Source organism: Selenomonas sp., from assembly GCF_057272215.1.
Genome location: NZ_DBHIUY010000003.1, coordinates 1 through 113,314 on the forward strand (window position 1 = coordinate 1; position 113,314 = coordinate 113,314).

Annotated in this window: 114 protein-coding genes, 3 tRNA genes and 1 pseudogene (1 of these 118 cut by a window edge); 110 read left to right on the forward strand and 8 right to left on the reverse strand. The window is 56.6% G+C overall.

The window, feature by feature from the left end; translation table 11 throughout:
• Positions 1–91: 91 nt before the first annotated feature.
• From ACO5Z0_RS03160 to ACO5Z0_RS03295, 28 genes are all read left to right on the forward strand, one after another.
• Positions 92–167 (forward strand) — tRNA-His (locus tag ACO5Z0_RS03160).
• A gap of 4 nt (positions 168–171) precedes the next feature.
• Positions 172–247, forward strand: a tRNA-Trp gene (locus ACO5Z0_RS03165).
• A 158-nt stretch (positions 248–405) separates the two neighbouring features.
• The gene (locus ACO5Z0_RS03170; protein ID WP_485649182.1) at positions 406–1,704 is read left to right on the forward strand and encodes a glycosyltransferase; all 1,299 of its coding nucleotides are present in this window, start codon (positions 406–408) and stop codon (positions 1,702–1,704) included.
• A 12-nt stretch (positions 1,705–1,716) separates the two neighbouring features.
• A complete protein-coding gene (locus ACO5Z0_RS03175) occupies positions 1,717–2,862 on the forward strand; it encodes an FkbM family methyltransferase (RefSeq protein WP_485649183.1) in 1,146 nt (381 codons plus the stop codon).
• 2 nt (positions 2,863–2,864) lie between these two features.
• Positions 2,865–3,890, forward strand: a complete 1,026-nt coding sequence (locus tag ACO5Z0_RS03180) for a radical SAM/SPASM domain-containing protein (RefSeq protein WP_485649184.1) — start codon at positions 2,865–2,867, stop codon at positions 3,888–3,890.
• Positions 3,891–3,899: 9 nt separating this feature from the next.
• A complete protein-coding gene (locus tag ACO5Z0_RS03185) occupies positions 3,900–4,916 on the forward strand; it encodes a radical SAM/SPASM domain-containing protein (protein ID WP_485649185.1) in 1,017 nt (338 codons plus the stop codon).
• On the forward strand, positions 4,913–5,941 hold the full coding sequence (locus tag ACO5Z0_RS03190) for a radical SAM/SPASM domain-containing protein (protein WP_485649186.1): 1,029 nt from the start codon (positions 4,913–4,915) through the stop codon (positions 5,939–5,941). The genes ACO5Z0_RS03185 and ACO5Z0_RS03190 overlap by 4 nt, the downstream gene beginning before the upstream one ends.
• Positions 5,938–6,933 (forward strand): radical SAM/SPASM domain-containing protein, encoded by a 996-nt coding sequence (locus ACO5Z0_RS03195; RefSeq protein WP_485649187.1) that lies wholly within the window; start codon positions 5,938–5,940, stop codon positions 6,931–6,933. The genes ACO5Z0_RS03190 and ACO5Z0_RS03195 overlap by 4 nt, the downstream gene beginning before the upstream one ends.
• 250 nt (positions 6,934–7,183) lie before the next feature.
• Positions 7,184–9,004 carry a B12-binding domain-containing radical SAM protein gene (locus ACO5Z0_RS03200; protein WP_485649188.1) on the forward strand — a complete coding sequence of 607 codons (1,821 nt, stop codon included), beginning with the start codon at positions 7,184–7,186 and terminating at the stop codon, positions 9,002–9,004.
• Between the two features lie 13 nt (positions 9,005–9,017).
• Positions 9,018–10,079: an FkbM family methyltransferase gene (locus ACO5Z0_RS03205; RefSeq protein WP_485649189.1), complete on the forward strand. Its 1,062-nt coding sequence runs from the start codon at positions 9,018–9,020 to the stop codon at positions 10,077–10,079.
• Complete coding sequence (locus ACO5Z0_RS03210) at positions 10,076–10,714, forward strand: HD domain-containing protein (protein ID WP_485649190.1); 639 nt, start codon at positions 10,076–10,078, stop codon at positions 10,712–10,714. The genes ACO5Z0_RS03205 and ACO5Z0_RS03210 overlap by 4 nt, the downstream gene beginning before the upstream one ends.
• Positions 10,711–11,268 carry a dTDP-4-dehydrorhamnose 3,5-epimerase gene (gene rfbC, locus ACO5Z0_RS03215; protein ID WP_485649191.1) on the forward strand — a complete coding sequence of 186 codons (558 nt, stop codon included), beginning with the start codon at positions 10,711–10,713 and terminating at the stop codon, positions 11,266–11,268. The genes ACO5Z0_RS03210 and rfbC overlap by 4 nt, the downstream gene beginning before the upstream one ends.
• 42 nt (positions 11,269–11,310) lie before the next feature.
• The gene (locus tag ACO5Z0_RS03220) at positions 11,311–12,603 is read left to right on the forward strand and encodes a glycosyltransferase family 4 protein (RefSeq protein ID WP_485649192.1); all 1,293 of its coding nucleotides are present in this window, start codon (positions 11,311–11,313) and stop codon (positions 12,601–12,603) included.
• Positions 12,600–13,466, forward strand: a complete 867-nt coding sequence (locus tag ACO5Z0_RS03225; RefSeq protein WP_485649193.1) for an NAD-dependent epimerase/dehydratase family protein — start codon at positions 12,600–12,602, stop codon at positions 13,464–13,466. The genes ACO5Z0_RS03220 and ACO5Z0_RS03225 overlap by 4 nt, the downstream gene beginning before the upstream one ends.
• Positions 13,467–13,570: 104 nt before the next feature.
• Positions 13,571–13,661 (forward strand) — tRNA-Ser (locus ACO5Z0_RS03230).
• A gap of 271 nt (positions 13,662–13,932) precedes the next feature.
• On the forward strand, positions 13,933–14,244 hold the full coding sequence (rplU, locus tag ACO5Z0_RS03235) for a 50S ribosomal protein L21 (RefSeq protein WP_442673067.1): 312 nt from the start codon (positions 13,933–13,935) through the stop codon (positions 14,242–14,244).
• Positions 14,244–14,555, forward strand: coding sequence for a ribosomal-processing cysteine protease Prp (locus ACO5Z0_RS03240; protein ID WP_442673072.1), 312 nt, complete (start codon positions 14,244–14,246; stop codon positions 14,553–14,555). Before rplU ends, ACO5Z0_RS03240 begins: the two co-directional genes overlap by 1 nt.
• A 5-nt stretch (positions 14,556–14,560) precedes the next feature.
• Complete coding sequence (gene rpmA, locus ACO5Z0_RS03245) at positions 14,561–14,842, forward strand: 50S ribosomal protein L27 (RefSeq protein WP_442673066.1); 282 nt, start codon at positions 14,561–14,563, stop codon at positions 14,840–14,842.
• Between the two features lie 164 nt (positions 14,843–15,006).
• The gene (gene obgE, locus ACO5Z0_RS03250; protein WP_485649194.1) at positions 15,007–16,296 is read left to right on the forward strand and encodes a GTPase ObgE; all 1,290 of its coding nucleotides are present in this window, start codon (positions 15,007–15,009) and stop codon (positions 16,294–16,296) included.
• A 24-nt stretch (positions 16,297–16,320) separates the two neighbouring features.
• Positions 16,321–17,448, forward strand: coding sequence for a glutamate 5-kinase (proB, locus tag ACO5Z0_RS03255; RefSeq protein ID WP_485649195.1), 1,128 nt, complete (start codon positions 16,321–16,323; stop codon positions 17,446–17,448).
• Between the two features lie 39 nt (positions 17,449–17,487).
• Positions 17,488–18,747 carry a glutamate-5-semialdehyde dehydrogenase gene (locus ACO5Z0_RS03260; RefSeq protein WP_485649196.1) on the forward strand — a complete coding sequence of 420 codons (1,260 nt, stop codon included), beginning with the start codon at positions 17,488–17,490 and terminating at the stop codon, positions 18,745–18,747.
• Positions 18,744–18,896, forward strand: coding sequence for a hypothetical protein (locus ACO5Z0_RS03265; protein WP_485649197.1), 153 nt, complete (start codon positions 18,744–18,746; stop codon positions 18,894–18,896). The genes ACO5Z0_RS03260 and ACO5Z0_RS03265 overlap by 4 nt, the downstream gene beginning before the upstream one ends.
• A gap of 25 nt (positions 18,897–18,921) precedes the next feature.
• Positions 18,922–19,536, forward strand: a complete 615-nt coding sequence (gene nadD / locus ACO5Z0_RS03270) for a nicotinate-nucleotide adenylyltransferase (RefSeq protein WP_485649198.1) — start codon at positions 18,922–18,924, stop codon at positions 19,534–19,536.
• On the forward strand, positions 19,533–20,123 hold the full coding sequence (gene yqeK / locus ACO5Z0_RS03275) for a bis(5'-nucleosyl)-tetraphosphatase (symmetrical) YqeK (protein WP_485649199.1): 591 nt from the start codon (positions 19,533–19,535) through the stop codon (positions 20,121–20,123). Before nadD ends, yqeK begins: the two co-directional genes overlap by 4 nt.
• Complete coding sequence (locus tag ACO5Z0_RS03280; protein ID WP_485649200.1) at positions 20,120–21,151, forward strand: LCP family protein; 1,032 nt, start codon at positions 20,120–20,122, stop codon at positions 21,149–21,151. The genes yqeK and ACO5Z0_RS03280 overlap by 4 nt, the downstream gene beginning before the upstream one ends.
• 22 nt (positions 21,152–21,173) lie before the next feature.
• Positions 21,174–21,527, forward strand: a complete 354-nt coding sequence (gene rsfS, locus ACO5Z0_RS03285) for a ribosome silencing factor (protein WP_485649201.1) — start codon at positions 21,174–21,176, stop codon at positions 21,525–21,527.
• 3 nt (positions 21,528–21,530) lie between these two features.
• The gene (locus ACO5Z0_RS03290; RefSeq protein WP_485649202.1) at positions 21,531–22,439 is read left to right on the forward strand and encodes a CvfB family protein; all 909 of its coding nucleotides are present in this window, start codon (positions 21,531–21,533) and stop codon (positions 22,437–22,439) included.
• An 85-nt stretch (positions 22,440–22,524) separates the two neighbouring features.
• Positions 22,525–23,484 carry a chemotaxis protein gene (locus ACO5Z0_RS03295; RefSeq protein ID WP_485649203.1) on the forward strand — a complete coding sequence of 320 codons (960 nt, stop codon included), beginning with the start codon at positions 22,525–22,527 and terminating at the stop codon, positions 23,482–23,484.
• A 41-nt stretch (positions 23,485–23,525) separates the two neighbouring features.
• On the opposite strand, the gene ACO5Z0_RS03300 is transcribed toward ACO5Z0_RS03295, so the two are convergent.
• A complete protein-coding gene (locus ACO5Z0_RS03300) occupies positions 23,526–24,257 on the reverse strand; it encodes a TVP38/TMEM64 family protein (RefSeq protein ID WP_485649204.1) in 732 nt (243 codons plus the stop codon).
• A gap of 171 nt (positions 24,258–24,428) precedes the next feature.
• The gene (locus ACO5Z0_RS03305; protein WP_485649205.1) at positions 24,429–26,393 is read right to left on the reverse strand and encodes a methyl-accepting chemotaxis protein; all 1,965 of its coding nucleotides are present in this window, start codon (positions 26,391–26,393) and stop codon (positions 24,429–24,431) included.
• 311 nt (positions 26,394–26,704) lie between these two features.
• On the opposite strand from ACO5Z0_RS03305, the gene ylxM reads away from it, so the two are divergent.
• From ylxM to groL, 9 genes are all read left to right on the forward strand, one after another.
• Entirely contained in the window at positions 26,705–27,073 is a 369-nt protein-coding gene (ylxM, locus tag ACO5Z0_RS03310; RefSeq protein ID WP_485649206.1) for a YlxM family DNA-binding protein, read from the forward strand.
• Positions 27,063–28,433, forward strand: coding sequence for a signal recognition particle protein (ffh, locus tag ACO5Z0_RS03315; RefSeq protein WP_485649207.1), 1,371 nt, complete (start codon positions 27,063–27,065; stop codon positions 28,431–28,433). The genes ylxM and ffh overlap by 11 nt, the downstream gene beginning before the upstream one ends.
• 42 nt (positions 28,434–28,475) lie before the next feature.
• The gene (rpsP, locus tag ACO5Z0_RS03320; protein WP_485649208.1) at positions 28,476–28,751 is read left to right on the forward strand and encodes a 30S ribosomal protein S16; all 276 of its coding nucleotides are present in this window, start codon (positions 28,476–28,478) and stop codon (positions 28,749–28,751) included.
• Positions 28,752–28,822: 71 nt separating this feature from the next.
• Positions 28,823–29,050, forward strand: coding sequence for a KH domain-containing protein (locus ACO5Z0_RS03325; protein ID WP_442674030.1), 228 nt, complete (start codon positions 28,823–28,825; stop codon positions 29,048–29,050).
• Between the two features lie 63 nt (positions 29,051–29,113).
• Positions 29,114–29,521, forward strand: coding sequence for a YlqD family protein (locus ACO5Z0_RS03330; protein ID WP_442674031.1), 408 nt, complete (start codon positions 29,114–29,116; stop codon positions 29,519–29,521).
• A complete protein-coding gene (gene rimM, locus ACO5Z0_RS03335) occupies positions 29,514–30,023 on the forward strand; it encodes a ribosome maturation factor RimM (protein WP_485649337.1) in 510 nt (169 codons plus the stop codon). Before ACO5Z0_RS03330 ends, rimM begins: the two co-directional genes overlap by 8 nt.
• Positions 30,013–30,753, forward strand: coding sequence for a tRNA (guanosine(37)-N1)-methyltransferase TrmD (gene trmD / locus ACO5Z0_RS03340; protein ID WP_485649209.1), 741 nt, complete (start codon positions 30,013–30,015; stop codon positions 30,751–30,753). The genes rimM and trmD overlap by 11 nt, the downstream gene beginning before the upstream one ends.
• 213 nt (positions 30,754–30,966) lie before the next feature.
• On the forward strand, positions 30,967–31,248 hold the full coding sequence (gene groES / locus ACO5Z0_RS03345; RefSeq protein WP_314619767.1) for a co-chaperone GroES: 282 nt from the start codon (positions 30,967–30,969) through the stop codon (positions 31,246–31,248).
• Positions 31,249–31,304: 56 nt separating this feature from the next.
• A complete protein-coding gene (groL, locus tag ACO5Z0_RS03350; protein WP_485649210.1) occupies positions 31,305–32,936 on the forward strand; it encodes a chaperonin GroEL in 1,632 nt (543 codons plus the stop codon).
• Positions 32,937–33,024: 88 nt separating this feature from the next.
• On the opposite strand, the gene modB is transcribed toward groL, so the two are convergent.
• From modB to modA, 3 genes are read right to left on the reverse strand one after another with little or no spacing between them, the layout of a single operon-like run.
• Positions 33,025–33,678, reverse strand: coding sequence for a molybdate ABC transporter permease subunit (gene modB / locus ACO5Z0_RS03355; protein WP_485649211.1), 654 nt, complete (start codon positions 33,676–33,678; stop codon positions 33,025–33,027).
• 9 nt (positions 33,679–33,687) lie between these two features.
• Positions 33,688–34,731 carry a sulfate/molybdate ABC transporter ATP-binding protein gene (locus ACO5Z0_RS03360; protein WP_485649212.1) on the reverse strand — a complete coding sequence of 348 codons (1,044 nt, stop codon included), beginning with the start codon at positions 34,729–34,731 and terminating at the stop codon, positions 33,688–33,690.
• Complete coding sequence (modA, locus tag ACO5Z0_RS03365) at positions 34,731–35,522, reverse strand: molybdate ABC transporter substrate-binding protein (protein WP_485649213.1); 792 nt, start codon at positions 35,520–35,522, stop codon at positions 34,731–34,733. Before modA ends, ACO5Z0_RS03360 begins: the two co-directional genes overlap by 1 nt.
• Before the next feature lie 255 nt (positions 35,523–35,777).
• Here modA and ACO5Z0_RS03370 point away from each other — a divergent pair, with 255 nt between their 5' ends.
• From ACO5Z0_RS03370 to moaC, 12 genes are all read left to right on the forward strand, one after another.
• Positions 35,778–39,473 carry a nitrate reductase subunit alpha gene (locus ACO5Z0_RS03370; protein WP_485649214.1) on the forward strand — a complete coding sequence of 1,232 codons (3,696 nt, stop codon included), beginning with the start codon at positions 35,778–35,780 and terminating at the stop codon, positions 39,471–39,473.
• A complete protein-coding gene (gene narH, locus ACO5Z0_RS03375; RefSeq protein ID WP_485649215.1) occupies positions 39,463–40,884 on the forward strand; it encodes a nitrate reductase subunit beta in 1,422 nt (473 codons plus the stop codon). Before ACO5Z0_RS03370 ends, narH begins: the two co-directional genes overlap by 11 nt.
• Positions 40,884–41,408 (forward strand): nitrate reductase molybdenum cofactor assembly chaperone, encoded by a 525-nt coding sequence (gene narJ / locus ACO5Z0_RS03380; RefSeq protein ID WP_473981046.1) that lies wholly within the window; start codon positions 40,884–40,886, stop codon positions 41,406–41,408. The genes narH and narJ overlap by 1 nt, the downstream gene beginning before the upstream one ends.
• Positions 41,405–42,088, forward strand: a complete 684-nt coding sequence (narI, locus tag ACO5Z0_RS03385; protein WP_485649216.1) for a respiratory nitrate reductase subunit gamma — start codon at positions 41,405–41,407, stop codon at positions 42,086–42,088. Before narJ ends, narI begins: the two co-directional genes overlap by 4 nt.
• Positions 42,089–42,099: 11 nt before the next feature.
• On the forward strand, positions 42,100–43,134 hold the full coding sequence (locus ACO5Z0_RS03390; RefSeq protein WP_485649338.1) for a molybdopterin-binding protein: 1,035 nt from the start codon (positions 42,100–42,102) through the stop codon (positions 43,132–43,134).
• 8 nt (positions 43,135–43,142) lie between these two features.
• Positions 43,143–44,369 (forward strand): molybdopterin molybdotransferase MoeA, encoded by a 1,227-nt coding sequence (locus tag ACO5Z0_RS03395; RefSeq protein WP_485649217.1) that lies wholly within the window; start codon positions 43,143–43,145, stop codon positions 44,367–44,369.
• 87 nt (positions 44,370–44,456) lie between these two features.
• A complete protein-coding gene (gene moaA, locus ACO5Z0_RS03400; RefSeq protein ID WP_485649218.1) occupies positions 44,457–45,443 on the forward strand; it encodes a GTP 3',8-cyclase MoaA in 987 nt (328 codons plus the stop codon).
• 3 nt (positions 45,444–45,446) lie between these two features.
• Entirely contained in the window at positions 45,447–46,373 is a 927-nt protein-coding gene (locus tag ACO5Z0_RS03405) for a molybdenum cofactor synthesis domain-containing protein (RefSeq protein WP_485649219.1), read from the forward strand.
• Positions 46,370–47,530: a molybdopterin-guanine dinucleotide biosynthesis protein B gene (gene mobB, locus ACO5Z0_RS03410; RefSeq protein ID WP_485649220.1), complete on the forward strand. Its 1,161-nt coding sequence runs from the start codon at positions 46,370–46,372 to the stop codon at positions 47,528–47,530. Before ACO5Z0_RS03405 ends, mobB begins: the two co-directional genes overlap by 4 nt.
• A gap of 3 nt (positions 47,531–47,533) precedes the next feature.
• Positions 47,534–48,223, forward strand: coding sequence for a class I SAM-dependent methyltransferase (locus ACO5Z0_RS03415; protein ID WP_485649221.1), 690 nt, complete (start codon positions 47,534–47,536; stop codon positions 48,221–48,223).
• Positions 48,224–48,250: 27 nt separating this feature from the next.
• On the forward strand, positions 48,251–49,591 hold the full coding sequence (locus tag ACO5Z0_RS03420; protein WP_485649222.1) for an MFS transporter: 1,341 nt from the start codon (positions 48,251–48,253) through the stop codon (positions 49,589–49,591).
• 15 nt (positions 49,592–49,606) lie between these two features.
• Positions 49,607–50,083 carry a cyclic pyranopterin monophosphate synthase MoaC gene (moaC, locus tag ACO5Z0_RS03425; RefSeq protein WP_485649223.1) on the forward strand — a complete coding sequence of 159 codons (477 nt, stop codon included), beginning with the start codon at positions 49,607–49,609 and terminating at the stop codon, positions 50,081–50,083.
• Positions 50,084–50,171: 88 nt separating this feature from the next.
• On the opposite strand, the pseudogene ACO5Z0_RS03430 reads toward moaC, so the two are convergent.
• Positions 50,172–50,821 (reverse strand): annotated as a pseudogene (locus ACO5Z0_RS03430) (hypothetical protein); the annotation flags it as partial.
• Between the two features lie 245 nt (positions 50,822–51,066).
• On the reverse strand, positions 51,067–51,771 hold the full coding sequence (locus ACO5Z0_RS03435; RefSeq protein WP_485649224.1) for a Bax inhibitor-1/YccA family protein: 705 nt from the start codon (positions 51,769–51,771) through the stop codon (positions 51,067–51,069).
• 596 nt (positions 51,772–52,367) lie between these two features.
• Here ACO5Z0_RS03435 and glmS point away from each other — a divergent pair.
• Positions 52,368–54,197: a glutamine--fructose-6-phosphate transaminase (isomerizing) gene (gene glmS, locus ACO5Z0_RS03440; RefSeq protein ID WP_485649225.1), complete on the forward strand. Its 1,830-nt coding sequence runs from the start codon at positions 52,368–52,370 to the stop codon at positions 54,195–54,197.
• 24 nt (positions 54,198–54,221) lie between these two features.
• Complete coding sequence (locus ACO5Z0_RS03445) at positions 54,222–55,724, forward strand: IMP dehydrogenase (RefSeq protein ID WP_485649226.1); 1,503 nt, start codon at positions 54,222–54,224, stop codon at positions 55,722–55,724.
• Positions 55,725–55,788: 64 nt separating this feature from the next.
• Here ACO5Z0_RS03445 and ACO5Z0_RS03450 read toward each other — a convergent pair whose 3' ends face one another.
• Positions 55,789–57,462: a DUF4127 family protein gene (locus tag ACO5Z0_RS03450; RefSeq protein ID WP_485649227.1), complete on the reverse strand. Its 1,674-nt coding sequence runs from the start codon at positions 57,460–57,462 to the stop codon at positions 55,789–55,791.
• 114 nt (positions 57,463–57,576) lie between these two features.
• Here ACO5Z0_RS03450 and rsmD point away from each other — a divergent pair, with 114 nt between their 5' ends.
• The 59 genes from rsmD to ACO5Z0_RS03745 form a co-directional block, all read left to right on the forward strand.
• Positions 57,577–58,134, forward strand: a complete 558-nt coding sequence (rsmD, locus tag ACO5Z0_RS03455; protein ID WP_485649228.1) for a 16S rRNA (guanine(966)-N(2))-methyltransferase RsmD — start codon at positions 57,577–57,579, stop codon at positions 58,132–58,134.
• 12 nt (positions 58,135–58,146) lie between these two features.
• Positions 58,147–58,635, forward strand: coding sequence for a pantetheine-phosphate adenylyltransferase (gene coaD / locus ACO5Z0_RS03460; protein WP_485649230.1), 489 nt, complete (start codon positions 58,147–58,149; stop codon positions 58,633–58,635).
• Between the two features lie 57 nt (positions 58,636–58,692).
• Positions 58,693–59,178 carry an ATP synthase subunit B family protein gene (locus ACO5Z0_RS03465; RefSeq protein ID WP_442673125.1) on the forward strand — a complete coding sequence of 162 codons (486 nt, stop codon included), beginning with the start codon at positions 58,693–58,695 and terminating at the stop codon, positions 59,176–59,178.
• A 120-nt stretch (positions 59,179–59,298) separates the two neighbouring features.
• On the forward strand, positions 59,299–59,967 hold the full coding sequence (gene larB, locus ACO5Z0_RS03470; protein ID WP_485649231.1) for a nickel pincer cofactor biosynthesis protein LarB: 669 nt from the start codon (positions 59,299–59,301) through the stop codon (positions 59,965–59,967).
• 12 nt (positions 59,968–59,979) lie between these two features.
• Positions 59,980–61,215: a nickel pincer cofactor biosynthesis protein LarC gene (gene larC, locus ACO5Z0_RS03475; RefSeq protein ID WP_485649232.1), complete on the forward strand. Its 1,236-nt coding sequence runs from the start codon at positions 59,980–59,982 to the stop codon at positions 61,213–61,215.
• Entirely contained in the window at positions 61,215–62,027 is an 813-nt protein-coding gene (gene larE / locus ACO5Z0_RS03480) for an ATP-dependent sacrificial sulfur transferase LarE (protein WP_485649233.1), read from the forward strand. Before larC ends, larE begins: the two co-directional genes overlap by 1 nt.
• Before the next feature lie 44 nt (positions 62,028–62,071).
• Entirely contained in the window at positions 62,072–62,563 is a 492-nt protein-coding gene (locus ACO5Z0_RS03485) for a YceD family protein (RefSeq protein ID WP_442673122.1), read from the forward strand.
• 35 nt (positions 62,564–62,598) lie between these two features.
• Complete coding sequence (rpmF, locus tag ACO5Z0_RS03490) at positions 62,599–62,778, forward strand: 50S ribosomal protein L32 (protein ID WP_009644988.1); 180 nt, start codon at positions 62,599–62,601, stop codon at positions 62,776–62,778.
• A 129-nt stretch (positions 62,779–62,907) separates the two neighbouring features.
• A complete protein-coding gene (gene plsX / locus ACO5Z0_RS03495) occupies positions 62,908–63,978 on the forward strand; it encodes a phosphate acyltransferase PlsX (RefSeq protein WP_442676646.1) in 1,071 nt (356 codons plus the stop codon).
• Positions 63,979–64,002: 24 nt separating this feature from the next.
• Positions 64,003–64,950: an enoyl-[acyl-carrier-protein] reductase FabK gene (fabK, locus tag ACO5Z0_RS03500; RefSeq protein ID WP_442676647.1), complete on the forward strand. Its 948-nt coding sequence runs from the start codon at positions 64,003–64,005 to the stop codon at positions 64,948–64,950.
• Positions 64,951–65,076: 126 nt separating this feature from the next.
• Positions 65,077–66,021 carry an ACP S-malonyltransferase gene (gene fabD / locus ACO5Z0_RS03505; protein WP_485649234.1) on the forward strand — a complete coding sequence of 315 codons (945 nt, stop codon included), beginning with the start codon at positions 65,077–65,079 and terminating at the stop codon, positions 66,019–66,021.
• Between the two features lies 1 nt (position 66,022).
• Complete coding sequence (fabG, locus tag ACO5Z0_RS03510) at positions 66,023–66,766, forward strand: 3-oxoacyl-[acyl-carrier-protein] reductase (protein WP_442673118.1); 744 nt, start codon at positions 66,023–66,025, stop codon at positions 66,764–66,766.
• Positions 66,767–66,839: 73 nt separating this feature from the next.
• Complete coding sequence (locus ACO5Z0_RS03515) at positions 66,840–67,085, forward strand: acyl carrier protein (protein ID WP_006191257.1); 246 nt, start codon at positions 66,840–66,842, stop codon at positions 67,083–67,085.
• 127 nt (positions 67,086–67,212) lie between these two features.
• Entirely contained in the window at positions 67,213–68,157 is a 945-nt protein-coding gene (locus tag ACO5Z0_RS03520; protein WP_485649235.1) for an NAD(P)H-dependent flavin oxidoreductase, read from the forward strand.
• Positions 68,158–68,221: 64 nt separating this feature from the next.
• Entirely contained in the window at positions 68,222–69,466 is a 1,245-nt protein-coding gene (fabF, locus tag ACO5Z0_RS03525) for a beta-ketoacyl-ACP synthase II (RefSeq protein ID WP_485649236.1), read from the forward strand.
• Positions 69,463–70,191 carry a ribonuclease III gene (gene rnc / locus ACO5Z0_RS03530; RefSeq protein ID WP_442673115.1) on the forward strand — a complete coding sequence of 243 codons (729 nt, stop codon included), beginning with the start codon at positions 69,463–69,465 and terminating at the stop codon, positions 70,189–70,191. Before fabF ends, rnc begins: the two co-directional genes overlap by 4 nt.
• A gap of 452 nt (positions 70,192–70,643) precedes the next feature.
• Positions 70,644–71,258, forward strand: a complete 615-nt coding sequence (locus ACO5Z0_RS03535) for a MotA/TolQ/ExbB proton channel family protein (protein ID WP_485649237.1) — start codon at positions 70,644–70,646, stop codon at positions 71,256–71,258.
• Complete coding sequence (locus ACO5Z0_RS03540) at positions 71,255–71,659, forward strand: ExbD/TolR family protein (protein ID WP_442673354.1); 405 nt, start codon at positions 71,255–71,257, stop codon at positions 71,657–71,659. Before ACO5Z0_RS03535 ends, ACO5Z0_RS03540 begins: the two co-directional genes overlap by 4 nt.
• 19 nt (positions 71,660–71,678) lie before the next feature.
• Positions 71,679–72,500 carry a TonB family protein gene (locus ACO5Z0_RS03545; protein WP_485649238.1) on the forward strand — a complete coding sequence of 274 codons (822 nt, stop codon included), beginning with the start codon at positions 71,679–71,681 and terminating at the stop codon, positions 72,498–72,500.
• Positions 72,501–72,660: 160 nt separating this feature from the next.
• Positions 72,661–73,176 carry a flavodoxin family protein gene (locus tag ACO5Z0_RS03550; protein ID WP_442673352.1) on the forward strand — a complete coding sequence of 172 codons (516 nt, stop codon included), beginning with the start codon at positions 72,661–72,663 and terminating at the stop codon, positions 73,174–73,176.
• Positions 73,177–73,187: 11 nt separating this feature from the next.
• A complete protein-coding gene (gene hutW, locus ACO5Z0_RS03555) occupies positions 73,188–74,813 on the forward strand; it encodes a heme anaerobic degradation radical SAM methyltransferase ChuW/HutW (RefSeq protein ID WP_485649239.1) in 1,626 nt (541 codons plus the stop codon).
• 221 nt (positions 74,814–75,034) lie between these two features.
• Positions 75,035–76,198, forward strand: coding sequence for an efflux RND transporter periplasmic adaptor subunit (locus tag ACO5Z0_RS03560; protein ID WP_485649240.1), 1,164 nt, complete (start codon positions 75,035–75,037; stop codon positions 76,196–76,198).
• A gap of 18 nt (positions 76,199–76,216) precedes the next feature.
• Positions 76,217–79,414 carry an efflux RND transporter permease subunit gene (locus tag ACO5Z0_RS03565; RefSeq protein WP_485649241.1) on the forward strand — a complete coding sequence of 1,066 codons (3,198 nt, stop codon included), beginning with the start codon at positions 76,217–76,219 and terminating at the stop codon, positions 79,412–79,414.
• Between the two features lie 295 nt (positions 79,415–79,709).
• On the forward strand, positions 79,710–80,354 hold the full coding sequence (locus tag ACO5Z0_RS03570; protein WP_485649242.1) for an amino acid ABC transporter permease: 645 nt from the start codon (positions 79,710–79,712) through the stop codon (positions 80,352–80,354).
• Positions 80,335–81,111 (forward strand): amino acid ABC transporter ATP-binding protein, encoded by a 777-nt coding sequence (locus ACO5Z0_RS03575; protein WP_485649243.1) that lies wholly within the window; start codon positions 80,335–80,337, stop codon positions 81,109–81,111. The genes ACO5Z0_RS03570 and ACO5Z0_RS03575 overlap by 20 nt, the downstream gene beginning before the upstream one ends.
• 19 nt (positions 81,112–81,130) lie before the next feature.
• Positions 81,131–82,321 carry an N-acetylmuramoyl-L-alanine amidase gene (locus ACO5Z0_RS03580; RefSeq protein WP_485649244.1) on the forward strand — a complete coding sequence of 397 codons (1,191 nt, stop codon included), beginning with the start codon at positions 81,131–81,133 and terminating at the stop codon, positions 82,319–82,321.
• 201 nt (positions 82,322–82,522) lie between these two features.
• Positions 82,523–83,596, forward strand: coding sequence for a hypothetical protein (locus tag ACO5Z0_RS03585; protein WP_485649245.1), 1,074 nt, complete (start codon positions 82,523–82,525; stop codon positions 83,594–83,596).
• Entirely contained in the window at positions 83,596–84,579 is a 984-nt protein-coding gene (locus tag ACO5Z0_RS03590) for a hypothetical protein (protein ID WP_485649246.1), read from the forward strand. Before ACO5Z0_RS03585 ends, ACO5Z0_RS03590 begins: the two co-directional genes overlap by 1 nt.
• Positions 84,569–85,252 (forward strand): glycosyltransferase family protein, encoded by a 684-nt coding sequence (locus ACO5Z0_RS03595; protein ID WP_485649247.1) that lies wholly within the window; start codon positions 84,569–84,571, stop codon positions 85,250–85,252. The genes ACO5Z0_RS03590 and ACO5Z0_RS03595 overlap by 11 nt, the downstream gene beginning before the upstream one ends.
• A 26-nt stretch (positions 85,253–85,278) precedes the next feature.
• A complete protein-coding gene (locus ACO5Z0_RS03600) occupies positions 85,279–87,357 on the forward strand; it encodes an O-linked N-acetylglucosamine transferase, SPINDLY family protein (RefSeq protein ID WP_485649248.1) in 2,079 nt (692 codons plus the stop codon).
• A gap of 92 nt (positions 87,358–87,449) precedes the next feature.
• Positions 87,450–88,193, forward strand: a complete 744-nt coding sequence (locus ACO5Z0_RS03605; RefSeq protein ID WP_485649249.1) for an NAD-dependent protein deacylase — start codon at positions 87,450–87,452, stop codon at positions 88,191–88,193.
• 154 nt (positions 88,194–88,347) lie between these two features.
• Entirely contained in the window at positions 88,348–89,124 is a 777-nt protein-coding gene (gene codY, locus ACO5Z0_RS03610; RefSeq protein WP_485649251.1) for a GTP-sensing pleiotropic transcriptional regulator CodY, read from the forward strand.
• Positions 89,125–89,456: 332 nt separating this feature from the next.
• Positions 89,457–89,870 carry a flagellar basal body rod protein FlgB gene (flgB, locus tag ACO5Z0_RS03615; RefSeq protein ID WP_485649339.1) on the forward strand — a complete coding sequence of 138 codons (414 nt, stop codon included), beginning with the start codon at positions 89,457–89,459 and terminating at the stop codon, positions 89,868–89,870.
• 57 nt (positions 89,871–89,927) lie between these two features.
• On the forward strand, positions 89,928–90,371 hold the full coding sequence (gene flgC / locus ACO5Z0_RS03620; protein ID WP_442672855.1) for a flagellar basal body rod protein FlgC: 444 nt from the start codon (positions 89,928–89,930) through the stop codon (positions 90,369–90,371).
• 52 nt (positions 90,372–90,423) lie between these two features.
• Positions 90,424–90,723, forward strand: a complete 300-nt coding sequence (gene fliE / locus ACO5Z0_RS03625) for a flagellar hook-basal body complex protein FliE (protein ID WP_442672854.1) — start codon at positions 90,424–90,426, stop codon at positions 90,721–90,723.
• Positions 90,724–90,795: 72 nt separating this feature from the next.
• On the forward strand, positions 90,796–92,385 hold the full coding sequence (fliF, locus tag ACO5Z0_RS03630) for a flagellar basal-body MS-ring/collar protein FliF (protein ID WP_442675890.1): 1,590 nt from the start codon (positions 90,796–90,798) through the stop codon (positions 92,383–92,385).
• Complete coding sequence (gene fliG / locus ACO5Z0_RS03635; RefSeq protein ID WP_485649252.1) at positions 92,385–93,404, forward strand: flagellar motor switch protein FliG; 1,020 nt, start codon at positions 92,385–92,387, stop codon at positions 93,402–93,404. The genes fliF and fliG overlap by 1 nt, the downstream gene beginning before the upstream one ends.
• Positions 93,397–94,188: a FliH/SctL family protein gene (locus tag ACO5Z0_RS03640; protein WP_442672851.1), complete on the forward strand. Its 792-nt coding sequence runs from the start codon at positions 93,397–93,399 to the stop codon at positions 94,186–94,188. Before fliG ends, ACO5Z0_RS03640 begins: the two co-directional genes overlap by 8 nt.
• On the forward strand, positions 94,185–95,612 hold the full coding sequence (fliI, locus tag ACO5Z0_RS03645; RefSeq protein ID WP_485649253.1) for a flagellar protein export ATPase FliI: 1,428 nt from the start codon (positions 94,185–94,187) through the stop codon (positions 95,610–95,612). The genes ACO5Z0_RS03640 and fliI overlap by 4 nt, the downstream gene beginning before the upstream one ends.
• Before the next feature lie 15 nt (positions 95,613–95,627).
• The gene (gene fliJ, locus ACO5Z0_RS03650) at positions 95,628–96,080 is read left to right on the forward strand and encodes a flagellar export protein FliJ (RefSeq protein ID WP_442672849.1); all 453 of its coding nucleotides are present in this window, start codon (positions 95,628–95,630) and stop codon (positions 96,078–96,080) included.
• A gap of 19 nt (positions 96,081–96,099) precedes the next feature.
• A complete protein-coding gene (locus ACO5Z0_RS03655; RefSeq protein WP_485649254.1) occupies positions 96,100–96,702 on the forward strand; it encodes a lytic transglycosylase domain-containing protein in 603 nt (200 codons plus the stop codon).
• A gap of 79 nt (positions 96,703–96,781) precedes the next feature.
• Positions 96,782–97,396 (forward strand): MotE family protein, encoded by a 615-nt coding sequence (locus tag ACO5Z0_RS03660; RefSeq protein WP_485649255.1) that lies wholly within the window; start codon positions 96,782–96,784, stop codon positions 97,394–97,396.
• Positions 97,397–97,457: 61 nt separating this feature from the next.
• Positions 97,458–99,179, forward strand: a complete 1,722-nt coding sequence (locus tag ACO5Z0_RS03665) for a flagellar hook-length control protein FliK (protein ID WP_485649257.1) — start codon at positions 97,458–97,460, stop codon at positions 99,177–99,179.
• A gap of 45 nt (positions 99,180–99,224) precedes the next feature.
• Positions 99,225–99,764 carry a flagellar hook capping FlgD N-terminal domain-containing protein gene (locus ACO5Z0_RS03670; RefSeq protein ID WP_485649258.1) on the forward strand — a complete coding sequence of 180 codons (540 nt, stop codon included), beginning with the start codon at positions 99,225–99,227 and terminating at the stop codon, positions 99,762–99,764.
• Positions 99,765–99,779: 15 nt separating this feature from the next.
• Positions 99,780–100,157 (forward strand): TIGR02530 family flagellar biosynthesis protein, encoded by a 378-nt coding sequence (locus ACO5Z0_RS03675; protein WP_442672844.1) that lies wholly within the window; start codon positions 99,780–99,782, stop codon positions 100,155–100,157.
• 109 nt (positions 100,158–100,266) lie between these two features.
• The gene (locus ACO5Z0_RS03680) at positions 100,267–101,883 is read left to right on the forward strand and encodes a flagellar hook protein FlgE (protein ID WP_485649259.1); all 1,617 of its coding nucleotides are present in this window, start codon (positions 100,267–100,269) and stop codon (positions 101,881–101,883) included.
• A gap of 119 nt (positions 101,884–102,002) precedes the next feature.
• Entirely contained in the window at positions 102,003–102,203 is a 201-nt protein-coding gene (locus ACO5Z0_RS03685; protein WP_485649260.1) for a flagellar FlbD family protein, read from the forward strand.
• 58 nt (positions 102,204–102,261) lie between these two features.
• Positions 102,262–102,774 carry a flagellar basal body-associated FliL family protein gene (locus ACO5Z0_RS03690; protein WP_442672994.1) on the forward strand — a complete coding sequence of 171 codons (513 nt, stop codon included), beginning with the start codon at positions 102,262–102,264 and terminating at the stop codon, positions 102,772–102,774.
• Positions 102,775–102,810: 36 nt separating this feature from the next.
• On the forward strand, positions 102,811–103,815 hold the full coding sequence (fliM, locus tag ACO5Z0_RS03695; protein WP_442672995.1) for a flagellar motor switch protein FliM: 1,005 nt from the start codon (positions 102,811–102,813) through the stop codon (positions 103,813–103,815).
• Positions 103,808–104,992 (forward strand): flagellar motor switch phosphatase FliY, encoded by a 1,185-nt coding sequence (gene fliY, locus ACO5Z0_RS03700; RefSeq protein WP_485649261.1) that lies wholly within the window; start codon positions 103,808–103,810, stop codon positions 104,990–104,992. Before fliM ends, fliY begins: the two co-directional genes overlap by 8 nt.
• 172 nt (positions 104,993–105,164) lie before the next feature.
• Complete coding sequence (locus tag ACO5Z0_RS03705; RefSeq protein ID WP_006191318.1) at positions 105,165–105,527, forward strand: response regulator; 363 nt, start codon at positions 105,165–105,167, stop codon at positions 105,525–105,527.
• On the forward strand, positions 105,527–106,081 hold the full coding sequence (gene fliO, locus ACO5Z0_RS03710) for a flagellar biosynthetic protein FliO (protein ID WP_485649262.1): 555 nt from the start codon (positions 105,527–105,529) through the stop codon (positions 106,079–106,081). The genes ACO5Z0_RS03705 and fliO overlap by 1 nt, the downstream gene beginning before the upstream one ends.
• An 18-nt stretch (positions 106,082–106,099) precedes the next feature.
• Positions 106,100–106,855, forward strand: a complete 756-nt coding sequence (gene fliP / locus ACO5Z0_RS03715; RefSeq protein WP_485649263.1) for a flagellar type III secretion system pore protein FliP — start codon at positions 106,100–106,102, stop codon at positions 106,853–106,855.
• Between the two features lie 11 nt (positions 106,856–106,866).
• On the forward strand, positions 106,867–107,136 hold the full coding sequence (gene fliQ, locus ACO5Z0_RS03720; protein ID WP_314626671.1) for a flagellar biosynthesis protein FliQ: 270 nt from the start codon (positions 106,867–106,869) through the stop codon (positions 107,134–107,136).
• A 17-nt stretch (positions 107,137–107,153) separates the two neighbouring features.
• A complete protein-coding gene (gene fliR, locus ACO5Z0_RS03725; protein WP_485649264.1) occupies positions 107,154–107,936 on the forward strand; it encodes a flagellar biosynthetic protein FliR in 783 nt (260 codons plus the stop codon).
• The gene (gene flhB, locus ACO5Z0_RS03730) at positions 107,899–109,023 is read left to right on the forward strand and encodes a flagellar biosynthesis protein FlhB (RefSeq protein WP_485649265.1); all 1,125 of its coding nucleotides are present in this window, start codon (positions 107,899–107,901) and stop codon (positions 109,021–109,023) included. The genes fliR and flhB overlap by 38 nt, the downstream gene beginning before the upstream one ends.
• 37 nt (positions 109,024–109,060) lie before the next feature.
• Complete coding sequence (gene flhA / locus ACO5Z0_RS03735; RefSeq protein WP_442675880.1) at positions 109,061–111,133, forward strand: flagellar biosynthesis protein FlhA; 2,073 nt, start codon at positions 109,061–109,063, stop codon at positions 111,131–111,133.
• Between the two features lie 42 nt (positions 111,134–111,175).
• On the forward strand, positions 111,176–112,885 hold the full coding sequence (gene flhF, locus ACO5Z0_RS03740) for a flagellar biosynthesis GTPase FlhF (protein ID WP_485649266.1): 1,710 nt from the start codon (positions 111,176–111,178) through the stop codon (positions 112,883–112,885).
• Positions 112,886–112,889: 4 nt separating this feature from the next.
• On the forward strand, positions 112,890–113,314 hold the 5' portion of the coding sequence (locus ACO5Z0_RS03745; protein ID WP_442673003.1) for a MinD/ParA family protein. 511 nt of this gene lie beyond the right edge of the window; only the first 425 of its 936 coding nucleotides appear in the window; its start codon is at positions 112,890–112,892; the stop codon falls past the right edge of the window.

Genomic DNA, 113,314 nt, shown 5'->3' on the forward strand with positions numbered 1-113,314 from the left:
TACGTCGAAAGTACTTGGTTGGAGACGACCTGGGAGGATAGAAAGCTGCTGGTTCTGACATGCCACCGCTTTTGCGGTGGCATACCTTATGGCGGCTGTGGTGAAGTGGTTAACACACTGGATTGTGGCTCCAGCATTCGTGGGTTCGAGCCCCACCAGTCGCCCCATCTTAGGGGTATAGCTCAACTGGTAGAGCAACGGTCTCCAAAACCGTAGGTTGTGAGTTCAAGTCTTACTGCCCCTGCCATCGTCATATCGGCCTCATTTCTTGGAAATGGGGTTTTTTTGTTGCCTTTGAATAGGGAAAAATGGATAGGTTATGCTTCATTTTATCGGCGCTTCCTTATGAAACTTCATGAGAATTTCGATATAAAAATCTAGAGCTATAGGAAATATTGCCGAATCATGGATACGGAGGAAATCGGTGTGCGTTATGGAGAAGTTGTAGAGATTGATGTGGGAAGCATGGGCTCTGAGGTTTGGCGACAAGATGCTTTTGCCCGGCGTGAGGCGGCAATGAATCTTTGTGTCGGAGATGAACCGCCGTTGGTGACGGTGTACTTTCAAGCCTACAATCATTTGGAAGATCAGACGAAGATGGCAATTTGTTCCATTCTTGAATATACGCAGGATGTTGATTATGAACTCCTCCTTGTGGACAATGGTTCGACGGATGGGACGCTTGATTTCTTCCGCAGCATTTCGCATCCCAGGAAGCGCATTTTTCATGTGAAGGAGAATCACGGGGCGTTGTTCGGCTACCTTGCGGCAAGTGGAGCAGGGGACGGCGAGTTTATTCGCGGTAAATATTTTGCGCCTCTTCCCAGTGATGTTGTCGTCACAAAGAATTGGCTCAAGAATCTTGTCACTTGCATGGAGTCCGATTCGCGCATCGGCATGGTTGTTCCCGCCGCCAATTATGCAAGTTATGAGCAGCAGATCCAGCTGCAGTTTTCGACGTATGGAGAGATGCAGGAAGCGGCTGCTGCCTACAATATCAGCGATTCAAAAAAATGGGAGGAGCGTTTGCGCGTCATTCCTACGGCATCCTTGATTCGCTCGTCTTTGCGCAAGATCTATGAGACAGATTACGCTTTTTATTATAACTTTTCCGATGACGATCTCTCGTTCATGTATCGCCGCCTTGGTTATCGCTTGATGTTCTGCCGTGATACATTTATCTACCATACGCCGGGGACTGCGATGACGGATGAGGCTTATGCATTGGATTTGCAGGAAGGGCGGGAAATTTTTCAAAGGAAGTATTTTGGCATTGATCCTTGGGTGGATACACGCTTTGATCTGCTGCTTCGCGATCGGTGCTTTGCGGTGGTTTTGGAACGTGAAGCATATCGTATTCTTGGCATCGACGTGCGCTGCGGCGCCGATTTGCTGCATTTTAAGAACGGACTTCGGGCGCTGGGAAAGGAAAGTGTGACACTTTCCTCTTTTGTGCAGGAAGCGAAGTATTGGGTGGATTTGCAGACCATTTGTGACGGCGACGTGTTCTGCCGCCCCTTGTGCGATCTTGCAGAAGCGCTGCAAGGACGTACCTACGAGTACATTATTCTCGGCGAGCCGCTTTCTGGCTATGGAGATCCGCAGGGGCTGCTGGAGATTATGCGCGATCATTTGTGCATCGGCGGCAGAATGGCAGGGCGATTGGAAAAGGATGGCGAAGTGTTCGTGTTGGAACGTCAGTGAGGTGGAGCATGTATGCGGTTTTCTGATTTACGAAGCCACATGGCGCAGAAGTGGCAGAGCCGCGCTGTAGATATTTCTTCGTTTGCAGGAAAAAAGATTTTTCTTTATGGCGCAGGAAATCTCGGCAAGAAGCTTAAGACGGCGTTGGAAGCAGCGGGCATACATATCAAGGGAATGATCGACCGCCGTGCGGCGGATTTACGTGCGCAGGGGTTTGATGCTTTGACTTTGGAGGAGACGGCGAGTATGCCCAAGGAGCAAAGCGTCGTTCTTCTGGCAGCGCTCTTTTCCTTGGAGGAGGAGCCTCGCCTGCGCGATGCGCTGGCGAAGGCGGGGTTTTCGTGCGTTTTTGCTCTGCACGAGATGGACTGGCGCAGTTTCGACAGTGCTGCGTTTTGCCGCAACATCTTCATCGGCGACTACGACATTGCGCACGAGTTTGCGCGTGATGAAGCCGATGTTCTCGCAGCATACGAGCTTTGGCAGACACAGGCGGAGCGCGATTATTACATGACGCATATCGAGGCGTATCTGCGCGGCGATTTTTCCATCTTTCCCGCTCCTTTGCCTCTGCGGCTGCAATACGCGGCGCATGATGTGCCGGAACAGGTGAATATGCGGTTCTTCGTGGACTGTGGCGCATTTGATGGCGACACGCTGCGTGCGCTTTCGGCGGCGGGCAGGAAGATTCGCGACTATCTCGCGTTCGAGCCGCAGCAGGAGCTTGGCGCACGCATTCGTGCGTCGGCTGAGGCGCTTGCGATTCCCCGCGCGATGATCGTGCCGTGCGGCATATCGAGCAAGGTACAGCAGATCCGCTTCGGTACGGCTGAAGAGGGAAAGTCTGCTGTGAAGAGAGATGCGGCGGGGGAAAATGTCATCCAGTGCACAGCGCTCGATACGATGCTCGCAGGCACGCCGCCGACGTTCATCAAGATGGACATCGAGGGCATGGAGATCGAAGCCCTGCGCGGCGCACAAAAGCTCATTCGAGAACATCATCCGCAGCTCGCGATCTGCGTCTATCATGATATGTCGCATATCTGGCGCATACCGCTGCTGCTGCGCGAGCTCTATGGCGGCTATCGCTTCTACTTGCGCAATTATCAATATATGGGTCTGGAAACCGTGGTCTATGCTTTTGCAGATGGAGAATGAATATGGCAGAAATCAAACCGAATTACGACACGAAGAGGAAGAAGCTCGCGGACATCATTCCGCTCGCGCAGCCGTTCACTGTATACATCGAGCAGACGAAGTACTGCAACTTCAAGTGCTTTTACTGCATCCATTCGACGCGCGATGAGGCGGGCGGCGAGTTTCAAAAACTTGGGCACCGCATGATGCACATGGACGAGGCGTATTTTGACAAGATCGTGCACGACTTGCAGGAGTTTCCCAAGGGCGGTGTCAAGCGCATTGTCTTTTCCGGTTTAGGCGAGCCGCTGACGAATCCTCTGCTGCCGACCTTCGTCAAGAAGATTGTCGATGCTGATATCGCGGGGCGCGTCGAGGTCATCACGAACGGGCTTCTTCTCACGCCGGAAAAGAGCGATGCACTCGTCGCAGCGGGCATCACGAACATCAATATCTCCGTGCAGGGTCTTGACGCTGCCGGCTACGAAAAGACGTGCGGCGTGCGCATCGACTTCGAGCAGTATTTGGAAAACCTGCGCTATCTCTTTGCGCACAAAAAGAATACGGCGATCTACATCAAGGCGATCGACGCGACTGTGCCGACAGAAGAGGAGCAGAAGACATTTCTTGAGCTGTTCAGCCCGATGGCAGACCGCATCTATATCGAACATCTTGTCGTCATGCAGCAGCAGATGGAAGACCTCAAAGGCGTCGTGGACGGCTCGAAGAACTTCTATGGCGAGGAGCTTGACCTTGAGCGCAAGGTCTGCGCACAGTCCTTCTACTTCCTGCAAATTGGCTGCGAGGGGCACACGTTCCCCTGTCCCGTGCCCGGCTTGGGCAAGGGGCTGTCGATGGGCAGCGCGAAGAAGCAGTCGCTCGTGGAAATCTGGAACGGGCCGAAGCGCAGAGCGTTCCTGCGTATGCTGCTGCAAAAGCGTAAGGATGAGGTGCCCGAGTGTCGCGGCTGTACATGCTTCAATGCGATCAACAATCCGGCGGAAGATCTCGATGCGGATGCAGAAAGACTCCTGCCGCTCTTTTCCTGAGGAGGAAATATGGCGTCTGAAATTAAACCCATCTATGGAACGGAGCGCGTGAAGCTCGCCGAAGTCGTGCCGCTTGCAGCACCCTACAGCGCGTTCGTCTTTCCGACGACGTACTGCAATTTCAAGTGCGTGTACTGCGGGCACTCGCTCGGTCATGCCGAGATGAAACGGCAATACGACTTCCAGCCTGAGCACATGACGGTGGAAACATACGAAAAGACGGTAGAACAGCTCGCGGAGTTTCCGCAAAAGCTCAAACTGCTGTCGCTCACGGGACAGGGCGAACCGCTCCTCAATCCACATATTGCCGATATGGTTCGTCTGGCGAAGGAGAAGGGGATCGCCGAGCGCATCGAGATCATCTCGAACGCCTCCATGCTGCGTCCGGCGCTCGCGGATGCACTGATCGACGCGGGGCTTGACACTCTGCGCGTGTCGCTTCAAGGGCTTTCCTCGGAGAAGTATGCGACGATCTGCAAGGCGCGTGTGAACTTCGAGGAGCTGTTGGAGAATCTCCGCTATTTCTATGCACATCGCGGCAAGACGAAACTCTTCCTGAAGGTCATGGACGTCGCGCTCGAAGAGGGCGAGGACGAGAAGTTCTATGCGCTCTTCTCCGATATGACGGATCGCATGTATATCGAGCACATGCTGCCCGCCTACGATGGTGTGGAACTGACGCAGGGCATGAAGATCGAGCACGATCGCTATGGCACCAAGACGGAGGGCATCCGCAAGGTCTGTCCGCTTGCCTTCTACATGCTCGGCGTGTTTCCGAACGGCGACGTCGAGCCGTGCGATACGATCTACAAGCCGATCGTCCTCGGCAACGTGCATGAGATGCGTATCTTGGATATGTGGCATGGGGAAAAGCTGCGCGAGTTCTGGCAGCTGCAGCTGGCGGGCAGGCGCGAGGAGAACAAGCGCTGTGCGCACTGCTGCGCACCGAACGACGTCGCGCATCCCGAGGATGTCTTGGACGGTGCGGCAGGGGAAATTCTCGCCCGTCTGGAGGCGTGGCGATGAAGGCCGTGCGCATCGACGGGCAGACGCCGGGTGGAAAGCGGCAGCGTCTCGCCGACCGACTGCCGCTTGATACGCCGTTTTCCATCCAGGTATTTCCCGTCTATGCGTGCAACCTCGCGTGCGCCTATTGCATCCACTCTGTGCCGCCGGAGGAGCGCGGCTTCATCGCTGCCAAGACCGTGCTTGACATGGGGCTTTACCGAAAGTTCATCGCCGATCTTGCCGCTTTTCCCCGCCCGCTCAAAATGCTGCGCTTTGCAGGCACGGGCGAGCCGCTCCTGCATCCGCAGATTGCCGAGATGATCGCATGTGCGAAGGCGGCGGGCGTCGCCGAATCGCTCGACATTGTGACGAACGGTCTGCGGCTGACGCATGAGTTGTCTGCGGCTCTCGTCCGTGCGGGACTCGGGCGCATCCGCATTTCTCTGCAGGGGCTTTCGGATGCGGCATACGCTTATACGAAAAAACGGGGCATTTTTCAAAATCTCGTGGAGAATATCGGCTGGCTCTATGCGCATCGCGGCGATACAAAGATCTATGTGAAGATCATGGACTGTGCGCTCGGCGATGGCGAGGAGGCGGAGTTTTTGCGCATCTTCGGCGACATCGCCGACTTCATCGCGGTCGAGCATCTGATCCCCGCGGTCGAGCAGATCGATTACGAAAAGCTCGCGGGTCACGCGCTCGCCGATGTGACGCAGAACGGCGCCGCCGTGCGCATGGCAAAGGTTTGCCCGCAGCCGTTTTACATGATGCAGTTCAATCCCGACGGCAAGATGGTTCCATGCTGCGCTATGGAAACGGCGGCGGTATTGGGCGACGTTGCGAAAGAATCCGTGCGGGCAATCTGGCAGGGCGAACGCTTGCGAGCCTTCCTCGAAACCCAGCTTCGCGGCGAAAAGTCCGCGTATACGACGTGCGCGAAGTGCAGACAGTATCGCTATGCGATGTTCGAGGAAGATGTGCTCGATCAAGATGCAGAGCGTTTGTTAAAGGTGTTTGGCAATAGGGGGAAGAACGTGTGATAAAGAAAGACGGTGTTTCGGTTCATGGGGAGCGGCAGCCGCTGGCGGACGTCGTGCCGCTTGCGATGCCCTATGCACTGACCGTGTTTCCGATGCGGGCCTGCAATTTCCGCTGCTTTTACTGTCGTTTGACGCAGGCGAAAAGTGAGCAGGAGAAGTTCAGCAAGAACGTGCAGCTTCCGCTCGCTACGTTTTACCGTCTTGTCGATCAGATTCGCGCTGTGGGAAAGCGGCAATTGAAAGTCCTGCATTTCGTGGGGTGGGGAGAGCCGCTTCTGCATCCCGATCTGCCTGAAATGATCCGCTATGCGAAGGAGAAGGAGATCGCGGAAAGCATTGATGTCGTCACGAACGGATCGCTTCTTCATAAAGAATTGTCCCGAAAGCTCATTGCGGCGGGGCTTGATTGGCTGCGCATTAGTATACAGGGCATGGATGCTGAGAAGTATCGAGAGGTTTCCGGCGTGGATCTCGATTTTTCGGCATTCGTCGCACACATACGGGAGTTTCATGAAATGACAAAAGTATGCGGGGGGGGCACAAAGGTGTACGTCAAGATCTTAGACGTCGCTTTGGACAAAGAGGAACATTTTCATGAAGTATTCGATCCTGTCGCTGACTTGACCGCTGTCGAGCATCTCGTCCCGTTAGCGGATGAAAATACGTCGGATGTCGCGCAGTTGGGCGGCGAGATCTCTTCTGCGCGGCTTTGCTCCTTCCCGTTCTATCAATGCCTGTTAAACCCGGATGGCGATATTCTGCCGTGCTGCGTGGGGGACAACGACCTCGCCGTCGGCAATATTCTCAAAGAGGATTTCCCTTCCATTTGGACAGGGCGGGCGCTCAACGATATGCGCTGCCATCTCCTGCGCGATGAGCGGCATCTATATGCGAGCTGCCGTGACTGCCGCCCGTTTCGCAACATCATGTGCAGGGAAGATATGCTCGATGATGATGCAGAGCGAGTGCTGCAAAAATTTCAAGATCTTTGATAAACTACACGCATAAACGTCCACTTTGTGGACAAAAGTGCGCCGCCCTTACAGAAACCTAGCCAATCAGTCTGCGCCCTTCGGCTTGACTTCTTGGGGTTTCATAGTAAACTACACGCACAAACGTCTACTTCGTAGACATTGTGCCTCGCCCTTAATGAAAGTTACCCAATCAGTCGGCGCCCTTCGGGCTTGACTTCTTGGACTTTCATAGTAGAATGCAATCGCAAGTGTTTCATGAGGTGCTTTTATGAATTATTTGTTGGTCATGCCGCGTTTTGTCGATACGATCGGCGAGTGGTATCATTTCCCTTTGGGAATCCCCTACGTTTCATCAAGCATGAAGCAGTCGGGGCTTCGCGTATTTACGCTGAACATGAACAGCCGCGAGGGTGTGACACGCGAGATCATAGCGGAAGAGATCCGAGCGCACTCGATCGACGTCGTTCTGACGGGCGGGCTGTCTTTTCAATATCCGGCGATTCGCGAGATCTTGCAGGCGGCGAAGGATGTCGATTCGCACATCGTTACGGTCGCAGGCGGCGGCATCATCACGAGTGCGCCTGCGGCGGGCATGGAGGTCTTGGCGTTTGCGGACTACGGCATCGTCGGCGAGGGCGAGGAGACGACGCCGGCGCTTTGTCATGCCTTGGAGCGCGGCGAGGATGTGATGGCAGTCGAGGGCATCGTTTACCGTGACGACGGCGTCTGGATGCGCACGAAGGCGCGCAAAGAGGTCGCCGATCTCGATGCGATTCCCTTCCCCGACTACGAGGGATTCGACTTTTCGAAGATCGCCGCGATGGTGCCGAGTCTCCTCGGCATGAACGAGGATCATGCGATCACGATGACGACGAGCCGCTCGTGCCCATTCCAGTGCACGTTCTGTTTCCATACGAGCGGCAGTCACTACCGCAAGCGTTCGTTGGACAATTTCTTCGAGGAACTTGACCTCCTCGTGGAAAAGTACCGTATCAAGTACATTTTTGTGTCGGACGAGCTTTTTGCCATCAACATGCAGCGCGTGGTCGAATTCTGTGCGCGTATTAAGCCGTACAACATTCGCTGGTGGGCGCAGTTCCGCGTATGCGATGTCACGGAGGAGATGGTGCGCATCCTCAAGGACTCGAACTGCGTGACGATGGGCTTCGGTTTGGAGAGCGCAGACGACGGCATCCTGCGCAGCATGAACAAGAAGATCCGTTTCGAGCAGACGGAGAAGGCTCTGGCTCTCGCCTACCAGTACGGGCTGACGATTCAGGGCGGCTTCATCTTCGGCGATGTGGAGGAAACGATCGAGACGGCGAAGCGCACGCTCGATTGGTGGAAAGCGCATACGGAATACGGCATCACGCTGAACTTCATCACGACGTATCCGGGAACGCCGCTTTATAAGACGGCGCTCGCACGCGGCATCATCAAGGACGAGGTGAAGTTCATCCGCGACGGCTGCCCTGTCGTGAACCTTTCGAAGATGTCGAAGGAGGAGCTGGACTGGCTTGCAGGCGAGGTCATGCGCCTGCCGCAGCGCGCTTTCCTGCCGCCGGAGGACATTCATGACGTGCATGTTGATTATGCGCACCGCGCTTTGAGCTTCACGGGAAAATGCACGGAATGCAGCGAGGAGAACCGTTGGGAGAACGTGCGATTTTTCACGCGCAACGTCCTGACGTGCAAGAAGTGCGGCAAGAAGCACAAACTGCCGATCTTGCCCGAAGTCGTGCGCTACATCACGTCATCGGTGGAGATTTTGCGCGAAGAATGCGGCAAGATTGCTTTCTGGGGCATCAACGACTACTTTGCCACGATGATCCCCGACCTGCCTTTCGTCGGAGCGGCAGGCGTCTTTCTCATTGACAATTCGAAGATCAAGCAGGGCAGCGAGGTCGATGGGCACCTCATCCACAGCCCTGAGATTTTGGATGCGGAGAAGATCGATACGGTCGTCGTGCCTGTCGTTTCTCTGATGTCTACCATCGAGAAGCAGATTCATCAGGCGTTTCCGCGCGTCAAGAACGTCATCAACATTCTTGACCTCGTGAAGCCGACGGATGAAAAATGTGTGGGGTGATGAAGGAATGTCGATGGAAAAGTTTGCAGCGGGCGAATGGTCGGAGCTTTTTGCCGCGCCATACGTCATCTGGGGTACGGGGCGTGTGGCGCAGGCGTTTTATCGGACGTACTGTGCGCCCGAGGGCAAGAAGCCGATCTTCTGGGTGGACAGCAACGCGGCGAAGCACGGCAGCCGTATCGCAGGCATCGAGGTCGCCGCGCCCGAGACGTTCTATCAACGGAGTGAGGATATGTACGCCAAGGGCGGGCGGCTGTCCGTCGTCATCGGCGCGACGGGCATTTTCCTGCTCGAAATCCTTTCTTTGCTGGAGCGCAGGATGGTCAAGGCGGCGGTCTATTCCGCCGTACAGCTTGACGCTGCGTGCTATTTTTCTGCGGAACACGCCCGAATCGAGAAGATCGCGCAGAAGTTCTCTGACGAGAAGTCACGTCATATTTATCGCTCGCTTATCGCGAACATGAAGAGCGGCAGGCCTGTAGATTTTTCGCTCTATGAGCCGAACCAATACTTCGGCAACGATGTTATCGGTGAACTTGCGCGAGGGGAGGTCTTTGTCGATGCGGGCGTGTGTCATGGCGAGGAAATCGACCGTGCAATCCACGGGGGGGGTATATTTGTCCACGGGTTTGAGCCGGATGCGGAGAACTATGCGTATCTATTGAAGAAATACGAGGGCAGGGACGATGTGCGCATTCATCCGTGTGCGCTGTGGGATAAGGATGAGCGGCTCGTATTTCAAAGCAACGCCGCGACGCCGTCGGCTTCACGGCTGGCGGGCGCGGATGCACACGAAGAGGCGGCGGGCATCGCGGCGCGTCCGCTCGACGATGTGCTGCAGGGCGCAGCGTGCACGCTTCTCAAGATGGATATTGAGGGGGCGGAGTACAACGCGCTTCTCGGCGCGGCAAAGACGATCGAGCAGCATCGCCCGAAGCTTGCGGTCTGCGTCTATCACAGCTTGGAGGACTATGTGCGCATCCCGGAGCTGCTCATGGAACGCTATCCGTTCTACCGTTTCTTCCTGCGTCAGCACAGCGCGACGAGCGGTGAAACGGTGCTTTACGCATTATGACGGGACAGCGGAAGTTGACGGCGGCAATCGCCCGAGAGTATCTGCGTGAGGCGCATAGGCGCGCGCCGAAGCTGTGGATTCGCCACTCGTACTATGTCGGGCTGGCGGCGGGGAAGATTGCGGCGCGTGTGCCGGCGATGGACGGCGATCTTGCATGTGCCTATGGTTTTTTGCACGACATCGGGCGGCGCTTCGGTGAGATGCGCATCAATCACATTTTCTGCGGCTGGCGCTACCTTTTGGCAGAAGGCTACGAGGAGGCGGCGCGCATCTGCCTCACACATTCCTTTCCCGTGCAGGATGCGCGTTCGGTCACGGGCGTTTGGGACAGCACGGAGGAGGATATCGCTTTCTTGCGAGAGTACCTTCCAAGCATCATCTACACGGACTATGACCGCCTGATTCAGCTTGCCGATGTCCTGGGCGACGCTTCGGGCATCGTCGTCCTAGAGAAGCGGCTCGTCGATATCATCCGCCGCTACGGTCTTGATGCGGCGAACGTCCCCTCGCGCTGGGCGGCGCTCTTTGCGATCAAGGATGATTTCGAGCGGCGCATGGGCATGACGATCGAGGAGGCCTTGGAGCTTCGTCCGTGCAGTTTCGAGCAGGCATTTTCTGAGGAGGATTGGACGTGACGGAGGCAGCAGGGAATTTCACGCGTGAAAAAACGCGGCTTGCGGGCTGCTATGTCCTGCGCACGAAGGTGCGCGAGGATATGCGCGGCTCTTTCACGAAGGTGTATCATGAGGGCGCTTTTCGCGAGTTGGGACTGACGACGGAGTTTCGAGAGGAATACTTCTCCGTTTCCAAGAGGAATGTGCTGCGCGGTCTCCACTTCCAATTGCCGCCCGCCGACCACGAGAAGCTCGTCTGGTGCATGAGCGGTAAGGTGCTCGATGTCGTGCTCGACTTGCGCCGCGCGTCCTCGACGTATGGCGCGCATCAGAGCTTCATGCTGTCCGGCGGTTCGGGCGAGATGATTTATATTCCGCGCGGCATGGCACACGGCTTTTTGACTTTGAGCGATGAAGCCGTCATGATGTATAATGTGACGAGCGTCTACGCGCCCGCGTGCGATGCGGGCATACGCTGGGATACGGCGGGTATCGACTGGGGCGTTTCCTCGCCGCTTCTGTCGGAGCGCGATCAGGGGTTCGTTTCTTTGGCAGATTTTTCGAGTCCGTTTTGATGGTTTGATATTTTGACGTGTCGATGTACGAGGGGGATGACGATGCGCGAGGTGCTTCATATCACGACGCACATGGGCGGCGGCGTCGGCAAGGTGCTTTCGGGGCTTCTTGCCGCCTTTGCCGCCGAGGGCGGGGATCGCCACGAGCTTCTGCTGCTCGAAGAGCCGGAGAAGCGCAATTTTTTCGATCTTCTTGCCGAGGCGGGCGTCGCCGCGCACGTCGAGCAGGATGCGGCGAAGATCGCCGAGGCGATGGCGCGTGCGGACATCGTGCAGTTGGAGTGGTGGCATCACCCGCGCATGGTGCGCTTCTTGCTGGAGCTGCCGCCCGTGCCCGCGCGGCTCGTCCTCTGGGCGCACGTTTCGGGCGCGTTCTATCCTTGGCTGCCGCCCGTATTCCTGCGCGTGCCGCAGCGCTTCGTATTCACGTCGGCATATTCGTATGAGAATCCTTTCTGGGACGCGGCGCAGCGCACTTGGGCGAAGGAACACGCCGCGATGGTCAACAGCGTCGGCGACTTTTCGGCAGAGGAGCCGCGTCATGAGGCGCACGCGGGATTTTCCGTCGGCTACGTCGGCACGCTTTCTTATGCGAAGCTGCATCCCGATTTTGTGCGCTTCTGTGCGCGTGTCAAGGACATCCGCGGCGCTTTTTTCCGTCTGGTCGGCGACGCGGAGAACGAGGCGCGGATTCGCCGCGATGCGGCGCCTTTCGGTCTTGCCGAGCAGCTTTCCTTTGCGGGCTATGTGACGGATGTGGCGGCGGAACTGCGCCGTATGGATGTCTTCGCCTATCTGCTCAATCCGCAGCATTTCGGCACGACGGAGAATGTGCTGCTTGAGGCGATGAATGCGGGTCTTGCCGTCGTCGCGCTCGACCAATGTGCGGAAAAACATCTCGTGCGTCACGGCGAGACGGGACTCTTGGTGCGCACGCCTGAGGAGTTCGAGCAAGCTCTGCGCCGTCTCTATGCGCATCCTGAGGAGCGTGCGCGGCTTGGGCGAAATGCGCGGCGCTATATCGAGGAGAATTTTTCCGTAGGGCGCACGGCGGCGCATTTGAACGCCGTCTACGATGACATCATGAAAATGGAGAAGACGCTGTGCGATTTCACCGGCATGGGGAAAGAGCCGCATGAGGTGTTTTTGAACTTCCTGCCGCCGCCGCTTCGCGAAGGTTTTGCGCAGGGGAGCGTGCCGCAGAAGCTGCCGGAAATCCTCTTGGGCGAGAGCAAGAGTTCCGTGCGCCATTTCGCGCGGCTCTTCCCCGCAGACGAGGTACTTTGCGGCTGGGCGCGTGAAATCGTGCAGAGGAGAGGGGGCGGTGCGCGATGAAGAAGCGCATCCTCTTGACGGGCGTCACAGGCTTTGTCGGCAGGCGCCTCGCGCAGCGCATGATCGAGGCGGGCTGGGAGGTCGCTGCCATCGTGCGCCCGTCGTCGGATTTGAAGGCGCTTCCCGCTGCGGTGCGCGGATGCGTCGATTTCCATGTGTACGCGGGCGGCACGCTCACGGATATCGTGCGCGAGACGGAGCCGACGGTCGTCTCTCATCTCGCGTCACTCTACCTTGCCGCGCATGAGAGTGCGGACATTCCGGCGCTCGTCGCGAGCAACATCCTCTTCGGCACGGAGCTTTTGGAAGCGATGGCGAAGAACGATGTGCGCCGCTTCGTCTTTGCGGGCACGAGCTGGCAGCACTATCAAGGGATGCGCTATTCGCCCGTCAACCTCTATGCGGCGACGAAGGAAGCCTTCGAGGTCATGCTGCGCTACTACGAGGAGACGGCGGGGCTTCATGCCGTCGGTTTGAAGCTCTTCGATACCTATGGCGAGGGAGATACGCGGCGCAAGATTCTCGCGCTCTTAGAGGAGGCGGCAAAGACGGGCGAAGAGCTTGCTCTTTCGCCCGGCGAACAGAAGCTCGACCTCGTCCATGTCGATGACGTCGCCGAAGCCTTTCGGCTCGCGGCGGAGTATCTTGCAGCGGACAGAGCGGACATCTGCGGCGAGTACGCCGTAAGTGCAGGGACGGCGCTGTCGCTGCGGGAAATCGCCGCGCGTCTGGAAAAGCTGCTCGGCAAGAAGATTCCCGCACGCTGGGGCGCACGGCCTTACCGCAGCCGCGAGGTCATGGAGCCGTGGCACACGGGCAGGCTTCTGCCGGGCTGGCAGCGCAGGCACAAGGAGATCATGTAGCTTACGGAAAATTTCGGTTGACAAGGCGGCATGGGTCTGTTATTATATCTTATGTCGCTGGCTTGCGGACAGATTTTTTCGCAGCTTGCGCGCCAATCGCATACGGAGTGGTACTCAAGAGGCTGAAGAGGACGGTTTGCTAAATCGTTAGTGTGGGCAACTGCAGCGGAGGTTCGAATCCTCTCCACTCCGCCATTTGGAAAGGTAAGCCGCCGATTTCGTTCGGCGGCTTTTTTGTGGATTTTCATAAGGCGCCGGCTGCGTGCATCGCCCGCTAAAATGTTTGACATTTCCCATGTCGTATGATATTATTTTACGGTAAATGCACGTGCGGCTTTGGCGCGGCATTTTTAGGAGATAGCGGATTTTGTTAAGGTTTATCCGTGTTTCCTTAACCGCTCGATGGGGTTTTGAAACGGCGTTTGCCGTACCGTAGTCGGCGAGTAACACGCAGGGAGGTGTTTTCATGTACGCTATTATCAAGACCGGAGGCAAGCAATACCGCGTTGCCGAGGGCGATGTCATCCGCATCGAGAAGCTCAACGCCGAAGAGGGCGAGGGCGTGACGTTCGATGAGGTTCTGACGGTTGTGGACGGCGACGCCGTCAAGGTCGGCCGTCCGCTCGTCGAGGGCGCTAAGGTGATGGGCAAGGTTCAGGCGCAGGGCAAGGACAAGAAGATTCTCGTCTTTAAGTACAAGGCGAAGTCGAACTACCGCCGTCGTCAGGGTCATCGCCAGCCGTTCACGAAGGTTGTTATCGAAAAGATTGAGGCTTGATGATTGAAATTCAGATCGAGCGTCAGAACGGGAAAATATCGGGCTGCCGAGTTACGGGGCATAACGGCGAATATGGCGCCGACATCGTCTGTGCAGGGGTTTCTACGCTGGTGCAGACGGCGCTTCTCGGCATAGGGAAGCATCTGCATCGCGGCGTAAGCTATCGTGTCGCGAGCGGGGACTTTTTCTTGAAGCTCCAAGAAGCGCCCGACGATTTCACCGAAGCCGTGTTGGAAACGATGCGGCTGGGGTTGGATGAGATCCGAAAGATTGAACCCAACGCCGTGAGAATCGAGGATAAAGAGGGGTGAGATCTATGTTTAAGTTTGATTTGCAGCTTTTCGCGCATAAAAAGGGCGTGAGCAGCACCAGAAACGGACGCGACAGTGAGTCCAAACGCCTTGGCGTCAAGGAGCACGCGGGAACGCTTGTGACGGCGGGCAGCATTCTCGTGCGTCAGCGCGGCACGCACTTCCATCCGGGTCACAATGTGGGCATCGGCAAGGATGATACGCTTTTCGCTAAGGTAGCGGGCAAGGTCGCTTTTGAGCGCAAGGGTCGCTACAATCGCCAAGTCAGCGTTTATCCGACGGCTTAGGCTTAATATTGCAAGATGAAGAATACCTGCGCCATCCGCGACGCAGGTATCTTTTTCTATCCGAGGTTTTTCGGCAGGACGCTTGACGCCCATGCTTTATCGCCGGGAGCCGCGTACGATTCCGGCCATGAGGCATGTGCATCAGGGCGAGGGGGGAGGCAGCGATGCAGTTTATTGATCGTGCGAAAATCAGTGTGAAGGCGGGGGACGGCGGCAAAGGAAAGTCGGCGTTTCGCCGCGAGAAGTTCATCCCGAAGGGCGGCCCTTCGGGCGGCGACGGCGGCCGCGGCGCCGACATCGTATTCGTCGTCGATCCGAATATGAACACGCTGCTCGACTTCCGCTACCATCGGAAGTTCAGGGGCAAGGACGGCGGTAACGGCGATATCAAGAATATGACGGGGGCGAATGCCGAGCCGTGCCGCATCAAGGTGCCTGCGGGGACGCTCGTCAAAGATGCAGCGACGGGGGCGGTGCTCGCCGATCTTACGGAAGTCGGGCAAGAGGTCGTCATCGCGAAAGCCGGCAGAGGCGGACGCGGCAATGCACGTTTTTCCAATGCGGCGAATCGTGCGCCGACTTTCGCTGAACTCGGTGAGCCGGGGGAGAGCAAGGAGCTTCTGTTGGAGCTTAAACTGCTCGCTGACGTCGGTCTTGTCGGCTATCCGAGCGTCGGCAAGTCGAGCCTCATCACGGCGGTCTCGGCGGCGCGTCCGGAGGTCGCCGCCTATCATTTCACGACGCTCGTTCCTGTGCTCGGCGTTGTGCAGACGGATTATGAGAAGAACTTCGTCATGGCGGATATTCCGGGGCTTATCGAGGGCGCGGCGGATGGCGCAGGGCTTGGGCATGATTTTCTGCGTCATGTCGAGCGCACGCGTCTCATCCTGCATCTTGTCGATGCGTCAGGGCTTGAGGGGCGCGATCCCGTCGAAGATTATTATCGTATCAACGCAGAGCTTAAAAAGTACAGTGAAAAGATCGCCGCACGCACGCAGATCCTTGTCGCCAATAAGATGGATTTGCCCGAAGCGGCTGAGAATCTGCCCCGCTTAGAGGCTCTTGCGAAGAAGGAGGGCGTCCGTCTCTTCGCTGTTTCGGCGGCGGCGCATCAAGGCTTGAAGGAGCTTATCGACTATGTGGGCGAAACGCTTGAAGTCATGAAGGATGAACCGCCGGAGGAAAGCGAGACCGTGCGCGTCTACGATGCATCTTTTGCGGCAGAGGCGGAAGATGCTGTGACGATCACACGCAACGACCGCGCCGATTTCATCGTCTCGAACAAGGCGCTGGAAAAGCTTGTCGCCATGACGAACTTCGGCAACGATGAGGCGGTGCGCCGCTTCCAGTACATCTGGCGCATGAAGAAGATCGACGCGCTTTTAAAGGAGCGCGGCATCCGAGAGGGCATGACGGTGCATATCGGCGACATGGAGTTTGAATATCGCGAGTAGAGGTAAGCGAGGAGGCTTGGTCGTATGAATGCCCGCGAACGCCTGCGTGAAGCGAAGCGCATCGTTGTCAAGGTCGGTACGAGCACGCTTGTGCGCACGTCGGGAAAGCCCGATTTTCGGCGCATGGATCGGCTGGTGCGCGAGATCGCCGATCTCAAGAATGCGGGGCGCGAGATGGTGCTCGTCAGCTCGGGTGCCATCGCCATCGGCATGGACAGTATCGGGCTTCACGAAAAGCCGGCGGCTATCCCCGCGCGCCAAGCTTTGGCTGCCATCGGGCAGTCGAGCTTGATGACCCTTTATAAAAAGTTTTTCTCCGACTACGGGCAGACGGCGGCGCAGGTGCTTTTGACGAAGGAGAACGCTGCGCGTCATCATCAGTATGCCAATTCGCGCAACGCGCTTTTAGAACTCATCGCTATGGGCGCCGTGCCTGTCATCAATGAAAACGACGTCGTCGCCGTCGATGAGATCAAGATTGGCGATAACGATACGTTGTCGGCGACGGTGGCGACCTTGATCGACGCCGATGCGCTTCTCATCTTGTCGGACATCGACGGGCTTTATACGGCGAATCCGCAGAAGGACAAAGCGGCGCGTCTGATTTTGGAGGTCGCGGAGATCACGCCGGCGATCGAGCGCATGGCGGGCGGCGCGGGGTCTTCGTTTGGCACGGGCGGCATGGCGACGAAGATCGAGGCGGCGAAGATCGCCGTGAACGCAGGCGCGACGTTCGTCATCGCGCCGAGTGCGAGGGATGATGTGATTTCTGCCGTTCTTGCGGGTGAGCCTGTGGGTACGGTGTTCCCCGCGAAGGAATCGCATCTCAAGGTCAGAAAGAGTTGGCTCGCTTTCGGCAAGCGCATCGCCGGCGATATCATCGTTGACGAGGGCTGTGAAAGGGCGATGCGAACGCAGGGATCGAGCCTTTTGGCGGCGGGCGTCGTCAGCGTCGAAGGCGGTTTTGCGGCGGGGACGACGGTGCGCGTGCTCTCGGCGCGAGAGCAGGAGATTGCACGCGGCATCGTCAATTACAGCGCAGCGCAGATTGCGAAGATCGCCGGACGGAAGAGCTGTGATTTCGCAGGACTTATCGAAGGGGAGATTCATGAGGAAGTCATTCACCGTGACAATATGGTGCTGATGGTCTGAGGGCGGTTTTGCAGCAGAAAGCATGAGGAGGGGTTCGTCATGAACATCGAAGCGTTGGTCAGAGAAAAGGCGCAGGCGGCGAAGGAAGCGTCGCGGATTTTGGCGACGATGAAGCCGCAGGAGAAGAATCGGGCGCTTCATGCTATGGCAGATATGCTCGAAAAGCGTGCGAAACTCATCTTGGATGCGAATGCTGAGGATTTGGAAGAGGCGCGCATGAAGAAGGATGTCAAGCGGTCTTACCTTGACCGCCTGATGCTCGATGAGAGCCGCATTCATGCGATGGCGCAGGGCTTGCGCGAAACGGCGGCTCTTGCCGATCCTGTGGGACGCGGCGACTTTTCGACGGTGCGCCCGAACGGGTTGGAGATTCGCCGCGTGCGCGTGCCGCTCGGCGTCGTCGGCATCATCTATGAGGCGCGTCCCAATGTGACGGCGGATGCGGCGGGATTGTGCCTGAAGTCGGGAAATGCCGTGCTGCTGCGCGGCGGTTCGGAAGCGATTCGCTCGAATACGGCGATCGCCTCTTTGCTCGCGCAGGCGGCGCAGGAGGCAGGCGTTCCGCGAGGGGCGATCGGCTTCATCGATGCGACCGACCGTCAAGGCGTCGAGGTGATGCTGCATCTCAATGGTCTCTTGGACGCCGTCATTCCGCGCGGCGGTGCAGGGCTGATTCGCGCTGTGGTGCAGGGAAGCACGCTGCCCGTCATCGAGACGGGCAGCGGCGTCTGCCACACCTTTGTCGATGCGAGCGCCGATCTCGCTATGGCGGAGAAGATCGCCCTGAACGCGAAGGTGTCGCGCCCGTCGGTCTGCAACGCGATGGAAACGCTGCTCGTGCATGAAAACATCGCCGCCGACTTTCTGCCGCGCATCGTGCGGTCGATGGAAGCTGCAGGCGTCGAGGTGCGCGGCTCGGAAGAGGCGCGGGCGATTTGCGGTGCGCTTGCTGAAGCGACAGAGGATGACTGGTCGACGGAGTACGGCGATCTCATTCTGTCGGTCAAGGTCGTGCGCGATATGGATGAAGCCATCGTGCATATCAATCGCTACAATACGGGACACTCGGAAGCCATCGTCACGAACGACGTCAAGAATGCGCACCGTTTTCAAGCGGAGGTCGATGCGGCGGCGGTCTATGTCAACGCTTCGACGCGCTTTACGGACGGCGGCGAGTTCGGCTTCGGCGCGGAAATCGGCATCAGTACGCAGAAGCTGCACGCACGCGGTCCTATGGGACTTGTCGAGCTGACGACGATGAAGTATCTGATCTACGGCGAAGGACAGGTGCGCGAATGAAACGCATCTTTGGCTATTTGTATGCGCTGCGGCAGTATCTTTCGACGGACAAGGGCGCGTACGACTTTTACGATGCCATGCGCGCATGTCTCATTATCCTCGCAAGTATGGCTGCTGGGCTGGTTTTGATGATCGCGCTTTTCGGCTGATTTGTTTTGCGGCGGAGGTGGGAGTATGGCGGAGGAAAAAAAGCGTATCGGCGTCATGGGCGGCACGTTCGATCCCATCCATATCGGACATTTGACCATCGCAGAGGCGGCGCGGGAAGCGCTCCGACTTGCCGAGGTGATCTTTATTCCTGCTGCCGAGCCGCCGCACAAGCCCGAGCGACGGGGGGCGTCGGCGGAGCATCGCCTGCGCCTGACGCAGCTTGCCGTCGGGAGCAACCCGTTCTTTCGTGCGCTTGATGTGGAGATGAAGCGAGAAGGCCCCTCGTACTCCTACGATACGCTGCGTGCGCTTGTCGAAACGCACGGCGATCATGCGGACTTTTACTTCATCATCGGCGGCGACGAGCTAAACACGATTTTTACATGGCATCGTATTTTGGAACTGTTTTCTCTCTGCCACTTCGCGGCGGCGAGGCGCAAGGGGGCGCCGATCTCCTTGACGGATGTGCGTGCACGCCTTGGCGAAGAGGTGCTTTCGCGCATTCATTGCGTGGAAACGCCGGAACTTGAGATCTCCTCGACGGATATTCGCCGCCGTTTGCAAGAGGGGCGTTCCATCCGCTATCTCGTGCCGGAATCGGTGGAAACGTACATCTATAAAGAAGGTCTGTATCAATGAATTATGAGGCAATGAAAGAGGAGCTGGCGAGGCGGCTGCCGCAGAAGCGTTATGAACATTCCCTCGGCGTGGCGGATACTGCTGTCATGCTTGCGGAGCGTTTCGGCGTGGACGCAGACAAGGCGCGTATCGCGGGGCTTTTGCACGACTGCGCACGCGAATATGCTGTGACGGAGCTGGCTTCTGAAGCGGCGCGGCGCTCGATCGACTATGGTGAGGTTGAGCGTGCGATGCCGCTCCTTTTGCATGCCTATGTGGGGGCGAAGCGTGCGGCGGAGCTTTATGGTGTGAAAGACGCCGAAATACAGCAGGCGATTTGGCGGCATACCGTCGGCGGCGAGCGCATGACGAAGCTCGACAAGATCGTCTACTTCGCCGACATGATCGAGCCGCAGCGCGACTATCCCGAGGTCAAGGCTCTGCGCGAGCTGGCGTACACGGCAGAGCTCGATGCGATGCTGCTCGAAGGGCTGTCGAAGTCCATCAAATTTATTTTAGAGACCGGACGGCTCATTCATCCGGCGACGGTGGCGGCACGCAACGAAATTCTGCTGTCCCTGCGAGAAAATGAGAGGCATGAGCCATGACGCGCAGAGCGAAGAGCCGCACGCAGGAAAATATTCGCCTCAAACGCAAGGAGCAGGCTCGCCGCCGCCGCATTCGCCGCGCACGTCTCATCGTGCTGATGTTCTTTCTCGGCATATTCATCGCGGTGCTCGCCGTCGCAGGCTACTTTCTTTACGGCATCGGTCATGGCATCTATCAGGAGATTGATGCCGTTTACCAAGGCTACGAAGAGCGGCGGCAGGTGCGCGACAGCCACATCGACGCGAAGTTCGACGGCTATACGAACGTGCTCATTCTCGGTATCGACGACGGCGCTGACGAGAATGGTACGGAGGGAAAACATGCCGACACGATTCTGCTTCTGAGCATGGAAAATGCAACGGGCAGCCTGCGTGCCATCACCGTGCCGCCCAATATGATCGTATCGCTGCCGCAGGGGGGCGGCGAGCTGCGAGCGACCGATCTCTATGCGCACGGCGGCGCACCGACGATGGTGCAGACGCTTTCTGCGCTTCTCGGCGTGTCCATTCATCAGTATGTGACGCTTGACACACAGGCGCTCGCCGAGCTAGTCGACGTCTTGGGCGGCGTCGATCTCTACGTCGAGGATGAGATGAACTACGACGATCCCGAGGCGGGGCTTTCGATCCGCATCCCCAAGGGATTTCAGCACATGGACGGCGACACGGCGCAGAAGTATCTGCGCTACCGCAGTTCAGAGCTTGGCGAGGTCGGCAGACTGCATCGCCAGCAGCGTTTTGCCAAGGCTCTTTACGAAAAATTTCTGCAGGTCGATACGATACCGAAGCTGCCTGATGTAGCGGACATCTTTAAGTATCGCATGACGACGAGCGCGGAGATTTTCGACTCGGCGCGTCTGGCTAAGGTCTTGAAGAATCTCGGCAGTGCGCCGCCCAAGACGCTCATCCTGCCCACTTCGCAGCATGACGGCTATTGGCTGCCCGATCGTGGTGCGATTCGGCAAAAAATTGAAGAATTATTCCCAGAACTGGTAAAGCATGAGGGAGAAAATGACGATAATAAGTGAAGAGCAGTAGGAGGCATGAATTTTGAGCAATACACCGGAAGAAATCAGCCAGGCGATCGCCAGGGCTGCGAGTGATAAGAAAGCGGAGGACATCGTCATCCTGCGTATGGCGGAGCTTACGACGGCTGCAGACTATTTCATCGTCTGCTCGGCGAATACGGCGACGCAGGTGCGCGCCATCGCCGACAATATTGAAGATGCGTTGTTGGAAAAGCACGAGAAATCCTATCTGCATAAGGAAGGATACCGTGAGGGCGAGTGGGTGCTTCTCGACTACGGCGACTGCGTAGCGCATGTCTTTATGACGGAAAGCCGTGCGTTCTATGCGTTGGAACGTCTTTGGAGCGATGCGCCGATCACGCATTACGAGGACTAGAGGATGGCGCAAGAAAAGTGCAGGAAGTACGGTCCGAGCACGGTCGCACGACTTCGCGTCGCACGCATCGGCGAGCTTGGCGCCTTTCTCGACGCTGAGACGGGCAATACCTCAGACGACATCCTGCTGCACAAGACGCAGCAGACGCGTGAAGTTGCCGTTGACGAGATCGTCGAGGTGTTCTTGTACCTTGATCCCAAGCACCGTTTGACGGCGAGCATGAAGGTGCCGCGCATGAAAGAAGGGCAGGTCGCACGCCTTGCCGTCGTCAACGTGAGCCGCGACGGGGCTTTTCTCGACGTCGGCGCCGAACGCGGCATCTTTCTGCCCTACGCGGGTATGCGCGGCAGGCCGCAGATCGGCGAGGTCGTTTGGGCGAAGCTCTACACGGATAAATCCGGCAGACTTGCCGTGACGATGGAAGTCGAGGACGAGCTTCGCCGTGCATCGAAGCCCGCAGTCGATGTGCGCATCGGAGCTAAGCTCTCCGGCTCGATCTACAACATCACGGAAAGCGGCGCATTCCTCTTCACGGATGAGCGCTATATCGTATTCGTCCCCCACAAGGAGATGAAGGAGCGGCCGCGCGTGGGCGAAGAAGTCACGGTGCGCGTCACCTACCTGCGCAGCGACGGCAGACTCAACGGTTCTCTGCGAGAGCCGAAGGAAAAGGCGCTTGTCACGGACGCTGAGCGCATCTTGCATCACTTGGAAAGTCATAAGGGGAAGATGCCGTACAGTGACAAGACGCCGCCGGAAATTATCAAGGCGAAGTTTCAAATCAGCAAAGCGGCGTTCAAACGCGCCTTGGGACATTTGCTCAAGGCAGGGCGCATTGAGGAAAAGGACGGCTGGACATTTCTTTACGATGGGACTTTGCATGAAGAAAATGAGAAAGAAGCGCGAAAATAATCTGCGATTCTTGAAATATAAAGAAGGATTTTAAGTCTTTTTAACGAATTATTTCCTTAGAGTATGAAATGGGGGCGGATTTTTCATGGCAGAAGAAAAAAAGGGCATTTTGCTGGAAACCGGCACAAATGAGTTTGAGATCATTGAGTTCAATATCGGCGCTGTCGATTATGGCATCAATGTAGCGAAGGTGCGCGAAGTCATCAAGGCTTCTGATTTTCCTGTGACGACGATGCCGCAGGCGCATCCGTACATCAACGGGCTGTTCACCCTGCGCGGCAGAGCCGTGCCGCTCGTCGATCTGCCGCGCTGCCTCGGCGTGATGAGCGGACAGGCGGCAGGGCGTTCGCAGAACATCATTGTGACGGAGATCAATGGCTACGACATGGGTTTCCTCGTTGACAATGTATCGCGCATCCACCGCATCTCTTGGAAGAACATGGAGCCGGCGCCGGAAGTCGGCGATCAGTCGCGTGTCGTCGGTCTTGTCAAGATGGAAGGCAAAATCGTTCTTTTGCTCGACTTTGAGACGATCATGGCGGAGATCAATCCCGAGATCAATCAGAAGCTCACGACGGTTGACGACACATCGGAGGACATCAAGCAAAGGCGTGCTGCGCAGCACATCATTGTGGCAGAGGATTCCGTACTCCTGCGCGATCTCCTCGTCAACACGCTGCACGGCGCAGGTTATACCTATGTGCGTGATTTCGGCAATGGTGAGGATGCATGGGGCTTCCTCAAGGAGATGGCGGAAAAAACGGAGCAGGATAAGATCTTTGAAAAGGTGCGCATCATCATTTCCGACGTCGAGATGCCGAAGATGGATGGGCATCGTCTCTTGAAGCTCGTGCGTAGCGATGATCGCCTGCGGAAGATTCCGCTCGTGCTCTTCTCGTCGTTGATTTCTGAAGAGATGCGCCGTAAGGGCGACGATCTCGGTGCAAGCGCTCAGATCTCGAAGCCCGAGATCAACCAGCTCATTCATACCCTTGATAAGCTGATCTTTGGCGTTGACACGACGGGGATGGACGAAGACTTCTAAAAAAGTAAAGAAAAAGCCTGCGGCGTTTATTCCGCAGGCTTTCATATTTTTGTATGTTTGTCGAGGATCTTCTGCATGGCGTCGGCTTTTTTTTCCATGCGTTTCTCGTAGTACCAAGCGCCTGCGATGAGGATGACAGCCGCGAGCGATACGAGGACGAGGCGCGTCGGATCGGGATTTTTGAGTACGGTATCATGCCCGATGATCGCTTCGATGGCGGTCGAGGGGAATTTGCCGACGAAGGAAGCTATGATGTAGTCTCTGAGGCTGATGGCGCTCAAGGCGCCGAGTGCATTGAGAAGCGCCGACGGGATGTAGGGTACCATGCGTGCGATGAGCATGACGGTGAATCCGTTCTTGCCGCTGTAGGCATCCACCTTCTTGAGTCGCGGATGTTTGGCGATCAGCTGCTCCGCTGAGGAGCGGAACAGGAAACGCAGCAGCAGAAAGCTGATCGTGACGCCGACGGTTTCGGCGATGACAGAGAGGATGATGCCGGGGACGATGCCGAAGATCAAGGTGTTTGCCGTCGAAAAGATGATAGCGGGGGGGAAGCCGATGGCGTTGACGAAGAGTACGAGCCAGAAGCTGAAGAACATCGCCCATGAGCCGAAGGATCGTATGTAGTCGGCAGTCGCCAGGAGGTCGCCGCTTTTCAGGACTTGCCAAAGTTCAGGGAAGAATGTTGGATTTGCGAGATGGATCGCGTAGAGGAGGGCACACGAGAGAAAGAAAGCGGCGATCTTGACAGTGTTCATGGGATTTTTTAGCATGAAGAGTCTCCTTGCACTTGATTTTCCGGATACATTCCGCGTATTCGCCTTGTATGAAAAGGTGGCTTCATTATAGCAGAGATTCATGGGATTTGCACGTTCCATATATGAAATCCCCGGGATTTCCCAAAGAAAAAGAGTCCGACGGATAACGTCCATCGGACTCTTTTTTTAGCTGATATGAAACTTGCTCACGGCTTTCTGCAAATCCTGCGCCATATTTGCCAGGGTGGAGCTTGCCGCTGCGATCTCCTGCATGGACGCCGCCTGCTCCTGCGATACGGCAGAGACGTTTTCAGCTTCGTCCTGTACGGAGTCGGATACGGATTTGAGCCTTTGCACGGAAGTTTCCATGCGTACGTTCTGCGTGTGGATCTGATGCGTACTCGTCAAGATGCCGGAAACTTTTTCGGAGAGTTCCTTGACGACGGCGGCGATGCGGTCGAAGCGCTCGCTTGCCTGATGCACCTGCTCGACGCCCTCGCCGACGCGCTCTTTTTGATCCTGCATGACCTTGAAGGTTTCTTCGATGCGTTTCGAGTTGTCCGTGATCAAGGCAGTGATTTCCTGCGCCGCGTTTTCCGACTGCTCGGCGAGCTTTCGAACCTCTTCCGCGACGACGGTGAAACCGCGTCCCTGCTCACCTGCGCGCGCCGCTTCAATGGCGGCATTCAGTGCGAGGAGGTTCGTCTGACCGGCGATCTGCGTGATCATCTCGACGATTTCGGAGATGCGCTTGGAGCTTTCGTAGAGTGCGGTCACAGCTTCCGCCACGCCTTTGGCGCTTTCGTCCAAAACCTGCATTCCTTCGACGGCTACGTTCAGACCTTGCTGTCCCTCGATCGTGGCTGCTTCCACGCGTTCCACGGCATGAGATACATCGTCAACGCCTGTGTTGATTTGATCCATGGCATGTGTTATATCGTTGACGGCTTGGAGGGATTCATCGACGACGGTACCTTGTTCCTGTGTGTCGCCCGTGATCTTGACGACGGCTGCCGATGTTTTCTGTGCGCCTTGCGCGGACTGATCGGCGGAAGCTGTAAGCTCTTCCGATGAGGCGGCGAGATGTTCCGCCGTCTGCGCCGTTTGACGTATGAGATTTTGCAGCCCTTGCGTCATTTGGCAGAAGTTGTTGTGCAGGCTGCCGATTTCGTCCTGACGGTCGGTCGGCGTGAGCTTCGCTGAGAGATCGCCTTTTGCCACTTTAGCTGCGACGGACTCAAGATTTTCGATCGGCAGTGAGATGGAGCGTGCGATGTAGAGGAGAATGCTGCCCATGAGCGCCAAGGCGAAGAGTGCGCAGCCGATCATCGCCCATTTGAGATGAGCAATGTTGGAGAAGATTTCTTCCTGCGGCACAAAGAGAATGAGATTCCATCCCGTATCGCCGACAGGCTGCACGGCGTAAAACATATCGACGCCTTGAAAGCTTCCCTCAAAGAAAAGAGGCTCCCTGGAAAGATAGGTCTTTTCTTTATCCGCGCCTTCGTCTTGAATCCTGTCGTCGAGCGTCAGCACGGGGTGGCAGATAAAGTGGCCGCCCGCGTCGAGCATAAAAGCCTCGCCCGTTTTGCCGACCTTGAAGGAGGCGACCTTTTTCTCGATGCTTTCAAAACGTACGTCGGTCGCTACGACGCCGAGAAGTGCGCCGTTATTGCGTACCGCTTTGCTCAGCGTTACGACTTTGACGTTTGTGAAGCTGTCCATGTAGACATCGGAGAGGCGCACGCCGTCGTGCGCTGCTGCGTCCTTGTACCAATCGCGCGTCGTCGCGTCAAATTCGGCTTTCGGCACGACGCCCTCTTCGCTGTCGAGGAAGTCGCGGTCGGGGAAGCCGATGAAGAGCGTGTTGATGTCCTCACGCTTCATGAAATGTTTGCCGACGGGGTCGAATGCTTCGTTGGAGGGAAGCCCGGCGGTCCACGCTTCTGCCAGTCCGCCGAGAACGCCGCGCTGCGCTTCGACGATCTCGGCGACCTGCTCCGCATCGAGTTCGGCAAGCGTCATCATTTCGCGCTCTGTCGATTCTTTCAGCAGCGTACTTGCGTTCCAATAACTGAAAACGGATACGGCGAAGAAGATGATACAGAAGGGAATACCGACCCATAGAAGAAGTTTTACTCGTAATTTCATGTCCACACCTCTTTACATAAGCATTTTTTCGTATGTTAAAATCCATTTAACATAGTAAGATTATACTATAATATTCCTGTTCAAGCAAGACATGCGACCTATAAAAAGTGCAATTTTTTAGGCAGTCCGCCTACAGGAGACGGTCTCCGGCAATCTGTGAAATAATTGTAGGCATAAAGGACTATGTGAGACTGCCAAGGAAAAATATTGACAGAGAGTGAAGACTTGCGTATAATAGCATGGTCGGGGTGATTTCCCGAAAGCATGTTTATGATTTGAGACGTGCCTTTTCATGAAAGCGGGTGAAAATGATGCTCGAAAGGCTTTTTCATCTGGCGGACATGTTTGACATGTACGGTATGCTGCTCACAGAAAAGCAGCGCCGCTGCTTGGAACTGCATCTTTTCGAGGATTTTTCCTTGGCGGAAGTTGGCGAAGCGGTCGGCGTTTCAAGGCAGGCGGCTTACGATATGGTTCATCGTTCGGAGCAGGCGTTGGAGGGTTACGAAGAAAAACTCGGCCTTTTGCGGCGGCTCAAGGTGGAGCATGAAGCGTTGGCGGCGATTGCCGCACGGATTGAAACATTGCGTACGGAAGATAACGCCGGAGAAGTAGATCAGATCTTGCAGCGCATCGCAAGACTCCTCGGGACGCGACGGGAGGTACAGCATGATATTTGAAAGCCTGGCAGATCGCCTGCAGCAGACGTTCAAGAAGCTGCGCGGACATGGCAAGCTGACAGAGGACGACGTAAACGAGGCGATGCGCGAAGTGCGCATGGCTCTCTTAGAAGCCGATGTCAACTTCAGGGTCGTCAAGGACTTCATCAAAAAAGTGAAGGAACGCGCCGTCGGACAGGATGTGCTCGATACTCTGACGCCGGCGCAGGTCGTCGTTAAAATCGTTGACGAGGAGCTAACGGAGCTCATGGGCGGCACACAGAGCCGCCTCAATATCTCGTCTGCGCCGCCGACGATCATCCTAATGGCGGGGCTTCAGGGCGCGGGCAAGACGACTTCGGCGGGCAAGCTCGGACTTTTCCTCAAGAAGCAGGGAAAGAAGCCGCTGCTCGTCGCTGCCGACATCTATCGTCCCGCCGCCGTCAAGCAGCTTGAAGTCTTGGGCGGGCAGCTCGGCATTCCCGTCTTTGCCATGACGCAGGGAACGGATGCCGTGACGATTGCCAAGAGTGCGGTCGATCATGCGCGTTCGCATCTCAATGATGTTGTGATCGTTGACACGGCGGGCCGACTGCACATCGACGAGGATCTCATGCAGGAGCTTAAAGATATCAAGGCGAATGTCAAGCCGCACGAGATCCTGCTCGTCGTTGACGCGATGACGGGGCAGGACGCCGTGAATGTGGCGGAGAGCTTCCATGCGGGACTTGGGCTTGACGGCGTTGTGCTTACAAAGCTCGACGGCGACGCACGCGGCGGTGCAGCGCTCTCGGTCAAGGCGGTCACGGGCTGCCCGATCAAGTTCGTCGGCATGGGCGAAAAGCTCGAAGCCTTAGAGCCGTTTCATCCCGACCGTATGGCGTCGCGCATCCTCGGCATGGGGGATGTGCTTTCTCTCATCGAAAAGGCGCAGGCCACGTTCGATGCGGAAGAAGCCAAGAAGATGGAGAAGAAGCTGCGCAAGGCAGAGTTTACGCTTGACGACTTCCTCGCGCAGATGCAGAAAGTCAGAAAGCTTGGCTCCTTCGAGCAGATCCTCGGCATGATTCCGGGAATGGGCGGTCTCAAGAAGCAGCTGCAGGGACAGGACATCGACCTCAACGGCAAGGAAGTGCGCCGCATCGAGGCGATCATCAAGTCCATGACGCCGAAGGAACGCGCCGACATCTCTATCATCAACGGCAGCCGCCGCAAGCGCATCGCACTCGGCAGCGGTACGCGCGTACAGGATGTGAACAAGCTCTTAAAGCAGTTCAACGAGATGAAGAAGATGATGAAGCAGGTCAAGAAGATGCAGGGCGGTAAGAAAGGCAAAGGCTTCCCTGGACTCGGCGGCATGAAGCTGCCGTTCATGCCTTGATCGGCTGAATGATACATTGAATCCTTTAAAGGAGGTGAAAACATGGCAGTAAAGATTCGTTTGACCCGCATGGGCGCAAAAAAGAACCCGTTCTACCGCATCGTCGTAGCGGATTCCCGTTCGCCGCGCGACGGTCGCTTCATCGAGATCCTCGGCAACTACGACTCCACGAAGGAGCCTGCCGTCATCCATGTCGATGAGGAAAAGGCTATCGACTGGATGAGCAAGGGCGCACAGCCGACGGATACCGTCCGCTCCCTTTTCAGCAAGAAGGGCATCATGGCAAAGTTTGATGAGAAGAAGCGCTCGAAAAACTGATCGAGGCGAGGCGGCGGGGACGGTGCATGAAAGCCGATTCCCGCAGCTTCTCTTGAGAAAAGAGGCGTCACATGAAGGAAGTCGTTGAAATCATCGCCAAGGCATTGGTGGATCATCCCGAGGATGTCGTTGTCGACGAAAAGCAGGAAGACCGCATAACATTGATCGAGCTTCATGTTGCTTCGGATGATATGGGGAAGGTGATTGGCAAACAAGGCAGGATCGCGAAAGCAATTCGCACGGTTGCCAAGGCTGCCGGCACCCGCGAGAATAAAAAAATCAAGGTTGACATCAACTGATGGATGTATGCGGCAGTATTCCTTTTGGGGGTTCTTGCCGCTATTTTTTTAGGAGGAAAGGGAATGGACAGTATTCAGGTGAAGGTTCCTTGCACGGTCAAGGCGAAGCTGACGGAAAAGCTCAAGAAGCGCATCATTGATGAGCTTGAGGACAGTCTGCAGAAGGTGGAGCTTGAACTGCAGCAGATGGGCATACAGGAAAAGCGCATCGTTTCTGAGGCGGCGCAGCAGGACATCCAGCGTGCGCAGGCGGCGCGTCAGCATTTTGCTATCGAACGTCAGAAGCGCATGGATTTCAAGGAGCAGGCAGAAGCGAAGCTTGAGGAGACGAAGAAGCTCGCGATCGGCGCCGAGATCGTTCAAGGTACGTTGGAGCGCACGGCGGAGCTTAAGGTCGGCTCGAACATGCGGGAGCTGATGAACGTCGAAGTCCTCGTCGAGGACGACAAGGTCGTTGCGATCCGTGGCTGACGGGCGTGTTGTCATCGGCAAGGCGGGGGCGCCGCATGGGCTGAAGGGCGAGCTGCGCGTGATTCCCTTGACGGACTTTCCCGAACGGTTCGAGTCCCTGCGCGAGGTGCTTATCGGCGAACGGATCTTCCATGTCGAGCGGGTCCACTATCATCGTCAATTTGTGCTTTTGACGCTTGCCGAGTGCAGCTCGCGTGAAGCGGCGGCAAAGCTGACGGGCGAGCTTCTGCGCGTCGCGAGAAAAGACGCTGCGCCGCTCGCTGAGGGCGAGTTCTATACGTTTGACATCATCGGTCTTGCAGCGCTCGATATGGACGGCAAACGGCTGGGGGCGGTCAGCCATGTTCTCAAGACGGGCAGCAACGACGTCTATGTGGTGAAGAAGCCTGACGGCGCGGAGCTGCTTGTGCCGGCGCTGAAAAAGGTTGTGCGCGAAATCAATATCGCTGAGGGATTTTTGCGCGTGGATTTGCAGGAAGAGTTGGACAGCCGTGCGGATTGATATTGTAACACTGTTCCCGATGATGTTCGAGGCGGTGTTTGGCGAGAGCATCATCAAGCGCGCCCGTCAAAAGGGGCTGCTTGATATACGCTTGACGCAGCTTCGGGACTTTGCCTTTGATAAGCACAGGCAGGTCGATGATTCGCCTTTCGGCGGCGGCAGCGGCATGGTCTTGAAGCCAGAACCGATGTTTCGCGCCGTACGCTCGATCTTGGCGAACAGCACGGCAAAGCGGCGGCGCATCGTGCTCTTGTGTCCGAGCGGCGCGACCTTCACGCAGGCGAAGGCGAAGGAACTGGCGCAAGAGGAACAGCTGATTTTTCTCTCGGGTCATTACGAGGGCTTTGATGCACGCATCCATGTGCATTTGGCAGATGAGGCGCTTTCCATCGGCGATTTTGTGCTGACGGGCGGCGAGCTGCCTGCGATGGTCGTCGTCGACGCTGTGGCTCGCATGATTCCGGGCGTCCTCGGTTCGGATGAATCGGCGCCGACGGATTCCTTTTACGACGGTCTTTTGGAGTTCCCGCAGTATACGAGACCGAGTACGTTTGAAGGCATGGAAGTGCCGCAGGTGCTTCTGTCGGGCGATCACGCGAAGATTCGCGCATGGCGGCGCAGGGAATCGCTTCGCATCACATACGAGCGGCGTCCCGAGCTATTGGAACAAGCGTGCCTAACAGCGCAGGATAGGCGTTTCTTGGCGGACTTGAAGGACACGCTGCATTGAGCTGTTGGAACAACCGCTGCATTATACGAGGGGCTTGTGTCATGCAGATTTTTTGCTAAAAGGTCAAAAAATCAAAAAAAGTCCTTGACTATTTATCGAAAAATGAGTAATATAAGAGCTGTGATTAGCACTCAAGCAATGCGAGTGCTAACAAAAAGATTTTAGGAAGAGCTGATTTGTCAGCGCTTCCGTTGATTTGGGAGGAAGATAAACATGATCAAGCCATTGGGCGACAGAGTTGTCATCAAGGTTTCGGAAGGCGATATGAAGACGGCGAGCGGCATCGTACTGCCGGACACGGCGAAGGAGAAGCCGCAGGAAGGCGAAGTCGTCGCAGTCGGCACGGGCAAGATGCTCGACAACGGCACGCGTGCGCAGATGGAAGTCAAGACGGGCGACAAGGTTATCTTCTCGAAGTACTCGGGTTCTGAAGTCAAGGTCGACGAGCAGAACTACCTGATCGTTCGCGAGAGCGACATCCTCGCGGTTCTCTGAGATTTGTCTGAGAGAGCGCAGCTTCGATAGATTCGTAGATATTGGGAGGTTTTATCATGGCAAAGCAGGTTTTGTTCAATGAAGAAGCGCGCCGTGCGCTCGGCAAGGGCGTCGACGCTTTGGCGAATGCCGTAAAGGTCACGCTTGGACCTAAGGGCCGCAACGTCGTTCTCGACAAGAAGTTCGGCGCACCGACGATCACGAACGACGGCGTGACGATTGCGAAGGACATCGAGCTCGAAGATCCGTTTGAGAACATGGGCGCACAGCTCGTCAAGGAAGTCGCGACGAAGACGAACGACATCGCGGGCGACGGCACGACGACGGCTACACTTCTCGCGCAGGCGATGATCCACGAGGGCATGAGGAACGTCGCTGCGGGCGCGAACCCGATGATCCTCAAGAAGGGCATCGACCAGGCGGTCAAGAAGCTCGTCGATGAGATCAAGAGCAACTCGAAGAAGGTCGAGGGCAAGGCGGCGATCGCGCAGGTCGCGGCGATTTCCTCGGGCGACGAGGAAGTCGGCGAGCTGATCGCCGAGGCGATGGAGAAGGTCGGCAAGGACGGCGTCATCACGGTCGAGGAGTCGAAGTCTATGGACACGAACCTCTCGGTCGTCGAGGGTATGCAGTTCGACCGCGGCTATATCTCCCCCTACATGGTCACGGACACGGACAAGATGGAAGCCGTTCTCGACAATCCGTACATCCTCATCACGGATCGCAAGATTTCGGCGATTGCCGACATCCTGCCGATTCTTGAGAAGGTCGTAAAGCAGGGCAAGGAACTGATGATCATCGCCGAGGATCTCGACGGTGAGGCGCTTGCGACGCTCGTCGTCAACAAGCTGCGCGGCACGTTCAAGGCGCTTGCCGTCAAGGCTCCGGGCTTCGGCGACCGCCGCAAGGCGATGCTCGAAGACATCGCTATCCTGACGGGCGGTACGGTCATCTCCGAGGAAGTCGGCAGGAAGCTCGACAGCGTCGAGATCGAAGATCTCGGTCAGGCGCGTCAGGTTCGCTCCTCGAAGGAGGAGACGACGATCGTCGACGGTTCGGGCGATAAGGCTGCGATCGACGCACGCGTCGAGCAGATCAAAAAGCAGGTCGCAGAGACGACTTCGGACTTCGACAAGGAGAAGCTGCAGGAGCGCCTCGCAAAGCTCGCGGGCGGCGTCGCCGTCATCGAGATCGGCGCTGCGACCGAGGTCGAGATGAAGGACAAGAAGCTCCGCATCGAGGACGCGCTGAACGCTACGCGTGCGGCGGTCGAAGAGGGCATCGTCGCCGGCGGCGGCACGACGTTCGTCGATATCCTGCCTGCACTTGATGCATTGAATGCCGAAGGCGATGTGCAGACGGGCATCAACATCGTGAAGCGCGCCGTCGAGGAGCCGGTTCGCCAGATTGCGAACAACGCAGGTCTCGAAGGTTCCGTCGTCGTCGAAAATGTCAAGAAGTCGGCGAACGGCACGGGCTTCAACGCTTTGACCGGCGAGTATGTTGACATGATCGGCGCGGGCATCGTCGACCCGGCGAAGGTCACGCGCTCCGCTCTGCAGAATGCGGCGAGCATCGCGGCGATGGTTCTGACGACGGAGACGCTTGTGGCAGATAAGCCGGAGAAGGAGCCTCCGATGCCGATGGGCGCACCGGGCATGGGCGGCGGTATGCCGGGTATGATGTAAGGCGGCAATCCCCTCGCAAACAAATTGAAATAGAAAAGCTTCCTGCTGCAATTTGCGGCAGGAAGCTTTTTTGTGTGTCCGTATTTTTTTAGCTGCGGCTCTTCGCAAGCCAGGCGTTCATGGCGGCGACGAAGACGAGGGAGAAGAGGACGAGAGCCGTTGCCCATTGGAAGGCGAGGTCGTAGTCGTTCGCCTGCACGGCGGCGTAGATCGCTGTGGACATCGTCTGCGTCGTGCCGGGGACGTTGCCCGCGAACATGATCGTCGCGCCGAATTCGCCGAGCGCACGCGTGAACGTCAGCACGAGTCCCGCAACGATGCCGTGCTTGGCGTTCGGCACGAGGATGCGCCAGAAGATGCGCCACTCGGAGATACCGAGCGTGCGCGCCGCGTAGACGATGTTCTTGTCAAGCTGCTCGAAGGCGCCGCGCGCCGTGCGGTACATGAGGGGCAGCGAGACGACGACGGCGGCGATGACGGTCGCCTTCCAGGTGAAGACGAGCGGCACGCCGAAGTCGAGGAGCAACTGTCCGAGGGGGCTTTTCCTGCCGAATACGAGCAGCAGGAAGAAGCCGACGACGGTCGGCGGAAGCACCAGGGGCAATGTGATGACGGCGTCGGCAATGCCTTGGAATCGCCTCATGTGGAGGACGGCGTAGGCGAGGGCGATGCCGAGGAAGAAGGAGATGAAGGTGGCGGCTGTCGCCGTCTTCAAGGTGATCCAAAAGGGAGAAAATTCCATGTGCGCCTCCTATCGTTCGAGCAAGATGAGTCGATCGGCGGGAAAATGCAGATAGAATTCTTTCTGCCCCAGCCCTTGCCAAGCGATTTTTTCAATCTCCCAACGCACGGGCGCGGCGTCCGAATCCGCCGTCTTCGCCATGACGAGGTAGGAAAAAGCATCCTCGATGATCTGCACGGTCTCCATGCGCGGCGTGTTTTCCGCCGCTTCTTCGCGCAGGGAAAAGAAGTGGGCGCGGATGCCGACATAGCGGAGGTTCTCGGGCACGGGGGCGGCAGAGTGCAGCGTGATTTGCCAGTCCTCGGCGAAGAGCTCATGCTCTGCCGTGCGGCGTGCGCGGGAGATATTCTTGCAGCCCGTGAGGAGCGCCGCCGCGCGCGTGCCGGGCTGCTCGAAGAGCGCGTGCTTCGTGCCGAGCGATTCGAGGGCGCCGCCGCTCAGGACGGCGATGCGGTCGGCGAGGCGGTAGGCTTCGCCGCGGTCGTGCGAGACGAGGACGGCGGCGCGTCCGTAGGAGTCGAAGAGGTGCAGCAGCTCCAGCTCCAATTGCCACTTGAGGTAGCTGTCGAGCGCGGAAAACGGCTCGTCGAGCAGCAGCAGTTCGGCGTCGGAGGCGAGGATGCGCGCGAACGCCGTGCGCTGTTTCTGCCCGCCCGAAAGCTCCTTGGGGTAGGAGTTTTCGAGTCCCGCAAGCGAAAAGCGCGCAAGCTCCCTTTTGAGGAGCTTGCGCTTTTCTTCTTTCGTGCCGTGCGCCGAAAACGTGATGTTCTCGGCGACGGTCATGTTGGGAAAGAGGGCGTAGTCTTGGAACAGGTAGCCGACGCGGCGCTTCTGCGGCGCGAGGTTGACGCCCTTTTCGCTGTCGAAGAGCGTGCGCCCGTTGAGCAGGATGCGTCCCTCATCGGGCTTTTCGATGCCCGCGATGCACTTCAAGGTCATGCTCTTGCCGCAGCCTGAAGCGCCGAGCAGCGCGAGCACTTCGTCGCGCACGGAAAATTCCACGGCAAGATCGAAGCCGCGCAGTTTCTTGCGAATCTTGACTTCAAGTTCCATTATTTTCCGGCGGCTTTGAAGCCGTACTTTTCAAGGATCGCCATGCCCTTTTCCGAGGAAACGAAGTCGAGGAAGGATTTCGCCTCGTCCATGTGCTTCGTGTCCTTCAAGATGGCAGCGGGATAGATGACGGGCTTGTGCGAGCCTGCCGGAGCCTTCGCTGCGACCTTAACCTTGTCGGAAATGGCGGCGTCCGTCGCGTAGACGACGCCGCAGTCCGCGTCGCCCGTCTCCGTCCACGAGAGAACCTGACGCACGTCGGAGCCGTAGACCGCCTTGGCCTTCACCTGGTCGAGGATGCCGAGCTTCGTGAGGATTTCCTCTGTGTACTGGCCGACAGGAACGCCCTTCGGCTCGCCGAGTGCAACGCGAGAAACCGTAGGAGTCGCAAGCGCGTCAAAGGCGGTGATTGCCTTGCCGCCATCCTTGGGAACGATGAGCACGACCTCGTTTTCGAGGAGGTTCTTGCGCGTGCCGTCGGCGAGAAGTCCCGCCTTTTCGAGCGCATCCATCTGCTTCTGCGCCGCCGAGAAGAAGAGGTCGGCGCTGCCGCCGTTCTCAATCGCCTGCTGCAGGGCGCCGCTGCTGCCGAAGTTGAAGACGAGCTTCGTCTGAGGATGCTCCTTCGCGTACTCGGTCGCCAGCTCATTCATCGCGTCGGTCAAGCTCGCGGCAGCGGAGACCTGCAGTTCGACGGAATCTTTCTTCGCGTCCGAAGCGCTCGGTGCAGTGCCGCAGCCCGCGAGAACGAAGAGGGCGAGGCACGAGAGGAGAAGGGCGATTTTTTTCATGGAAAAACTCCTTTCTTCGGGAAAAGTCATTATATTATATTATCTTAGTATAACATAAGAAAAGCGACTTGCAGTAATATTTATCACAGCGTATCCCATATTCGACAGAAAATTTTTCATCTGTGATATTTGTTACAGGACAAATCCGAGAAAATCTTGCTATAATAAAATGGATTAGAGAAATTTAGAGAAGTGCGGATAAAAACATCCGTGTTCTTTAAGAAAATGAGATTTCCTCAGGAGGGAGATGGAGAAGTGAGCAGCATTTTCCAGAAGTTCCGTTATCTTATCCCGAAGGAGCGGACGGCGAGCGGTCACCAACAGATTCATGAGGGCGGGCGCGACTGGGAGAACATGTACCGCGACCGCTGGTCGTTCGACAAGCGGGTGCGCTCGACGCACGGTGTAAACTGTACGGGTTCGTGCAGCTGGAACATCTATGTGAAGGACGGTCTCGTGGCTTGGGAGAACCAAGCGCTCGACTATCCGGAGACTTCGCCCGACATGCCGGATTTCGAGCCTCGCGGCTGTCCGCGCGGCGCTTCGTTCTCGTGGTATCTCTACAGTCCGCTGCGCATCAAGTACCCGTATCTCAGGAGCGATCTCGCCGAGCTTTGGCGCGAGGCGAAGAAGAGCCATAAGACGGCGCTTGAGGCGTGGCGCAGCATCGCCGACGACCCTGCGAAGAAGAAGCGCTACAAGGCGGCGCGCGGCATGGGCGGCTTCGTGCGCTCGAATTGGGACGAGGTGTCGGAGCTCATCGCTTCGTCGCTTCTTTACACGGTGGAAAAGTACGGTCCGGACCGCAATTTCGGCTTTTCCGTCATTCCTGCGAAGTCGATGCTCAGCTATGCTGCAGGGCTTCGTTTCCTGCAGCTCATGGGCGGCGCGGGGCTTTCCTTCTACGACTGGTATGCCGATCTGCCGCCGGCAAGCCCGCAGGTTTGGGGCGACCAGACGGACGTGCCCGAGTCGAGCGATTGGTACAATGCGGGCTACATCATCACCTGGGGCTCGAACGTGCCGCTGACGCGCACGCCCGACGCGCATTTCTTGACGGAGGTGCGCTACAAGGGCACGAAGGTCGTCTCCGTCGCGCCCGACTACGCGGAGTCGACGACGGTCGCCGACACGTGGATCAGCCTGCACACGGGCAGCGATGCAGCTCTCGCCATGGCGATGGGGCATGTCATCCTGAAGGAGTACTACATCGACAAGGAAGTGCCTTTCTTCGTCGACTATGTGCGCCGCTTCACGGACTTCCCGTTCCTCGTGCTTCTCGACGAGAAGGAGGACGGCAGTTTCCTGCCCGGACGCTTCCTCAACGCGAAGGATATGGGACGCGCCGACGAGAAGCACGCCGACTTCAAGTTCTACGTCGTGGATGAGATGACGGAAAGGCTCGTCGTGCCGAACGGCACGATGGGCGACCGCTGGGATCGTCAGGCAAAGTGGAATCTCAAGGAAGAGGACAGCGACACGGGCGAGGCGATCAAGGCGAGGCTTTCCGTCCTCGACATCAAGGATGACGCGGTCGAAGTCACTCTGCCGTACTTCGGCACGGAGCGCGAGGAAATGCTCTTAAAGCGCATGGTGCCCGTAAAGAAGATCAAGACGGCGGCGGGCGAGCGCTTCGTGACGACGGTCTACGACTTGACGATGGCGAACTATGCGATCGATCGCGGCCTCGGCGGTGAGGCGGCTGCGTCCTACGAGGACGATGTGCCGTATACGCCGCATTGGCAGGAAAAGTACACGGGCGTCTCGCCCGAGCTTGCCATTCATACGGCGCGTGAGATGGCGGACAACTCGATCAAGACGGACGGCAGAACCATGGTCATCATGGGCGCGGGCATCAACCACTGGTACAACGCCGACATCATCTACCGCACGATCTTGAACCTCCTGCTCTTCATCGGAGCGGAAGGCAGGAACGGCGGCGGCTGGGCGCACTACGTCGGGCAGGAGAAGCTGCGTCCGGCGGAGGGCTGGGCGCGCGTCATGACGGCGACGGACTGGCAGCCGGCGGCGCGTCTGCAGAACAGCACATCGTTCTTCTACTTCGGCACCGATCAGTGGCGGAGCGACGAGATCGACACGCAAGAGATTGTCGCGGCGACGGGCAAGCCGCGCTACCGCCACCCCGGCGACTACAACGTGCTCGCGGCACGACTCGGCTGGCTGCCATCCTACCCGACGTTCAACAAGAGCGGACAGAAGATCATCGACGAGGCGAAGGCAGCGGGTCATGAGGACTTCGATGACGTGAAGAAGTTCGTCGCCGAAAGCCTCAAGAAGGGCGAGCTGAACTTCTCGGCGGAAGATCCCGACGCGCCCGAGAATTTCCCGCGCAACCTCTTCATCTGGCGCGCGAACCTCATCACTTCGTCGTCGAAGGGGCACGAATACTTCCTCAAGTATCTGCTCGGCACGAAGAACGGTCTCTTCGCCGAGGAGAAGTGCCCGACGCGCCCGACGGAGATCCGTTGGCGCGAGGAGCAGGAGATCAGTCAGCCCGGCGGCGCGGCCGAGGGCAAGCTCGACCTGCTCATCGACCTTGATTTCCGCATGGCCGGCTCGGCACTCTATTCCGACGTCGTGCTGCCGACGGCGACGTGGTACGAGAAGACCGACCTTTCCTCGACGGACATGCATCCGTTTGTCCATCCGTTCCAGCCTGCCGTCGATCCCTTGTGGGAGGCGCGCACGGACTGGGATATCTTCCGCACGCTCGCCGAGGCTGTCTCGCGCGTCGCCAAGGAAGCGGGCATGAAGCCGTACACGGATGTCGTCGCCGTGCCTCTGCAGCACGATACGGAAGGCGAGACGGCGCAGCCCGAGGGTCGGATTCGCGACTGGAAGAAGGGCGACTGCGAGCCGATCCCGGGTAAGACGATGCCGAATCTCGTCAAGGTGGAGCGCGACTATACGAAGGTTTACGAGAAGTGGATCGCGCTCGGCCCCAACGTGGAGAAGGGCATGGGCGCGCACGGACTCTCGTGGGAGTCGAAGGAGGACTACGAGGAGATCCGCAAGCGCAACGGCGTCATTGAAAACAAGGATTTCGTCTCCTACGGTATGCCGTCGATCTTCGAGGCGCGCCAGGCCGCCGACGCCGTCATGGGGCTTTCGTCGACGACGAAGGGCTCCGTCGCCGTGCGCGCATGGCAGTCGATGGAGAAGCGCACGGGTCTGACGAATCTCACGCGGCTGGCCAAGGATCGCGAGATCGAGCGCTTCACGTTCGATCAGGTCGTCGCGCAGCCGCGCCAGACGATCACGACGCCGACGTTCACGGGCAGCAACCGCAATCGCCGCTATACGCCGTTCACGACGAACGTCGAGGAGCTCGTGCCTTTCCGCACGGTGACGGGACGCCAGTGCTTCTACGTCGATCACGAGCTCATGCAGGAGTGGGGCGAGGCGATGGCGACGTACCGCCCAATCTTGGAGAACCGCCCGATCGAGAAGAAGCTCGGCGAGGGCAAGGAGATCACGCTGCGCTATCTGACGCCGCACAACAAGTGGAGCACACACAGCATGTACTTCGACAGTCAGCAGCTCCTGACGCTGTTCCGCGGCGGGCAGACCGTGTGGTTCAACGAAAAGGACGCCGCCGATATCGACGTCAAGGACAACGACTGGGTCGAGCTTTACAACCGCAACGGCGTCGTCGCCTCGCGCGTCGTGACTTCGCCCCGCCTGCCGCGCGGCGTCGTCTTTATGCACCATGCGCAGGATCGCCACATCAATGTGCCCGGCTCGAAGATTTCGGGCACGCGCGGCGGCACGCACAACACGCCGACGCACATCATGATGAAGCCCACGCACATGATCGGCGGCTACGGGCAGTTCAGCTACGGATTCAATTACTACGGCCCGACGGGCAACCAGCGCGATACCTACGTCGTCGCGCGCAAGATGAAGGAGGTCGATTGGCTTGAGGATTAAAGCGCAGATAGCGATGGTCATGAACCTTGACAAGTGCCTCGGCTGCCATACTTGCTCGATCACGTGCAAGAACGTCTGGACGAACCGCGAGGGCGCGGAGTACATGTACTTCAACAACGTCGAGACGAAGCCGGGCATCGGCTACCCGAAGAATTGGGAAGATCAGGAAAAGTGGAAGGGCGGCTGGAAGGTCAAGGACGGCGAGCTTTCGCTCGCCTCCGGCGCAAACAAGGCGGTGCGCCTCATGAAGCTCTTCTACCATCCCGATCAGCCCGAGCTTGACGACTACTACGAGCCGTGGACATACGACTACGAGACGCTGATCCATTCGGGCCGCAAGAACCATCAGCCCGTGGCGCGCCCGCGTTCTCTGATCACGCAGAAGCGCATGGAGATCAAGTGGGGGCCGAACTGGGAGGACGATCTCGCGAGCGGCGAGTCGGCGCGTCAAGATCACAATTTGAAGAAGCTCGGCGAGAAGATCAAGCTGGAATTCCATGATCTCTTCATGAAGTATCTGCCGCGCCTCTGCAACCACTGTCTGAATCCCGCCTGCGTCGCCGCGTGTCCTTCGGGCGCGATCTACAAGCGCGACGAGGACGGCGTCGTCCTCATCTCGCAGGACGTCTGCCGCGGCTGGCGTCACTGCGTGCCCGCCTGTCCGTACAAGAAGATCTATTACAACTGGAAGTCGAACAAGGCGGAGAAGTGCGTCCTGTGCTATCCGCGTCTGGAAAACGGTCTGCCGACGGTCTGCACCGACACCTGCGTCGGGCGCATCCGCTACATGGGCGTGATTTTCTACGACATGGACAAGGTGGAAGAGGCGGCGAAGACGGAGAGCGCCGCGCACATTCCTGCGAGCGAGCGCGGCATCTTCCTCGATCCGCGCGACAGGGAAGTGCAGAAGGCGGCGCGTGAGGCGGGCATTTCCGATGCGTGGATTCATGCGGCGGAGCGTTCGCCCGTCGACAAGATCATCCGTCAGTGGCAGATCGCTCTGCCGCTGCATCCCGAGTACCGCACGCTGCCGATGGTCTGGTACATCCCGCCGCTCTCGCCGATCTTGAAGCATGTGGAAGCGGATGTCTACCTGCCCGACGCAGCGGACATGCGCATCCCGCTCGAATATCTGGCGCAGCTCTTCGCGGCGGGCGACGTCGCCGTCGTCAAGAACACGCTCGCGCGGCTCTTGGAAATGCGCACGGTCATGCGCAGCAAGGAGACGAAAGAGTCTGTGCCGACAGAGCTTTCCCTGCATGAAGCGGAGTACGAGGCGATGTATCGTCTGCTCGCCGTTGCCAAGCGCAGGGATCGCGTCGTCATTCCGGCGGGACTGCAGGCGGAGACGCACGAGAAACTGCGCGAGCTGCAGGGCAGCGCGGGCTATGTCTGCCCGGGAGGTTGCTGATGGAAGAGTACAAGAAGACGCTGAAGCTCGCGGCATATCTTTTGGAGTACCCGAGCGAGGCGTGGTGGCAGGATTTCGACGCCTGCCGCGCCGCGGCGGCAGAGATTGAGACGAAGCAGGCGCGAGAGGTCTTGGAAGAGCTTTTTGACTACGCGCAGGAGCTTGGCAGCAAGGCTTACGAAGAGCAGTATGTGCGCTCTTTCGAGTTCTCGCCGAACACGAATCTTTATCTGACGACGCAGGATCGCACGGACTTCGGCAAGCAGGCGAGCGAGATGCACGTCTACAAGCAGCTGTTTCTCAAGAACGGCTTCGACACGCAGAACGAGCTTCCCGACTATTTGCCGGCGCTCTTGGAGCTTGCCGCCGCCCTGCCCGAAGAGAAAGCGGCGGAGGTCTTTCGCACGATGAAGGACAAGCTCAAGCTCCTGCGCGACCGCTTCATTGAGGCGAAGCTTGCCTATGCTTTTCTTTTGGACGTCGTGCTCATGCAGGCGGAGAGATGGGAAGGGGATGCAGCATGAATGAGTTCTTTTGGGGCGTACTGCCCTACATCGCTTTCACCGTGCTCATAGGCGGCACGATAGCGCGCTACGTCTTGATGGAGCGCGGCTGGACGACGAAATCGAGCGAATTTCTCTCGAAGAATGATTTGCGGATCGCCGGTCCGATGTTCCACTTCGGTCTCTTTATGGCCTTGGGCGGGCACATCATCGGCGTGCTCATCCCGAAGGTCTGTACGGAAGCGGCGGGAATCAACGAGCACCTCTATCACATCATCGCGCTGGCGGGCGGCATACCGGCGGGCATCCTGTTTTTCCTCGGCTTCCTGCTGCTCTTGAAGCGGCGCTTTCTGGGCAAGGACTACATGCAGGTCAACACCTCGCGCATGGATCGCTGGCTCTACCTCGTGCTCTTCCTCGCCATCCTGACGGGCTGCGCGGGGACGCTGTCGAACGCCCTGGGCGGCTTCGCTTTTGACTACCGCGCGACGATCTCGCCGTGGTTCCGCTCGCTCCTTGCGTTCTCGCCCGATGTTTCGCTGATGGAGGGCGTGCCGTTCGTGTTCCGCGCGCACATGCTGCTGTGGATGGCGACGGCGATCCTCTTTCCGTTCACGCGCCTCGTGCATTGCCTGAGCTTCCCGTTCCTCTATCTGACGCGTAGTCCCATCGTCTATCGCAGGAAGGAGAGCCGCCCGTGAGCGCCTTGACCATGCAGGAAATCCCTGTGGAAGATGCGGTCGGGCAGATCCTCTGTCACGACATCACGGAGATCGTGCGCGGCGTGAGGAAGGGCGCACGCTTTCGCAAGGGGCATGTCGTCGAGGCGGCGGACATCCCCGTGCTGCTCTCTCTGGGCAAGGAGCATCTCTACGTCTGGGAAAACGACGGCACGCTGCTGCACGAGAACGAAGCGGCAGAGATCCTGCGCGGCTTCTGTCAGAACGAGGGCATGGAAGCCTCTGAGCCGAAGGAGGGCAAGATCGAGCTTCGGGCGCTTCATGACGGCGTATTCGCCGTCGATGCCGAGCGCTTCCATCGGCTCAACGATTTCGACGACATCATGGTGGCTTGTGCGCCGCAGCACATGGCGGTCAAGAAGGGCGATCTGCTCGCAGGGATGCGCGTGATTCCGCTCGCCGTGAAGAAGGATTTGATGGAAGAGGCGGCGAGAGCCGTCGGCGATGAGCCGATCTTTCGGCTTCTGCCGTACCGCTCGCTGAAGGTCGGCGTCGTGACGACGGGATCGGAGGTCGCGCACGGCAGGATCAAGGACACGTTCACGCCTGTCCTTGCGGCGAAGCTTCGCGCCTTCGGGCTTTCGGTCAACGAGCACCGCATTTCTGACGACGCCTTGGAGCACACGCAGGCGGCGCTCGAGGAACTTCTTGACCTCGGTATGGACATGGTGCTGTGCACGGGCGGCATGAGCGTCGACCCTGACGACCGCACGCCCGCCGCGATTCGCGCTGCGGGGGCGGAGGTCGTGACGTACGGCGCTCCCGTCCTGCCCGGTGCGATGTTCCTGCTCGCCTACGCTGAGCGTGACGGGCGCACGGTGCCCGTGCTCGGCCTGCCGGGCTGCGTCATGTACAGTGCGGCGACGATCTTCGACATCGTGCTGCCGCGCATCTTGGCGGGCGAGCGCGTGACGCGCCGCGAGATCCGCCGCCTCGGACTCGGCGGGCTGTGTCTCGCGTGCGAGACGTGCCACTATCCGCGCTGCACCTTCGGCAAGTGGGAGTAGGTGGAGCGATGCAGGACATATCATTGGAAAAGGCGCAGGAGCTTCTTTTGCGCGAGGTGCGCGAGATTCCGCTGTCGGAAGCCGAGTACGTGCCGCTTCTCGCGGCGCTCGGGCGAAGGCTTGCCGAGGACTGCTGCGCCGCCTTCGACCAGCCGCCGTTTGACCGCTCGCCGCTCGACGGCTATGCGCTCTTGGCCGCCTGTACGCAGGGGGCGTCGGCGGACGCGCCCGCGCGCTTTCGTGTCATCGGCGAGGAGTGTGCGGGCAGCTTCTTCACCGGCAAGGTGGGCGCGGGCGAGGCGCTTCGTCTGATGACGGGCGCGGCGATGCCCGAGGGCGCGGACACCGTCGTGCGGCAGGAAGACGTGCGCGTGGAGGGCGAGGAAATTCTCGTGCCTTATGCGCTCAAGCATCACGAGAACTTCTGCTTTCGCGGGGAGGATGTGGAAGAAGGCGCCGTGCTCGCCAAGGCGGGCGACCGTCTGACGGCAGCGCACATCGCCGTCTTGGCAGGGCAGGGGAGGAAGCGTCTTCCCTGCGTGCGCCGCGCGCGCATCGTTTTGGCGAGTACGGGCGATGAGCTCGTCGAGCCGGGCGAGCCGCTCTGCCCCGGCAAGATCTACAACAGCAATCTCTACCTGCTCGCGGCAAGGCTCAAGGAAATGGGCTTCGAGGCGGAAATCCTCGGTGCGCTGCCCGACGATGCGGAGGAGGTTGCGCGTGCGCTCGTGAGTTCTGCCGAGCCGCCCGATCTCGTTCTGACGACGGGCGGCGTCTCCGTGGGCAAGAAGGACATCATGCACGATGTCGTCAAGGAACTTAATGCCGAGCGCCTTTTCTGGCGCGTTCTGATGAAGCCTGGAGCGCCCGCAATCGGCTATACGTTTTCGGCGGCGGGCGACTCGCGCCGCACGCTCGGCATCGCCCTGTCGGGCAATCCGTTTGCCGCTTCGGCGACGTTCGAGCTTCTCGTGCGTCCCGTGCTCGCCAAATTGACGGCGCGAACCGTACTCCTGCCGAGGCGCTGCCGTGCCGTCTTGCGGGACGGCTTTTCCAAGGAGAGCCGCGGCAGGCGCTTCGTGCGAGCGCAGTATGCGCAGGGCGAGGTGCATCTGCCCGAGAAGCACGCTTCCGGCGTGCTCTTCTCCGCCGTCGGCTGCAACGCGCTCGTCGATATTCCCGCCGGCTCGCCGCCCCTTGCGGCGGGTGCGGAGGTCGATGTCATCTTGTTGTGACGTTGTTGCACGTTGATTGCGAGTCTGCCGATGTGTCTGCGCCCTTTGGGTCTGATTATCGGATATTCATGGTAAGAGAGGCGTCGTATGCTTGATTTTTATCGCCGAAGAATCGAATATGTGCGCATTTCCGTGACGGATCGCTGCAATTTGCGCTGCCGTTACTGTATGCCGGCAGATGGCGTGGAGAAGCTCTCCCACGAGGATATTCTGTCCTTCGAGGAGATCGTGCGCGTCGTGCGTGCTCTCGCGCAGCTCGGCATACGCAAGGTGCGTCTGACGGGCGGCGAGCCGCTCCTTCGGCGCGGCATCGTCGATCTCGTGCGCGAGATCAAGGCGGTCGAGGGCATCGAGCGCGTCGCTCTGACGACGAACGGCGTTCTCCTCGCTGACCTCGCAGAGGAACTTCGCGCGGCAGGGCTTGACGGTGTGAACATCAGCCTCGATACGCTGGCAGAGGACGCTTTCTCTGACATCACGCGCCGTTCTGCTTCGCTGCTGCCTGCCGTGCGCCAGGGCATGGAGGCGGCGCTCGCCGCAGGGCTCAAGACGAAGCTCAACTGCGTGCCGCTTAAGGGAGTCAATGAAGCGGAACTTGTTTCGCTCGCCGCCCTCGCGAAGGAGCACCCGATCGACGTGCGCTTCATCGAGCTCATGCCGATCGGCATGGCGAAGGAGGCGGGGCTGACGGGCGTGTCTACCTCTGAGGTGCGCCGCATCTTGGAGGAATCTTTCGGTGCGCTCGTTCCTGTAGTCAAGGAAGCGCTCACCGGTCCCGCCGCGTGCTTTCGACCGGCAGGATTTCGCGGTGCGCTCGGCTTCATCGACGCGCTGGAGCATAAGTTCTGCAGCTCGTGCAACCGCGTGCGGCTGACGGCGGAGGGCTATCTGAAGCTGTGCCTTGCGTTGGATGCGGGGCTTGACCTGCGCACACTTCTGCGCACGGGTGCGGATGACGCGGCTCTCTTCAGGAAGCTGCGGCAGGTGATTGCCGAAAAGCCGCGCGAGCATCACTTTGAAGCGGCGGGCGGCGCGGGCGAGGAGAAGCGGCGCATGTACCAGATCGGAGGGTGAGGATTGGGAAAGATTGTAACGATTGCCGCGAGCGAGCGGCGCGGCACGAAGAAGAAGCCGCTGGAAAAGGCGCTCTTTCATGTGGGGCACGGCATCGTCGGCGATGCGCACGCGGGGAAATGGCACCGGCAGGTGAGCTTTCTGGGTGCGGCGGAGATCGAGGCGTTTCGCGCACGCGGTGCGACGGTCTCCCACGGCGATTTCGGTGAGAATATCGTCGCAGAGGGCTTCTCCTTCCGTGACCTTCCCGTCGGTACGCGCCTCGCGGCGGGCGATGTCATCTTCGAAATCACGCAGATCGGCAAGGAGTGTCATGCACACTGTGCCATCTACGCGGCGGTCGGTGACTGCATCATGCCGCGCGAGGGCGTCTTTGCACGCGTGCTGCACGGCGGTACGCTGAAGCCCGGCGACGAGCTGCGCCTTTTCGAGGGCAAGCTGCCGCTTGACGCCGCTGTCATTACGGCGAGCGACAAGGGCTCACGCGGCGAGCGCGAGGACAAGAGCGGCGCCTTGGCGCAGCATCTGTTGGAGGAAGCGGGCTATCGCATCGCACGGCGTGTGATTTTGCCCGACGATGAGGAGGCGCTCGCGAAGGAGATGCAGGAATGCGCCGATCTCGGAGTCGCGCTCGTCGCCACGACGGGCGGCACGGGCTTTTCCGAGCGCGATGTGACGCCCGAGGCGACGCGAGCCGTCATCGAGCGCGAAGCGCCGGGCATCGCCGAGGCGATGCGCGCCCTTTCGATGCAGGTGACGCCGCGCGCCATGCTGAGCCGCGCCGCCGCCGGTATATGCAAGCGCACGCTGATCGTCAATCTGCCGGGCAGCGCCAAGGCGGTCGAGGAGTGCCTCGGCTTCGTCCTGCCGCAGTTGGCGCACGGCATCGAGATCTTGCGCGGCGACGCAAGCGAGTGCGCGAGAAAGTGAGGCCGCAGAGCCTCGCCGATGTGACGCTTCTCGTCGTCGCGGGCGGCAGAAGCCGGCGCATGGGCGAGGACAAGCGTTGGCTCGATGTCGGCGGCGTGCCGCTGTTGGAGGGGCTGCTGCAAAAGGCTGTTGCTGCGGGCTTTGCGGAGATCTTTTTGTGCGTCGAAGAAAGGAGCGAGCGCCTGCAAGCCTTGGCAAGCCGTTATGGCGCGAGGATTCTCGTCGATGAAACGGCGGGGCAGGGGCCTGTGGCGGGGCTTTCACGCGGCCTTGCGGCGAGTTCTCATGCTTGGTCCTTCGCCGTGTCGGCGGATATGCCCTTTTTCTCCTTCGACGCAGCGAGAGAACTTCTGCCCAAGGCAAAAGGCGCGGCGCGAGCCGTCGTGCCCGTCGCCGAAGAACGGTGCGAGCCGCTTGCCGCGCTCTACCACAAGGAAACGGCGCACGTGTTCTCTGCGGCTATGGCGGCAGGTGAGCGCAGCCTTCGGAGAACGGCCGCCGCGCTTCCCGCGCTTGAAGTTCCCGTTCACGCGGGTGCATGCTTCTTCAATGTGAATACGCCCGCCGCCCTTCGCTTGGCGCGCGGCCGAGCGGCGAACCTCGTGCGCCGCGTGCCCATCGTATCCATCGTTGCTCCCGCATCGGGCACGGGCAAGACAACCTTTGTCGAAAAGCTCCTGCCGCTCTTGACCTCGCGCGGCGTGCGCGTCGGCGTCGTCAAGCGCGATGCGCACGGCATTGTCCTGAACGACGGAACGAAGGACAGCGGACGCTTCCGCGCGGCGGGCGCGTCGAGCGTCGCCGTCGTCGCGCCTGCGGGCTTCTGGCTCTACGAGCGCACGCAGGAGAAGCTCTCGCTGGAAGCGGTCGCCGCACGCATGACGGGCGTCGATCTCGTGCTCATCGAAACGCGCTCGCACGGCGTATTTCCCGCCTTGTCGCTCTGGCGCGGGCTGGAAGAGCCGCTGCTCGACGAGCGCGTCGCAGCGCTCTTCTCCTCTTGCCATGAGAGGCAGGCGGAAGGGATTTTGCAGCTTGACCTCGAAGCTATGGAAGATGCCGCACATCTCGTCCTTTTTCTGATGGGGCGGGAAGAAGGATTCGATCTGCATCGAATCGCATGGAACGGCGGCCACAGCGGAAAGGGAGGCGCATAGCGCATGAATGATATCGAAAAGAAAGAGCGCAAGGTGCAGCGCGCGTATCGCCAGCTTGGCAATATCGCGCGCCTATACGACGGCATGATGACGAATACGAGTTGGGCGGGGCGCTTTGCCATCCGCTGGCTCTGGGGTTTCGCCTCCTATCCGGAGTTTCTGGCGATGGCGTATCGCGGACTCTCCGCAGATTTTCGCGGCAGGCTGCTCGAAGTTCCCGTCGGCACGGGCGTGCTGTCGTTTCCGCATTATGAGAAGATGAAGGAGGCGCAGATCACCTGCCTCGATGCTTCGGAGACGATGCTGGAGGCGGCGAAAAAGCACGCGGCGAACTTTTCGCTCGGCGCGACAGACTTTGCGCTCGGCGATGTCGGCGATTTGCAGTATGCGGATGAAACTTTTGATTTCGTATTGTCCGTCAACGGCTTTCACGCCTTTCCTGAGAAGGAGAAGGCGTACCGCGAGACGGAGCGCGTCCTGAAGCGCGGCGGCATATTTTCCGGCTCGATGTATGTGCGCGGCAAGAGCCGGCGCACCGATTTCTTCGTCAAGCAGTTCTGCGAGCGGCGCGGCTTCTTCTCGCCGCCCTACGAGACGGAGGAGAGCCTGCGGGCAAGGCTTCAGGCGATGTACGGCGAGGTCGACATCATGACGATCGGCTCATTCGCAGGCTTTCGTTGCAAGAAGATTTAAGTTGTTTTCATGAGGAGTGTTGAATCAATGGCTGATGAAATGGCATGGAAGAATCTCGGTCCCAATCCATCGCGCAAGGAGATCCTTGCATGTTGGAATCCCGAGGACGCGGGCTTTTGGGAGAAGTATGGCAAGCGCATCGCGACGCAGAACCTCTACACCTCGACTTGGGCGCTCGTCCTGAGCTTCGTTGCGTGGACGCTCTGGGCGACGATCGCGGCGAAGCTCAAGTTTATCGGCTTCAACTTCTCGGACGATCAGATTTTCACGCTCGCGGCGCTGCCCGGTCTCGTCGGCGCGACGGGACGCCTGTTTTACACGTATCTGCCGGGGTTGATCGGCGGCAGGAACTCCACTTTCATCACGACGGCGCTTCTTTTGCTGCCGCTCTTCGGCTTGGGTCGCGCTCTGCAGGATCCCACAACGTCGTATGAGACGTTCGTCCTTCTCGTGTCTTTCATCGGCATCGCGGGCGCAAACTTCTCCGCTTCGATGGCGAATATCGGCTTCTTCTTCCCCAAGGCGAACAAGGGATTTGCGCTCGGCATCAATGCGGGCATCGGCAACCTCGGCGTATCGCTCATCTATCTGACGGCGCCGATCCTCTTGGGCTGGAATCTCTCCTCGCTCTTCGGCGAGGGCGTGCCGGGGCCTGATGGCATGATGTATGTGCAGAATGTCTACTACTTCTGGACGATTCCGACGGCGCTGACGCTCGTCCTCGTCTGGCTCTTCATGGACAACCTGCCGCTGCCGAAGCAAAGCCCCAAGAGCATGATGTCCATCTTCGGCAACAAGCATACGTGGCTCATGTGCTGGATCTACACCTGCGGCTTCGGCTCCTTCATTGGCTTTTCGGCGGCGCTCGGGCTGCTCGTCGCGAAGGAATTCCCCGAGATGCCATTCTCTTACGCCGCTTTCCTCGGCCCCTTCATCGGCGCGGGCATCCGTCCCGTCGGCGGCCTTCTGGCAGACAAGATGGACAGCGGTTCGCGCGTCACGCTCATCTCGCTCTTCGTCATGCTCGGTGCGAGCTTCCTCGTGCTCTTCGGCGTGGAGGCGCATCGCTTCCCCGTGTTCTTCGGCGCATTCTTGCTGCTCTTCTTGACGACGGGTTTCATCAACGGCGCTTCCTTCCGCATGATTCCCTACATCTTCAACAATCCGTTCCACTCCTCGCTCGTCACGGGCTTCACGGCGGCGATCGCGGCCTACGGCGCGTTCTTTATCCCGAAGCTCTTCGGCTTCGCCTACGCGAACTACGGCGTCGTCGCGCCTGCCTTCTACATCCTCATCGCGTTCACGGTCAGCACCATCGTCATCACATGGTACTTCTACGACCGCAAAGGCTCGGGAATCCGCTGCTAGGATGAGGTGCACTTCATGGCAAACGAATTGACGCATTTTGATGCGGCGGGCAACGCACACATGGTCGATGTCAGCGAGAAGAAGGAAACGGAGCGCATCGCGCGTGCGAGCGGCCGCATCCTCGTAAGCCCCGCCGTCTACGAGGCGATTGCGGGCGGCACGGCAAAGAAGGGCGACGTCCTCGGCGTCGCGCGCATCGCCGGCATCATGGCGGCGAAGAAGACGAGCGACGCAATCCCACTGTGCCATCCGTTGCCGCTGACGCGCGTGAGCATCGACTTTGGTCTTTTGCCCGAAGCATCTGCGGTCGAAGCGCGTGCTGAGGTCAAGACGCGCGGCGTCACGGGCGTCGAGATGGAAGCGCTGCATGCCGTGAGCGTCGCGCTCTTGACGATTTACGACATGTGCAAGGCGCTCGACAAGCGCATGGAAATCACCGCGCTGCACCTAGACGCCAAGAGCGGCGGCAAGAGCGGCGATTTTCGGCGCTGATGGAAAATCAGCAAACGGCAATAAAAATCCCGCGCACTTTTGCGGTGTGCGGGATTTTTATTGCTTCGCCGATAGTTGGCGATGTTTTTCAATTCAAATTGGGCATCTTTTGGTGCAAGGCTTTGATTTCTTCGATCGACAAGTTTGTGATACGTGCAACCATATCGACGGGAAGTCCTTCTTTGAGCATGGAAAGAGCCGTTTCTCTGCGGGTGTTTTCTGCGCCGCGCTCCATGCCTTGGGCGATGCCGCGCTCCATGCCCTGGGCGATGCCACGCTCCATGCCTTGGGCGATGCCGCGCTCCATGCCTTGTTCATAGATGCCTGTACTCAAATTACACATCGTTTTCATCTCCTCTTCTATAGGAATCACTGATAAATTCAGCCACCCATCTTCGCACATCTGCACTGTCCTCTCGTCGTCGATAAATCCTCGACGTAGCACCGCTACGCCTGCGGTTTGTCTCCTCGATAGATACAGTGCATCTGTGCAAATCTGGGCGACCTCATTTTATCAGCGCTTCCTATATCTGTAGTCGTATCCATATCGAATTCATCTTTCAGAAGTTGTTTCTTTCTCACCGCTGGTGTTAGTGTGTCTTTGAACAGCAGACGCAGGAAACGGATGAGCCAATCTTCATCGGGTGGCTGCTCTTCGCCGAGATAGATTGTGATGATGCTTATCAGGTCATAATCCGCGTGATTGGCCTTATATTCATGAAGAATATGATGTTCGTTGTGCGAGCAGGCGTTTGGCATGTTGATCATACGTCGGATTTCGATAATCAGACGCATGATATTCCGACGGGAGGTCTTCGTTCTGCTGCATGATGCAATGTCACCTTCTTTGCCTTTATTATATCATTGAAACGCCATTCTATCCAGTGTCGCTAAGGTGTGGCGGATTGTTTTGAGAAAATGCGAAAAAGCCCGCCCATCCCCACTTCGATAAGTATGGGGGAACGGCGGGCTTTGCGTTGATTTTAGTCTCTTCCCGACAGCATACGCAGCAAATCGAGAATCTCGACGTAGAGCCAGATGAGGGTCACGAGCAGCGAGAAGGCGCAGTACCATTCGTAGTCTTTCGGCAGGCCTTCCTGCACACTGCGGTTGATGAGCTCATAGTCCATGAAGAGGCACAGCGTCGCGACACCGATGATGACGAGCTCGATGGCGATGGCGACGATGCCGCCGTCGTGCAGCATGGGGAAGTGGATGCCGAAGAAGCCGAGCACCATTTCCGCGATGTACGTGAGGACGACGCCCGTCAGAGCGATCATCGTGATGCGCATGAACTTCGAGTTGACCGTCACGAGGCCGCGCGCGTAGACGAGTCCGGCGGCGATGGCGATGCCGAAGGTCAGCATGACGGCATTGATGAGTATGCTCGGCGAGATGAACGCGACCGTCACGGACAGGCACGCGAGGCACATGCCCTCAAGGATCGCATAGAGCGGCGCGAGAAGCCCCGCCGTGCCTGGCTTGAAGGAAACGATCAAGGCCGTGATAAGCCCCATGACGGCGGTGACCATCGTCGTCGTCGGCGTTGCATAGTCCGTGAGCCAAGTGATGACGGCAGATGCCGCGACGATGAGGACAAGCCCCGTGCTCTTTATGGCGATGCCGCTGTAGCTTGCGGCTTCGCCCGAAAAGACGGCGTCCGTCGCTCTGCTCATTCTCGATAACATGGGATTGTTCAAGAGATCAGCTCCTTTGCTGTAGTTGATGAACCAAGGCGCAGACAAGCTGCGACTTTCTTCTATTATAAAGGGAGGCAGATGTTTTGTCTACGTTCCTCATGAAATGTAAAGGAAGCGCTGATAAAACGAGGTCGCCCAGATTTGCGAAGATGGGTGGCTGAATTTATCAGTGATTCCTATAGAAACGATGTACCACGAGCGGCGAAAGAGGGCGCGTGAATCCTATTGACAAATCAGGGAAGATAAACTAAAATAGCAAAAATATACATCATGCGGTGCATGGAAAAATGCTTTCATGCGCTGAATATGAGCGGTCTGCCTGTCGGCTGCGGTGATGGGAAGGAGCATGGGAGAACGGGAAAAGGCGTATGCCTTAGCGCGAGACCTTGCAGGAGCGTACTGCAAGGGGACGAGGAAGAGGTTGTCGAACATTCAGCGGATGCCTCTCGGCTGCATCGGTCGTAAAAAGCTGCAAATCCCCTCGGTGACGAGGGGGACAAGGCAGTTCATAAGATGGGCAGGAACAGAAATGAATATGGAATGGCAGGCGGTTTGCCTGCCGGAAACTTAGGAGGTTTTTGCCTATGTGTGGAATCGTTGGTTATGTCGGCAAGCGTCAGGCGACGCCGTTTCTCATCGAGGGGCTGACGAAGCTTGAGTATCGCGGCTATGATTCGTCGGGCATCGCCGTCTTGAACGAGGATAAGATCCGCGTGGAAAAATGCGTGGGTCGTCTTGCCGAACTCAAGCGAATCATCGAAGGAAATGAGCCGGCAGGTCATATCGGCATCGGTCATACGCGTTGGGCGACGCATGGACGTCCGTCGGACAGCAACGCACATCCGCATACGGACTGCGCGGGCAATTTCGCCGTTGTGCACAACGGCATCATCGAAAACTATATGTCGCTGAAGGAAGATTTGATTGAAAAAGGTCATTCCTTCAAGTCGGAGACGGATACAGAGGTCGTCGCACACCTGTTGGAGGAAGTCTACAATGGCGACTTCGAGGCCTCGGTGCGTGAGGTGCTTTCGCGCATCGAAGGCTCTTACGCTCTCGTATTCATGTCGCGCGAGCATCCCGATCGCCTGATCTGCACGAAGCAGGACAATCCGCTTGTCATCGGTCTCGGCGAAGGGGAGAATTTCATCGCGTCCGACATCCCCGCGATCATCGCGCGCACGCGGCGCACCTACATCGTCAATGACGGTGAGATGGCGGTCGTCAAGGCGGACGGCGTGCATATCACGAATCGCCGCGGCGAAGTCGTGACGAAGAAGGTCTTCGAGGTCAACTGGAACGCCGAGGCGGCGGAAAAGGGCGGCTACGAGCACTTCATGCTCAAGGAGATTCACGAGCAGCCGAAGGCCGTGCGCGACACGATGTCGCCGCGCATCGCCAAGGACGGCAAGCATATCGTCATGGACGAGCTGCGCTGGAACAAGGATTTTCTCGATTCATTCAACAAGGTTTATATCGTCGCCTGCGGTACGGCGTATCATGCGGGGCTTGTCGGCAAGTATTACATCGAAAAGCTTGCGCGGATTCCCGTCGAGGTGGACGTCGCATCCGAGTTCCGCTACCGCTCGCCGATCATCGATGAGAATACCTTGATGATCGTCGTCAGCCAGTCGGGCGAGACGAGCGACACGCTCGCCGCCCTGAAGGAAGCCAAGCGTCTGGGCGCGAAGAGCCTCGCTGTCACGAACGTCGTCGGCTCGTCCATCGCGCGTGAGGCGGCGCAGGTGCTCTACACTTGGGCGGGGCCTGAGATCGCCGTTGCCTCGACGAAGGCGTATACGACGCAGCTCATCTTGATGTTCATGCTCGCCGTCTATATGGCGGATCTCAGGGGAACGCTCGAAAAAACGCGCAGCGAGGCTCTGATTGAGGGGCTGACGAAGATTCCTGCGCAGATCAGCGAGACGCTGAGCGACGTCGAGCCGATCAAGACCTTTGCGAAGCAGTACGGCTTCAACGAGGACGTCTTCTTCATCGGGCGCGGTCTCGATTATCATGTGGCGCTCGAAGGCTCGCTGAAGCTCAAGGAGATTTCCTATATTCACGCCGAAGCGTATGCGGCGGGCGAACTCAAGCACGGAACGCTTGCGCTCATCGTCGAGGGCGTGCCCGTTATCGCGCTCGCGACGCAAAAGAGCGTTTACGAGAAGACATTGTCGAACATCAAGGAGGTCAAGGCGCGTGACGCCGTTGTCATCGGCATCGCGGCGGCAGGTGATGCACAGCTCGAAAAGTATGTCGATCATGTCATTCATGTGCCCGAAACGGACGAGCTTTTGATCCCGCTCTTGACGGTCGTGCCGCTGCAGCTGCTCGCTTACTTCGCGGCGATTACGCGCGGCTGCGACGTGGATAAGCCGCGCAACCTCGCGAAGTCCGTCACGGTCGAATGATGCTATAAGAAATGAGGGGTTAAAATGGCATATTATTTCACGGAACCGTCGCATACCTTTGGCGAATACTTGCTCGTGCCCGGGTACTCCTCGGAAGAGTGCGTGCCGACGAATGTTTCGCTGCAAACGCCGCTCGTGAAATTCCGTCGCGGCGAAGAGCCGAAGATCAAGATGAATATTCCTATGACTTCGGCGATCATGCAGGCGGTGTCAAACGATACGATGGCGATCGCTTTGGCGCGTGAGGGCGGCGTTTCCTTCATCTACGGTTCGCAGACGCCCGAACAGGAAGCGGCGATGATCTCGCGCGTCAAGAACTACAAGTCAGGCTTTGTAAGCAGCGATTCGAACATCAAGCCGACGACGACGCTCGGCGAGGTCTTGGCGCTCAAGGACGAGACGGGGCATTCGACGATGGCGGTTACGGAGGACGGCACGCCGAACGGCAAACTCGTCGGCATCGTCACGAGCCGTGACTACCGCGTGACGCGCATGAGTTTCGATACGCCCGTCAAGGACTTCATGACGCCGTTCGAGCGCCTGATTTATGCGGACGCGAACCTCACGCTGCCGCAGGCGAACGATCTCATCTGGGAGCATAAGCTCAACATGCTGCCGCTCATTGACGAAAACCGCCGCCTGCGCTACATGGTGTTCCGCAAGGATTATACGGACAACAAGGAAAACGAGTTGGAGCTGATCGACGAGCGCAAACGCTATATCGTCGGCGCGGGCATCAATACGCGCGATTACGCGGAGCGCGTGCCGGCGCTCCTTGAGGCGGGGGCGGACGTCCTCTGCATCGATTCTTCCGAGGGGTATTCGGAGTGGCAGAAGAAGACGCTCGAATACATCCACAAGGAATTCGGCGAGGATGTCAAGGTCGGTGCGGGCAACGTCGTTGACGGCGAGGGCTTCCGCTTTCTCGCGGATGCGGGCGCGGACTTCGTCAAGGTCGGCATCGGCGGCGGCTCGATCTGCATCACGCGCGAGACGAAGGGTATCGGCCGCGGTCAGGCGACGGCGGTCATCGACGTCTGCCGTGCGCGTGACGAATATTTCAAGGAGACGGGCGTCTATATTCCCGTCTGCTCGGACGGCGGCATCGTGCATGATTACCACATGACACTCGCCTTGGCGATGGGCGCGGACTTCATGATGCTCGGTCGCTATTTCTCGCGCTTCGACGAGAGCCCGACGGACAAGGTCAAGGTCAACGGCACATACTACAAGGAATATTGGGGCGAAGGATCGAACCGCGCGCGCAACTGGCAGCGCTACGACCTCGGCGGCGACCGCAAGCTGTCGTTTGAAGAGGGCGTCGACTCCTACGTTCCTTATGCCGGCTCTTTGCGCGACAACATTCATATCTCTCTGAGCAAGATCCGCTCGACGATGTGCAACTGCGGTGCGCTTAACCTCGGTGAACTGCGCGACAAGGCGAAGATCACGCTCGTATCGTCGACGAGCATCGTCGAGGGCGGCTCGCACGATGTCATCTTGAAAGACAAGTTCGGACGCGACTGATTTTTTGCGATCAACCGCATAGCAAAAGCCCTTCCCTTTCGGTGGAAGGGCTTTTGGCGTGGCGCTACTGTACGGCGATCCAAGGCGTCGTTTCTAAGTAGATCTCGAAGGTGCGCGGCCAAGGGAAGCTCATGTCGGCTTGGATGTCATAGACAAAGAGCAGCGTACTTTCGCCGCCGGGCAGATGGACGCGGAAGGGGCGGCGGCAGGATTTTGTGCTTTTGAAGGTTTGCAGGCGGTCGTCCATAGCCTTTCTTAGCATCTCTGTCGCCGCGAGGTAGTCGCGCTCTAAGTCGAGGTCGTAAACATTTTTCGTGCCATTCTTTTTCAGTCCCGTATTGACGAGGGTGATGACATCTTTGAGATAGAAGTAGTCCTCTAGGAAACGATTGTTGAGCAGCTTGAGGTTCGCGGCGTGGAGTGCGAGGACTTCTTCTCTTGTCGCAGCTTTTTCGCGAGCGGCGGCGAAGAGCGCCGCCTGAGAGAGCGCCGTACCGACGGAGTTGCTTGCCGTGTTCCAGCCTGCGTAGGCGCGAAGTCCTTCGATGGGAGCGCCGCGTTCGATGAGGAGCGGCAGCAGCGTCTCTTCGGCGGCGAAGTGACGGCTGAGATCGACGAGCGCGACGGGTGTGCCTGCCGCGAGATAGGTTTCGATGCGCTCGACGCTTTTTCGGCGTGCGCCGAGGTTTTTCTCACTCCCTGCGCTGATGAACAGCACGAAGTCGGCGCTGTCGGCGGATGCCGTACATACGCCGCCGAAGAGCGTGATCTTTTCCATTGCCGTTTCACGCATGGAGATCGCCATGAAGGGCAGAACTTCGTCGGGCGTTTCCTCGTCGTTCCAGTCGAGGTAGATTTGCGGGCGGCGACCGATTCTTTCGCCGGAGATGGCGGCGAGAAGCGTCAGTGCGAGTTCGTCGGCGCCGTGGACGATGGCGGCTTTTTCCGCAGGGATTTGTTCGTCGATGAGGAGCTGCTGCAGGCGGCGCTTTTCGATGTTCGGGATGCTGTACGTTTCGCCGTCGTCCTGCCCGATGAGGAGACGATCGAGCGTACCTTCTTTGACGAGTTCGATGAGTGCGCGTGTAAGCCGTTCGTTTTGCTCGAAGAGTGCGAGGTACCGCGCGAGGCTTGCAGGATGGATTTTCGCTTCAAGTTCCTGCATTTTTTCTGCGTCCGCAGGGTCGCCGCAGAGTGCATAGCGGTCGGCGAGGCGCGAGTAGGAAAGGAGGTATTTGTTGTCGTAGTAGTCGTCGATGCTCGCGGGCGGGATCATGCGCGGCAGGATGGAGAAGGCGCAGAGCGGCACGGTCGGGTGCGCGGCGTGCAGTTCGCGCAAATAACGGACGAAGGCTTCAATTTCAGCGGGCGACTTTGCGGTTTCACGTGCTGCGAGCAAGCCGCCGTAGAAGAGCTGGTCGATGGAAAGGATGGCGGCGTCGCTCGTTTGGAGATTTTCGCGAAGCCACTGCTGCGCATCCTTCGTTTCGCCCGGCATTGTATAGTAGTCCTGCATTTCGTAGGGCAGTACGTCGATTTTCGTGCCCGCGATTTCGGCGGCGTCGAGCACGAGCTGGCGGCATGGCGGCCTGCCGTCGAGCGGCACGAACACGATGCGCCCGGATGCTTCCCGTGCGGCGTTGAGCGGTGCGCCGCCGTAGGTGGGGCGCAGGACTATGTGGTAGCAAAAGATCGTGCAGAGCGCAAGGATGAGCAGGCACAGCAGTCGCTTTTTCAAGAAAGTTCCTCCTAAAAGCATGGGTATTCTTCAATATTATAGCATGGTGCGGTTCACGAAACGAAAAAAATATGATAAAATATGAAATGTTACCCTTGATTTTGAGGTGAAATTATGCGTATCATCACGGGCAAGGCGCGCGGCTGTCGTCTCAAGACGCCCAAGGGAGAGGCTACGCGCCCCACCGCCGATCGCATCAAGGAGTCGCTTTTCAATATCCTTGGACGGCGCGTCGAGGAAGCGTGTGTGCTCGATCTCTTTGCGGGTACGGGTGCGCTTGGACTTGAGGCTTTGAGCCGAGGCGCAGCATCGGCGCTTTTCGTCGATGAGAGGACGACCCCTTTGATCGAGGAGAATGCGGCAAAGACGCGGCTTTCGGCGCGTGCTGAGATCGTGCGCGGCGATGCTCTGCGCGTATTAGCGCGCCTTGGCGCTTTGGGGCGCAGCTTCGATTTGATTTTCTGCGATCCGCCGTATCAACGGGGCTTTTGGGAGAAGGCTCTTTCCTCTGTGGATAGAGAAGGGCTGCTCGCCCCCGACGGCTGTATGATCGTGGAGCACGGCGCGGATGAAGAAGCGCTTCCGGCGCTCAAGGAGCTTCGCTGCGTGCGTGAAGAAAGCTATGGCAAGACGACGCGGCTGCGCTTTTTTGTGCGGACTGCAAAGGGCTAGGAGGAAGTCTCGATGATTACGGCTGTATGCTCGGGGAGTTTTGACCCTGTGACGAACGGTCATGTCGATATTTTCGAGCGTGCGAGTCACATGTTTGACGAGCTGATCGTGGGCGTTTTCCACAACATTCGCAAGACGCCGTTTTTCACGGTAGAAGAGCGCGTGGAGCTTTTGGAAGAGGCGACGCGCCACATTCCGAACCTGCGCGTCGGGGCTTTTGAAGGCCTTTTGCCGGACTATATGCGCAAGGTCGGTGCGACTGTCATCGTGCGGGGACTGCGATCCGTCACAGACTACGAATACGAACAGAAGCAGGAGCAGATGCTCAAATACATCGCGCCCGATATTGAGACCGTGTTTTTGCTCACCGATCCGCGCTATTCCTTCGTCAGTTCTTCTGGTGTGCGGGAAATTGCAAATTTTCATGGACGCGTGACAGGACTTGTACCCGAGTGTGTAGAATTAGCTATAAACAGGCGTTTTGCAGATATGAATGATTGAAGGAGCGCAGTTCCTTTGATTCCGATATAAAAATTTGGAGAAAAGGCGGGCAAAAAGATGGCTGTAAAAAATATTTTGGATTCCATAGAAAATCTCGTTGTCGAGTCAAGGCGTATGCCTTTGATGAACAAGAGCCTCATTGACGAGACGGATCTCATCCACCTCGTTGACGAGCTGCGGCGTGAGCTGCCCTTGGAATTGCAGAAAGCGGAGAAGGTCATGCAGGAGCGTCAGGACATTCTCGACCGCGCGAACGACGAAGCGGCGGCGCTCATCGAAAAGGCGAAGAAGTATGCGGCAGAACTCGTCGATAAGAACGAGATCGTCATGCAGGCAGAGGAAAAAGCGAAGGCGATCATGCAGCAGACGAAGGAGCAGGAGCGTGAAATCATGGAAAAGACGATGGCGAACGCAAAGCAGCTCAGAGACGACGCCGACCTTTATGCGAACCAAGTCTTTGATCATCTGATCGGCAATCTCAGCAACGCACTGCAGGTCGTGCAGCAGGCGAAAGACGATTTGAACCACGGCCCGAGGGGCTGAATGGGCGGACAAAGGCGCTGTACAGGACAGCGCCTTTTGTCTGTGCATCTTGGAAGCGATTCTTTGGATTTTTATGCGTGCGCGTCTTGCTGAGACGCCGCATACAGCGAGGTGAAAGTCGTGGAGCAAAAGGAGCTGGGTTTCGCCGCTGTCGATACGGGGCGCGAGAAGCGGCAAGGCTTCGCTGAGGTCGTTTACGGCGCGGGCAAGACAGCGGAGCAGATCGCAGCGATTTTGAAGACACTGCGTGCCGAGAGCGAGGGCAATATCATGGCGACGCGCGTCGATGGAGAAAAGGCTCGGACAGTGCTCACCGTCCTGCCCGAGGCGCACTATGACGAGGTTGCACGCATCGTCTATGTCGAGCGCAAGGTGCGATGCGAGGATGCAGCGCACCGCATTCTCGTCGTCACGGCGGGTACGAGTGACATTCCTGTCGCTGAGGAAGCGGCGCTGACGGCGCGTCTCATGGGCAACGACGTCAAGACGCTCTACGACGTCGGCGTCGCGGGCATTCATCGTCTGCTGGCGCATAAGGATGAGCTTCTGGCGGCGAATGTCGTCATCGTCGTCGCCGGCATGGAGGGGGCGCTCGCAAGCGTCGTCGGCGGACTTGTCGCGCGGCCTGTCATCGCCGTGCCGACGAGCGTGGGCTACGGCGCGTCGTTCCAAGGCTTGACGGCGCTTCTCTCGATGCTCAATTCGTGCGCGACGGGTGTCGCCGTCGTGAACATCGACAACGGCTTTGGCGCGGGTGCGATGGCAAGCCGCATCAATCAGATGAGATAAAGAGGTGCAAGGATGAGAGCGATCTATTTGGACTGTTTTTCGGGACTCAGCGGCAACATGCTGCTCGGTGCGTTTCTCGCGGCGGGGATGCCCTTGGAAACTTTGGAAGCGGAGCTTCGCCGCCTGCCGATAGCGGACGAGTTTCATCTGAAGGTCAGCACGGTGAAAAAGAACGGCATTGCCGCGACGTATGTCGATGTCGAGCTTTTGCACGAAGAACATTGTCATGATCATGGACATGACGATGGTGACGCTCATGCGCATAGGCATGAGCATCACCATCGCACGATGCGCGATGTGCGTGCGATCTTGGAGCGTTCGTCGCTTTCGCCGGATGTCCGGAATACGAGCCTGAAGATCTTCGGCGTTCTCGCGCAGGCGGAAGGTAAGGTGCACGGTATGCCGCCCGAGGATGTGCATTTCCACGAGGTCGGTGCGGTGGATTCCATCGTTGACATCGTCGGCATCGCGATCTGCCTTGATTATCTTGAAATCGAGAAAATTTTCGTATCCAAAGTGAATACGGGAAGCGGCACGGTGCATACGCAGCACGGACTGATGATGGTGCCCGCGCCTGCGACGGCGGAGCTTCTGCGGCTCTTTCCGACGTATCACGAAGGCGCGGCGAAGGAGCTGACGACGCCGACGGGCGCCGCTGTCCTCGCCGCGCTCGCCGAATTCTCCGAGTATGTGCCTGCCGATCTTCTGACGGAGTGCATCGCTTATGGTGCGGGCACATGGGATCTCGAACTGCCGAATGTCGTGCGGCTTTATATCGGCGATTACAAAGGCGGCGGCAAGCGCGATCTGTCGCTGATCGAAACGAATATCGACGATATGGACGCGCAGCTCTTCGGCTATGTGAGCGAACGTCTCCTTGCCATCGGTGCGCTCGATGTCTGGACGACGCCGATCTATATGAAGAAAAACCGTCCGGCGCATCAGTTGTCCGTCTTGGTGGCAGAGGAGCAAAAAGCGCAATGCCTGTCGCTTCTCTTTGCCGAAACGACGAGCATCGGTATGCGCGTGCTGCATGTCGATGAGCGCGTCGAAGCGACGCGTCACACCGCGCTCGTCGATACGCCGCACGGCAAGGTGCGCTGCAAGGTCAGCGCCTACGGCGGCAAGATCGTTTCGCTTTCGCCCGAGTACGACGATTGCCGCGAGATTGCCGTGCGCGAGGGGATTCCCTTGAAGCGCGTGCGTCAAGAAGCGCTCGATGATCTGCGCGAGCGGCTCGGCGAGTGATGGAGAAGGAAAAAGAGGCAAGGCTTTTTGAAATCCTGTGTTCTTATGACACGGCTGCTGTCGCCCTGTCGGGCGGCGTCGACAGTGCCGTGCTGCTCATGGCAGCGGTGCGTGCGCTTGGCGCGGCGAAGGTCGCTGCCGTTACCGCTGTATCCGAACTCCTTGCCGATGCGGAGCGGGCGGATGCGAAACGCTGCGCCGAGCTTGCAGGCGTTCCTCTGACGCTTCTTCCGGCGGACGATCTCGGCTCGCCCGATGTCGTAAGAAACGACGAGCGCCGCTGCTACTACTGCAAGAAGCGTCGCTTTGAAATGCTTGTCCTTTGGGCGAAGGAGCGCGGCTTTCCATGTGTTCTCGACGGCACGAACGCCGACGATGCAGACGACTATCGCCCGGGACTTGCCGCGATGGAAGAGCTTGCGCCCTTCGTCGTCTCGCCGCTCGCAAAAGCGCAGTGGACGAAGCGCGATATACGCGAGGCGGCAAAGGCATGGGGCATTCCCGTGTGGTCAAAGCCCAGCGCTGCCTGTCTCGCTTCGCGCATCGAGTACGGCGTCGCATTGACGAAGGAACGCCTGCAGGCCGTTGAAACCGCAGAAAACGCTCTGCGCCGCTTCATCTGCGGTCAGCTCCGCGTGCGCCATCACGGCAAACTTGCACGCATCGAAATCGAGCCTCGTGAGTTCGATGTTTTTTTGCAGCATCGAGCAGAGATCGAAGCTGCTGTGCGTGCGGCAGGCTTCAACTATGTGACGCTCGACCTTCGCGGCTATCGCATGGGCAGTCAGAATGAAAGCCTTGCATTTTCTTGACAAATAAATTTCGCCTTGCTATAATACCTTGAGGTCGATGCAGAATGATGATGGTTTGTATTGCTGATGCAAACGCCGCGATAGGCAGGGGCGTTTCTTTTTCGTTTGTCACGACAGCGGAAGAATTGGATGCCGTGCCGGAGAATTGCCGCATAGATGGACCGGTTGAGGTCGAATGCGAGATTCTTGCCACGGGCGCGTCCTATCGACTCACAGGCTGCGTGCGCTGCGAAAGAATGTTTGTCTGTGATCGGTGCCTTGCGTGCGTCTCGTCTCGTGAGAGCTATGCGTTTGCTGAAGAAGTCCGACGAACGGACGACGAAAGCGGTCTTTCTATCGTTGACGACAAGATAGACATTTCGCCGTTGATTCGGGATACACTTCTTGCTGCTCAGCCCATTCACAATGTTTGTCGGCCGGATTGCCTTGGGCTTTGCCCGAAATGCGGTGCGAACCTCAATGAGGGCGAGTGCGGCTGTGACCGCATGGTTCCCGATCCAAGGCTGGCGGCTTTGGAGCAGCTTTTGAAGAAGTAGAAGAATGTTGCACATACTAAGGAGGTGTTTCCCGAATGGCAGTACCTAAGCGTAAAATGTCAAAGGCTCGCCGTGATTCGCGTCGCGCGAATTGGAAGCTTACGGCTCCCGGCTTCGTTTCGTGCCCGCAATGTCATGAGCCGAAGATGCCCCATCGTGTTTGCCCCGAGTGCGGTTACTACGATGGCAGAGAAGTCGTTGCTGCAGACGAGTAAGAAATTTGGGGTGAGCAGGATATAAGCGATTATGTCCTGCTCATTCTTTTTTGCATTCCTAAAAGGAATTATCGCAAAGACAGCGAAGATACTAGAGTGAGGCATGTGTCTGAGGAGGAAAGATCGTTCGTGAAGATTGCAGTGGATGCCATGGGCGGGGACTATGCGCCGAAAGAGATCGTTTTTGGCGCAGTTCGGGCTGCGAAGAAATATGGCTGTGAGATCGTTCTCGTCGGTGACGAGGAGAAGATCATGCAGGTTCTCGCCAGGGAAGAAGGCTGGCGGAGCTTAGGCATCTCCGTGCTGCACGCGAGTGAGGTCGTTGAGATGGGAGAGCATCCCGTCACCGCTGTGCGCCAGAAGAAGGATTCATCCGTCGTCGTCGCGACGCGCCTCGTCAAGGATGGCTCTTGCGACGCTGTCCTTTCCGCCGGCTCGACGGGCGGCGCGGTAGCGGCGGCGCAGTTCATCCTCGGGCGCATCGCAGGCGCGGACCGTCCGACGATTGCGACGCCGATGCCGACGCCGAAGGGTGTGACGCTGCTCCTTGATTCAGGGGCGAATGTCGACAGCAAGCCCAAGCACCTCGTGCAGGGGGCGATCATGGGATCGCTCTATGCCGAGCATGTCTTTGGCATAGAGAAGCCGCGCGTCGGGTTATTGAACATCGGCGAAGAAGAAACGAAAGGCAACGAGCAGGCGCAGGCGACATATCCGCTTCTAAAAGCCATGACGACGGTGAATTTTCGCGGCAATGCGGAAGGGCGCGACATACCCAAAGGGAATTTCGATGTCGTTGTTTGTGATGGATTTGTCGGCAATGTTGTGCTAAAATTTGCAGAGGGACTTGCAAAGACGCTTGTGCGTCTAGCGAAGGACGCCGTGAAGAACGGCGGGCTGCTTGCAAAGATCGGCGCGTTTCTCTTGCTGCCGGCGCTGAAAAAGCTCGGCAAGACGATCGACGTGTCAGAGTACGGCGGCGCACCGCTCTTGGGTGTGCGCGGCTGCTGCCTCATCGCGCACGGCTCGTCGAATGCGAAGTCGATTGCGAGTGCTATACGCGTCGCCAAGGACTATGTGGAAAGTGACGTCCTCACGCATATCAAAGAAAATCTGGCCCGCGAAGCGGCTTTGGACGACGGCGGGAAACGCCGTGCGGCGGATACAGGGGAGTCTGCCGCAGAAGCTGTTCGATCATGAGATGGGTATATAGGAGGATAAGGGATGTTTGAAGAAAATCGTATTTGTCAGCTGCTGCGGATAAAGTATCCAATCTTCCAGGGGGGCATGGCTTGGATTGGTACGGCAGAGCTTGCTTCTGCCGTCTCGAATGCCGGAGGCCTTGGCATCATTGGCGCGGGTCACATGCCGCCGGATGTTCTGCGTGCGGAGATCCAAAAGTGCAAGGGTTGGACAGAGAGGCCGTTCGGCGTCAACATCATGCTCATGTCGCCCTTCGTCAAGGAGGTCATGCAGGTCGTCGTAGACGAGCGCGTGCCTGTCGTGACGACAGGTGCAGGAAATCCCGGCGAGTACATCCCGGCGCTCAAGGAGATCGGCAGCAAGGTCATTCCGGTCGTCGCTTCCGTTGCTCTTGCCAAGCGTCTCGTCAGAACGGGCGTTGACGCGCTGATTGCCGAGGGTACGGAGTCGGGCGGTCACGTCGGTGAGATCACGACGATGGCGCTTGTGCCGCAGGTCGTTGATGCCGTCGATGTGCCTGTCATCGCAGCGGGCGGCATCGGTGATGCGCGCGGCATGGCGGCGGCGTTCGCCCTCGGCGCGTGGGGCGTGCAGATGGGCACGCGCTTCGTGCTGTCGAAGGAGTGTATCGCGCACGAAAACTACAAAAAATTCGTCTTGAAAGCGCGTGATAGATCGACGGTCGTCACGGGCCGCTCGACGGGGCATCCCGTGCGCGTCCTTGCGAACAAGCTCACGCGTGAGTTTGAGGAGATGGAGCGAAGCGGCGCCTCGACGGAAGAGCTTGACAAGCTCGGCGCGGGCAAGCTCAACCTCGCGACGCACAAGGGCGACGTTGAAAACGGCTCCGTGATGATCGGGCAGATCTCGGGTATGCTCGACGATATCCTGCCCGTCGCAGATATCATACATAACATTGTGGAGGGGCTGCCCGGCGCCGTCAGCGGCGCTGAGGCGCATTGCAAATAAAAGCAAAGAAGAGGTGTTCACGCTAAGGAAGTGCTGCTAAAATAAAGTCGCCCAGATTTGCGCAGATGCGTGAAGTATGGGGGCTGAATGTATCAGCCATTCCTAAATGAAAGAGAGGTCGGTTCGATGAACAAGCTCGCATTCGTATTCCCGGGGCAGGGCGCCCAGCAGGTTGGCATGGGCAAGGATTTTTACGAGAAGTATGATGTGGCGAAGAAGCTGTTTCGTGAGGCGGACGAGGCGCTCGGCTATTCCATCATGGACATGTGCTTCAATGGACCGGAAGGAGATCTGCGCCTGACGGCGAACACGCAGCCGGCGATCCTCACCGTCAGTGTGATTGCAAACGAGATTCTCAAAGAGCATGGGATCCAGCCCGAGATCACGGGAGGTCACAGTCTCGGCGAATACTCGGCGCTCGTCGCTGCCGATGTGCTCGACTTCTCTGACGCCGTGCTCCTCGTCCATAAACGCGGCGCTTTCATGCAGGAAGCCGTTCCGGTCGGTGAAGGCGGCATGGCGGCAATTATGGGACTTGATCGCGAAAAAATCGTCGAGGTCTGCGAGACGGTTTCGGCGGAGGTCGGAGCCGTACAGGCGGTCAACTTCAACTGCCCGGGACAGATCGTCATCGCAGGTACGATGGCGGGCGTCGAGAAGGCGGCAGCTCTCCTGGGCGAGGCAGGCGCGAAGAAGAGCGTGATCCTGCCCGTCAGTGCGCCGTTCCACAGCACGTTGATGGAGCCGGCGGCAAAAAAGCTCGCCGCAGAACTCGACAAGGTCGAGCTTCGTGATGCGAAAATCCCTGTCGTCGCTAATGTGTCGGCAGAGATCGTGACGAAAGCGGCTGATATCAAGGAAAGCCTTGTCAAACAGGCGGCGAGCCCCGTGAAGTGGGAAGACTGCGTTGAGAAGATGAAGGCGTTCGGTGCGGACGTATTCGTTGAGGCAGGACCGGGCAAGACGCTTTGCGGCTTTAATAAGCGCATTGACCGTAAGATCACGAGCATGAACGTCGAAAATCTGGAAACTTTGCAAAAAACGCTTGACTATTTTAAGGAGGTTCGTTAATATGCTTTTAGACGGCAAGACGGCACTTGTGACGGGTGCTTCGCGCGGTATTGGCCGCGCCATCGCTCTGCGCCTTGCAGAGGAGGGGGCGCAGGTCGCTGTCAACTATGCGGGGAATGTCAAAGCCGCCGAAGAGGTAAAGTCTGTCATTGAGGCGGCGGGCGGCAAGGCGATGCTTTGTCAGGCGGATGTCGCAGACAGCAAAGCCGTTGATGCGATGGTGGAAAGCGTCGTTAAGGAATTCGGCACGATTGACATTCTTGTGAACAACGCAGGCATTACGCGCGACACCCTGCTCATGCGGATGAAGGATGAAGACTTTGACAAGGTCTTGGATACGAATCTCAAGGGTGTATACTATTGTACGAAGGTCGTATCGAAACTCATGATGAAGAAGCGCACGGGGCGCATCGTCAATATGGCGTCTGTCGTTGGGCTTGTGGGAAATGTTGGACAGACGAATTATGCGGCGGCGAAAGCGGGCGTCATCGGTTTTTCTAAGGCAGCGGCGCGTGAGATGGCATCGCGCGGCGTCACAGTCAACGTCGTTGCGCCGGGATCGATTGATACGGATATGACGGCTGTGCTGCCGGAAAAAGTGAAGGAAAAGATCATCGCCGACATCCCGCTCGGCAAGATGGGTGAGCCGAAAGATATTGCAAACGCCGTCCTTTTCCTCGTATCAGATCAAGCGTCCTATATCACAGGTCAGGTTGTCAATGTAGACGGCGGTTTGGTCATGTGATATAAATTATAGAGGGAAACATTGAAAAAGACAGTGAGTCCCAAGAAGTGACACCGGAGGGAGGTGAATTGTAGTGGCGACTTTTGATAAAGTGAAAGATATCGTTGTGGAGCAGCTCGGCGTTGAAGCGGATGAGGTTTCCATCGATTCTACTTTTATTGACGATCTGGGAGCGGACTCCTTGGATATCGTTGAGCTCATCATGGCATTTGAAGAGGAATTCGGTATCGAGATTCCGGACGAAGCAGCGGAAAAGATCAAGACCGTTCAGGATGTCGTAACTTACATTGACCAGCACAAAGAAGACGAGGGCAAGTAAATTTCTAGGCTCGTCTTACCATTCCTGAAGAAAATCCCGTGAAGTTTCTTCACGGGATTTTCTTAAGAGGAAGAAATTTCCAAGGGAAACTGATGTATCAGATCTTCCCTCGATTGGAGGAGTGAAGTTGAAGCTTCCAGAGCTGAAAATTGGCGAAAAGATAGCAAAGATCCCCATCATTCAAGGTGGAATGGCCATTCGCCTATCGACGGCAAAGCTGGCTGCTGCGGTGGCCAGTCAGGGGGGCGTCGGCCTCATCGCCGCATCGGGATTGAACGATGATGAACTGCGTTATGAGATACGCTTGGCTCGTTCGTTGACAAAGGGCATCATCGGCATCAACATTATGGTAGCGGCGAGGGAATTCAGCCGAGTTGTAAAGACGGCGATCAGTGAGGGCATCGATCTCGTTGTGGCGGGTGCGGGCTTTTCACGCGATATGTTCGGCTTGGGCAAGGAATCGGGGACGCCGATCGTACCCATTGTCTCCTCTGTTAAACTTGCGAAAATTTCACAGCGTCTTGGCGCCTCGGCGATCGTCGTCGAGGGCAAGGAAGCCGGCGGACATCTCGGCACGGACACTTCCGTGCGAGAGCTGATTCCCGATATCCGCAAGGCTGTGGACATCCCCGTCGTGGCGGCGGGCGGCGTTCTCACGGGTCAGGACATGGTTGATCTCATAAAGATGGGCGCCGACGGCGTGCAGATGGGCTCGCGCTTCGCTGCGAGTGAGGAGTCGAATGCAGCTCCCGCTTTGAAGGAGTTTTATTTGAAGGCGCAGCCCGAGGACATCGTTCTCATCCACAGCCCCGTGGGTTTGCCGGGGCGTGCCGTTCGAAATCCTTTCGCCGAGCGCATCATGAAAGGCAACGTACCGCCCAAACAATGCGACAACTGTCTCAAGGAATGTGCGCACAACTTCTGTATCATTCGTGCGCTCATTCGTGCCGAACAGGGCGATGTAGAGACGGGGCTTGTTTTTTCAGGCGAGTACATTTCCCGCATCAAAGAAATCCTTTCGGTCAAGGAAATTTTCCGCCGATTGACCGCTGAAGTTGCGGCAATCAGTTAAATCTCCTGAGACAGAGGAAGAAGATTCAAATGTTTCATAGGAAAGACAGAGTGAGGTGTCTAGCTTGAGCAATCGTGTAGTCATAACGGGTCTGGGCGCGATTACGCCGATCGGCATTGGCAAAGAGGCGTTTTGGGAAGCGCTTCTTGCCGGAAAAAACGGCATTGGCAAGATCACGCATTTCGATGCATCCGGCTGCAACGCGCAGATCGCAGGCGAAGTCAAGGATTTTGAACCGGGCGCGTACATCGACAAGAAGGAAGCAAAGCGCATGGATCGCTATACGCAGTTCGCCGTCGCAGCGGCGAAGCTTGCCATCGAGGATGCGAAGCTCGACCTTGAAAAAGAGGATAGAGAGCGTATCGGTACGTTCATTGGCGCCGGCATCGGCGGCATCGAAACGATGCACAGCCAGTACGAAAAACTTTTCGACAAGGGACCGTCGAAGATCAGTCCGTTTTTTATCCCGATGATGATTGCGAATATGGCAGCGGGACAAGTCGCCATCACCTACGGTCTGCACGGACCGTCCGCGTGCATTGTGACGGCTTGTGCGACAGGTACGGACTGCATCGGTCACGCTTTTCGCGCCATCGAAATCGGCAAGGCGGACGTCGCTGTTGCCGGCGGCACGGAAGCGAGCATCTCGGAGGCAGCCGTTGCAGGATTCTGCGCGATGAAAGCTCTTTGCGCCGATCACAACGACGATCCGACGCACGCTTCGCGCCCCTTTGATAAGAACCGCAGCGGCTTCGTCATGGGTGAAGGCTCGGGTATCGTTGTATTGGAAAGCCTTGCACATGCCGAGAAGCGCGGTGCGCACATCTACGCCGAGCTTGTCGGCTACGGTGCGAATGCCGACGCCTATCATGTCACAAGCCCTGCGCCGCATGGTGAATATCAGGCGAAGTGCATGGCGCGCGCGATCGAGGATGCAGGACTTACGCCCGCTGACATCGACTATGTAAACGCACACGGCACATCGACGCACATGAACGACAAAGGTGAGACGGAGGCGATCAAGACGACATTCGGCGCGGCGGCGAAGGATATATCCGTCAGCTCCATCAAATCCATGACGGGTCATCTCCTCGGCGCCGCCGGAGGCGTCGAATGCATCGCTACGGCGCTTGCTGTCGAAAATGACATGCTGCCGCCGACGATCAACTACGAAACTCCCGATGAAGGGCTGGATCTTGACTATGTACCGAATAAGGCAAAGGAGAAAAAAGTACGCGCTGCGCTCTCCAACTCCTTTGGTTTCGGAGGACATAATGCCTGCCTCGTATTGAAGAAGTTCCGAGCATGAAAAAGGCGTCGGAAGTTTTGTCAAATAAGCGTCAGGAGGCTCTCTTGGCGCTCTCTGCGCATCTTGGCATTGAGTTTCAGGACATCGTGCTGCTGCATGAAGCGCTCACGCATACTTCCTACGCAAACGAGGCGAAGAACAAAGGCGTGGTGCACAACGAGCGCTTGGAGTTCTTGGGGGATGCGGTTCTGGAATTGGCGACGAGCACATATCTCTTCGAGCGATTTCCCAAGCGTCCGGAAGGTGAACTGACGAAGGCGCGCGCCTCCATCGTTCGCGAAGCGACGCTCTCGCGGCGTGCGGCAGAACTCAAGCTCGGCGAGTATCTGCTGCTCGGTCATGGAGAAGCGTCGATGGGCGGCGGGCATCGTCCGTCCATGCTCGCTGACGCCTTTGAAGCCGTCATCGGCGCGATCTACCTCGACCGCGGCTGGCAGACGGCGTATGAATATGTTTTGAAGCAGCTGCATGATGAACTTCTAACCATCGACAGCGGCGAAAATATGAAGGACTACAAAACGACCTTGCAGGAAGTCGTGCAAAAGCACGTTGATCGTAAGATCGCCTACGAACTTTTGACCGAAACGGGTCCTGATCACGACAAGACCTTCGAATTTGCCGTGCGCATCAACGATGCGGTCTACGGCACAGGCAAGGGTCGCAATAAGAAGGAAGCTGAACAGGGAGCGGCGCGAGAAGCGCTGCGCAAGATGAAGAAGCTTTAAGGAAAAAGTTTACAGATTTGAGATAAAAGAGCTGTGCAAGCGTCTATGCTGACGTATGCACAGCTCTTTTGTCATAAGTTTTATTTATAGCAAAAGAGGAGAGGAAAGGTGTTTATATAGTAATTCACGCACAATAAAATAGGAAAAATTATTCTCAAAAAAAGTATAAAAAGATATTGACAATCCTTATCCTTATTGCTAAAATACAGAGCGTATCATTAACGTTATTTATGATTATGAAGCGTGTTCAATGATGTATACGCTTCATCTTTGGGAAGAGGAGGCAATGGAATATAGATGAAGTAACGAGTGTTTGTTTGTGTGGGATTGGTAGATCTTTTCCGCGCTTATGCCTTTCGCCGGGTATGGCGGAGACACGGGATTTTTGCGCTGTCAGGCGCCGTCCCTAAGGACGGTGGAGATATTCTCAATGTTTAAGGAGTGGTTGACAAATGGAAAACTTTATTCACCTTTTTAACAGCGGCGGTTTCGTTATGTATCCGCTGCTCATCCTCTCGCTGATCACGTTGGCGATCGCAGTCGAGAGATTCTATTATTTCCGCAATAATCGCAAGGGTTCAAAGGCGTTTTTTCACGGCGTTTATCATGCAGCGACGGCGAAGGACTGGGATGTCGTGCGTCAGCTCTGCGAGGAGTTCCCTTCGGCTTTGAGCCGCGTCATTGGGCAGGGCATGGCGCATGACAAGTCGGAAGCGGCGATGAAGAGCGCTTTTGAAGATCGTATGTCGATGGAATCGATCAGCTTCCATCGCTATCTCGACTACCTCAGTGCCATCGTCACGATCGCGCCGCTCCTCGGTCTTCTCGGTACGGTCACGGGCATGATCCAGACGTTCAGCGTGCTGGATAACGGCGGCGGTGCGGCGGCGATCACGGGCGGCGTCGGCGAGGCTCTCGTCGCGACGGCGAGTGGTCTCTGCGTGGCGATCATCGCCTTCTGCTTCTACACATACTTTGATCATCAGCTCGATACGCTTGTCACGGATACGGAACGTCTTTGCTCGACAGTCCTCGGGGCGAAAAAGGAAAGTTGGGATCAGGCATGAACTTCAGCAAACATCGCACAGGAAAAAAGCCGGTATTCATGATCATCCCGATGATCGACATCATCTTCTTCCTGCTCGTATTCTTCATGATGAACAGCTTGCAGACGGTTGCGCAAAAAGCGCTTGCCGTGCAGCTGCCGCAGGCGCAGAGCGCGTCCGCTCCCGCACAGCTGCCGATCATCATGACGCTCGACGAGGAAGGCCACATCACGATCGACAATAAGCCCGTGAGCATCACCGAGTCTGCGACGATTATGAAGCAGCACATGCAGGAGAATGCCAACGCCGCAGTCGTCCTGCAGGCGGACAAGCGTACGGCGCACGGTCAGGTCGTCGCCGTCATGGACATGCTCAAGACGTCGGGAGTGACGCGCTTGTCGATCGCTGCCGAGCAGAAGTGAATGAGGGAAGGAAGAATATATGGAGCAGAACCTTTCATGGAAAAAAGCGTACCTTGCTTCCGCCCTGCTTCACGTCGTAGTCGCTGTGATTTTTGCCATCGGTCTGGCGGAGATCGTCGCGGAGAAGGAACAGCAGACATACGTTGTTGACCTTGCGACTTCGAATTTCAGCCAAGGCAGCGGACATGAAGGCGGGGGCGGCGGCGCAGCTGCGTTTCCTGAGCCGCTGAAGCCGGAAGAAGTGGCAAAGCGTGTGGAGACCGTGCAGCAGACGCAGACCCAGACACAACCGATCCTGCCGGAGCCGACGGCTGTAAAGACGCCGGAGGCGGTGCCGGTTCCGGATGCTGCACCGAGCACATCATCCGCGTCTTCGAGCAGCTCCGCGCCGGCGGCAGCCACCGCAGGCGCAGGAGAAGGTGCAGGCAGCGGTACGGGTACGGGCAGCGGCACAGGCTCGGGCAGCGGCACAGGATCCGGCTCGGGCACAGGGGACGGACATGGCTACGGTGAAGGCTCGGGTGCAGGTCAAGGCTCGGGCGACGGCAACGTTTCGGGAACGGGCACTTCGCCCTTCGATGCGGCAGGCTTCCGCGCGGCGATCGACGCGAATAAGCAGTATCCCTACATGGCGATCAAGCGCCGTTTGGAGGGATCGGTGTCCGTCATCTGCACGATTGATACGAGCGGCAGCATCGTCAGCGTCTCGCTCGGCAGTTCGTCGGGCAGCGACATCCTCGATGATGCGGCGCTTGATGCAGCGCGTGCAGTCGGCAGCTTCCCGAATCCCACGGGGCAGACCGTCACGGTATCGACACCGGTGAACTTCTACTTGAACTGAGCGCAGGCAAACGAAAGCAGTACAACCCGCAGGGGACGGCGAGAGGAAAGATTAGAATATTTTTTTCTCCCGGCCTCTTCCCATTGAGGGATGATGTGTTATAATATGAATATAGATAATACTATATTCATGAATTTTATTCAGAAAAGGAGAGTTTTTTATGCGTACTATTGTTGTGTATTCGTCTCTTACGGGAAACACGAAGAAGGTCGGCGAAGCGATTGCCAGCGGTCTGCCCGCAGGAACGCAGGCGGTTTCCATCAAGGAAGTGCCTGCTGATCTCGCCGACTATGACTGCGTATTCGTGGGCTTCTGGGTTGATCGCGGCACGGCGGATGCGGCGACGGCGGAATTGTTGCCGAAGCTGACGAACAAGCATGTGGCGATCTTCGCGACGCTCGGTGCGAATCCGAAATCGGCTCATGCGGAGGAGAGTCTTGACAAGGCTGCCGAGCTTTTGCCCGAAGGCAAGACGCCTGTCGGCAGGTTCATCTGCCAAGGCGCTGTCGATCCCAAGGTCATCGAGATGATGTATAAGAAATATCCGAAGGGGCATGTCCACGGGCAGTCGCCGGAGCGTGATGCACTCCATGCGCAGGCAGCGACGCATCCGGATGAGGCAGACTTGGCGGCGGCGAAGAAGTTTGCCGAGGAGACGATGGCGAAGATTTCGTGAGGTGAAGCGTGATGGCTTATAAGTTAGAAGAGATGTTTGCCGCCGATACCGAGGAGCAGCGCGAACTGCAATTTGGTCGGGAGACGGATGATCCGTTGACGGAAAGTTTTCCGAGAAAGCGCGTCGTCCATGCGGGGGTGCGCGGTGAGGTTGTGCCGCCTGCCGAGGCACAGGAGACGTGGCGCAGCATCATGAACACGCCCGCGAAAAAAGGCGAGGTGCAGACGGCGTACATTCACATTCCGTTCTGCAAGACGAAGTGTTTGTACTGCGGCTTCTTCCAAAATGCTGCGCAGCAGTCGGCGGAGGATGACTACGTCGAGGCGCTGATCGAGGAGATCGAAGCGGCTGCCGACGCACCGCGTCTCAAGGGCGGTCTCATACACGCCGTATTCATCGGCGGCGGCACGCCGACATCTCTTTCGGCAGAGAACGCCGTGCGCGTCCTCAGTACGCTGCGCCGCGTGCTTCCCTTAGCGAACGATTACGAGCTGACGCTCGAAGGTCGTATCCACGATCTTGTGCCCGAGAAGATTGAGGCGTGGCTCGCGAACGGCGTCAACCGCATCTCGCTCGGCGTGCAGTCCTTCGATACGAAGGTGCGCCAGTCACAGGGCAGACTCGAAACGAGAGAAGAAGTCCTCGAACGGCTCAAGCTCTTGAAGTCATACGAGCAATGCTCAGTCGTGATTGATCTCATCTATGGGCTTCCCGGTCAGTCGATGGAGGTCTGGCAGCAGGATCTTGATGATCTCATCGCCTCAGGCATCGACGGCGCCGACTTCTATCAGCTCAATGTATACGAGGGCAGCGATCTTAATAAGCGCATTTCTGAGGGGAAACTTGCTCCTGCGGCGACGACGAAGGAGCAGGCGAAGATGTTCGCCTTCGCGTACGATTATATGAAGAAGCGCGGCTGGCATCAGCTCAGTATGTGCCATTGGGCGCGCAACAGCCGTGAGCGCAGTCTCTACAATGCGCTCGCGAAACGAGGCGTGCCGATGTTCCCCTTTGGCAGCAGCGCGGGCGGCTTCCTCGGAGGTTATGCCGTCATGCTGCATCGTGTGCTGCAGCCGTACGCGATGCTTGTGGCGAGCAATCAGAAGCCGATCATGGGGCTTGTGAAGCAGTCGAAGATCCAGCCGTTTTCCAACTGTGCAGTCAATATGCTGGAATACGGGCTTATGGATCTTTCACGCCTTGAGGCGATGGATGAGCGTCTTACGGGACTTCGCTGGCTCTATGAACTTTGGGAAAAGCGCGGACTCGTCGCTTTTAACGGCGTACAGTATGCGTTGACCATCGCAGGCAAATTCTGGGAGGTCAACATCGCGCAGACGACGGTTGAGTGCATTCAGTACCTGTTGACGGGGGAGAATGCGATGAGCGTTGAGCGCATCGCGGCGCAGGATAAGAAGCACGGGAACGAAAAGGAGAAAATGCACGGCGTCGGTATGAACGGCGTGCCGTCGATCGAGATGATGCAGCGTATGCAGAAGATGGCGAAAGGCGGTATGCCGTCGCTGCAGGTGCTCAAAGAGTTCGCCAAGGAAGCAGGCATCAAGGGTATGCCGACGATGGAGGATATGATGCGTCTGCAGAAAATGATGGAAGAACGAAAAGTAGAGGAAAAGTGAGTGATGAAGATGGCGGGCGGCAGGGATTTTCCTGTTTGCCTGCCGTTTCTTTTTCTTGACTTTTCGATTTCGTTCATATACTATTGGAAATTATAGGGGCGGTATCGCCTCATTAGAAGATAAGGCAATCAAGCGTCCCGCAGTCTCGAAAAGCAGGCGAGGGGAAAGAAAGGGGCAGAGGAATCTTGGTTTTCCTACAGAAAAAAACAGGCGGCTTTTCTATGCTTTTTGCGGCAGCCGTTCTCTCTTTCGCGCTGCTTTTGAGCGGCTGCGGAGGACAGCAGGGGATGCAGAAGGGTCCGGCGCAGGTCAAAGTCATGAAGGCAATGCAGCAGGATACGCCGATCACGAGCGAGTATGCGGGGCAGATTGCGGGCAAGGACGAGGTCAAGGTGCAGTCGAAAGTCTCAGGCGCCGTCGTCGAGAAGTATGTGAAGGGCGGCGACTTCGTCACAGCGGGGCAGCCGCTCTATCGTATCGACTCGCGTCAGTACGAGTCCGCTGTCTGGCAGGCGCAGGCGGCGCTCGCGCAGACGGAGGCGACGCTGAGCAACGCGCGCGTCGATCTCTCGCGCTATGAGGCGCTCTACGAGGCGGCGGCGATTCCGGAGCAGACGGTGGCGACGCAGCGTGCGAACGTCAGCGCCTATGAGTCGGCGGCTGAGGCGAATGCAGCGCTTCTTCGCCGCGCACAGCAGGATCTTGCCGACACGACGATTTACGCGCCGATGACGGGACAGCTCGCCGTCGACGATGTTGCTGTCGGCACGTTCGTCACGGCGGGCAATACGACGCTCGTGACGGTCGGCACGAACGATCCCGTCTACGCGGCGTTCAGCATCAGTGAGACGGATTACTTGAAGTTCATGGGCGCCGCCATGCGCGGCGCGGGCGCTCCTTCGACACGGGTATCGCTGACGCTCGCAGACGGCACGGCATATCCGATCGACGGACGCATCGTCGAGACGGATCGCGCCTTGAAGGACAATACGGGCACTTTGAAGATCAAGGCGCTCTTCGACAACCCCGGCGGTCTTTTGCTTCCCGGCATGTTCGCACGCGTGAAGATCTCGGGACAGATGGTACCGAACGCCATTCTCGTGCCCGAGCGCGCCGTGCAGCAGCTTCTCGACAAGTCCTTCGTGATGGTCATGGAGGACGGCAAGTCGAAGGCACGCACCGTGACGCTCGGCGACAAGGTGGGCAGCTTCTACATCATCAAGGACGGCGTCTCGGCGAATGATCTCGTCGTCGTCGAAGGTCTGACGAACCTGCAGGAGGGCGTCGAGCTTTCTCCGACAGAGGTCACGGCAGCCGACATGGGCTTCTCGCTCGAAAACGATATGAAGGCATTTGACTCCAGTGTGAGCACGTTGGGCAAATAGGCATAGGAGGGCATAAGCTTGGCAAAGTTTTTTATCCATCGGCCGATTTTTGCCATCGTCATCGCGCTTTTGATCGTCATCTGCGGCGTCATCGCGGGGCTTCAGCTGCCGATCGCGCAGTACCCGCAGATCTCGCCGCCGACGGTCACCGTCGGTACGATGTACACGGGTGCGAGCGCGAGCGTCGTCAATCAGACGGTCGCGCAGATCATTGAAGATCAGGTCAACGGCACGCAGGGCATGGACTACATGAGCTCCAACTCGGACGATACGGGGCGCTACAGTCTGACGGTCACGTTCGAGACCGGATCGGACGGCGACATGGATTCGGTCAAGGTGCAGAACAATGTCGCCGTGGCGACGGCGAGCCTGCCCGACGACGTCAAGACGGTCGGCGTTACGACGAAGAAGGCGTCGAACGACATGGCGATGATGGTCTCCATGTATTCGGATAGCGACCTCTACGACAGCACGTTCCTCAAGAATTATGCGACGATCTATCTTCTTGATAAGATCAAGCGCGTGCATGGCGTCGGCGACGTCCAGATCTTCGGCTCGGATTATTCGATGCGCGTCTGGCTCAATCCGGATAAGCTCGCCGAGCTCGGCTTGACGGTCTCTGATGTCGCAGCTGCGATCAAGGAGCAGAACATGCAGGCGCCGGCGGGTACGATCGGTGCGATGCCCGTGCCCGAGATGCAGGAAAAGCAGGCGACGGGCAAGATCAACGGCCGTCTCGTGACGCCCGAGCAGTTCGGCAATATCATCGTGCGCGCTTCGGGTGACGGCAGCTTCGTGCGCCTCAAGGATGTCGCGCGTGTGGAGACGGGCGCGAAAACGAACAGCATCATCGCCAAGGCGAACGGACATCCGGCGCTTGCTATGGGCGTCCAGCTCACGAGCGACGCCAATGCCATGCAGACGGTCGCTGCCGTCAAACAGGTCATCGACGAAGCAAGGCCGAACTTCCCGCCCGAGATGCGCTGCGATACGATCGTCGATAGTACGAACTACATTCGTGAGTCTATCACGGAGGTCGTGCACACCTTCGTCGAGGCGCTTCTCCTCGTCGTGCTCGTCATCTTCCTCTTTTTGCAGAGCTGGCGTGCGACGCTGATTCCTCTTCTCGCTGTGCCCGTATCTTTGATCGGCACGTTCATCGCCTTCATCGCGCTTGATTTCAGCATCAACACATTGACGCTCTTCGCGATGGTTCTCGCCATCGGTCTCGTCGTCGACGACGCCATCGTCGTCATCGAAAATGTCGAGCATCACATGAGCGAGGGTTTGAGTGTTGTCGATGCGACGGAGCGTGCGATGGACGAGGTGCAGGGACCTGTCGTGGCGATCGCTTTCGTGCTCGCCGCTGTGTTCGTGCCTGTTGCTTTCCTCGGCGGCATGATGGGCGTGCTCTACAAGCAGTTTGCTTTGACCATCGCCATCTCTATGGCGATTTCGGCATTTGTCGCCCTGTCCTTGACGCCGGCTCTTTGCGCTTTGATCTTGAAGCCGCACGCGAAGGATAAGGCGGACAAGAAGGGCATTCTCGACCGCTTCTTTGCCGGTTTCAATAGATGGTTTGACAAGACGAAGAGCGGCTACTTGGGCATTGTCGCCAAGATGATTCGCAAGTCGCGTTTCGCCATTCTCTTCATGGTGCTCGTCTGCGCTCTTACGGCGATCGTCTACAAGAACATGCCGTCGACCTTCGTGCCCGATGAGGATCAAGGCTTTTACATCGTTTCCGTAAGTCTGCCGCCCGGCACGTCGACCAACGTCACGCAGGAGAGCATGGACAAAGTGCAGGCTTCTCTCAAGGAACTGCCCGGCGTCGATATGGTCATGGCCATCAACGGTTTCGATATCCTGTCCTTCGGCGCGAAGTCGAGCGCGGGCACGATTTTCGTCGGACTGGATCCGTGGAGTGAGCGCACGACGATCGAGACAAATATCAACATGCTCATCGGCAAGACCTTCGGCATCGGTGCGAAGGTCGCGCCTGAGGCACAGGTGATCGCGTTCAACATGCCGGCGCTGCCGGGACTCGGCATGGTCGGCGGCTGGACGATGCAGCTGCAGGATATGTCGGGGCATACGGATGAAGAGCTTGATACGATCACAAAGCAGCTCGTGCAGGCGATGAACCAGCGTCCCGAGCTGCAGGGTGTGCGGACGACGTACAGCGTCAACTCGCCGATTTACGACTTCGAGATCGACCGCGAGAAGGTCAAGCAGCTCGGCGTGCAGATGAGCGACGTGTTCACAGCACTGCAGGTCAACTTCGGCGGCTATCAGGTCAATGACTTCAACCAGTTCGGCCGCACTTACAAGGTCATGATGCAGGCGGATATGCCGTATCGCTCGGAGGTTGAGGCGACGCGCTTCATCTTCGTCAGGTCGAGCGCGGGCACGATGGTGCCGCTTGACACGCTCTTGAAGCCGAAGCGCGGCACGGGCGCACCGATCATCTCGCGCTTCAACTCGGCGCGTGCCGTGCAGATCCAAGGCAACGCCGCCTCGGGCTACAGCTCGGGCGACGCGATGCGTGCGGCGGAAGAGGTCGTATCTGAAGTGGCTCCTGCAGGATTCAACGTCGAGTGGTCGGGTCAGAGCCGCGAGGAAAAGACGGCGGGAAGTTCGACGCTTCGTGTGCTCGCCTTGTGCTTTGTATTCGTATTCCTTTGCCTCGCGGCTCTCTACGAGAGCTGGAGCGTGCCGTTTGCCGTGCTTTTGACGGTGCCGACAGGTATCTTGGGCGCGCTTCTTTCCGAGTATGTGCTCGGCATGGGCGGCATGATCCTGTTCCACCACATGAATGCAGGGCTGCAGGACAGCATCTACATGCAGATCGGCATCATCATGATCATCGGTCTGGCGGCGAAGAACGCGATCCTCATCGTCGAGTTTGCGAAGGTGCGCGTCGATCGGGGCATGGAGCCGGTCAAGGCGGCGATCGAGGCAGCGGGGTTGCGCCTTCGCCCGATCCTCATGACGAGCTTCGCGTTCATCATCGGCTGCCTGCCGCTTGCCGTTGCAACAGGCGCGGGCGCTTCTGCGAGAAACGGCATGGGCGTCGCCGTCGTCGGCGGTATGCTCTTTGCGACGATTCTCGGCGTGTTTTTGATCCCTGTGTTCTACGTCATCGTGGAATGGATTTCTGCAAAACTCGGCACGCTCAAGCAGGCGAAGAAGAAGACGCCGCTCGATTATATGTGATAGTGTTGGAAGATGCAGCTGCACTTCCGAAAAAAGAAGCCGTCCTGCGGGGCGGCTTCTTTTCGTGTATCGGTTACGACAATCATCCCATCTGCCTCTCAGAGTATGGTATATTTTGGCGTATGTGTGCGGGTCGTTCTTCATGCGGACGGACAACGGTTTGTCTGTTTTCCTATGCTGCATATCTATTTTCTCTTAAAAATATGGGCGAAAGGGAAAATTTGTGATAAGATAGAAGGGCAATCGTCGGAGCGGTACATGGATGCGATGCTCCGGGAAATGAGGAGAGGAATCTATGGAAAATATTTTGGGGACAGCGCTCTTGATGCTCGAAGGTGCACAAATCACTTTGGAAATCTTTTGTGTGACGCTTCTTTTGTCGCTTCCCCTCGGTCTTGCCGTCGCGCTTTGCCGCATATCGAACCTCGGACCGCTGCGTCACTTGATGGAGTTTTATATCTGGATCATGCGCGGCACGCCGCTGATGCTTCAGCTTCTCTTCGTCTACTTCGCCTTGCCGATGATCGGCATACGTCTGCCCGACATCGCGGCGGCACTTCTCGCCTTCACGCTCAACTATGCGGCGTATTTTGCGGAGATTTTCCGCGCGGGTATTCAGTCGATCGGGCGCGGACAGTACGAGGCGGCGAAGTCGCTCGGCATGACGTATACGCAGACGATGCGGCGCATCATCGTGCCGCAGATGATTCGCCATGTGCTGCCGCCTGTGAGCAACGAGACGATCAATCTCGTCAAGGATACATCTCTCATTTATATCTTGGCGATGAACGATCTTTTGCGCGTGGCGCGTACGATCGTACAGCGTGAGTTCGATATGACGCCGTTCTTTGTGGCGGCGGTCTTTTATCTCGCGATGACGTTCGTTTTGACATGGGGATTCAAAAAATTGGAGGCGTACTATGGCAAGTACGAGGAATGAGCCGGCGATCCGTATGCACGGCATCCATAAGAGCTTTGGTACGAACGAGGTCTTGCGCGGCATCGACATTGAGGCGAGGCGGGGCGAGACGCTTTCGATCATCGGGCCGTCGGGTTCAGGAAAATCGACGTTGCTTCGCTGTATCAACCGTCTCGAAGAGATCGATAAAGGGTCGATCGAGGTCGATGGAGACTTTCTTGCTTTAGAAAATGAGGCGGGGCATACGGAGTATGCTTCAAGCGAGAAGAGTCGTATGCTTCTCTTGAAAATGGGTATGGTGTTTCAGCAATTCAACCTTTTTCCACACATGACGGTGCTTGAAAATCTTTTGGAAGCGCCGATGCAGGTCAAGGGCATGAGGCGCGAGGCGATCGTGCCGACGGCGGAGGAGCTTCTTAGAAAAGTCGGGCTTTACGATAAGCGCGACGCGTATCCAACGCGGCTTTCGGGCGGGCAGCAGCAGCGCGTCGCCATCGCACGCGCCTTGGCGATGCGGCCTGCGATCATGCTTTTTGATGAGCCGACGTCGGCGCTTGATCCCGAGCTTACGGGCGAGGTCTTGAAAACGATGCGTGAACTGGCGACGGAGCACATGACGATGGTCGTCGTCACGCATGAGATGGCGTTTGCCCGTGAGGTGTCGCAGCAGGTGGTGTTCATGGCGGACGGTACGATTGTGGAGCAGGGAAAGCCCGACGCGCTTTTCCAACACCCGCAGGAAGAGCGTACGCAGGCGTTTTTGCGCAACATGCTTTGAGGTTACGGGAGGGGTTCGCATGAACGTGTTGTTTCGTCGTCTGGTCTTTTTTGCTCTGCTGCTGGGTGTGATTTTTCCTGCTTTTTTTGCTTTTCACACGGCAAAAGCGGCGCCTCTTGCCGAGATCAAGAATGTGCGCGTCCACGCAGATAAGGATAAGGTGCGCATTGTCGTCGATGCAGATGGTGAAGTCGATTACCGCTCGATGACGTTGACTGCGCCGGGACGCGTCGTCGTCGATCTTTTGGGTGCGCGTCTTTCACCGTCGGTGACGAAGAGTCAGGAGATCAAGAGCCGCTTTGCGACGAAGGTGCGCTTGGGGCAGTTTGACAAGAGCACGGTGCGCGTCGTTGTGGAAACGGAGATATATAAGAACCGCAGCAATTACGATGTGTTTTCTTTGGAGGGCGGCGCTGTGCCATACCGCGTGGTCATGGATTTCGGCAATCTGTCGGGCGGCGCGGCTTCTTCCGGCAGCGCTTCTTCGGGCGGCTCGAACATCGACTTCGGTCATGGGACGCGCTCGACAGATGAAGAGGACAGCTCCACAGACTCTGCGGATACATCTTCTTCGGATGCGGAAAACGCCGTTTTGCCGCCTCGCTCGAAAAGCGAGGGCAGCGCTCTGCCCGGCGTCAGCGGCAAGCGCATCGTCATTGACCCCGGTCACGGCGGCAGCGATACGGGCGCCATCGGACCGACGGGTGTGACGGAGAAGAGCATCGCGCTTCGTATATCGAGAAGGCTCAAGGTGTTGTTGGAAGAGCAGGGGGCGGAGGTCATCCTGACGCGCACGGCAGATACAGAGGTTTCCCCTAAGAAAGTGAACGCTACGGATGTCGAGGAGCTGCAGGCGCGCTGCGATATAGCGAACCAAAATAATGCGGACATCTTCCTCAGCATACATCTCGATGCGTTCTCAGGTCCTGAGGCGCACGGCACGACGGGCTATTACTATGAGAGCGGCTCGGCAGACAGCAAGCGGCTTGCCGATGCAGTCAAGCGAAATGTGCTGCGTCGGATCGGCACGCTGGATCGCGGCACGAAGCCCTGCACATTTTATGTCTGCCGCCATACGAATATGCCGGCGACGCTTCTGGAGACGGCGTTTCTTTCGAACCCGCGCGAGGAACAAATGATGAATTCGGACGATGGTGTGGAAAAGGCGGCGCAGGGTATTGCCGCAGGCATCGCTGAGTATTTCGACTAGAAGCTCTCTGAGAAAACTGCACGCACAAACGTCCACTTTGTGGACATAGTGCGCCGCCCTTAGAGAAACTTAGCCAATCGGTCTGCGCCCTTCGGCTTGACCTCTTGGGGCTTCATGCTAAAAATAAAGGAAGCGCGGATCCTTGAAGACGGGCGGCTGCATTTATCCGTGCTTGCTACAGGGACAGAAAGGAAGGACGTCATGGAAAATAAGGCAGAGTTTGATGGGATATTGGCAGGGGAAGCGGAGCGCAAGGCGCGGTTTTATCGCCGCGCTTTGCCCGAACATCGAACGCTCAAAGCAGCTCTGGGATGCCTTTCCCGCGAAGAGCTTGATGATATGGCGTACAACCTCTGCCTTGAGGGAACGGATGATTTGACCTTACCGGAACTCATTGATCTGCTTCTGCCGTCTGCCGTGCAGTTCGCCGAGCGCTGGCTGCCGTCAGTGTTTGAGGAGCAGTATCAGGCATTTCGGCATATTTTTGAAAAGGAAGGGCTTGCTGACGACTTCCGCGAGGATGACAAGCGCATCGACTATCTTTGCGGTCTCGGCGTCATGGCGGTCGGCGCGGATGCGGGAAAGCTCTACTGGTATATGCCTGAGGAGATCGCGGAGGTCTTCAAGCGTCTGGATTCTGCCGCTTATGAGGATGCCGCACGGCTCAATACAGAGATCATGCGCTTGGCGACAGGGCTGCTCTTTTACTATGGCTTTCTTGATTACGATAGGCTCTTTACCCTGGTCAACGGCTATTTGGAGGAGGGACAGCGCCTGGATTTTGCCGCGTTTATGGGCGTGATGCTCAACGGCTCGTGTTGGTGCAAGGAAGTCGTCGGCACGGAGCGCGGCATGTGCTATCATACGCTTTTGAGTGCGCCGTGGCTTGAGAGGGAGCAGAAGGAAAAAGAAAATCTGCCCTTTGCCGAGATTCCCTACGGCAAAGTGTATGATGCGGGGGAAGAAGGCTATATCGAGGCGACGATCGCGTACAAGCAGCTGGCGCAGTTCTTCATGGCGAAGTTCTCGATGGAGGTTCTGCAGGCGGCGGAGACCGTCGGCAAGATCCTCATGTTGTTCCAAAACGGCGGCAGTATGAAGGATGTCGCGGCGTTCCTAGAAACGCTGGGCAAGCTTTCCGAAGAGACGGATGAAGAGGAGCTGACGACGCGCGTCATCGAGCTGCACGCGACGACGCGCCTGTGGCGGCTCAAGGGACATACGCCGCGTGAACTCAAGGGAAATGCGCGCGAGATGGCGCGTAAGATGCACTGATGGCGACGGATGAAGAGCGGGATGAGCTATTGGCGTATGACGGCGGACTGCTGCGGTTTTTGCGTCCGACGCGTTCGCCGCTTCGCGTGCTTGTCGTGGAAAGCCTTGCCTATTTGCCGAAACTGCGCGAGATGCTGCCCGAAGCGCTGCTTTTTGCTGTGACGGCGGAGCCGGAGCGCACCGAAGCGCCCGACCTGCAGGGATTGGATGTAGCGTGGTCTTTTCTCGACTACCGAGAGACGCCGCTTCCTTTTGCGCGAGAAACCTTTGACTTCATTATTGCTGATCGCTGTTTGGAGACGGCGGGCAATCCGCAGGATATTGCCGCAGGATTCGGGCTGTTTTTGCAGCCGACGGGCCGCCTTTTGACGAGCTTTTTGAACGTGCGCCATTGGAGTGTCCTTGAGGATTTGCGCGAAGGCCATTTTTATGCGATTGTGCGCCGTATCTTTGCACGTTTGGAGATGGAAACGCTGCTTGCGGCTTCCTTTTATAAGGAAGTTTCTTTTCTGCCCGTGCTGTGCGAAGCGCCTGCAAATGTGCTTGCGCGGCTTGAATCAGCAGGTTTTGAGAATCAAGAACGCGACTTGGAAGTGAAGTTTTGGCTTTGCTCGGCGCGGCGCACATCGGATGAAGTAGCGCCGCTGAAGGAATGCTTTACGCCCGCTGTGCGCCGCCGTCTTGTGACATTCTTGCGCCGCTTGGAGTATGGCATTGAATCGGAGAAAAATGCGGCGGCTCTTTGGCAGATGTATCGCGCGGAAGGAATTTTCCCCGAGTATTTGCTGGATTTTGCCGCGCAGACCATCGTGCATCAGGCAAGGCTTGTCGATGTACTGCTGCGAACGGCGGAGCCGTCGTTGGCGGTGGAGATCGCTGAGACGGCGCGGCGGAAGTTTTCCGAGTGTGAAGTGCAGGCGCTCGTCCGAGCATTTGCGGCAAAGACGATGGGGCAGGAAGGGGAAGCGGAAGATGAGCGATGAAAAAGCGATCGCGTTCATCACTTGTGTCAACGATGAAGCGTGGTACGCCGAATGTCTGCTCTATCTGCGCCATCTGCGCCTGCCCGAAGGCTTTCGTGCGGACTATATTGCCGTGCGCGGCGCGTCGTCCATGACGGCGGGGTACAATGAAGGCATGGCGAGGAGTGCGGCGCGTTACAAGGTTTACCTGCATCAAGATACTTTGCTCGTCTACAGGGATTTTCCGCAGGCGATGCTCGATATTTTTGCAGACGAGAGCATCGGCGTCCTTGGCGTCATCGGCTGCCGTTCACTGCCGAGAAGCGGTGTGTGGTGGGACGGGCTTCGCTGTTATGGGCGCGTACTCCATGCGTGCGAGGCAGAGAGCATCGTCGATACGCACCTCAAAGAGCCGGATGGCAGTTGGGTCGAGGTTGAGGCGGCGGACGGACTTTTGCTTGCGACGCAGTATGATGTGCCTTGGCGTGAAGATCTCTTCACGGGGTGGCATTTCTACGATACGTCGCAGTGCCGCGAGTTTTCCCGCCTCGGATTCAAGACGGTCGTGCCGAATCAAGAGGCGGGCTTTTGGTGCATTCATTGTCCCGTGGAAAAGTCGCTCGCCAAAAGTTACAAAGAGTATCAAAAGATTTTTCTCAAGGAGTACGGGAAGGAACTTCACCCGGAAGTGTAGATTACATTTGTTGGAGCGTGTGCTTTATGGACGATAAAGAGAATTGGATCGGGATCGCCAATCGATTCGCAAACCAAGGCGACTTTCGTGGAATGCGCGCTTCGGCGAAAGAAGTGCTGCAGCACGTGCCGGACGACGCGGACGCCTATGCCGTTATGGCGGAGGCTTCTTTTTATATGAATGAGCGTGAAAAAGCGCAAGGATACTTGGCGCACGCAGAAAAATGTGAGCCGGGGAACCTGCGTGCGAGGCTTGTGTATGCCGGTTTTTTTGCCGTGGATTTTGCCTTAGAGGAAGAGATCAAAGAACTTCTTGGTATCGTGCAGGCGACAGAAGAGACTGCCGAATCGCTTTGGACGGAATCTCTGCGCTATGTGCGTCTCAAGGCGCTCTCGTGGCTCGCTGATGCGTGGCTGCTTGCAGCGGAGCCGGAGCTTTCCATGAACACGCTGTTTGCGGCGAGCGAAATGCTCACGGGCGATGAGGCGGCGGCTTGCTACAGCAAGGCTCTTTTTTGCTCGAATTACCGTACGAGGACGCCGGGGGAATCGCTGCGGCTTCATCGCGGTTATGAGCAGTTTTTTGCAGGCAGGAAGCTCTATCATGCGTATCGTGAACGTTTGGGCGATGCAGGCAAGGCGCAGCCGAGCGCATCCATCTCTGTGGGTGAAGCGATGGCGGCGGCAGCAGCAAAAGCCGAGCGCGAAAGACGCGGTGCGGCTCTTGTGGCGCAGCAGGCGAAGAAGGCGTGCGAGCCGCTTTCTCGCATCGCACAAAAGGCGTTGCCTCAGCCGAAAGACGAGACGGCGATGCGCCTTTGGGCGTGGGAGGAGCGCGCGAATCAAAGGCGCATGGCGGAGGAAGAAGAATATGCGGCGTTCAAGGCGGAGCTTGCGCGGACGCAGCGTGTGAAAGAAAGGCGTGAGGCACGCGACGCCGCACCTCTTTTCAGCGGGAAGGCGGCGCCTCTCACTGTCCAACCGACGGCGCCGCCTACGGGAAAAAAGCGTGTGCGCACGTTCAGCCGCAAGCTGCGTATCGGCTACATCTCGCCTGATTTTCGGCTTCATGCGGCAGCGTACTTCATCATGCCGCTCGTGCGGGATTTTGACGCCGATTCTTTTGAGGTCACTTGCTATGCGCTGGGCAAGCGTGACCGTGTGACGACGCTCTTTCGGCAAAAAAACGTGCAGTGGAAAGATATCTCGCGCCTTTCCGTGAAGGATGCGGCGCAGCGAATCGCCAAGGATGGCGTCGATATCCTCGTGGATCTTGCCGGGCATACGCAGACGAGCGGTCTGCCTGTGCTCACATATCGGCCTGCGCCGGTGCAGATGACAGCGATCGGCTATACGGCGACGACGGGGCTTCGGGCGGTCGATTATTTTCTTTCTGACGTCTATTGTTCGCCTTGGGATATGGGAGCGCGCGGCTTCTCGGAAAACGTGCTGCGGATGCCGCACAGCCATCTTTGCTATGCGCCTGTGCTGCGCGATATGCCAAAGCCCGGCGGGGATGCGCCGTTCGTGAAAAACGGCTATATTACGTTTGGCAGTTTCAACAACTTTGCCAAAGTGTCAGACGATATGCTCGCGCTCTGGCGCGGCGTACTTGAGCGCATGAAGAAAGCGCGGCTCGTCATTAAGAGCAAGATCTGCAGCATACCGGCGGGACAGAGGATTGTGCATGAGCGTTTGCGGCGGTTCGGCATACCGCTTGAGCAAGTCGAGCTTCGCCCGTATAGTCCCGACTATCTGGAACAGTATCGGGATATTGACGTCGCACTTGATACTGCGCCCTATACGGGCGGCGTGACGACGTGTGAAGCGCTTTACATGGGGGTTCCTGTCATCACAAAAGCCGGCGGTACACACGGTTCACGCTTTTCCACGAGCATTTTAGAAAATGCGGGGCTTTCGCAGCTCGTAGCGCGCGGCGAGATGGAATATGTGAGGAAGGCCGTAGAGCTGGCGGGATCGCCCGATATTCTGCGCCGTTTGCATCGGGAGCTTCGCGCACGCATGGAAGCGTCGCCTCTGATGGATGCGAAAGGCTATATGCGAGATCTTGAGAACATTTACCGTGAAATCGCCGAGGATGTCTGATTTTGGGAATGTGCGGAAGAAGAAAGCGGAAAGGGAAGACGTATGCGGCGGAGCATGATCCCGCTGTTTTCCGGATGAAAGGGGCGTAAGCCATGAAAAGTGAGAAAATCACAGCATTTCGTACTTTGCTGAAGGAGAGTGAACGCATCGTTTTCTTTGGCGGCGCCGGCGTTTCGACGGAATCGGGCATTCCCGATTTTCGCAGTGCTACGGGGCTTTACAGCGAAAAGCTCTCGCAGCATGTGTCTCCCGAGCAGCTTGTTTCACATACGTTTTTTGAGCGCTGTCCGGAAGAATTTTTTGATTTTTACCGTAAGAGACTTATCTATATGGATGCAAAGCCCAACGACTGTCACAAGGCTCTCGTCGCCTTGGAGCGCATGGGAAAGCTCCGGGCGGTCATCACGCAGAACATTGACGGACTGCATCAAAAAGCAGGATCTTCGCGCGTTTTGGAACTGCACGGCTCGGTCAGACGCAGCTACTGCATGGATTGCCGTGCGCTTTACGATGAAAAGTTTATCCTTGCGAGCGAAGGCGCGCCGCATTGCAGGGCGTGCGGCGGGCGGGTGAAGCCCGATGTCGTGCTTTACGAGGAAAGTCTCGACATGGAAGTGCTCGATGCCGCCGTGCGCGAGATCGCGGATGCCGATATGCTCATCATCGGCGGCACATCGCTTGTCGTCTATCCGGCGGCGGGGCTTTTACACTATTTCCGCGGCAAGCATCTCGTGCTCATCAACAAGACAGCGACGCAGGCAGACAAAGAGGCGGCGCTTGTGATTCATGATTCCTTGGGCGAAGTCTTTCGCGAGGCGCTCGTCGGCTTGGCATGAGAGCAGGGGCGCAAAAGATTCACAGAAAACTTCATAAAAATTCATCCTTTCTTTCCAGCATCTTTGATTATTTAGAAAAATGTGTTAAAATATAAGTTAGGCGATAGCCTGCATTTGGAAGTCGTATTGCCGTGGAGAAAGGAATGGAATTTGCATGGCGACATTATTGGAAAAAACGAGGAAGATCAATCGTCTGCTGCAGCGCTCGGAAAGCGTCGAGTATGACAGCATCTCGCGCGTTTTAAGCGCAGTGATTGATGCGAATGTCTATATCGTGAACAAGGCGGGGCAGATTTTTGGTCATGCCTTTATTGATGATTTCGAGTGTGATTTAATGCTTGCCAATGTGGTACAGCAGGGGGAATTTCCCAAGCGTTATGTGAGCTGGCTCTTGAAGATGGACGAAACGTCGCCGAACCTGAAATCGAAGACCGGGATCTGTGCTTTCACAGAGGATACGGACTGTCGATTTGAAGGCAAGAATACGACGATCGTTCCTATATATGGCGTAGGCGACCGCATCGGTACACTGATTATCGCGAAGTATGACAAGGATTTCACGGAAGCGGATTTGATTCTCGCCGAATACGGTGCGACCGTCGTCGGCATGGAAATGCTGCGCGATCGTACGCAGCAGATCGAGGTCGAAGCGCGAAAGAAGGCGACCGTGCAGATCGCTCTTGCGACGCTGTCGTTTTCGGAGGTTAAAGCGGCGAAAAGCATCTTCAATGAACTTGAAGGCGCGGAAGGTCTGCTTGTCGCGTCGAAAATTGCGGATCGAGCGAAAATCACGCGCTCCGTCATCGTCAATGCGCTGCGCAAATTTGAGTCGGCGGGACTCATCCAGTCGAAATCCCTTGGCATGAAGGGGACGCATATCAAGGTGCTCAACCCTTATTTGCTTGAAGAATTGCAGCGGGTAGAAAACTGATATGAATATGGGAAAACAGGGGCATGTCAGCGCATGCCCCTCGCCCTTTTAGCGGACTTATATAGGACTATTGCACAGTCGTTAAAAAAACGTGAGAAATGGAGTGAATCATTTCCTTTTTTATGGTAGAATAGAAAGTGCGAAGATTGAATGGATAATTTTGCTAATGTTTTTATATAAAATTGGGCATGAACCGATGCCTTGCATAAGGTATGTTCTGCCTTTGAGAATCATCTTTAGAAAAAGATTGAAAAAGAAGAACTGCGGGAAAGGAATTTTCCTGTTTCTGTCGAAAGGTAGAGAGGTTAAGGAGAAAGGATGTGGAAACCACAATGCTGGAGCAGATCGTGGGAAACAAGGCGCTTGATGTCATGCAGCGCGGCATGGGAGCCGCCAACCTCCGACATGAGGTTATCAGCCACAATATTGCCAATGTCAACACGCCGTATTTTAAGAAAAGCAATGTTGTTTTCGAAGAACTTCTTGCAAAGGAGCTTGATCTCGACGATACGGGCAGAATGAAGGTTGTGCGCACGCATGATCGTCACATGCCTATTGCTTTTCGAGGCAGGGCTTTGGCGAAGATCGAACTCGACGAGTCATCTTCGATGCGCTATGACAAAAACAATGTGGATATTGATGTTGAAATGGCGTCTTTGGCGAAGAACAGCCTTTACTTCAACGCCTTGGCAAGACAGGTTGGAGGGCAGTTCTCGCGGATACGGAGCGTCCTTACAGGACAGTGATCACAAGGGGCTAATAGGAAAGAAGCCGTATGATACAAGGAACAGGGGAGCAGGAAAATGAGCATGTTTGGAGGAATTGACGCTTCTGCATCCGGTCTTACAGCGGAACGTCTGCGCATGGATGTAATTTCGAACAATATCGCGAACGCAAATACGACGCGCTCGGTTGAGGGCGGACCGTATCATAGGCGCTATGTTGTTTTTCAGCCGCGTGAACGAGGCAAAGAGGATTTTGCCTCTACCCTTAGACAAAAGTTGGATAATCAGGCGGGCAACGGCGTGCGTGCTACGAAGATCGAGGAAGATAAAACGCAGGGCCCTCTGGTGTATGATCCGGGGCATCCCGATGCGAATGCGGATGGTTATGTCGAACGTCCGAATGTTAACATCGTGCAGGAAATGGTGGACATGATCACGGCGTCTCGCGCCTATGAAGCGAATGTGACTGCGATCAACGCTGCAAAAGGTATGGCGCAGAATGCGCTCAACATCGGCAAGTAAAGTGGATGCATCAGAAATGGTGTCGGCTGTTACAGATTGAGGTGGAAAGAACATGCAGGTGGAAGCGCTACAAATGACGCCGGTGCGGATGACCGGCGAGAGCCATCTGGGAGAGACCGAACAGAAGATAGAGAAGCCGTTCAGTGAATTTCTTACGGATTCTCTCGGCGAGGTCAACGGCTTGATTAAGGAATCTGAACGACTCAATATGGAGCTCGCGGCAGGGCGCATTACAGATGTGTCCGAGGTCGTCATCGCGGGTGAGAAGGCTGGAATTGCCACGCAGCTCACGATGCAGGTGCGAAACCGTGCGGTCGAGGCCTATCAGGAGATCATGCGTATGCAGGTCTAAGCCTTGAAGGATAACGACCAGTCCGGAGCGGAATGCTTCGGCAAAGCACATTGAGGCGAAGGGATTGAGAAAATGGCAGAGTGGAAAGAGCGCTACCTGGAGCTCTGGAATAATTACAGCAAGCGGCAGCGATACATGGTCATCGGTGCGGCGGCTCTCGTATTTATCGCCATTGTTGCCGGCAGCATCATGTATGGCGGTAAACCGGATATGGTGCCCTTGTTCACGAATATGGAAGCGAAGGATGCTGGCGAAGTCGCGGCGAAGCTGAAGGAGAACAAGGTCGATTACGAGATACAAGAGGGCGGACAGGGGACGACGATTCTCGTTCCGGCAAAGAGCGTTGACAGCACAAGGCTTGATTTGGCTGCCGAAGGACTGCCCCGCGGCAATAAAGGATTCGAGCTTTTTGATGACAGCAAGCTCGGCGTGACGGAGTTCCAGAACAAGGTCAACTACTTACAGGCGCTGCAGGGAGAGCTCACGCGTACGATTGAGCAGATTGCTTCGGTCGAAAAGGCGCGCGTACATATTGTCTTGCCGGAGGACAGCCTTTATAAAAAGAATGAAAAGCCGGCGACGGCTTCCATTATGCTGAAGCTGAGGGCGAATACACAGCTTTCCAAGAAGGAGATCAAGGGCATCGTGAATCTTGTCGCGCATAGCGTGCAAGGTCTGACGCCGGAGAACATCACGATTGTCGATGAGTCTGGCAAAATTTTGAATGATCCGGACGAAAATAACGATGATGGCGTTGGACAAAAGACCTTGACCCAGATGGAGATGACGAAGAAGGTTCAGGACAATTTGCAAAAGAATGTTCAGAGCCTTTTGGATGCGTCCCTTGGCGAGGGCAAATCGTTCGTGCGCATCAGCGTGGAACTTGACTTTGACCAGAAGACGACGGATTCGCAGATCTATACGCCGGTCGTTGATGAGTCGGGTATCGTGCGCAGCCAGCAGACGACGAGCGAGAGCTATGCAGGCACTTCGACGCAGCCGGGCGGTCCGGCGGGTACACAGTCCAATGTGCCGGGCTATGTTGAGCAAAACAATAATTCGCAGGCAGAGTACGAACGCAAGGAGAATACGACGAACTACGAGGTCAACGAGGAAAAGCGCAAGATCGTTGCGTCTCCCGGCTCGATTCGCCGCTTGACCGTGGCTGTCCTTGTCAATGATGATGTGACACAGGCACAGCAGGAAAGCATTCTTCGCTCTGTACGGTCCGCCGCCGGAATCAACCCGGATCGCGGGGATACAGTTTCGGTTGAACCCTTGCCGTTCAGCACGGAAGCGCGCGACAAGAAGCTTGCCGATGAACAGGCGGAACGCGATCGTCTTGACCGCGAATTTTATCTGCAGCTTGCAGCATTCCTGCTTGTTATCGCGCTGATTGTTGGCAGCATATTGATGTACCGCCGCAAGAAACGCTTGGAACAGGAAGCGATCGAAGAGCAGCGTCGGCAGGAAGAGCTCGAAAGGCAGCGTCTTGCCGAAGAGCGCGCCGCGCAGATCGAAGCGGGCGAAGTCACGGAAGAAGAGCTTACGGAAGAAGAGCAGAGGCAGCTTAGCGAGATTCAGGCAATCGAAGAGATGATTCGAAATACGCCGGAAGATGCAGCTATGCTTATCAAGCAGTGGCTGGCGGGGGATGACTGATGGTAGCTGAACAAAAGAACGCGCCCCTCACGGGGCGCCAAAAAGCGGCTGTTCTCTTCATCGCACTTGGTGCAGAGAGTTCGGCACTGCTCTTCCAACACATGAACGAGGAAGAGATCGAATCTGTGACGCTTCAGATTGCAAATCAGAGGAAGGTGCCGCCGGAGCAGAAGAAAGCGGTCATCACCGAGTTCTATCAAATGCTCATGGCGAAGAGCTACTTGTCTGCCGGCGGTCTTGAGTACGCGCAGAATATTTTGGAAAAAGCGCTTGGCGCGGAGAGGGCGAAGCTGATTCTCACACGCTTGACTGCGAGCTTGCAGGCACGTCCTTTCGATTTCCTGCATAAGACCGATCCGAGTCAGCTCATGAACTTCATCCAGAACGAGCATCCGCAGACCATTGCTTTAATCATGGCGTACCTTGATCCTGATCAATCGGCGATTCTCATGGGGTCGCTGCCGCCCGATAGGCAGGCGGAGGTCACGAAGCGCATCGCGACGATGGATCGTACGTCGCCCGATATCATACGAGAGGTGGAGAAAGTTTTGGAACGAAAGCTGTCTTCTCTCGTTACGCAGGACTTCACTTCGGCGGGCGGCGTGAAGGCTGTCGTCGAGATCTTGAACCGCGTCGACCGTACAACGGAAAAGACGATCACAGAAACGCTCGAAGTCGACAATCCCGAACTTACGGAAGAGATCAAACGGCTCATGTTCGTTTTCGAAGATATTGTCATGCTCGACGATCGCTCTTTGCAGATGGTTCTCAGAGAGGTCGATACAAAGGATCTTTCTCTTGCGCTCAAAGCGACGCCGAAAGAAGTCGCCGACAAGCTCTACAAGAATATGTCGAAACGCGCCGCCGATATGCTGCGTGAAGAAATTGAGTTCATGGGTCCCGTCAAGATACGCGATGTCGAAGAGGCACAGCAGAAGGTCGTCAACGTCATCCGCAGCTTGGAAGACAAGGGCGAAATCGTCGTTGCACGCGGAAAGGGTGACGAGATGATTGTCTAGGATAATCAGAACTGCGCTGTGGCAGGAGAAAGCTTGCGTCGTTGAACCGCCGCCGCCTCCGCCGAAGCCCAAGGTGCTTCCAAAAGAACTTGAGGGTGTGACGGAGGAGTCGCTTTCAGAACGTCTGGAGTATGTCAGAGAAAAGGAACTAAAAGCGGAAACCTTACTTGAAGAAACGCGCGAAAAATGTATGGTCATGGTAAAGGATGCCGAGTATGCAAGCGAGCGCAGCGAGATGGATGCTCGCCAGCTTGCAGAGGAAATCAAGGAAGAGGCGCGTGAGGCGGGAAAGGCGGAAGGGTTCAAGGAAGGTCACAAAGACGGCATGGAACAGGCTGCCGAGGATTGTGCGGACATGCTCGCGGCTGCGAACGACAAAGCGGGAGCTTTGATGAGTGCGGCGCTTGAAGCGCGTAAAGTCTATCTGCAAATGGCGGAGAACGATGTCACGAGCATTGCAATGAGCGTCGTTGAGCAGATTCTGCCGCAGCACTTTATTGATGCCCCGCAGATCATCCTGCCTCTTGTGCGCAAGGCTTTGATGAAGGTGCGGGATCAGGCGGAAGTCATCGTCTACGTTGCGCCGGATGCCTATGAGCTTGTCCTCATGGCACAGTCGGAATTTCAGCACATGCTCGAAGGGCAAGCGGTGCTTCTCGTCAAGGCGGATGCAGGCTTGCAGCCCGGCGATTGTGTGCTTGAGACGCCAAACGGCAACGTCGATGCGCGGCTTTCGACACAGATGGAACTTGTAAGGAAAGCGATACAGGATGTGTGTCTATGAGTGACTTGCAGGAAGCTTTTGCAGATCCCGAATGGGGAGCTGTGCCTAGAGAAGAGGATGCAGCACAGGATATCTTTGCTGACGGCGGCGATGCGGTCTTGACGGCGGAAGGCAGTCTGCGCATCAATGTGCGTAAGTTTGCGGATGCTGCCGCTGCCTGCGAGCCGATCAAGATGAGCGGCAAGATCGTGCAGGTCATCGGACTTGTCATCGAGTCGGCGGGACCAAACGTGAGCTTGGGGGAACTTTGCTATGTGAAGTCGCGCTTTCCGCAGGTTGAGCCAATTCCTGCTGAGGTCGTAGGCTTTCGTGACGGAAAAGTGCTCTTGATGCCTATTGGCGAAATGCAGGGCATCGGACCGGGGTGCGAGGTCGTTTCCGCACAGAAAACCTTGCAGGTTCAGGTGGGACCGGAACTCTTGGGGCGTGTCCTCGACGGTCTTGGCGAGCCGATTGACGGCAAGGGACCGCTTCTTTGCAAAGGAGAATATCCTCTGCAGGCGGATCCGCCTTCGCCCTTGGAGCGTCCGCGCATACAAGACTCCCTTTACGTTGGCGTGCGTGCCATTGATGGTCTTATCACGCTTGGCGATGGGCAGCGCATCGGCATCATGGCTGGTTCGGGCGTCGGCAAATCGACACTTCTCTCGATGATCGCGCGCAATACGGAAGCTGACATCAGTGTTATTGCGCTCGTTGGCGAGCGCGGGCGTGAAGTCAAAGAATTCATTGAACGTGATCTCGGTGAAGAAGGATTGAAACGATCCGTCGTCGTCGTCGCGACATCAGATAAGCCGGCGCTTGTGCGCATCAAAGGAGCGATGACCGCGACAGCTATCGCCGAGTACTTCCGCGATCAGGGCAAGCGCGTCGTTCTCATGATGGATTCGGTCACGCGTTTTGCTATGGCGCAGCGCGAGGTCGGTCTGACGATTGGCGAGCCTCCGGCAACGCGCGGCTATACGCCTTCGGTGTTCGCGCTTTTGCCGAGGCTCTTAGAGCGTGCGGGAACAAGCCGCAAAGGATCGATCACGGGCATTTACACCGTGCTTGTCGATGGTGATGATATGAATGAGCCGATTGCGGATGCTGTCCGAAGCATCTTGGATGGTCATATAGTTTTATCACGCTCCATTGCTGCGCAGAACCACTTTCCGGCTATTGATGTGCTCGCAAGCGTGTCGCGCGTCATGAATGAAGTCGTCGACGATGCTCATTTGAAGGCGGCGCAGGGACTGCGTGCGCTGATGGCAGTCTACAAGGAAGCTGAAGATCTCATTCATATTGGCGCCTACGTCAAAGGGTCGAGTCAGAAGATTGATACGGCGGTTGCAAAAATTGACGCGATCAATGATTTTCTCTGTCAAGGCGTTTTTGAACAAAGTTCTTATGAGGAGACTGAAAAGAAGCTGGAAGCGATATGATGAGGAGTGCTTCGGATGAAGAGGTTTCGCTTTAAGCTGGAAACTCTGCTGAAAGTTACACGTTCTAAGAAGGATGACGCCGAGGTGAAGTTCGCCGAGGCATCGCGAATTCTTGAAGCAGACAAAGAGAAGCTCGGCGATCTTCTGAAGGAAATGCAGCAGGGCAGACAGGATTATGATCGCTTGACGGATGGACATACAATTTCCTTGGGGCGGCTTTTGACTTTCAACAGCTTTTTTGAATGGAAGAGAGAGCAGATTGAAAGCCAACAGGATAAAATCCTCCGAAGCCGCGCGGAGCGGCAGAAAAGACTTCAAGTGCTTTTGAAACTTATGAATAAGCTCAAAAGCATTGAACAGCTTAAAGCGAAGCGGCTTCAGCAGTATAGGGATGAAGCGCTTTTGGAAGAGCAGAAACTGCTTGATGAAATTGGTTTGCAGCTTTATATGCGGGGCATGAATACATAAGGCAAGGAGAATGGATGCGATGGAACTTTCAGGTGTTGAGGCGATACAGGCGAGAATATCCGAGATTCAGAGACGGTTCGGCATCGAAGGCTCTGTACCCGGCATGGCGTCCAATTTTCAACGGACATTGACCGCCGAGCTTAAGAAAAAAGAAGAGGCTGTGCCTGCGCAGAAGACCGCGGCAAAGACAGAGGCGGGTGCTGCACAGGCAACATCGCATGTCGGCGCTTCCGTGGAACTTTCCGGTGCGTCGAATGAAACAGCGCACTTCATCCGTGAAGCTGCGGCAAAGTACGGTCTGGATTCCCGTCTCGTCGCTGCTGTGGCGGAGGCAGAGTCAAACGGCAACCAAAGTGAAGTTTCCGATGCGGGGGCGGTCGGCGTCATGCAGCTCATGCCCGATACGGCAGCTGCGCTTGGTGTCAATCCTTATGATGAGAAGCAGAATATCGAAGGTGGAGCGCACTACTTGAAGCAGATGCTTGATGCTTTTGGGGGTGACATGAAGAAGGCGATTGCCGCCTACAATGCCGGACCGCAGGCAGTCAAGGATTACGATGGCGTGCCGCCCTATGCGGAGACCCAGAACTATGTCAATAAGGTTCTTGATCTCTATCAATAAGCAGCGAATGCGAGGGGGTGGAAAAGAACCTTTCGCTTGAGGAAGGCCCGCACGATCCCGAAAGGAGCCAAAGCCCGATATGAAGAAAATAGTCAAGATCGCACTCGCTGCAGTATTGCTGCTCGTGCTTGTCGTGGGAGGGTTCCTGCTCGGCGTGTACCTGCAGATTTTTGATGCGAGCACGATGAATGAAAAGATGAAATTATACGATATGCCTGTTGTAGGAGATTTTTTCGTAAAGCCTGCGCCTGAGGCGGAAGAATCTGCACAGGGTGAAGCGGTTGGCAAGCCAAAAGCCGAGCTTGTGGACAGCAAGCCGAATCCTGCAAAGGATAAGGAAAAAGGCGCTTCGAAGCCAAAGGTGCTGACGAAGGAAGAGATCGAAAAGCAGATGAAAGAGCGTGAGGCGGCTGAGAAAAAGCGCGTCACGAAGCTTGCTCGCGTTTACAACGAAATGAAACCGCAGCAGGCGGCTAAGGTCATGAAGGATCTGGATGACGATCTCTCGGTAGCCATTCTGCAGAAGATGGATGAGTCGCAGGCGGCAAAAACGCTCGCCGCGATGGATGCCGAGCAGTCGTCTCGGCTGACGAAGCTCATGTATACGGGAGTGCCGAAGAAGGTCATCTCGCCGCTGGATCGTCAGAATCAGCACAACGAGGGAAATGATTCGCCGGAACAAACGGCAGAATAAGAACGTCGGCAGACAGGCATTGCCTGATGCTATAGAATACTCTTGAAAGGAGGTGAAAATGATGAATAACGTACAAACAAATCTCATGAGTGTCACACCTGCGCCGAATCCGTCGGCAAAAACAAATGCCGCCGACGCCGTTCGTCCTGTGGATAAAGTGGGATCTGCGGCGGATAGAGGGGCGAGAAATCCCTCGTTTGGCAAAATGTTGGCGAAAGTCAAGGCGATGGCGCAGGCCTCTGCTGAAACAGCAGACCAAATGAGCAGCGATCCTTTGGCGGCGTCTATTGCTGCATCGCAGCAAACGAAACCGGAGCAAAAAGTCGCGTCTGTTGAAAACACAGAGGTGGCAGATATCGCGGCGGTTGAGCAAAGTACACAGGATAAGGCGACAGTTGCGGGTGCAAACATGATGCGGGCAGAAGCTTCCACTGCGAATCTCGTGTCAGCTTTTGCAGAGGAATCGCTTGCCGTAGAGCAGGAGCCTGCTTCAACAAGTGGAGCAGGGGAAGCAGTTTCTTTGGATGTTGCTGCAAATGCTCCTTCGACACCGCAGGGGCAGACGCAAATGCAAACGAATGTCCCGCAGCTCAATTATCTCGACGCATGGCTGACGAACGATGAGGCGGCGGGAGCGAAAGATTTGCTCCAGGCTCTTTCGGGTAAGAATCAGCCGCAGCCTTCACAGACGGTGTCAATGGATGGAAAAGCTGTCGTGGAACCTGCGCTGAAAGCGGTCGATGTGAACGCGCTTCGTGACTTGGAAACGATGGAGATTCCCGTACAAGCGGCGAATCTGACGACAAATCTCGAGGATGACGCTCCACTTTCCGACGCACTCTTGCGTATGCTCACGGCATCTTCCGATGAGCCGTCCGTGCTGTCTGTACAGGCAAGTGTGACAAACGGTCAGCGCCAAGCTGCGTCTGCGCCGCATCTTGCAGGCAATTCCATGCCGCTGACGAGTGCAGCGCTTGACGCTAAAGCGAATGTGCTGAACCCGTCTGATGCAGCAGGTCAAGAGACGATGCAGAATCCAGCGGAAGACGGTTCTTCTGGATTCTTGAATCAACAGTCGTCGGCGCAAGAACAAAAGCCGAATATGTCGGTTCCGCTCACACAGACAGCGTCTGTGCAGGCGTCGGAAGAGGGCGCGGCAAAGGCAAAAGCGAATCCTGCCATGCAGATTTTCCAAGAAGCGCTGCAGACACCGCAGACGGGACAGGAGAATGTTGCTTCGCAGTCCAATCCCGCCGTGACGTTTCAGACGGCTTTGCACGAAGCGGCAGCGCCGCAGCAGGAAGTCCCCATGACGCCTCAGAAAGATTATGAGGTGGCGCGTCAGATTGTTGAACAGGCAAGGCTCTTGCGTATGCCGGAGCAGACGGAGATGGTCATTCGCCTGAAGCCTGAGCATCTCGGCGAATTGACTCTCAAGGTTTCCGTTGCCGCAAGCGGTGCGGTGAACGCAGCGTTCCATACGGACAATGCTGCAGTGCGCACGATCATTGAGACTTCGATGATCCAGCTCAAGCAGGAACTGCAGGCACAGGGGCTCAAGGTTGACAATGTCGGTGTCTATGCAGGACTTAGCGACAGTTCTCTGATGAATGGCCAACAGGATGCGAATGCCTATTATGCACAACAAGGCAGGCAGGGAAGCAGTCAGGGGCGCGATGCGCAGCAGGCTCTTGCCTCGTTTGAGGAAGAGCAGCAGATGCTTGCCGCCGCGGATGGTCGTTCAGATGTCTTGGCGCAGGACGGCGTTGACTACCGCATTTGAAGATGTGCAGTACATGAGATGGAACTTGAAAGAAAGGAGAAATGTATGAACGGAACAGATCTCAACACCATCACATCCGATGGTATGAAGTATAATCGCGCCAAGTATGAAGCTGCGCAGAAAGGGCAGACGACGCGGAAGAATGATTCCCTCGGGAAAGACGCTTTCCTGCAGCTTCTCGTGACGCAGCTTCGCCATCAGGATCCGCTAAGCCCGGACGACAATACGCAGTATATCGCGCAGCTTGCCCAGTTCTCTTCGCTTGAGCAGATGACGCAAATGGTCAAGGGCTTGGGTGAGGTCGCAAAACTTGTGTCGAACATTGACAGCTCCGTACTTGTCGGCTCTTTGAGCAATATGATCGGCAAGAATATTCAGTGGACACATGCGACGAAAACCACCGACAAGGAAGGCAATCCCAAGACTTCGTCAGAAACATTCGTCGGCAATGTGCGCGGTATCAAGATCATAAAGGGCAAGACTGTGGTCGTTGCGCAGGATGCGAAGGGCAAGCTGCATGAAGTCGATATTTCGGAGATCGAAGCGGTCGCCGATCCGCCGAAACCGAAGGCATCGGGAAAATGACACACGGAGGAGAATATGGCTGACGCAAGAATCTACCTTTCGTCCCAGCCGCTCCTGCCTGCGATGCCCGCTGCTCGAAAGCCGCAGACATCGCAGGACAAGGTTCCATCCTTTGCAGCAGAACTTAGCCGAGCCGAGTCTGAGGTCAGCTTTTCGGCTCATGCGTCAGAGCGCATGAGAGCGCGTGGCATAGATCTCAGCGATGAGGAAATTTCAAGACTCGGAGATACCGTCTCAAAGATGGCGTCGAAGGGCGCGAGAGAATCTTTGATTTATATCAACGACGTCGCGCTCGTCGTGAGTATCAAAAACAGGACGGTTATCACTGCCATGGATGGCATGAGCGCCAAGGACAATATTTTCACAAACATTGACAGTGCAGCGATTCTTTAGCCGGTCCTTCGGGAGGCACTGGCTCGCCGACTGACAGAAGCGAGCCGTCGGATGCGCGGGCGGCTTTGCCCGCCATCTCAGCTGCACCAATAAAGGAGATTGATACATTATGATGCGTTCTCTTTTTTCCGGCGTATCAGGGCTGAAGAGCCATCAGACACGCATGGACGTCATAGGCAACAACATCGCGAACGTCAATACGGTCGGTTTTAAGTCGAGCCGCGTGACGTTTGCCGATACACTCTATCAGACATCTGCAGGAGCAGCCGCTCCGAGTGAGACTGTCGGCGGCACGAACCCTAAGCAGGTTGGTCTTGGCGTCGGCGTTGCGAGCATCGACCTGCTCTTCAATGACGCTTCGCCGCAGGCGACAGGCAAGAATACCGACCTCGCGCTCTCGGGCAACGGGCTCTTCGTCGTTTCGCGCGATGCGCAAGGTAAGGACAAGTACTATACGCGTGCAGGCAATTTCATTTTTGACGCGAATTACAACTACGTCATGGCAGGTTCAGGACACCATGTCGTCGGTTGGAATGCCGATGAAAATGGAAGCATTGATACAAAAGGCACGCCGACAGGCATCCAGATCAAGGATACGATGCGCAGCATGGGAGCTAAGGCGACGTCGGAAATCACCTATAAAGGAAACATGAACTCGTCTGTGCCGACGATTACAAAGATTACGAATGAGAAGGGAAAAGAGCTGACTAAGCCTGCACTCGTGGCGTCTGCTACGGATTTTAAGTCGGGTGAAGCGCCTAATCCTGCCGACGTGGACTATGCTACATCGCTCACCTTGACAATGTCAGACGGTACGACGCGCACGATTACAGCGAAGAGCAGCTATCGATACAGGGTCGGTGAGAGTCTGCCGATCACGACGGTTACGACGGTTTATGACAGCTTGGGCAACGAGCACAAGGTACCGCTCTTGTTCACGAAGACTCCTTCAAGTGCTCCGCCGGCATTGGGAGCCGATAAGTGGCGCGTTACCTTAAGCCCGGGGAAATATACGGAAATGATAAATAATCCGGCGTATCCGGCTGACCCGACCGCGCCGCCGAAAATACCTAAGGAATATCTTGATCCCTACGATCCCACATCTACGGATCCTGATAAGAGCCGGTGCACGATCAAGGAAACTGAAGGCGATACGCAGGTGAATATGGCGGCGCAGGAACTGCAGTTTGACCAGAACGGTAAATATAAGGAAGCTGGCGCGGGCAGACCGAAATTGACCTTGAAGAATGGCGCCGGCTCCATATCCGGCGGCACGGTGAGTAATACGATGGACGTGAATGTCAACCTCAGCAATCTCACGCAGTATAGCGGCAGCGATACGATCAAGGCAGATTATGATGGCAATGCGGCGGGGACGCTGAAAGAGGTCAATGCCGACCAGAGCGGCGTTTTGACCGGCACCTATACGAATGGCATCAAGCGCGCCCTGGCGCAGGTGGCTGTCGCGCAGTTTGACAACGCGTCGGGTCTTACGAAGACAGGCGGGAATCTCTACGCCGAGTCAAACAACTCGGGAACGGCGAACATCAAGACGGTCAATGCGCTCGGCGTGACGCTGACACCGGCATCACTTGAAATGTCGAACGTCGATATTGCGAACGAGTTCGCCGATATGGTGGTGACGCAGAGGGGGTTCCAGTCCAACTCGAAGATCATTACGGTTGGCGATGAGATGCTTGAAACCGTCATCAACATGAAGCGCTGATGACAACTTGGGCTGAGAAGCTGTGATGCACAGCCGCAACTTGGCTCTGATAAAGATAGGCAGGAGGGGCGCAGCCCCTCTCCTATCCCGCACTTATTCCAAGGCGAAAGGATGGGCGAATGATTAAACTGACAAAATTCAAGTCGGAGGCACATAAAAAAGGGGAATTCGTCCTCAACGCCGAAATAATAGAATCAGTGGAAGAGACGCCCGATACGGTCGTCACTCTGACAAATGGAAAAAAACTCATCGTTGAAGAATCAATGGAAGAGATTGTGGAGCGCGTCATGGAGTACCGCCGCGCTAAACATCGTTTGTGATTCCGGGCTTTCTCGGATGATTTTATGATAGAGAGAAGAGTTAGGAGGAGGAAGTTTTATGGCGGAAGAAAAAGAAGGGCAAGCCATTGCTCCGGAGCCGGGCAAAAAATCCCCGATCATCCTGATTGTTGTCATAGTCATCGTGGCTTTGTTGGCAGCGGGTGGTATTTCCTTTTTCATCACGCAGCAAATGATGGCGAACAGTACCGGTGATGGCGGCGGACCTTCGCGGCTGAACCACGATCCCGGCGTGTTCATCAAGCTGGGGGATCCTAAGGACGGTATCCTTGTCAATGTCGGTGGTCTCAAGGCGGGACGCTTCTTGAAGGCGAGCATTGTCTTGGAGATGAATCCCGGCAAGAAGGATAATATTGCTGACGGCAAGTTGTTGGCGCCGGCAGAGACGAAGATCATGGATGTGACGCTCCAGACCCTGCGCTCGCTGAAGGTTGAAGAACTTGACGCAGGCAAGCAGGATGAACTGAAAACAACCCTTCGTGACAGCTTGAACAAGGCTTTGGGCGAGGGATCGGTGTATGAGGTCTATATCACGAGCTTCCTCATGCAGTGATGAGCCATCAGAGCAAGGGAGAAAGGAGGAGGAAGATTGGCAGAAGATGTCTTGTCACAAAATGAGATAGACAAACTTCTTTCCGCGCTGTCGACCGGCGAAGTTTCTGCTGAGGAAGTACAGGCGGAAGAGGAAGAGAGAAAAGTCAAGACATACGACTTCAAGCGGCCGGACAAGTTCTCGAAAGATCAGATCCGCACGCTGAATATGCTCTACGAGAACTTTGCGCGTCTCTTGAACACTCACCTATCTACCCATTTGCGGACGATGGTCAATGTGGAAGTCGTTTCGGTGGAGCAGCTCACGTACCAAGAATTCCTGCAGTCTTTGAGCAATCCGAGTGTGATCGGCGTCATGGCGCTGCCGCCTTTGAAGGGCAACATCATCATGGAGGTCAACACAGGTATCGCGTTTGCTTATATCGACCGTGTTTTCGGCGGGTTGGGAGAAAATTCGCTGAAACCGCGCATCCTCACGGAGATTGAGGAGGCGGTCATGCGCAAGTTCATTGCCAAGGCAAGCGAGTTTTTCAAGGAATCTTGGTCGAATGTGATCGAGGTCAATCCGGTGCTTGAGGCGATTGAGGCAAATCCCGGTTTCGTACAGATCGTGCCGCCGAGCGACATGGTCATCATCGTTACCGTACAGGTCAAGATCGGTGAGGTCGAAGGGTTTATGACTCTCTGCGTGCCGTATCTTGTCTTAGAGCCTATCATGTCGAAGCTCTCGACCTCTTTCTGGGTGGCGGCTTCCGTCGCGAAGGACAACAACCCGGATAAGATTCGTGCGCTTGAAAAGAAGATTCATAAATCGCCAATTCCTTTGATTGTGGAACTTGGTACGATTGATATGACGATTCGCGAGTTTTTGACCTTGGGCTTCGGCGATGTGCTGCAGCTTGATACGAAGGTCAAGGATGAGTTGAAAATTCTTGTCGGGCAAAAACCTAAGTTCCTTTGCCGACCCGGCACACAGGGCAAACGGTCGGCAGTCCAGATCACACAAGTAACCTTTGAAGGGGATGAAGATACGGATGAGTGATGATTTAATTTCGCAAGAGGAAATTGATGCGTTATTAAACGGCGGCGGCGACAGCTCGACAGAAGCCGATGCCCCGGCGGAGACCCCGGCGCCCGCAGACAGTTCTCCATCTCAGGGAGGGGATGCTCTGACGGATATTGAGCGCGATGCGCTCGGGGAAATAGGCAACATTTCTATGGGGAGCGCAGCGACTACGCTCTCGGTGCTCTTAGGGCATAAGGTTTCGATCACGACGCCTACGGTATCGGTGGATACGCTGAGTTCCATCAAAGATCAGTATCCGATGCCGTATCTCATCGTCGAGGTAGGCTATACCGTCGGCATTGACGGCAACAATGTGTTAGCGATTCAAGCGCAGGATGCATCCATCATTGCCGACCTCATGATGGGCGGCGACGGAACGAATCCGACGCAGGAGCTCAATGAAATTCACATGAGCGCTGTCGGCGAGTCGATGAATCAAATGATGGGGTCGGTGGCTACATCGCTGTCGACGATGTTTAACAAGAAGATCGACATCTCGCCGCCAAAGGTCAATATGATTGATCTCGGTTCAGAAGAGAAGGTTACGGAGATTGTTTCTGCGGATGATCCTATCGCGAAGATCTCGTTCCGCATGGAAGTTGATGGTCTGATCGACAGTGAGATCATGCAGATTCTGCCGATTCCTGTGGCGCAGGAAATGGTAGGGTATCTCTTGAGTAATGAAGCAGAGGAGGAAGAGCCAATGCCAGTACCAACGCCAGCACCGGCAGCACCTGCTCCGGCACCGGCAGCAGCGGCTCCGCCACCGGCAGCGCCTATGATGGGGGCTGCTCCGGGCTACGGTGCGCCGCCGTCTCCGCATGTGGCGTCGAATGTGCCCGTACAGCCGGCGATGTTTGCACCGCTTTCTACGGCTCCCGTGCAGGTGAACGATGCGAACATCGGATTGATACTTGATGTACCGCTTCAGGTAACTGTGGAGCTTGGTCGCACAAGAAAGACGATCAAGGATATTCTTGAGCTTACGAACGGCTCCATCGTTGAACTTGATAAATTGGCAGGCGAGCCTGTAGATATCATGGTCAACGGGAAGTTCTTGGCGAAGGGAGAGGTTGTCGTCATTGACGAGAACTTCGGCGTCCGTATCACAGATATTGTAAGTCCCGCAGAAAGGGCGCAGCAGTTGCAATAATATGCGTCTTGCTGGACATTTTCGGGCGATTCATATACAATAGATTGTGCGATGCGTTTTACATGAGGGGCTGCCTTTGCGGTTTCAAGCTGCTTAGGGAGTGCCTGTGCAACTGTATGTGGGCATCTGCGTATTAAGAGCAGACATAGAATTCAGTGAGGAGAGATAATTTATGGCAAGCAGAGTTTTAGTGGTGGATGATGCGGCGTTCATGCGAATGATGGTCAAGGACATCTTGTCTAAGAATGGCTACGAGATTGTCGGCGAGGCGGAAAACGGCATGAAGGCGCTGGAAAAGTACCAGGAGCTTAAACCTGATCTCGTAACGATGGATATTACGATGCCGGAAATGGATGGCATCAGTGCGGTCAAGGAAATCAAGAAGGTTGACCCGAATGCGAAGGTCGTTATGTGCAGTGCGATGGGACAGCAGGCGATGGTCATCGAAGCGATTCAAGCGGGGGCGCGGGACTTTATCGTCAAGCCGTTCCAGGCGGATCGTGTCCTTGAGGCTGTGCGTAAAGCGCTTGGCTGATGCTGACGAAAAAGGGTGTCATTCTTTGGCTTGGTCTGCTTGTTGTCACAGTATTCCTGTTTCCGTCTGTCGGTATAGCTGCAGGTGATGGAAGTTATCTTTCGGGCTACGAGAATCAGGATCCTGTGCCGAATGGTACGCCGGGGGTTTCTTGGTGGTCAACCGTCGCTTATGTGGCAAGTCTTGTTGTCGTGTTTCTTTTCGTCGCGGGACTCGCTTACTATGTTTCAAAGTTTTTGGGCGGGCGATTCGGTCGTGCGACGTCTGGACGCGGTGGACGCGTGCTTGAAAACCTGCCGCTCGGACCGGGACGTTCAGCATGCGTCGTTGCGTTGGCGGGCAGGGTTTTGATTCTCGGTGTGACGGAGCATTCCATCACCCTTTTGGGGGAGATTGACGATGCAGATGAGGCAGAGCAGCTTTTGAAAAAAAGCCTTGAAGAATCTCCGTTGCCGTTTTCTGATACGAGTGGATTCGAGCGGCAGTTTGGTTCGCTCGATCAACTGGTGAGGAGAATACCGACGATGTTCAAGAACGATGTGTTTCGAAAGTAGAGGAGTTGTGAACCATTGATGGAGAAGCGGCGAGTGTTGCTGGGAAGCGTACTGTTCTTTTCCGTACTCCTCGTAGCGCAGGAGGCTTTGGCAGCGCCTCTGATTCCGAACCTCAGCGTCAGTGTTGGAGAGGCAAGTAATCCGCAGGATGTTGCGGCTTCTTTGCAGATTTTGGCGCTCTTGACGATTCTTTCGCTTGTACCGTCGATCTTGGTCATGACAACGTCGTTCGTGCGCATTGTCGTCGTCATCGGGTTTCTCAGAAACGCCATGTCGACGCAGAATGTGCCGCCGAATCAAGTGGTGCTTGCGTTGTCCCTGTTCTTGACGTTTTACATCATGCAGCCGTATTGGAGTGAAGCAAATCAACAGGGAATCCAGCCGTATCTTGCAGGGCAGATCACACAGGAGCAGGCGATTGACAATACGTTGGCTCCCTTGCGTGAGTTCATGTTCCGACAGACGCGTGAGTCAGATTTGGCGCTTTTCGTCAATTTATCCGACGCCGAAAGACCTCAGTCGCAGGCAGATGTTTCTACTGCTACTTTGATTCCGGCGTTTGTCATAAGTGAATTGAAAACGGCGTTTCAGATCGGCTTCATGATCTATATCCCGTTTATCGTCATCGACATGATCGTGGCGAGTACTTTAATGTCAATGGGTATGATGATGCTGCCGCCGGTCATGATTTCGTTGCCATTTAAGATACTGCTTTTTGTTATGGTCGATGGCTGGCATCTTTTGATCAAGTCGCTCATTGTAAGCTTTAAGTAGGAGGAACGCGGATGTCTGGCGATCTTGTCATTCAGATTGGGCAGAATGCTCTCTGGATCGTGCTCCTGGTTTCCGCGCCGATGCTTGGCCTCGGTCTGGCTGTAGGCCTTCTTGTGAGCGTGTTCCAAGCGACTACTTCCATTCAAGAAGCGACGCTTGCCTTTATTCCGAAGATCATCGCGGTGTTTGTCGCAATCTTGATCTTTGGACCGTGGATGCTCAGCATCCTCGTGGAATATTTCACGAATATCTTCGTGAATCTGCCGCTCTATATCGGATAGCGAGGAGAGATGTGCCCGTGGATTTCTACACCCTGCTTCAAGGGCATGCGGCAGTCTATCTGCTCGTTTTGACACGCATTACGGGGCTTTTTGTCATCGCGCCTTTTTTTGGCAGTTTGAACATTCCTGTGCGCATTCGCGTAGGAGTTGCCGTTGCTTTTTCCTTCGTGTTGTTTCCTGTTGTAGACAGCTATGGCTCTGTGACGGCGCCGGACAATGTATTCCTTTATGCAGGGGCAGTGGCGGGGGAATTGTTTGTCGGCTGGCTGATCGGCTTTGTGGCGTATGTGACGTTTTCGGCGATTCACTTTGCCGGCAAGGTCATGGATATGCAGGTTGGATTCGCAATGGTCAACGTGATGGACCCGACTTCCGGTCAGCAAATACCGCTTATCGGAAGTTTTCTTTATAATTTGGCGGTTATTGTTTTTCTCGTCGTCAATGGGCATCACATGCTGATTGCAGCATTGTTTGAAAGTTTTCAGTCTGTGCCGATTTTGGGACTGGCGCCTGCTCCGACGATTGCGGGTTTCGTTGTGAATCTTGTCAACGGCGTATTTGTAACGGGCATGAAGCTGGCGATGCCTGTAACATTTTCCATTCTTCTGACGAATGTTGGTCTTGGGATCTTGGCGCGGACGATGCCGCAGCTCAATATCTTCGTTGTCGGCTTGCCCCTTCAAATTGTTATTGGCATGTTCGTCCTTTCGATTCTGATGCCGTTTTATGTCTTGTTTCTGGATGTGTTGTTCAATGAAACGTATGCGCAGATTACCACTGCCCTCCACGCAATACAATAGTGAACCGCCGGATTTTGTTTTTGATCTACAGCTCTTTGCGGGAGAAAAGACGGAAGAACCTACGGCGAAGCGGCGCAATGATGCACGTCAGAAAGGGCAGGTAGCTAGGAGTCAGGAGCTCAGCGGCGCGTTTGTGCTGTTGGCGGGATTCTTCGTGATGCGCGCACTGGGCAGTACAATTCTTGCGGAAATCGAAGAGTACACGATTCATATCTACGGGCACATGAATCAGACGATTGATGCAGAAACCGTTATGCGGCTCATTATCGATGGCATGATCGTCTTGGCAAAGACGGCATTTCCGGTGATGGTTGCAATCCTCATCATGGGACTTGCTATTAATTTTTACCAAGTTGGTTTTATGTTTACGACGGAACCGCTTTCCTTCAAACTGGACAAACTCAATCCGATCACAGGCTTTGGACGCATATTCTCGAAGCGATCGCTCGTCGAGCTTTTGAAATCTCTGTTGAAGATTGCGATTATCGGTGCATTTCTCTACATCTATTTGTCGGGAGAAATTATGCACATGCCGGAGTTCATATACCTTGATCTTAAGAGCAGTATGGCGCGTATGGGAGATCTCATCTTCTCGCTCGTGTTCCAGATCATCATCGTTTACTTCGTCATGGCAGCGGCGGATTTCGCCTATCAAAAATGGCAGACGACACAGGATCTCAAGATGAGCAAACAGGACATTAAGGAAGAGTTTAAGCAAACGGAAGGCGATCCGCAGATCAAGGGGAAGATTCGCCAGAAGCAGCAGCAGATGGCGATGAACCGCATGATGAGGGAAGTGCCGGAAGCCGACGTCATCGTGACGAACCCGACGCATTATGCTGTCGCCTTGAAGTATAAAACGGGGATGAAAGCGCCGGAGGTTGTTGCCAAAGGGCAGGATCTCGTCGCACAGAAAATCAAGGATGTTGCGCGTGAGCATCGCGTGACAATCGTTGAGAACAAGCCCTTGGCACGGGCGCTCTACGCGGCGGTGGATGTCGGGGGCGTGGTGCCGCCCGAGCTTTACCAAGCGGTTGCTGAAGTGCTCGCTTATGTGTACCGTTTGAAGAAGAAAAAATTTGCTTAAAGAGAAGTTTTTTTGGGGATAGAGGAGCAAGAACAGCATGGCGACAGAAAATCCGACGCTTTCCAATGGCTTCATAACGAAATACAGCGATATCTTCATAGCTGTAGCAATCGTCACGATTGTCATCATGATGATTATTCCATTGCCTACGGCTCTTCTTGATTTGTTAATTTGCGTAAATATCACGCTTGCACTCGTCATTGTCATGGTGACGATTTATAATGTGGAAGCTTTGGATTTTTCCGTTTTTCCATCTTTGCTTTTGGTCACGACGCTCTTTCGGCTTGCGCTTAATATATCGGCGACAAGGCTGATCCTCTTGAACGGCTATGCCGGCGATGTCATCATGGCTTTCGGCAACTTTGTCGTCGGCGGCAATGCACTCGTCGGCTTCATCATTTTCGTAATTCTCATCATCATCCAGTTCATCGTCATCACAAAGGGTGCGGAGCGTGTCGCAGAAGTTTCGGCGCGTTTCACGCTCGACGCGATGCCGGGCAAGCAGATGGCGATTGATGCTGATCTGAACCAAGGAGCCATCACGGATGCGGAAGCGAGCAAAAGGCGCTTAAAGATTCAACAGGAAGCCGATTTTTACGGTGCGATGGACGGCGCCTCGAAGTTTGTCAAGGGCGATGCTATCGCCGCCATCATCATCATCATCATCAATATTACGGGCGGTTTTGTCATCGGTATGCTGACGCGCAACATGTCGGCATTGCAGGCGCTGCAAAGCTATACTCTGTTGACCGTCGGTGAAGGTCTTGTCAGCCAGATTCCGGCTCTGATGATTTCGACGGCGACGGGCATCCTCGTCACGCGTTCGGCTTCTTCCAAAGGCAATCTCGGTCTTGACGTAGCGATGCAGCTCTTTAACCGCAGCCGTATTTTCTATATCGTCAGCGGCGTCCTCTTTTTCCTCGCCATCGTTCCGGGTATGCCGGGGCTGCCGCTCGCGGCTCTTTCGATTCTTTGCTTCCTCGCGGCGCGTCGTTTGCGCAGTTCGGAAAAAGTGGTCGAAGAAATCCCCGAAAAGAAGAAAGCCGACAAGGCGAAAGCGGATGCTACGAAACCCGAGAATATTGTCAATCTCCTGCAGGTTGATCCGATGGAACTTGAGATCGGCTACAGCTTGATTCCGCTGGTTGACACGGGGCAAGGCGGCGATCTTTTGGAGCGTATCGTCATGATCCGTCGGCAGTGTGCTTTAGAGCTCGGTCTTGTTGTACCGACAATACGCATACGGGACAATATTCAGATTAAGCCAAACAACTACATCATCAAGCTCAAGGGCATAGAAGCGACGCGCGGCGAACTCATGCTTGATCACTATCTCGCGATGAATTCAGGCACGGTTTTTGAAGAGGTGCCGGGCATCGAAACGACGGAGCCGGCTTTCGGGCTCCCCGCGCTTTGGATTTCAGAAGATCAGCGTGAGCAGGCAGAGCTCAACGGCTATACGGTTGTTGACGCTGTTTCCGTTCTTGCGACGCATTTGACGGAGGTCATCAAGGCGCATGCGGCGGAGATTCTTGGCCGCCAGGAGACGCAGAATCTCCTCGATAACTTGAAAAAGACGAATGCAGCTCTCGTTGAGGAAGTTGTGCCTGAAGTCCTCGCTGTCGGTGAGGTGCAGAAAGTCTTGGCAAATCTTCTGGCAGAACGCGTCTCCATTCGAGATATGGAAACGGTTCTTGAAGTGCTTTCCGATTATGGACGTGCGACGAAGGATACGGATATCCTCACCGAGTATGTGCGCCATGCACTTGCACGCCAGATTTCACAGCAGTATGTTCAGAACAATGTCTTGCCTTGCATCACGCTCGATCCCGGGCTGGAAAATCATATAGCGGGCGCCGTGCAGCGTACCGAGCACGGCTCTTATGTGAGTCTCGATCCAGATACGATGCAGCGTCTCCTGGCATCGCTCAACGCGGAATTGCCTAAGCTCACGAATATGGGCTATGAGCCGATCGTACTCACAAGTCCTGCGGTGCGAACCTATTTCCGCCAGCTTGTTGAGCGTTCCGTGCAGGGGCTTGTCGTTCTTTCCCATGCGGAAATCGAGCAGACGGTCGAACTTCAGATTCTTGGGACGGTGAGAACTTAATTGCGCATCAAGGTGTTCCAGGCTGCCACGATGAAAGACGCTATGGCTCAGGTGAAGGATGAGCTTGGCGACGACGCGGTGATCCTGCATACAAAAAAAATAAAGAAGGGCGGCATCCTTGGGTACGGCGCAAAGGAGATTTTTGAAGTGACGGCGGCTCTCGACGAGGTGCCGCGCCGCCCACCCAAGAAACGCGAAGAACGTCTCCCGACGCTTGCTGAACTGCAGGCGCAGGAGGCGTCGCCAAAGGAGTCGCCTAAGAGCGCGGTGCCGCTGCCGCAGGGGCATGCGGCGCGAGCTGTGCAGGGAGAGACAATGACGCCGCTTGCTGTGCCGCAGGACGGACAGGCAAGAGCAGTTTCTGCATCCGTTGCGACAGCCGTAGATCCTTTGCAGATGCAGATGCCTGTACAGCAGGCGACCGCTGCAGCCCAACCGCAGAGGCGTCTTTCGCAGAGTGCAGCAAAAAGCTATAAGACGGCAGGAACGGAAGCGGCGGTCGCTGAGGCGAAGCGGCAGGCATACGATTCGGCGCCCGATGTGACAGCGCCTGTTGCCGCTGGGAAAGAACCGTTTGTTCCGGCGTTTCCATCGCAGGAACAGGCGGCGGAATCGTTTCTGCCGCTCGTTCCTGCCGCAGAAAAAGCCGAATCGCTTGAGCCGCCTGCACGCAAGGCGCGGCGCAAACGGGCTGCCACTGTCAAGCGAAGAAAGCTGCGTGCTGCGGAGAAAAAGGATACTCTTGATGAGGCGGCGGCATCTTCATCCACAGCCGACGTAGCGCCCAGGGCGAAGCCTGTGGATGAAAAGGCGGCGCAGGCGTCGAAAGAGGATGCAGCCCAAAGGCAGGAATCCGCTACGAGATTGCCTGAAAAAGGCGATGCAGAGCGTCAACAAGAAACGATTGAGGCTTTGCAGAACGAGCTTCTTCAGATGAAGGCGATGCTCGTCCAGGTCGTCAGCAAGGAAAAGGCGCCGGAAGATGAAATGTCTTTGCAGCAAGCCTTGAAACAGCAGGATGTCGAACCGGACATCATCGAGGATGTCGTGCTGCAGCTGCCCGCCGAAACCATCTTGGCAGACAAAGATACGCCGCTTGCCCTTGAAGGTCTGACGAAGTATCTCGCCGACAACATGCAGATGGCAGACGGTCTTGAACTCAAGAGCCGCAAGCGCAAGATAGCAGCTCTTTTAGGTCCGACAGGGGTCGGCAAGACAACGACGCTCGCCAAGATCGCTGCGCAGTGTGTGTTGGAAAAAGGCATCAGCACGGCATTCATCACGGCAGATACCTACCGCATTTCAGCAGTCGAGCAGCTCAAGACGTATGCCGACATCTTAGGGCTGCCGATCGCCATCGTATATACGCCGGATGAGCTAAAAGAAGCCATACAGAAGTTCCGACAGAAGCAGCTTATACTCATCGACACGGCGGGGCGCAGTCAGCATAATCGCCGCCAGATGGCGGAGCTCAAGGATTTTCTTGCCGTCAATCCCAATATTGAAAAGTACCTCGTCTTGAGCGCCACGACGAAGAATGAGGACGCGAAAGATATCGTGGATAAGTTTTCCGTATGTAAGCCTGACAAGGTGATTTTCACCAAGACGGATGAAACGAAGAGCCTTGGCATTATCTTGAATATTTTGTGCAAAAAGGATATGCGGCTCTCCTATCTGACCAATGGGCAGAGCGTTCCGGACGACATTGTATCGGCGGAGGCGGGAAAGCTTGCAGAACTTTTTTTGAGGTAGATGTATGGAGGATCAGGCAGCGAGTCTCCGAAAGCTCGTAGAAAATAAAAAAGATCCCGCCGCCACGGACGTCGGCAAGGATGCGTCGGCAGGTGCAGAGCCTGCCGCACCGACTGCGCCGCGTCCTCTGCCCAAAGAAGGCGCACGCATCATCGCCGTCACGAGCGGCAAGGGAGGCGTTGGCAAATCAAATCTTACGGTAAATCTTGCGCTCGCTTTCATCGCTGAGGGAAAAAATGTGCTTGTCATTGATGCCGACCTTGGCATGGCGAACGTCGACGTCCTCTTGGGAACATCATCTAAGTACAATCTTCTGCATCTTCTGGATGATGACGTGGTGCTTGATGACGTCATCCTCAAGGGACCGTATGGGATTCGCTACATTTCAGGCGGCTCCGGTATGGAGCAGGCAGGAGAATTCACTCCTGC

What these genes read in the sequence shown, in the direction of transcription:
- ACO5Z0_RS03170 (WP_485649182.1), top strand. Translation starts at nt 406, where the DNA reads ATGGATACGGAGGAAATCGGTGTGCGTTATGGAGAAGTTGTAGAGATT.
- ACO5Z0_RS03175 (WP_485649183.1), top strand. Translation starts at nt 1,717, where the DNA reads ATGCGGTTTTCTGATTTACGAAGCCACATGGCGCAGAAGTGGCAGAGC.
- ACO5Z0_RS03180 (WP_485649184.1), top strand. Translation starts at nt 2,865, where the DNA reads ATGGCAGAAATCAAACCGAATTACGACACGAAGAGGAAGAAGCTCGCG.
- ACO5Z0_RS03185 (WP_485649185.1), top strand. Translation starts at nt 3,900, where the DNA reads ATGGCGTCTGAAATTAAACCCATCTATGGAACGGAGCGCGTGAAGCTC.
- ACO5Z0_RS03190 (WP_485649186.1), top strand. Translation starts at nt 4,913, where the DNA reads ATGAAGGCCGTGCGCATCGACGGGCAGACGCCGGGTGGAAAGCGGCAG.
- ACO5Z0_RS03200 (WP_485649188.1), top strand. Translation starts at nt 7,184, where the DNA reads ATGAATTATTTGTTGGTCATGCCGCGTTTTGTCGATACGATCGGCGAG.
- ACO5Z0_RS03205 (WP_485649189.1), top strand. Translation starts at nt 9,018, where the DNA reads ATGGAAAAGTTTGCAGCGGGCGAATGGTCGGAGCTTTTTGCCGCGCCA.
- ACO5Z0_RS03210 (WP_485649190.1), top strand. Translation starts at nt 10,076, where the DNA reads ATGACGGGACAGCGGAAGTTGACGGCGGCAATCGCCCGAGAGTATCTG.
- ACO5Z0_RS03220 (WP_485649192.1), top strand. Translation starts at nt 11,311, where the DNA reads ATGCGCGAGGTGCTTCATATCACGACGCACATGGGCGGCGGCGTCGGC.
- ACO5Z0_RS03225 (WP_485649193.1), top strand. Translation starts at nt 12,600, where the DNA reads ATGAAGAAGCGCATCCTCTTGACGGGCGTCACAGGCTTTGTCGGCAGG.
- rplU (WP_442673067.1), top strand. Translation starts at nt 13,933, where the DNA reads ATGTACGCTATTATCAAGACCGGAGGCAAGCAATACCGCGTTGCCGAG.
- ACO5Z0_RS03240 (WP_442673072.1), top strand. Translation starts at nt 14,244, where the DNA reads ATGATTGAAATTCAGATCGAGCGTCAGAACGGGAAAATATCGGGCTGC.
- rpmA (WP_442673066.1), top strand. Translation starts at nt 14,561, where the DNA reads ATGTTTAAGTTTGATTTGCAGCTTTTCGCGCATAAAAAGGGCGTGAGC.
- obgE (WP_485649194.1), top strand. Translation starts at nt 15,007, where the DNA reads ATGCAGTTTATTGATCGTGCGAAAATCAGTGTGAAGGCGGGGGACGGC.
- proB (WP_485649195.1), top strand. Translation starts at nt 16,321, where the DNA reads ATGAATGCCCGCGAACGCCTGCGTGAAGCGAAGCGCATCGTTGTCAAG.
- ACO5Z0_RS03260 (WP_485649196.1), top strand. Translation starts at nt 17,488, where the DNA reads ATGAACATCGAAGCGTTGGTCAGAGAAAAGGCGCAGGCGGCGAAGGAA.
- ACO5Z0_RS03265 (WP_485649197.1), top strand. Translation starts at nt 18,744, where the DNA reads ATGAAACGCATCTTTGGCTATTTGTATGCGCTGCGGCAGTATCTTTCG.
- nadD (WP_485649198.1), top strand. Translation starts at nt 18,922, where the DNA reads ATGGCGGAGGAAAAAAAGCGTATCGGCGTCATGGGCGGCACGTTCGAT.
- yqeK (WP_485649199.1), top strand. Translation starts at nt 19,533, where the DNA reads ATGAATTATGAGGCAATGAAAGAGGAGCTGGCGAGGCGGCTGCCGCAG.
- ACO5Z0_RS03280 (WP_485649200.1), top strand. Translation starts at nt 20,120, where the DNA reads ATGACGCGCAGAGCGAAGAGCCGCACGCAGGAAAATATTCGCCTCAAA.
- ACO5Z0_RS03290 (WP_485649202.1), top strand. Translation starts at nt 21,531, where the DNA reads ATGGCGCAAGAAAAGTGCAGGAAGTACGGTCCGAGCACGGTCGCACGA.
- ACO5Z0_RS03295 (WP_485649203.1), top strand. Translation starts at nt 22,525, where the DNA reads ATGGCAGAAGAAAAAAAGGGCATTTTGCTGGAAACCGGCACAAATGAG.
- ACO5Z0_RS03300 (WP_485649204.1), bottom strand. Translation starts at nt 24,257, where the DNA reads ATGCTAAAAAATCCCATGAACACTGTCAAGATCGCCGCTTTCTTTCTC.
- ACO5Z0_RS03305 (WP_485649205.1), bottom strand. Translation starts at nt 26,393, where the DNA reads ATGAAATTACGAGTAAAACTTCTTCTATGGGTCGGTATTCCCTTCTGT.
- ylxM (WP_485649206.1), top strand. Translation starts at nt 26,705, where the DNA reads ATGCTCGAAAGGCTTTTTCATCTGGCGGACATGTTTGACATGTACGGT.
- ffh (WP_485649207.1), top strand. Translation starts at nt 27,063, where the DNA reads ATGATATTTGAAAGCCTGGCAGATCGCCTGCAGCAGACGTTCAAGAAG.
- rpsP (WP_485649208.1), top strand. Translation starts at nt 28,476, where the DNA reads ATGGCAGTAAAGATTCGTTTGACCCGCATGGGCGCAAAAAAGAACCCG.
- ACO5Z0_RS03325 (WP_442674030.1), top strand. Translation starts at nt 28,823, where the DNA reads ATGAAGGAAGTCGTTGAAATCATCGCCAAGGCATTGGTGGATCATCCC.
- ACO5Z0_RS03330 (WP_442674031.1), top strand. Translation starts at nt 29,114, where the DNA reads ATGGACAGTATTCAGGTGAAGGTTCCTTGCACGGTCAAGGCGAAGCTG.
- groES (WP_314619767.1), top strand. Translation starts at nt 30,967, where the DNA reads ATGATCAAGCCATTGGGCGACAGAGTTGTCATCAAGGTTTCGGAAGGC.
- groL (WP_485649210.1), top strand. Translation starts at nt 31,305, where the DNA reads ATGGCAAAGCAGGTTTTGTTCAATGAAGAAGCGCGCCGTGCGCTCGGC.
- modB (WP_485649211.1), bottom strand. Translation starts at nt 33,678, where the DNA reads ATGGAATTTTCTCCCTTTTGGATCACCTTGAAGACGGCGACAGCCGCC.
- ACO5Z0_RS03360 (WP_485649212.1), bottom strand. Translation starts at nt 34,731, where the DNA reads ATGGAACTTGAAGTCAAGATTCGCAAGAAACTGCGCGGCTTCGATCTT.
- modA (WP_485649213.1), bottom strand. Translation starts at nt 35,522, where the DNA reads ATGAAAAAAATCGCCCTTCTCCTCTCGTGCCTCGCCCTCTTCGTTCTC.
- narJ (WP_473981046.1), top strand. Translation starts at nt 40,884, where the DNA reads ATGGAAGAGTACAAGAAGACGCTGAAGCTCGCGGCATATCTTTTGGAG.
- narI (WP_485649216.1), top strand. Translation starts at nt 41,405, where the DNA reads ATGAATGAGTTCTTTTGGGGCGTACTGCCCTACATCGCTTTCACCGTG.
- ACO5Z0_RS03390 (WP_485649338.1), top strand. Translation starts at nt 42,100, where the DNA reads ATGCAGGAAATCCCTGTGGAAGATGCGGTCGGGCAGATCCTCTGTCAC.
- ACO5Z0_RS03395 (WP_485649217.1), top strand. Translation starts at nt 43,143, where the DNA reads ATGCAGGACATATCATTGGAAAAGGCGCAGGAGCTTCTTTTGCGCGAG.
- moaA (WP_485649218.1), top strand. Translation starts at nt 44,457, where the DNA reads ATGCTTGATTTTTATCGCCGAAGAATCGAATATGTGCGCATTTCCGTG.
- ACO5Z0_RS03415 (WP_485649221.1), top strand. Translation starts at nt 47,534, where the DNA reads ATGAATGATATCGAAAAGAAAGAGCGCAAGGTGCAGCGCGCGTATCGC.
- ACO5Z0_RS03420 (WP_485649222.1), top strand. Translation starts at nt 48,251, where the DNA reads ATGGCTGATGAAATGGCATGGAAGAATCTCGGTCCCAATCCATCGCGC.
- moaC (WP_485649223.1), top strand. Translation starts at nt 49,607, where the DNA reads ATGGCAAACGAATTGACGCATTTTGATGCGGCGGGCAACGCACACATG.
- ACO5Z0_RS03435 (WP_485649224.1), bottom strand. Translation starts at nt 51,771, where the DNA reads ATGTTATCGAGAATGAGCAGAGCGACGGACGCCGTCTTTTCGGGCGAA.
- glmS (WP_485649225.1), top strand. Translation starts at nt 52,368, where the DNA reads ATGTGTGGAATCGTTGGTTATGTCGGCAAGCGTCAGGCGACGCCGTTT.
- ACO5Z0_RS03445 (WP_485649226.1), top strand. Translation starts at nt 54,222, where the DNA reads ATGGCATATTATTTCACGGAACCGTCGCATACCTTTGGCGAATACTTG.
- rsmD (WP_485649228.1), top strand. Translation starts at nt 57,577, where the DNA reads ATGCGTATCATCACGGGCAAGGCGCGCGGCTGTCGTCTCAAGACGCCC.
- coaD (WP_485649230.1), top strand. Translation starts at nt 58,147, where the DNA reads ATGATTACGGCTGTATGCTCGGGGAGTTTTGACCCTGTGACGAACGGT.
- ACO5Z0_RS03465 (WP_442673125.1), top strand. Translation starts at nt 58,693, where the DNA reads ATGGCTGTAAAAAATATTTTGGATTCCATAGAAAATCTCGTTGTCGAG.
- larC (WP_485649232.1), top strand. Translation starts at nt 59,980, where the DNA reads ATGAGAGCGATCTATTTGGACTGTTTTTCGGGACTCAGCGGCAACATG.
- larE (WP_485649233.1), top strand. Translation starts at nt 61,215, where the DNA reads ATGGAGAAGGAAAAAGAGGCAAGGCTTTTTGAAATCCTGTGTTCTTAT.
- ACO5Z0_RS03485 (WP_442673122.1), top strand. Translation starts at nt 62,072, where the DNA reads ATGATGATGGTTTGTATTGCTGATGCAAACGCCGCGATAGGCAGGGGC.
- rpmF (WP_009644988.1), top strand. Translation starts at nt 62,599, where the DNA reads ATGGCAGTACCTAAGCGTAAAATGTCAAAGGCTCGCCGTGATTCGCGT.
- fabK (WP_442676647.1), top strand. Translation starts at nt 64,003, where the DNA reads ATGTTTGAAGAAAATCGTATTTGTCAGCTGCTGCGGATAAAGTATCCA.
- fabD (WP_485649234.1), top strand. Translation starts at nt 65,077, where the DNA reads ATGAACAAGCTCGCATTCGTATTCCCGGGGCAGGGCGCCCAGCAGGTT.
- fabG (WP_442673118.1), top strand. Translation starts at nt 66,023, where the DNA reads ATGCTTTTAGACGGCAAGACGGCACTTGTGACGGGTGCTTCGCGCGGT.
- rnc (WP_442673115.1), top strand. Translation starts at nt 69,463, where the DNA reads ATGAAAAAGGCGTCGGAAGTTTTGTCAAATAAGCGTCAGGAGGCTCTC.
- ACO5Z0_RS03535 (WP_485649237.1), top strand. Translation starts at nt 70,644, where the DNA reads ATGGAAAACTTTATTCACCTTTTTAACAGCGGCGGTTTCGTTATGTAT.
- ACO5Z0_RS03540 (WP_442673354.1), top strand. Translation starts at nt 71,255, where the DNA reads ATGAACTTCAGCAAACATCGCACAGGAAAAAAGCCGGTATTCATGATC.
- ACO5Z0_RS03545 (WP_485649238.1), top strand. Translation starts at nt 71,679, where the DNA reads ATGGAGCAGAACCTTTCATGGAAAAAAGCGTACCTTGCTTCCGCCCTG.
- ACO5Z0_RS03550 (WP_442673352.1), top strand. Translation starts at nt 72,661, where the DNA reads ATGCGTACTATTGTTGTGTATTCGTCTCTTACGGGAAACACGAAGAAG.
- hutW (WP_485649239.1), top strand. Translation starts at nt 73,188, where the DNA reads ATGGCTTATAAGTTAGAAGAGATGTTTGCCGCCGATACCGAGGAGCAG.
- ACO5Z0_RS03560 (WP_485649240.1), top strand. Translation starts at nt 75,035, where the DNA reads ATGCTTTTTGCGGCAGCCGTTCTCTCTTTCGCGCTGCTTTTGAGCGGC.
- ACO5Z0_RS03570 (WP_485649242.1), top strand. Translation starts at nt 79,710, where the DNA reads ATGGAAAATATTTTGGGGACAGCGCTCTTGATGCTCGAAGGTGCACAA.
- ACO5Z0_RS03575 (WP_485649243.1), top strand. Translation starts at nt 80,335, where the DNA reads ATGGCAAGTACGAGGAATGAGCCGGCGATCCGTATGCACGGCATCCAT.
- ACO5Z0_RS03580 (WP_485649244.1), top strand. Translation starts at nt 81,131, where the DNA reads ATGAACGTGTTGTTTCGTCGTCTGGTCTTTTTTGCTCTGCTGCTGGGT.
- ACO5Z0_RS03585 (WP_485649245.1), top strand. Translation starts at nt 82,523, where the DNA reads ATGGAAAATAAGGCAGAGTTTGATGGGATATTGGCAGGGGAAGCGGAG.
- ACO5Z0_RS03590 (WP_485649246.1), top strand. Translation starts at nt 83,596, where the DNA reads ATGGCGACGGATGAAGAGCGGGATGAGCTATTGGCGTATGACGGCGGA.
- ACO5Z0_RS03595 (WP_485649247.1), top strand. Translation starts at nt 84,569, where the DNA reads ATGAGCGATGAAAAAGCGATCGCGTTCATCACTTGTGTCAACGATGAA.
- ACO5Z0_RS03600 (WP_485649248.1), top strand. Translation starts at nt 85,279, where the DNA reads ATGGACGATAAAGAGAATTGGATCGGGATCGCCAATCGATTCGCAAAC.
- ACO5Z0_RS03605 (WP_485649249.1), top strand. Translation starts at nt 87,450, where the DNA reads ATGAAAAGTGAGAAAATCACAGCATTTCGTACTTTGCTGAAGGAGAGT.
- codY (WP_485649251.1), top strand. Translation starts at nt 88,348, where the DNA reads ATGGCGACATTATTGGAAAAAACGAGGAAGATCAATCGTCTGCTGCAG.
- flgB (WP_485649339.1), top strand. Translation starts at nt 89,457, where the DNA reads ATGCTGGAGCAGATCGTGGGAAACAAGGCGCTTGATGTCATGCAGCGC.
- flgC (WP_442672855.1), top strand. Translation starts at nt 89,928, where the DNA reads ATGAGCATGTTTGGAGGAATTGACGCTTCTGCATCCGGTCTTACAGCG.
- fliE (WP_442672854.1), top strand. Translation starts at nt 90,424, where the DNA reads ATGCAGGTGGAAGCGCTACAAATGACGCCGGTGCGGATGACCGGCGAG.
- fliF (WP_442675890.1), top strand. Translation starts at nt 90,796, where the DNA reads ATGGCAGAGTGGAAAGAGCGCTACCTGGAGCTCTGGAATAATTACAGC.
- fliG (WP_485649252.1), top strand. Translation starts at nt 92,385, where the DNA reads ATGGTAGCTGAACAAAAGAACGCGCCCCTCACGGGGCGCCAAAAAGCG.
- fliI (WP_485649253.1), top strand. Translation starts at nt 94,185, where the DNA reads ATGAGTGACTTGCAGGAAGCTTTTGCAGATCCCGAATGGGGAGCTGTG.
- fliJ (WP_442672849.1), top strand. Translation starts at nt 95,628, where the DNA reads ATGAAGAGGTTTCGCTTTAAGCTGGAAACTCTGCTGAAAGTTACACGT.
- ACO5Z0_RS03655 (WP_485649254.1), top strand. Translation starts at nt 96,100, where the DNA reads ATGGAACTTTCAGGTGTTGAGGCGATACAGGCGAGAATATCCGAGATT.
- ACO5Z0_RS03660 (WP_485649255.1), top strand. Translation starts at nt 96,782, where the DNA reads ATGAAGAAAATAGTCAAGATCGCACTCGCTGCAGTATTGCTGCTCGTG.
- ACO5Z0_RS03665 (WP_485649257.1), top strand. Translation starts at nt 97,458, where the DNA reads ATGAATAACGTACAAACAAATCTCATGAGTGTCACACCTGCGCCGAAT.
- ACO5Z0_RS03670 (WP_485649258.1), top strand. Translation starts at nt 99,225, where the DNA reads ATGAACGGAACAGATCTCAACACCATCACATCCGATGGTATGAAGTAT.
- ACO5Z0_RS03675 (WP_442672844.1), top strand. Translation starts at nt 99,780, where the DNA reads ATGGCTGACGCAAGAATCTACCTTTCGTCCCAGCCGCTCCTGCCTGCG.
- ACO5Z0_RS03680 (WP_485649259.1), top strand. Translation starts at nt 100,267, where the DNA reads ATGATGCGTTCTCTTTTTTCCGGCGTATCAGGGCTGAAGAGCCATCAG.
- ACO5Z0_RS03685 (WP_485649260.1), top strand. Translation starts at nt 102,003, where the DNA reads ATGATTAAACTGACAAAATTCAAGTCGGAGGCACATAAAAAAGGGGAA.
- ACO5Z0_RS03690 (WP_442672994.1), top strand. Translation starts at nt 102,262, where the DNA reads ATGGCGGAAGAAAAAGAAGGGCAAGCCATTGCTCCGGAGCCGGGCAAA.
- fliY (WP_485649261.1), top strand. Translation starts at nt 103,808, where the DNA reads ATGAGTGATGATTTAATTTCGCAAGAGGAAATTGATGCGTTATTAAAC.
- ACO5Z0_RS03705 (WP_006191318.1), top strand. Translation starts at nt 105,165, where the DNA reads ATGGCAAGCAGAGTTTTAGTGGTGGATGATGCGGCGTTCATGCGAATG.
- fliO (WP_485649262.1), top strand. Translation starts at nt 105,527, where the DNA reads ATGCTGACGAAAAAGGGTGTCATTCTTTGGCTTGGTCTGCTTGTTGTC.
- fliP (WP_485649263.1), top strand. Translation starts at nt 106,100, where the DNA reads ATGGAGAAGCGGCGAGTGTTGCTGGGAAGCGTACTGTTCTTTTCCGTA.
- fliQ (WP_314626671.1), top strand. Translation starts at nt 106,867, where the DNA reads ATGTCTGGCGATCTTGTCATTCAGATTGGGCAGAATGCTCTCTGGATC.
- flhB (WP_485649265.1), top strand. Translation starts at nt 107,899, where the DNA reads ATGCGCAGATTACCACTGCCCTCCACGCAATACAATAGTGAACCGCCG.
- flhA (WP_442675880.1), top strand. Translation starts at nt 109,061, where the DNA reads ATGGCGACAGAAAATCCGACGCTTTCCAATGGCTTCATAACGAAATAC.
- flhF (WP_485649266.1), top strand. Translation starts at nt 111,176, where the DNA reads ATGGCTCAGGTGAAGGATGAGCTTGGCGACGACGCGGTGATCCTGCAT.